At 60.7% G+C, this 115343-nt stretch carries 94 protein-coding genes (2 of these 94 running past the window's edge); 47 read left to right on the forward strand and 47 right to left on the reverse strand.

Annotated features, from left to right (window positions below; genetic code table 11):
- Positions 1–731: the 5' portion of a LysR substrate-binding domain-containing protein gene (locus CPH57_RS08510; protein ID WP_096242251.1), read on the reverse strand. Its footprint begins 139 nt before the window's first position; 731 of the gene's 870 nt are visible here — the first part of the coding sequence; it begins with the start codon at positions 729–731; its stop codon lies beyond the left edge, outside the window.
- 205 nt (positions 732–936) lie between these two features.
- On the opposite strand from CPH57_RS08510, the gene CPH57_RS08515 reads away from it, so the two are divergent.
- The 5 genes from CPH57_RS08515 (at position 937) to CPH57_RS08535 (ending at position 7395) form a co-directional block, all read left to right on the forward strand.
- Positions 937–2085: a nitrate/nitrite transporter gene (locus tag CPH57_RS08515; protein WP_231922826.1), complete on the forward strand. Its 1149-nt coding sequence runs from the start codon at positions 937–939 to the stop codon at positions 2083–2085.
- Between the two features lie 17 nt (positions 2086–2102).
- Positions 2103–4073 (forward strand): FAD-dependent oxidoreductase, encoded by a 1971-nt coding sequence (locus tag CPH57_RS24560; RefSeq protein ID WP_162997224.1) that lies wholly within the window; start codon positions 2103–2105, stop codon positions 4071–4073.
- A 233-nt stretch (positions 4074–4306) separates the two neighbouring features.
- Entirely contained in the window at positions 4307–4624 is a 318-nt protein-coding gene (locus CPH57_RS08525) for a cupin domain-containing protein (protein WP_033643078.1), read from the forward strand.
- A 357-nt stretch (positions 4625–4981) separates the two neighbouring features.
- A complete protein-coding gene (locus CPH57_RS08530; protein ID WP_033643079.1) occupies positions 4982–5773 on the forward strand; it encodes a helix-turn-helix domain-containing protein in 792 nt (263 codons plus the stop codon).
- Between the two features lie 86 nt (positions 5774–5859).
- Positions 5860–7395, forward strand: a complete 1536-nt coding sequence (locus tag CPH57_RS08535; RefSeq protein ID WP_069100165.1) for a phospholipase D family protein — start codon at positions 5860–5862, stop codon at positions 7393–7395.
- Here the strand turns inward: CPH57_RS08535 and CPH57_RS08540 are convergent.
- The gene (locus CPH57_RS08540; protein ID WP_046687050.1) at positions 7376–7732 is read right to left on the reverse strand and encodes a thioredoxin family protein; all 357 of its coding nucleotides are present in this window, start codon (positions 7730–7732) and stop codon (positions 7376–7378) included. The genes CPH57_RS08535 and CPH57_RS08540 overlap by 20 nt on opposite strands.
- Positions 7729–8151, reverse strand: coding sequence for an MAPEG family protein (locus CPH57_RS08545; protein ID WP_033643081.1), 423 nt, complete (start codon positions 8149–8151; stop codon positions 7729–7731). Before CPH57_RS08545 ends, CPH57_RS08540 begins: the two co-directional genes overlap by 4 nt.
- Positions 8152–8337: 186 nt before the next feature.
- Here CPH57_RS08545 and CPH57_RS08550 point away from each other — a divergent pair, with 186 nt between their 5' ends.
- Complete coding sequence (locus tag CPH57_RS08550) at positions 8338–8652, forward strand: helix-turn-helix transcriptional regulator (protein WP_033643082.1); 315 nt, start codon at positions 8338–8340, stop codon at positions 8650–8652.
- Positions 8653–8697: 45 nt separating this feature from the next.
- On the opposite strand, the gene CPH57_RS08555 is transcribed toward CPH57_RS08550, so the two are convergent.
- Together CPH57_RS08555 and CPH57_RS08560 are read right to left on the reverse strand one after the other, a co-directional pair.
- Complete coding sequence (locus tag CPH57_RS08555; protein WP_089194761.1) at positions 8698–10083, reverse strand: MmgE/PrpD family protein; 1386 nt, start codon at positions 10081–10083, stop codon at positions 8698–8700.
- 2 nt (positions 10084–10085) lie between these two features.
- A complete protein-coding gene (locus CPH57_RS08560; protein WP_230079600.1) occupies positions 10086–11582 on the reverse strand; it encodes an MFS transporter in 1497 nt (498 codons plus the stop codon).
- 172 nt (positions 11583–11754) lie between these two features.
- On the opposite strand from CPH57_RS08560, the gene CPH57_RS08565 reads away from it, so the two are divergent.
- Positions 11755–12414 (forward strand): TetR/AcrR family transcriptional regulator, encoded by a 660-nt coding sequence (locus CPH57_RS08565; protein WP_228287377.1) that lies wholly within the window; start codon positions 11755–11757, stop codon positions 12412–12414.
- 4 nt (positions 12415–12418) lie between these two features.
- Here the strand turns inward: CPH57_RS08565 and CPH57_RS08570 are convergent, their stop codons facing one another.
- On the reverse strand, positions 12419–13558 hold the full coding sequence (locus CPH57_RS08570; RefSeq protein WP_096242253.1) for an ABC transporter substrate-binding protein: 1140 nt from the start codon (positions 13556–13558) through the stop codon (positions 12419–12421).
- Positions 13558–15699 carry a TonB-dependent siderophore receptor gene (locus CPH57_RS08575; RefSeq protein WP_096242254.1) on the reverse strand — a complete coding sequence of 714 codons (2142 nt, stop codon included), beginning with the start codon at positions 15697–15699 and terminating at the stop codon, positions 13558–13560. The genes CPH57_RS08570 and CPH57_RS08575 overlap by 1 nt, the downstream gene beginning before the upstream one ends.
- A gap of 137 nt (positions 15700–15836) precedes the next feature.
- Between CPH57_RS08575 and CPH57_RS08580 the strand changes: the two genes are divergently transcribed.
- The 9 genes from CPH57_RS08580 (at position 15837) to CPH57_RS08620 (ending at position 26664) form a co-directional block, all read left to right on the forward strand.
- The gene (locus CPH57_RS08580; protein ID WP_033643087.1) at positions 15837–16061 is read left to right on the forward strand and encodes a hypothetical protein; all 225 of its coding nucleotides are present in this window, start codon (positions 15837–15839) and stop codon (positions 16059–16061) included.
- 300 nt (positions 16062–16361) lie between these two features.
- The gene (locus tag CPH57_RS08585; protein WP_096242255.1) at positions 16362–17966 is read left to right on the forward strand and encodes an AMP-binding protein; all 1605 of its coding nucleotides are present in this window, start codon (positions 16362–16364) and stop codon (positions 17964–17966) included.
- Positions 17963–18691, forward strand: coding sequence for a thioesterase II family protein (locus tag CPH57_RS08590; RefSeq protein WP_033643089.1), 729 nt, complete (start codon positions 17963–17965; stop codon positions 18689–18691). The genes CPH57_RS08585 and CPH57_RS08590 overlap by 4 nt, the downstream gene beginning before the upstream one ends.
- A gap of 42 nt (positions 18692–18733) precedes the next feature.
- Positions 18734–19762: a PLP-dependent cysteine synthase family protein gene (locus tag CPH57_RS08595; protein WP_033643090.1), complete on the forward strand. Its 1029-nt coding sequence runs from the start codon at positions 18734–18736 to the stop codon at positions 19760–19762.
- A gap of 22 nt (positions 19763–19784) precedes the next feature.
- Positions 19785–20342, forward strand: coding sequence for a hypothetical protein (locus CPH57_RS08600; protein WP_050440105.1), 558 nt, complete (start codon positions 19785–19787; stop codon positions 20340–20342).
- A gap of 40 nt (positions 20343–20382) precedes the next feature.
- Positions 20383–21558, forward strand: coding sequence for an FAD-binding oxidoreductase (locus tag CPH57_RS08605; RefSeq protein ID WP_096242256.1), 1176 nt, complete (start codon positions 20383–20385; stop codon positions 21556–21558).
- A 13-nt stretch (positions 21559–21571) separates the two neighbouring features.
- The gene (locus CPH57_RS08610) at positions 21572–24451 is read left to right on the forward strand and encodes a type I polyketide synthase (RefSeq protein WP_089194765.1); all 2880 of its coding nucleotides are present in this window, start codon (positions 21572–21574) and stop codon (positions 24449–24451) included.
- Positions 24452–24467: 16 nt separating this feature from the next.
- Positions 24468–25505 carry a Glu/Leu/Phe/Val dehydrogenase dimerization domain-containing protein gene (locus tag CPH57_RS08615; protein WP_033643093.1) on the forward strand — a complete coding sequence of 346 codons (1038 nt, stop codon included), beginning with the start codon at positions 24468–24470 and terminating at the stop codon, positions 25503–25505.
- A gap of 61 nt (positions 25506–25566) precedes the next feature.
- Positions 25567–26664: a hypothetical protein gene (locus CPH57_RS08620; protein WP_089194766.1), complete on the forward strand. Its 1098-nt coding sequence runs from the start codon at positions 25567–25569 to the stop codon at positions 26662–26664.
- Positions 26665–26717: 53 nt separating this feature from the next.
- On the opposite strand, the gene CPH57_RS08625 is transcribed toward CPH57_RS08620, so the two are convergent.
- From CPH57_RS08625 to CPH57_RS08635, 3 genes are all read right to left on the reverse strand, one after another.
- Positions 26718–27659, reverse strand: coding sequence for a sugar phosphate isomerase/epimerase (locus tag CPH57_RS08625; RefSeq protein ID WP_033643095.1), 942 nt, complete (start codon positions 27657–27659; stop codon positions 26718–26720).
- 10 nt (positions 27660–27669) lie between these two features.
- Entirely contained in the window at positions 27670–28845 is a 1176-nt protein-coding gene (locus tag CPH57_RS08630; protein ID WP_089194767.1) for a Gfo/Idh/MocA family protein, read from the reverse strand.
- A 67-nt stretch (positions 28846–28912) separates the two neighbouring features.
- Positions 28913–29836, reverse strand: coding sequence for a substrate-binding domain-containing protein (locus CPH57_RS08635; RefSeq protein ID WP_089197061.1), 924 nt, complete (start codon positions 29834–29836; stop codon positions 28913–28915).
- A gap of 316 nt (positions 29837–30152) precedes the next feature.
- Here CPH57_RS08635 and CPH57_RS08640 point away from each other — a divergent pair, with 316 nt between their 5' ends.
- The 3 genes from CPH57_RS08640 to CPH57_RS24315 all read left to right on the forward strand — a co-directional run bounded on the left by CPH57_RS08640 (position 30153) and on the right by CPH57_RS24315 (position 32180).
- On the forward strand, positions 30153–31163 hold the full coding sequence (locus CPH57_RS08640; protein ID WP_069100158.1) for a LacI family DNA-binding transcriptional regulator: 1011 nt from the start codon (positions 30153–30155) through the stop codon (positions 31161–31163).
- Positions 31164–31391: 228 nt separating this feature from the next.
- Positions 31392–31772, forward strand: coding sequence for a DUF4440 domain-containing protein (locus CPH57_RS08645; protein ID WP_096242257.1), 381 nt, complete (start codon positions 31392–31394; stop codon positions 31770–31772).
- A gap of 6 nt (positions 31773–31778) precedes the next feature.
- Complete coding sequence (locus CPH57_RS24315) at positions 31779–32180, forward strand: hypothetical protein (RefSeq protein WP_150130712.1); 402 nt, start codon at positions 31779–31781, stop codon at positions 32178–32180.
- A 226-nt stretch (positions 32181–32406) separates the two neighbouring features.
- On the opposite strand, the gene CPH57_RS08650 is transcribed toward CPH57_RS24315, so the two are convergent.
- Positions 32407–32622, reverse strand: a complete 216-nt coding sequence (locus CPH57_RS08650; RefSeq protein WP_033643101.1) for a hypothetical protein — start codon at positions 32620–32622, stop codon at positions 32407–32409.
- 24 nt (positions 32623–32646) lie between these two features.
- Here CPH57_RS08650 and CPH57_RS08655 point away from each other — a divergent pair, with 24 nt between their 5' ends.
- Complete coding sequence (locus CPH57_RS08655) at positions 32647–33024, forward strand: VOC family protein (RefSeq protein ID WP_033643102.1); 378 nt, start codon at positions 32647–32649, stop codon at positions 33022–33024.
- An 80-nt stretch (positions 33025–33104) separates the two neighbouring features.
- Here the strand turns inward: CPH57_RS08655 and CPH57_RS08660 are convergent, their stop codons facing one another.
- On the reverse strand, positions 33105–33563 hold the full coding sequence (locus CPH57_RS08660; RefSeq protein WP_033643103.1) for a YbaK/EbsC family protein: 459 nt from the start codon (positions 33561–33563) through the stop codon (positions 33105–33107).
- Positions 33564–33731: 168 nt separating this feature from the next.
- Here CPH57_RS08660 and CPH57_RS08665 point away from each other — a divergent pair, with 168 nt between their 5' ends.
- The 5 genes from CPH57_RS08665 (at position 33732) to CPH57_RS24565 (ending at position 38813) form a co-directional block, all read left to right on the forward strand.
- The gene (locus CPH57_RS08665) at positions 33732–34157 is read left to right on the forward strand and encodes a DUF2231 domain-containing protein (protein WP_033643104.1); all 426 of its coding nucleotides are present in this window, start codon (positions 33732–33734) and stop codon (positions 34155–34157) included.
- A gap of 10 nt (positions 34158–34167) precedes the next feature.
- Positions 34168–35469, forward strand: coding sequence for a sorbosone dehydrogenase family protein (locus CPH57_RS08670; protein ID WP_089194769.1), 1302 nt, complete (start codon positions 34168–34170; stop codon positions 35467–35469).
- Between the two features lie 337 nt (positions 35470–35806).
- Positions 35807–36220 carry a DUF2946 domain-containing protein gene (locus tag CPH57_RS08675; protein WP_072055820.1) on the forward strand — a complete coding sequence of 138 codons (414 nt, stop codon included), beginning with the start codon at positions 35807–35809 and terminating at the stop codon, positions 36218–36220.
- Positions 36221–36443: 223 nt separating this feature from the next.
- Entirely contained in the window at positions 36444–38510 is a 2067-nt protein-coding gene (locus CPH57_RS08680) for a TonB-dependent copper receptor (protein ID WP_046687060.1), read from the forward strand.
- Between the two features lie 141 nt (positions 38511–38651).
- Positions 38652–38813: a hypothetical protein gene (locus CPH57_RS24565; RefSeq protein ID WP_162882344.1), complete on the forward strand. Its 162-nt coding sequence runs from the start codon at positions 38652–38654 to the stop codon at positions 38811–38813.
- A gap of 21 nt (positions 38814–38834) precedes the next feature.
- Here the strand turns inward: CPH57_RS24565 and CPH57_RS08685 are convergent, their stop codons facing one another.
- Positions 38835–39728 carry a LysR family transcriptional regulator gene (locus CPH57_RS08685; RefSeq protein ID WP_096242258.1) on the reverse strand — a complete coding sequence of 298 codons (894 nt, stop codon included), beginning with the start codon at positions 39726–39728 and terminating at the stop codon, positions 38835–38837.
- A gap of 84 nt (positions 39729–39812) precedes the next feature.
- Between CPH57_RS08685 and CPH57_RS08690 the strand changes: the two genes are divergently transcribed.
- Positions 39813–40589 (forward strand): NAD(P)H-dependent oxidoreductase, encoded by a 777-nt coding sequence (locus CPH57_RS08690; protein WP_046687062.1) that lies wholly within the window; start codon positions 39813–39815, stop codon positions 40587–40589.
- Between the two features lie 15 nt (positions 40590–40604).
- Here the strand turns inward: CPH57_RS08690 and CPH57_RS08695 are convergent, their stop codons facing one another.
- On the reverse strand, positions 40605–41255 hold the full coding sequence (locus tag CPH57_RS08695) for a LysE family translocator (RefSeq protein ID WP_072022528.1): 651 nt from the start codon (positions 41253–41255) through the stop codon (positions 40605–40607).
- 91 nt (positions 41256–41346) lie between these two features.
- On the reverse strand, positions 41347–41901 hold the full coding sequence (locus CPH57_RS08700) for an NAD(P)H-dependent oxidoreductase (protein ID WP_033643110.1): 555 nt from the start codon (positions 41899–41901) through the stop codon (positions 41347–41349).
- Between the two features lie 101 nt (positions 41902–42002).
- On the opposite strand from CPH57_RS08700, the gene CPH57_RS08705 reads away from it, so the two are divergent.
- Complete coding sequence (locus CPH57_RS08705; protein ID WP_025302868.1) at positions 42003–42362, forward strand: helix-turn-helix domain-containing protein; 360 nt, start codon at positions 42003–42005, stop codon at positions 42360–42362.
- A gap of 4 nt (positions 42363–42366) precedes the next feature.
- Here CPH57_RS08705 and entS read toward each other — a convergent pair whose 3' ends face one another.
- Genes entS through fes form a run of 4 tightly spaced genes read right to left on the reverse strand, consistent with a single transcriptional unit; the run spans position 42367 to position 53832 of the window.
- A complete protein-coding gene (entS, locus tag CPH57_RS08710; protein WP_096242259.1) occupies positions 42367–43650 on the reverse strand; it encodes an enterobactin transporter EntS in 1284 nt (427 codons plus the stop codon).
- Positions 43651–43708: 58 nt separating this feature from the next.
- Entirely contained in the window at positions 43709–52219 is an 8511-nt protein-coding gene (locus CPH57_RS08715; RefSeq protein WP_096242260.1) for a non-ribosomal peptide synthetase, read from the reverse strand.
- 51 nt (positions 52220–52270) lie between these two features.
- Positions 52271–52495: an MbtH family protein gene (locus CPH57_RS08720; RefSeq protein WP_033643114.1), complete on the reverse strand. Its 225-nt coding sequence runs from the start codon at positions 52493–52495 to the stop codon at positions 52271–52273.
- 29 nt (positions 52496–52524) lie between these two features.
- Entirely contained in the window at positions 52525–53832 is a 1308-nt protein-coding gene (gene fes, locus CPH57_RS08725) for an enterochelin esterase (protein WP_226772936.1), read from the reverse strand.
- A 202-nt stretch (positions 53833–54034) separates the two neighbouring features.
- Here fes and CPH57_RS08730 point away from each other — a divergent pair, with 202 nt between their 5' ends.
- On the forward strand, positions 54035–56224 hold the full coding sequence (locus tag CPH57_RS08730; protein ID WP_096242262.1) for a TonB-dependent siderophore receptor: 2190 nt from the start codon (positions 54035–54037) through the stop codon (positions 56222–56224).
- Positions 56225–56964: 740 nt separating this feature from the next.
- Here CPH57_RS08730 and CPH57_RS08735 read toward each other — a convergent pair.
- Positions 56965–57585: a transcriptional regulator gene (locus CPH57_RS08735; RefSeq protein WP_042784528.1), complete on the reverse strand. Its 621-nt coding sequence runs from the start codon at positions 57583–57585 to the stop codon at positions 56965–56967.
- Between the two features lie 512 nt (positions 57586–58097).
- On the opposite strand from CPH57_RS08735, the gene CPH57_RS08740 reads away from it, so the two are divergent.
- Both CPH57_RS08740 and CPH57_RS08745 read left to right on the forward strand, forming a co-directional pair.
- Entirely contained in the window at positions 58098–58445 is a 348-nt protein-coding gene (locus CPH57_RS08740) for an antibiotic biosynthesis monooxygenase (protein ID WP_033643118.1), read from the forward strand.
- A 542-nt stretch (positions 58446–58987) separates the two neighbouring features.
- Complete coding sequence (locus tag CPH57_RS08745; protein WP_033643119.1) at positions 58988–60262, forward strand: Glu/Leu/Phe/Val dehydrogenase; 1275 nt, start codon at positions 58988–58990, stop codon at positions 60260–60262.
- A gap of 39 nt (positions 60263–60301) precedes the next feature.
- On the opposite strand, the gene CPH57_RS08750 is transcribed toward CPH57_RS08745, so the two are convergent.
- Positions 60302–61840, reverse strand: coding sequence for a long-chain fatty acid--CoA ligase (locus CPH57_RS08750; protein WP_033643120.1), 1539 nt, complete (start codon positions 61838–61840; stop codon positions 60302–60304).
- 133 nt (positions 61841–61973) lie between these two features.
- On the opposite strand from CPH57_RS08750, the gene CPH57_RS08755 reads away from it, so the two are divergent.
- Entirely contained in the window at positions 61974–62543 is a 570-nt protein-coding gene (locus CPH57_RS08755; RefSeq protein WP_033643121.1) for a DJ-1/PfpI family protein, read from the forward strand.
- A gap of 7 nt (positions 62544–62550) precedes the next feature.
- On the opposite strand, the gene CPH57_RS08760 is transcribed toward CPH57_RS08755, so the two are convergent.
- The 7 genes from CPH57_RS08760 to CPH57_RS08790 all read right to left on the reverse strand — a co-directional run bounded on the left by CPH57_RS08760 (position 62551) and on the right by CPH57_RS08790 (position 71514).
- Positions 62551–62904 (reverse strand): DUF1493 family protein, encoded by a 354-nt coding sequence (locus CPH57_RS08760; RefSeq protein WP_033643122.1) that lies wholly within the window; start codon positions 62902–62904, stop codon positions 62551–62553.
- 157 nt (positions 62905–63061) lie between these two features.
- A complete protein-coding gene (locus CPH57_RS08765; RefSeq protein ID WP_033643123.1) occupies positions 63062–64504 on the reverse strand; it encodes an efflux transporter outer membrane subunit in 1443 nt (480 codons plus the stop codon).
- 1 nt (position 64505) lies between these two features.
- The gene (locus CPH57_RS08770) at positions 64506–67643 is read right to left on the reverse strand and encodes an efflux RND transporter permease subunit (RefSeq protein WP_096242263.1); all 3138 of its coding nucleotides are present in this window, start codon (positions 67641–67643) and stop codon (positions 64506–64508) included.
- 1 nt (position 67644) lies between these two features.
- On the reverse strand, positions 67645–68787 hold the full coding sequence (locus CPH57_RS08775; RefSeq protein ID WP_096242264.1) for an efflux RND transporter periplasmic adaptor subunit: 1143 nt from the start codon (positions 68785–68787) through the stop codon (positions 67645–67647).
- Positions 68788–68911: 124 nt separating this feature from the next.
- Positions 68912–69574: a hypothetical protein gene (locus CPH57_RS08780; RefSeq protein WP_127897185.1), complete on the reverse strand. Its 663-nt coding sequence runs from the start codon at positions 69572–69574 to the stop codon at positions 68912–68914.
- A gap of 43 nt (positions 69575–69617) precedes the next feature.
- Complete coding sequence (locus CPH57_RS08785) at positions 69618–70298, reverse strand: bifunctional 2-polyprenyl-6-hydroxyphenol methylase/3-demethylubiquinol 3-O-methyltransferase UbiG (RefSeq protein WP_060660700.1); 681 nt, start codon at positions 70296–70298, stop codon at positions 69618–69620.
- Positions 70299–70377: 79 nt separating this feature from the next.
- Positions 70378–71514: an agmatine/peptidylarginine deiminase gene (locus CPH57_RS08790; protein ID WP_096242265.1), complete on the reverse strand. Its 1137-nt coding sequence runs from the start codon at positions 71512–71514 to the stop codon at positions 70378–70380.
- Between the two features lie 143 nt (positions 71515–71657).
- On the opposite strand from CPH57_RS08790, the gene CPH57_RS08795 reads away from it, so the two are divergent.
- The 3 genes from CPH57_RS08795 to CPH57_RS08805 all read left to right on the forward strand — a co-directional run bounded on the left by CPH57_RS08795 (position 71658) and on the right by CPH57_RS08805 (position 76858).
- Entirely contained in the window at positions 71658–72521 is an 864-nt protein-coding gene (locus CPH57_RS08795) for a LysR substrate-binding domain-containing protein (protein WP_033650363.1), read from the forward strand.
- A gap of 162 nt (positions 72522–72683) precedes the next feature.
- Positions 72684–74357, forward strand: a complete 1674-nt coding sequence (gene ggt / locus CPH57_RS08800) for a gamma-glutamyltransferase (protein WP_096242266.1) — start codon at positions 72684–72686, stop codon at positions 74355–74357.
- 203 nt (positions 74358–74560) lie between these two features.
- Positions 74561–76858 (forward strand): FdhF/YdeP family oxidoreductase, encoded by a 2298-nt coding sequence (locus tag CPH57_RS08805; RefSeq protein WP_096242832.1) that lies wholly within the window; start codon positions 74561–74563, stop codon positions 76856–76858.
- A 48-nt stretch (positions 76859–76906) separates the two neighbouring features.
- Here the strand turns inward: CPH57_RS08805 and CPH57_RS08810 are convergent, their stop codons facing one another.
- The 3 genes from CPH57_RS08810 to CPH57_RS08820 all read right to left on the reverse strand — a co-directional run bounded on the left by CPH57_RS08810 (position 76907) and on the right by CPH57_RS08820 (position 80407).
- Entirely contained in the window at positions 76907–77677 is a 771-nt protein-coding gene (locus CPH57_RS08810; RefSeq protein WP_033643131.1) for a DeoR/GlpR family DNA-binding transcription regulator, read from the reverse strand.
- A 113-nt stretch (positions 77678–77790) separates the two neighbouring features.
- A complete protein-coding gene (locus CPH57_RS08815; protein ID WP_033643132.1) occupies positions 77791–79014 on the reverse strand; it encodes an FAD-dependent oxidoreductase in 1224 nt (407 codons plus the stop codon).
- A complete protein-coding gene (locus CPH57_RS08820) occupies positions 79004–80407 on the reverse strand; it encodes an NAD(P)/FAD-dependent oxidoreductase (RefSeq protein WP_096242267.1) in 1404 nt (467 codons plus the stop codon). The genes CPH57_RS08815 and CPH57_RS08820 overlap by 11 nt, the downstream gene beginning before the upstream one ends.
- A gap of 258 nt (positions 80408–80665) precedes the next feature.
- On the opposite strand from CPH57_RS08820, the gene CPH57_RS08825 reads away from it, so the two are divergent.
- The 3 genes from CPH57_RS08825 to CPH57_RS08835 all read left to right on the forward strand — a co-directional run bounded on the left by CPH57_RS08825 (position 80666) and on the right by CPH57_RS08835 (position 83807).
- The gene (locus tag CPH57_RS08825) at positions 80666–82126 is read left to right on the forward strand and encodes a glycerol kinase (RefSeq protein WP_096242268.1); all 1461 of its coding nucleotides are present in this window, start codon (positions 80666–80668) and stop codon (positions 82124–82126) included.
- Complete coding sequence (gene eutH, locus CPH57_RS08830) at positions 82119–83351, forward strand: ethanolamine utilization protein EutH (protein WP_033643135.1); 1233 nt, start codon at positions 82119–82121, stop codon at positions 83349–83351. Before CPH57_RS08825 ends, eutH begins: the two co-directional genes overlap by 8 nt.
- Positions 83352–83450: 99 nt before the next feature.
- Complete coding sequence (locus CPH57_RS08835; RefSeq protein WP_033650357.1) at positions 83451–83807, forward strand: DUF1937 family protein; 357 nt, start codon at positions 83451–83453, stop codon at positions 83805–83807.
- 38 nt (positions 83808–83845) lie between these two features.
- On the opposite strand, the gene CPH57_RS08840 is transcribed toward CPH57_RS08835, so the two are convergent.
- On the reverse strand, positions 83846–85771 hold the full coding sequence (locus tag CPH57_RS08840; protein ID WP_033643137.1) for a DUF3857 domain-containing protein: 1926 nt from the start codon (positions 85769–85771) through the stop codon (positions 83846–83848).
- A 122-nt stretch (positions 85772–85893) separates the two neighbouring features.
- A complete protein-coding gene (locus CPH57_RS08845; protein WP_080494328.1) occupies positions 85894–86448 on the reverse strand; it encodes a helix-turn-helix domain-containing protein in 555 nt (184 codons plus the stop codon).
- 144 nt (positions 86449–86592) lie between these two features.
- Between CPH57_RS08845 and CPH57_RS08850 the strand changes: the two genes are divergently transcribed.
- Positions 86593–87489, forward strand: coding sequence for a DMT family transporter (locus CPH57_RS08850; protein WP_033650354.1), 897 nt, complete (start codon positions 86593–86595; stop codon positions 87487–87489).
- A gap of 209 nt (positions 87490–87698) precedes the next feature.
- Here the strand turns inward: CPH57_RS08850 and CPH57_RS08855 are convergent, their stop codons facing one another.
- From CPH57_RS08855 to tetR, 5 genes are all read right to left on the reverse strand, one after another.
- Positions 87699–88304: a nitroreductase family protein gene (locus CPH57_RS08855; protein ID WP_033650353.1), complete on the reverse strand. Its 606-nt coding sequence runs from the start codon at positions 88302–88304 to the stop codon at positions 87699–87701.
- Positions 88305–88373: 69 nt separating this feature from the next.
- Positions 88374–89672: a cytochrome c gene (locus CPH57_RS08860; protein WP_096242269.1), complete on the reverse strand. Its 1299-nt coding sequence runs from the start codon at positions 89670–89672 to the stop codon at positions 88374–88376.
- A gap of 28 nt (positions 89673–89700) precedes the next feature.
- Entirely contained in the window at positions 89701–91959 is a 2259-nt protein-coding gene (locus CPH57_RS08865; protein ID WP_096242270.1) for a molybdopterin cofactor-binding domain-containing protein, read from the reverse strand.
- Positions 91956–92429 (reverse strand): (2Fe-2S)-binding protein, encoded by a 474-nt coding sequence (locus tag CPH57_RS08870; protein ID WP_033643143.1) that lies wholly within the window; start codon positions 92427–92429, stop codon positions 91956–91958. Before CPH57_RS08870 ends, CPH57_RS08865 begins: the two co-directional genes overlap by 4 nt.
- A gap of 175 nt (positions 92430–92604) precedes the next feature.
- Positions 92605–93246 (reverse strand): tetracycline resistance transcriptional repressor TetR, encoded by a 642-nt coding sequence (tetR, locus tag CPH57_RS08875; RefSeq protein ID WP_096242271.1) that lies wholly within the window; start codon positions 93244–93246, stop codon positions 92605–92607.
- A gap of 76 nt (positions 93247–93322) precedes the next feature.
- Between tetR and tet(41) the strand changes: the two genes are divergently transcribed.
- From tet(41) to CPH57_RS08895, 4 genes are all read left to right on the forward strand, one after another.
- On the forward strand, positions 93323–94489 hold the full coding sequence (gene tet(41), locus CPH57_RS08880) for a tetracycline efflux MFS transporter Tet(41) (protein ID WP_369825809.1): 1167 nt from the start codon (positions 93323–93325) through the stop codon (positions 94487–94489).
- A 198-nt stretch (positions 94490–94687) separates the two neighbouring features.
- Entirely contained in the window at positions 94688–95644 is a 957-nt protein-coding gene (locus CPH57_RS08885) for a sulfonate ABC transporter substrate-binding protein (RefSeq protein WP_047575138.1), read from the forward strand.
- A 258-nt stretch (positions 95645–95902) separates the two neighbouring features.
- Positions 95903–96637, forward strand: coding sequence for a MurR/RpiR family transcriptional regulator (locus CPH57_RS08890; protein WP_033643147.1), 735 nt, complete (start codon positions 95903–95905; stop codon positions 96635–96637).
- A 128-nt stretch (positions 96638–96765) separates the two neighbouring features.
- Positions 96766–98202, forward strand: coding sequence for a 6-phospho-beta-glucosidase (locus CPH57_RS08895; RefSeq protein WP_096242273.1), 1437 nt, complete (start codon positions 96766–96768; stop codon positions 98200–98202).
- A 64-nt stretch (positions 98203–98266) separates the two neighbouring features.
- On the opposite strand, the gene CPH57_RS08900 is transcribed toward CPH57_RS08895, so the two are convergent.
- The 7 genes from CPH57_RS08900 to CPH57_RS08930 all read right to left on the reverse strand — a co-directional run bounded on the left by CPH57_RS08900 (position 98267) and on the right by CPH57_RS08930 (position 105701).
- On the reverse strand, positions 98267–99445 hold the full coding sequence (locus CPH57_RS08900) for a 4-hydroxybenzoate 3-monooxygenase (RefSeq protein WP_016927657.1): 1179 nt from the start codon (positions 99443–99445) through the stop codon (positions 98267–98269).
- A 12-nt stretch (positions 99446–99457) separates the two neighbouring features.
- Complete coding sequence (locus CPH57_RS08905; protein ID WP_096242274.1) at positions 99458–100759, reverse strand: aromatic acid/H+ symport family MFS transporter; 1302 nt, start codon at positions 100757–100759, stop codon at positions 99458–99460.
- Between the two features lie 395 nt (positions 100760–101154).
- On the reverse strand, positions 101155–102492 hold the full coding sequence (locus tag CPH57_RS08910; protein WP_033643150.1) for a D-serine ammonia-lyase: 1338 nt from the start codon (positions 102490–102492) through the stop codon (positions 101155–101157).
- 109 nt (positions 102493–102601) lie between these two features.
- Positions 102602–103291 (reverse strand): VIT family protein, encoded by a 690-nt coding sequence (locus tag CPH57_RS08915; RefSeq protein WP_033643151.1) that lies wholly within the window; start codon positions 103289–103291, stop codon positions 102602–102604.
- 27 nt (positions 103292–103318) lie between these two features.
- The gene (locus CPH57_RS08920; RefSeq protein ID WP_004938077.1) at positions 103319–103792 is read right to left on the reverse strand and encodes a VOC family protein; all 474 of its coding nucleotides are present in this window, start codon (positions 103790–103792) and stop codon (positions 103319–103321) included.
- Positions 103793–103803: 11 nt separating this feature from the next.
- A complete protein-coding gene (locus CPH57_RS08925) occupies positions 103804–104154 on the reverse strand; it encodes a DUF1428 domain-containing protein (protein WP_025302905.1) in 351 nt (116 codons plus the stop codon).
- Positions 104155–104258: 104 nt separating this feature from the next.
- Positions 104259–105701: a diguanylate cyclase gene (locus CPH57_RS08930; protein WP_033643152.1), complete on the reverse strand. Its 1443-nt coding sequence runs from the start codon at positions 105699–105701 to the stop codon at positions 104259–104261.
- 388 nt (positions 105702–106089) lie between these two features.
- Between CPH57_RS08930 and CPH57_RS08935 the strand changes: the two genes are divergently transcribed.
- Positions 106090–108228: a TonB-dependent siderophore receptor gene (locus tag CPH57_RS08935; RefSeq protein ID WP_369825810.1), complete on the forward strand. Its 2139-nt coding sequence runs from the start codon at positions 106090–106092 to the stop codon at positions 108226–108228.
- 4 nt (positions 108229–108232) lie between these two features.
- On the opposite strand, the gene CPH57_RS08940 is transcribed toward CPH57_RS08935, so the two are convergent.
- Positions 108233–109081: an alpha/beta fold hydrolase gene (locus tag CPH57_RS08940; protein ID WP_033643153.1), complete on the reverse strand. Its 849-nt coding sequence runs from the start codon at positions 109079–109081 to the stop codon at positions 108233–108235.
- Positions 109082–109210: 129 nt separating this feature from the next.
- Here CPH57_RS08940 and CPH57_RS08945 point away from each other — a divergent pair, with 129 nt between their 5' ends.
- Entirely contained in the window at positions 109211–109378 is a 168-nt protein-coding gene (locus tag CPH57_RS08945) for a hypothetical protein (RefSeq protein ID WP_226886075.1), read from the forward strand.
- 48 nt (positions 109379–109426) lie between these two features.
- Here the strand turns inward: CPH57_RS08945 and CPH57_RS08950 are convergent, their stop codons facing one another.
- Complete coding sequence (locus CPH57_RS08950) at positions 109427–111856, reverse strand: DUF3772 domain-containing protein (RefSeq protein WP_169539598.1); 2430 nt, start codon at positions 111854–111856, stop codon at positions 109427–109429.
- Positions 111857–112306: 450 nt separating this feature from the next.
- Here CPH57_RS08950 and CPH57_RS08955 point away from each other — a divergent pair, with 450 nt between their 5' ends.
- The 3 genes from CPH57_RS08955 to CPH57_RS08965 all read left to right on the forward strand — a co-directional run.
- A complete protein-coding gene (locus CPH57_RS08955; RefSeq protein ID WP_096242275.1) occupies positions 112307–114037 on the forward strand; it encodes an ABC-F family ATP-binding cassette domain-containing protein in 1731 nt (576 codons plus the stop codon).
- Between the two features lie 47 nt (positions 114038–114084).
- Complete coding sequence (locus CPH57_RS08960; protein WP_033643157.1) at positions 114085–114525, forward strand: GNAT family N-acetyltransferase; 441 nt, start codon at positions 114085–114087, stop codon at positions 114523–114525.
- Between the two features lie 66 nt (positions 114526–114591).
- Positions 114592–115343 carry the 5' portion of an inositol monophosphatase family protein gene (locus CPH57_RS08965; protein ID WP_033643158.1) on the forward strand. It continues 94 nt past the right edge of the window, so the window shows 752 of its 846 coding nt (coding positions 1–752); the start codon lies at positions 114592–114594; its stop codon lies off the right edge, out of view.

The raw sequence follows: 115343 nt of genomic DNA on the forward strand, positions 1-115343 counted from the left end.
TTGGCGCAGAACAAATAAGGCACAACGGCCAGCCCCAGGCCGTCTTCGGCCGCCTGAATGGCGGCGAAGGTATGATCGAGCGTAAGCGGCGGCGGCGAAGCGTCCAGCGCCGTCGGATAAGCATTCAGCCAGCTGCGCCACAAATCTTCCCGGGCACGGATGCGGATGGCGGTATGCTCGCCAAGCGTGTCCGGCGCAATGACCGGTCTGGCGTGCAGATAGCTCTGGCTGCAGACCAGCAGGCTGTCTTCCTGCAGGAAAGGGATCGCTTTCAGCCCGGAGAAGTGCGCGGGATCGCGCCGGATCGCCACGTCAAACGGCGTATTGCGATCGACGGCGCCGATGCCGGTGGTGATATCAATCGCGACCCCCGGATGACGCTCATTGAATGCCGCCAGCTTCGGCATCAGCCAGTGCATGGTGAACGTCGGCAGGCTGTGCACCACCAGCCGCTGCTGGCCGGCGCTCGCTTTCAGCGCGCTCTCCGCAGCAAACAGTTCGCCGATGACCCGGGACGCGGTGCGGGAAAAGTTCTCACCGGCCTGCGTCAGCCGCACGGATTTGTGTCCGCGATAAAACAGCGTGATCCCCAGCTGTGCTTCGAGACTGCGAATATGGCGGCTGACCGCGCCGGTGGTGAGAAACAGCTCATCCGCAGCGGCGCTGAAGCTGCCGAGACGGGCGGCGGCTTCGAAAGCGGACAGGTGCGGCAGGGAGTGGATTTTTTTCATAGGTTGAGTCTAGCTCAACCAAATGGGGGAAGAAAGATCGTTTGTCAGCCTTTGATTTTGCTCACTATGATGAGGCATCTCCTTCTGATTGCTGAGTTTATGATGCGGATCTTTTGGCTATCGGTCATGCGTGTTAATGGCGTTATTCTCCCCCTGCGGTTGGCAGGGAGGCGGCGCTGAAATGCGGGCTTTTTATCTGCTTTGCTTGAGCAGGGCGGGTCTGTGTCTGGGCACCATGATGTTCGCCGGCGCGCTGCCGACCATCAGGAGTGAGTGGCAGCTCGAGGCCGCTTCCGCCGGCACGGTGCAGACGGTGTTCAGCCTGACCAACGCCCTGGCGTTGCTGGTGGCCTCCTGGTGGTGTGATTCGTTGGGCGCCCGCCGGGTTTATCTGCTGTTCTCCTGGCTGGGCGCCGCTGCGTTGATGCTGTTCGCCGTATTTGCCCATTCTTATCTCAGTGCGTTGGTGTTGATGGCCTTCGTCGGTTTGACGCAGGGCGGGGCTTATACGCCGGCGCTGCTGTTGGCGATGGGGATGAACGGTCCGGCGCGGCGCGGTTATGCCATCGGCATGGTGCTGGCGGCCAGTTCGTTGGGGTATTTTCTGTCGGTTTTCATCGCCGGTTGGAGCGCCATGCGCTGGGGCGCCGGCGTGGCGTTTTCTCTGTGCGCCGCCGGTGCGTTACTGGGAGCGCTGGCGGGATCGTTGGCCCTGGTCGGTTATCGGGAACCGCAGCCGCGCACGCTTGGGAGGAAGACGAAACGTGAGAGCTATGCTATCACCTATGCGACCCTGCTGTTGCTGATCGGGTATATCGCCCACAGCTGGGAACTGCTCGGCAACTGGGCCTGGGCGCCCAGCCTGGTCAGCGAGGCGTTGAGCGGTTTCTCTCTGGATCCGCTCAGCGCCGGATTGATCGTCGCGGCGGTGATCCACCTGGCCGGCATGATCGCCACGCTGATTGTCGGCACCGTTTCCGACTATTTCAATCGCGCGTCGGTGCTGATGTTTATGGGCGCCGCCGGCGCGTTGGGTTCGCTGCTGATGGGAGGGTCGGCGAACTGGGGGCCGGGCTGGACGCTGCTGCTCGTCAGCATCGGCAGTTTCTTTATTCTCGGCGACTCCGGCGTGCTGTCGGCCGCGATGGCGGACAACGTACCGCCGCAACAGCTCGGCAGCGTGATGGGCTGGCGATCGTTGCTGGGGTTCGGCATCGGTTCGTTCGCCCCTTTCTCCTTTGGCGTGGTGATGGATACCACCCACAGTTGGGGCGCGTCTTATGCCGTATTGGCCTGCGGCGGCGGGGTAGCCTGTCTGGCGGCCTGCTTGCTTTGGCGACAACATTTGAAATGAGGTACGGACATCATTAAATGAATGGAACATCATCACGCATTGTTATCGTGGGCGCCGGGATTGTCGGGGCATCGATCGCCTATCATCTCGCGCGTCAGGGGCAGCGCGTTATCGTCGTTGAGCAGGCGCATCCCGCGGCGGGGGCCACAGGCAGCTCGTTCGGCTGGATCAGCGAAGGCGTGCCAGAGGGCGCTCCCGATGCGTTTCTGCGGCGCGAGATCGTGGCTGACTGGGTGCGGCTGACGCAGGAGATCCCGGAATTGTGGGTGAATTGGTCCGGCGCGCTCAGCTATGGTCAGGCGCCGGCGACGCAAAACCCCGACAATCGGCGTCTGTCCTCCGCCGAGGTGATGGCGCTGGAGCCGGCGCTCGGGCTGCCCGATAGCCAGGCCTATTTTGCGGCGCGCGATGGCGCGGTCGATCCGCAAGAAGTGACACAGCGGTTGCTCGAACGGGTAGGCGCGTTGGGCGGCGAGTTGCTTCTGGGACGTGCGGTCAGCGGATTTCTGCGCGAGGCCGGTGGTCAGATAACCGGCATCGTTACCGAGGAGGGCGCGATCGCCGCCGAACGGGTAGTGCTCGCCTGCGGTACGGGGATCTCGGCGCTGCTGGACGGCAGCGAATTCTCGTTGCCGATCGAGGCGTCGCCGGCAATTTTGTTGCGCTATCACGCGGCGGCGCAGGCGGTGAACACGCTGATTGCGGGCGACGACATCGAAGCGCGTCATGCGCAAAATGGCGATCTGCTCGCGGCGGAGGATTATCCTGCGGGCGGCGATGTCAAACGCGTGGAAGAGGACGCGCGATCGGCGATTCAAAACCGCCTGCACGGCTCGGCGCCATTGCAACTGCAGGCGTGTTCGGTGGGGCTGCGCCCCAGGCCGCGCGACGGTTATCCCATCCTCGGGCCGCTGGGCGCCACCTGTCTCTATGTGGCGGTGATGCATCCGGCCGTGATGTGCGCTCCGACGTTGGGTCGGCTGGTCAGCGACGAGCTGTTGCACGGCGTTAATCCCGCCATTCCTCACGGTTACCGCCCGGCGCGATTTATTGATGATGGGGGTGAAGGGGGGGATATCATCGCGATTGCCGGTCGGTTCGCGCTGGATACCGCGCAGCCGCCGCTCAGTCTTTATCCCTATGCGCCGGTTTATAAGATAGGGGAGCACGTCCTGAAGCGCACCCGTCCGACGTCGGGCGAAGCCCAGGCGCTGGCGGCGTATCTCACCGCGTTGCGTCGTCAGGGCGTTGACGTCGTGGCGCCGACGGCCTGTCCGCAAGAGATAGCGGGCAGTATGTGGGTGGTTTATCCCTTTGTGGCGGGAGAAAAATATGCGGGCCGCGATGAGCAGATTATCGCGGCGGGCAGGCTGTTGGGAAGGATCCACGCGTTATCTTCGGCAGACAATAACGCCGGGCTGGCGGTTTATGACGAGTATGCACTGACTGAAGACGATATCTCGGCGGATCTGGACGAGATCGCCAGTCATGCGGCAAGCCAGGGGCTGACGCTCGACATCGAGGCGCTAAAAACGCGTATGCTGCAGATTGCCGGGCGGCAGACGGCGCTTAGCGCACGGGGTCTCCCTTGCGTGGAAACGCCCTATGACTTTAAAGCCGATAATCTGATTTATGTCGCGCAGGATAGGCCAGTGCTGATCGACCCCGACAACGCGCTGTTTTTGCCGCGCGTGTTCGATCTGGCGCTGGTCCTGCTGCTGTTCCACAACGCACTGGACTCGGCACCCGACCGCGTGTTCACCGTACGGGAATGGCGGCTGTTTTTGACGGGGTACGGTGAGTCTGTCGCGTTGACGGCCGGCGAAGTGCAAAGCTGGCATCAGGCGGTAGAGCATCTGTTTCTCGACGAAGTCCTGTGGCTGATGGCGGACTTTGCCGATGGCTGGCGCGATCCTCGGCAAACGGCGCTGTTCTTCTCTCTGATCGGGCTGCTGGATAATCTTTCCGACTACGGATTAACACCGTAATGCGCTCAACGTTGCAGTGGTTTTTTGCGCCGTTGGCGAGGCTCTTATATATTTATTAGCATGCCTGAGGCAGGTTAGGCATGAAGCGGTGGCCGTACAGGCCGCTGCAAGCACGACAGTTAATCCGTTCGCCAAGAGGCTGCGAGACGGTGCTTTCGGTAGGGACAGCCGCCAAACGTTTTTACGGCGACCGAAGGCGGAGCAGCTACTCACAGGTCACGAGGACACTTACCATGCATAAGAGAACACTGGCGTCACTGCATTACGAAAACATGCCTTACGATGGGGTGCGCTTTCATATTTTGAAACGGGAGACGCCGGGCCATACGGCGTTGCTGAAGTTGGATGCGGGCAGCCGACAACCGGCGCGTTTTCATCCGGGATGGGTGAAACTGATGGTGCTGAGCGGTGAACTGAAGGTTGACGATCAGACGCTGCAACCTCATGAGATGTTAATCATTCCTGCCAATACCGCCTATACGGTAGAGGCCATAACGGAAGTGATTTGTCTGGCGATTTCCGAGCTGGACGGCGCCGAACTGGCCCGTTGACGTATTGACAAGAAGGGATAGCGGAGAGCCTAGGCGCTCTCCCTATCCCTTCAGCATTGAGCCGCCCCCCAGGCTAAGCTACCTGCTGACTAGGCATAAACCTCCTGATTCAATCCACCGCGCTTTCCCTTTCCATCACTTTCGGCCTCCGTCGCCCCCGCAACGTTGCCGCCATTGTGCAGCGCATGCACAATGTCATCGCCCCGTTACCACGCAGAACGATGAAATGTGGGTGTCATAGTGAGTTTATTCGCATAAGGCCCCTGGTGTGGCTTGCGAGAACGTCACTATATGGAGGATCATGCGGCCTCTCTATCAAATAAAAGACATTCGCGTTATCAAAAGGGACAAACGACCATGGGATTCGAAGTCGACAACGCCGAAACGAAACGCATCAACCTCAGCAGCCACGAGAATTCCTCGTTCGAGGTGACAGGGCTGGTGAAACACTATCCGGCAGGCTTTGTCGTTCCTTTCCACTCGCATAAACGTTGCCATTTGCTCTATTCGCAACAGGGAGTGATGGCGGTCGAGGCGGGCAGCGGGCGTTGGATCGTGCCGCCAACCACCGCAGTCTGGCTGCGGCCGGGGGTGGAGCATCAACTGGTCATGCAGAGCAATATCTGCGTTTACGGGATTTTTGTCGATGAATTCACCGCCGCGCGGTTGCCGTTGCGCGACGGCGTTTTGCAGGTGTCACCGCTGCTGCGGGAGCTGATCGCCCAACTGGCGACGCTGGCACCCGAGGGCGAGGAAACCAAACGCCACGCGCTGCTCAGAGCGCTGTTCCTCGAGGAACTGAGCCTGCAGCCACAGCTGGCGCTGCATCTCCCTTGGCCGATGGAAGCGAGAATGGCCGCCATTTGCCGGCAGTTGGTCATCACGCCGGCCGACGATCGCGGCATTGAGATCTGGGCGGATTCACTGTCGATCAGCGCGAAAACCTTCCAGCGTCACTTTACTCAACAAACCGGCATCACCTTTGGCCAGTGGAAACAGCGTCTGCGGCTGCTGTCGTCCATTCCGCTGCTGTTGGCCGGCCACTCCATCATACACGCCGCTTTCGAAAGCGGTTATGAGAGCCACAGCGCCTATTCGGTGGCGTTTAAAAAACTGTTTGGCGTTTCGCCTTCGCGCTTTACGCTATAGCCGTATTGCAGAGCGCGCTTCTCCTATAGATTGAAGCAACCTAATGACGTATAAAGCAAAGCAGTCAACCTCCGAGGCCGCTTCCCGTGATAAAAATTGTCGTGTACCTGATTATCGCCGTGACGATCGCCATTATTGCGGCAAGAGTCATCTTTCGTTTGCCGGATATTTCCCAACGTTCACCGCAGGCGGCATTGCCGGCGGATCCTGCCGCGCTATTGCCGGCGCGGGCCGCCGAACAGATGGCGGCACACCCCGGCCTGAGCGGCGTGGTGCCGCTGGTCAGCGGCCACGATGCGTTCGCCAGCCGCCTGGCGTTGGCGCGGATGGCGGAAAGGTCGATCGATGCCCAGTACTATATCTGGCATAACGACACCTCCGGGCAGATCCTGCTGAAAACCCTGTATGACGCGGCCCAACGCGGCGTGCGTGTGCGGCTGCTGCTGGACGATAACGGCGTCGCCATGGATGAGACGCTGGCGGCGCTGAACGCGCAGAAAAACGTCGAGATCCGTCTGTTCAACCCGTCTACCGTGCGTACGCCGAAGCTGGCCGGTTACGCCTTCGACTTTATGCGCATGAACCGGCGCATGCATAACAAGTCCTACATCGTCGACGGCGCCGTGGCGATCATCGGCGGCCGCAACATTGGCGATGAGTATTTCCAGGTCGGCGACGAGAACTATTTCCTCGATCTCGACGTGTTGAGCGTCGGCAGCGTGGTGGCGGAGACCGCCGATGTCTTCGATCGCTACTGGAACAGCGCCTCGGTATTCGGCGTTGAGCAAATTATCCGGGGCCAGGGCAACCTCTCGGCATTCCTGACGCAGGCCGCCGCAACCGAAACCAGCGAGCGCGCCCGTAAATTGGCGGTGCAGCTGGAAACCAGTGCGGTGCGCTTTCGTGATGGCGCCGTGCAGCCGGAATTCACCCAGGTAGAGCTGGTGGCCGACGATCCGGCGAAGGGATTGGGCAAAGCGTCGCGCGATCGCTTGATGGTGACGCAGCTGGGCAAGATCATCGGCGGCGTCAGCCGGCAATTGGATCTGGTCTCCGCCTATTTCGTGCCGGGGCGGGAAGGGGCAACCTTCTTTGAATCGCTTGCCAAGCAGGGAAAATCCATCCGCGTACTGACCAACGCGATGAACACCACCGACGTGCTGGTGGTCCACGCCGGCTACGCCAAATACCGGCGTGAGCTGCTGCAGGCGGGCGTCGAGCTGTTCGAGCTGAAGCTGCGCGCCGGGCAACCGACGGGGCGCAAGGAACTCAAGCCGCTGGGGCTGTCCGGTGCGGCGCTGCATGCTAAAACCTTCGCCATCGATGACAAACGGGTGTTTATCGGCTCGTTCAATTTCGATCCGCGCTCGGCGCACCTGAACTGCGAAATGGGATTCTTGATCGATAGCCCGTCGCTGGCGGCCGACACCCGCCAACTGTTTGATGGCCCGCTCGAATACGCCGCCTATCGGCCGGTATTGACGCCCGAAGGCAAAATGGTGTGGAAAGAAGCCTTCGAAGACGGCCACACCGAGGTGCACCAGCAAGAACCCGGCGCCGGCTGGGTAAAACGCATCGTTCTTACCGTGGCCGGCTGGCTGCCTATCGAGTGGATGCTGTAACGCCGGCGAAGGCCGTCGCCACCCGGTGTAACAGCCGTTGCAAGGGAACCTCGCCCGCGATGATTGCGATGAGGCGCGCATCCTCAAACAGGGCGAGGGAGGGCGCGGATTTGATGCCGAACGCAGGGGCGACCGTCGGCGCCTGCGCGACGTCAATGCGGCCGAAGGCGATCTCGTTGGCGTGACGGTGCAGCTGTTCAACGATCCCCTGCATATTCTGACAAGGGCGGCACCAGGAGGCGGAAAAGTAGAGGATGGCCCGCTGCCCCTCGGGTTTGTCTGCGTCATAGAGGAAACGGGTCACCTCATGGGGCTCTGCCAGGTTCGTGATCGTCATGGCAGGCTCCTGACGATCTCTATCCCCATCCAAATCATCGTGACGATTTGCGTGAAAAAGAAAGCGAAGCGCCAGGTGGCGACTTTCTCCGTCTGCTCGAAACCGATGTGAACCAGGCTCTGCGCCATGCGCGCGCCGAGCAGGGCCAGAGACAAGACATTCAGCGTCGTGCTTTCCACCTGAAATACGGCTATCGCCACAACGAGGGCGGTATAAACCGGCAAATTTTCAATGCAGTTGCGATGCGCCGCAATGGCGCGCTGGTAGCCATCGCTGCCCTGCGGTTTGTTCGCTTGCCATTCGCTGACCGTGGCGCGGCCGGTTAAAATTCGGGACCAGCGATAAACGCCGACGGTGCCGAATAGAATCAATAATGTCCAGCCGGCAAACGCCAGCAACACCAGGGTTGGCATATTCATAACGCATTCTCACTTGTGTTGGGAAAGAGCCTGCGGCCTCAGGGAGAGCCGCTCGGCTTGAATACAAGGTTATATTAGAATTATATAAATTAGCAATATCTAATTTAATGGATACTAATGTAATGCTGTGCCGGCGCCTGAAAGCCGCTATAATGCGGCTGAATGATGACGGGGCCGTGATTGACCATGAATGCAAAAGCTAAGCAGGATCCCTTTTTGAATGAAGGGGCGATTGAGGCCGCCAGGCTGTTGAAAGCGATAGGCAACGAACACCGTTTGCTGGTGCTTTGCCTGCTATTGAAACACGATGAGATCGCCGTGGGGGAGCTACAACAGTTGGTGCCGCTCAGCCAATCGGCGCTGTCGCAGCACCTGGCGAAAATGCGCAATGAAGGTCTGGTAACGTACCGACGCGAAGCGCAAACCCTGTTTTACCGCATCGATGACCCAAACGTGGCGAAAGTGATCGCCACGCTCAGAGAGATTTACGCGCCGAAGTGAGGGGGCCGGCGATCGCCGCTTTGACGCCGGCGGAGTGCGTCGGGACTAGCGCACTTCTCGCGTTGCGGCCAACAAGGCTTGTAACGAAGGCGCTTCGACCAGATTCTCGATGCAGGCCATCAGTTTTCGCGCATTGAGGCGTAATCCCTCACTGGGTGATTGCGCACAGCAGTGAAGAAATTTCTCACGAATATCCTGCATGTCGGCCGGATTCTCCGGCCAGCCGCGGCCAAACTCGGCCTCGAGCCGCAGCGTATCACCCTGCTCCGGCGTGATGTGTAGTTCGAAGCGGTCAAACCTATCGAAGGCATGTTGTTCATGAACTTCGATACGCTGCGCCAGAGCAACGACCGTAGGTTCTGTCGCTGAAGCCGCGCTGAATTCACGTGCGCTGGCCTGGCCGCGCAGCAGCGCATTGGCGATGATGTAACGCGCGCTGAACTGCGCATCGATTTCGGCCGTTTTCTGCGGCTCGTATGGCGCGCCGCAGACCATGCGCATGGTCGGCGAGGCATGCAGAGTGATCTTCGCCCGTGCGGGATCGGACAACTGCCGATGCGGGCCGTCGTTCAACAGCGCTTCGGTCAGCGCCAGCAGAATGCTGCAGTGCGGGTAGAGTTTGAAACAGGTCGCTTCTTCACCCAGAAAGGCGGTGCCCAAGTGGTGGGTCAGCAATCCCAGGTCGGGTTCGCCCGGGGCATAGAGATTGAAAAATCCGTTCTCGCCGCTCAGGACGCGTTTAGGGCCACTTATTCCAGCCTGCGCCAATAAAACCGCTTCCAGCGCATGGCGAGCCACCAATCCCTGGCTGATACGTACCGCCAGCGTCTTGTCCTGATAGTGTTGGAAGGTGCCGATGCCAAAATCGAAAGCCAGGCCGATAGCGTCGGTAAAGGCGTGCAGGTCCAGGCGCAACAGGCGGGCGGCGATCGCTGCGCCGGAAAACAGGCCGAGGATGTTCGAGTCGAATCCGCGGTAGAAAAAGCCGTTCGCCTGCGCGGCGAGGTTGATGCGTTGAGCGAAGTCTTGCCCAACGGCCAACGCAGCCAAGGTGTCGAGGCCGGAAGCGCCCGACAGTTCCGCAGCAGCCAAGGCCACAGGAATATCCGAGGAGCTGGGGTGCCAGCCAGGAGAAAGCACGTCGCAATAATCGAGCGCGCGAGCGCGTACGGCGTTGACAAACGCCGCCTGAGGCGCGGCGAGCCGTTCTTCGCTGCCGATAATGCTGGCTTCGGCGTTGCCGCTCCAGCGTCTGGCCAGCGACAGCGCCGCGTCAACGCCGCTTTGATCGTAGCCGGCGGCGAGACAGCCAAGATTATCCATGAGCCGTTTACACTGGAATGCCAGGACGGCGGGGGGAATCATGCACGCATCTACCTGCGAAGCGAAAGCGATCAATTCTTCGATCGGGTCGACCGATAATTTTGTCATGTTCATTCCTCGTTCAGTCGTTCAGGTGACTTGTTCAGCACGGCGTTTCCGGCCTGAGGATGCAGACGGAAACGCGGATGTAGCATGATCAGCAGCCACACGGTCATCACGATGCTGAGTAATCCGGCACACAGCATGGCGATCCCGAAACCATCGGCGAAGGCGCTGTGCGTCAGCGCTTGCATGCGGCTCGCGCTCAATGCATCAACGGCCGTTTGCTGTTGTTCGATGACCGCCGTCCGGGCGATTGCGGCGGCCTGTTCCACGCCTTGCGTTTGCAAAGCCGCAGTCAAGGTAGTCACCGCTTTCATGCTCATCAGCGTGCCCAACAAGGCGATACCCAGCGTCATGCCGGTTTGTCGCAGCGCGTTCATCGTTGCCGACGCCATCCCGGAACGTTGCGGCGCAACGGTGCGCATCACCAAGGCGCTTGTCGCCGGCATGGACAGCCCCATGCCGAAACCGAGCAGGGCCAAATAGAGCGCCACCAGAGCGTAAGGCGAATCGGCGTGCAGCTGCGTCAGCAACAACAGGGCAACGCCCATCAGGCCATAACCGACGATCATCAGCGAGTTCACGCTCAGTTTGGCGGACAGGCGGCCAAAACCGGAAGCGGCCAGCGCCATGGCGAGAAATTCCGGCGCCATGCGCCAACCGGTGTCGGCGGGGCTCCAGCCCTGGGCTTGTTGCAGGAATAGCGAGACGAAGAAGACGCTGCTGTAAGCGGAAAAACCGAGTACAAAAGAGGCGAGGTTATAGCCGCTAAAATCGGCGTTGCGAAACAGGCTCAGCTGCAGCAAGGGGCGTTTGACCCGCGTTTCCACCCAGAGAAACAGCGCAAACAGCGCCAGGGCGGCGTACAACGGAAAACGCGATTGCACACTGTGCCAACCGAATTCTCCGGCGGCAATCAGCCCGTAGGTCAGCGCGCCAAGCCACAAGATGCTCAACCCTTGCCCCAGCGGGTCAAGCGCCGCGTGCTCAGGATGCGAGCTTTCTCGCAGCCCCCAACCGCCCAATATCAACGCGACGATCCCAACCGGAATGTTGATCCAGAATATGCCTGGCCAACCGGTGGTATGCACCAGCAAGCCGCCCAAAACCGGGCCAATCACCAGCGAAAGGGCATTGACCGAAGACCAGATCCCGATCGCGCGGGTGCGCAACTGTTCCTCCGGAAAAGCATGAGTCAATAACGACAATGCCCCAGGGATAACGGCTGCGCCGGCGATCCCTTGTATCACCCGGCCCGTCAGCAGCATGCCGAGAGAGGAGGCGAATGCGCAAACGATCGAACCGACGGTAAACAATGCAACGCCGTACAGCCAAATACGCTTGCGGCCAAATCTGTCGCCCAGCGGACCGGAGGAAAGGATTAACGCGGAAAGGCAAAGGGCATAGGCGTCAACGACCCACTGCAGGCCCGACATGTCGGTTTGTAGCGATTCCAGCATCGTGGGCAGCGCCACATTGACAATGCTGATATCAAGCGACGCCATAAATGTACCCAGACAGATGGCGGCAACGAGCGAAATCCTGCGCATACCGGACATAGTGGGGCTCCTTATTGAGATGGGGGTGATAGTGAAAACTATTCTCATCCTATATTATGACTGACCGTCGGTCAATGGAGCGTAAATATTGATTTCACTGAGATAGGCCGGCTGGTCAATGGCAACAACATTGGTTACGATGGCCGCTGGACTCCTAGTGGATGTTGATATGAAGACAAAAGAGAAGATGAAAGAAACACAGCCTCGAACCAAACCGGCGGAAGTGCGCTTGGATGAATTGATGGATGCGGCGCAGAAGCTGTTTATCGAAAAAGGGTTTGAAGCGACCACCATCAGCGATATCGTCCGCGACGCCAACGTCGCCAAAGGGACCTTCTACCACTATTTTCCGTCCAAAAATGAAATGTTGTCCGCTTTACGTATACGTTTCACCAATCACTTTATCGAGAAAATTCAGCTGGCTATCGATGAATGCGCGCCGGATGACTGGTTGGCGCGTCTGAGAGCCTGGTGTGATGCCGGCGTGGCGACCTATTTTGAAGGCATGGAACTGCACGATGCGTTGTATCACGATCATCATTATCATACCCGAGGCAATCAGGATCGTGATGCCGTGCTGGAGCAGATCCTGACGATTTTAAACGATGGCGCAGCGGCGGGCGCCTGGCGTCTGGAGAATCCGCATCTGACCGCCATCTTGATGTATCACGGCATGCATGGTGCCGTGGATGACGTTATGGTCAACCCCGACGCCGACCGCCAAGGGCTGGGGCCCGCGCTGGCGCAGGAATTCATGCGTTTGCTGGGATGTCGCTGATCGTTTACGGCGCCGCCTTGAGCGACACCCAGTAACCGGGCTGATACGGAATGGGAAGAAAGCGGGCGAAGAGTTCAGCAAAAGTCGCTTCGGGATCAACGCCGGCGAACAGCGACGGATGGAACCAAGTGGCCAGACGTTCGATCGCGACGAAATTAAAAGGGTGATCGTAAAACGGGTGCCAGATGGCGTACGCCTGTCCGTTCTTTGCCGCGGCCAGGGTGCGATAAGCCGGGCGTCGCATCAATTTTTCCAGCCGCGTTTTTGCCAGCGTCAAATCTGCGCCTGGCCCAAGGTTGATCCAGTCACCGTGGGGCGAGTAATGACTCCAGTTGCTGCCGGTCACGACGATTTTATCGGGCCGGGAAGCGATCACCGTTTCCTGACTCAATGCGCCGTAAACGCCGTGAATATGCGTCTGAGCCAAATTGAATCCTCCTGCGCTATCCACCATCTCGCCGTAGTTGCCATTGCCCCAAGACAGGCAGCAATCCTCGTATAATCCGGCGGCGCGCTCCATCATTATGCGTGGGCGCGGTGGAGCCCGTTTCATCAGCGTGTCGCGGATCGTATCGAGATGACGCTGGCGGAAGCGAATCAGGCTATGTGCACTTTGCGGATTATCAAACAGCTGCCCCATGATGGCGATGCTTCTGGCGCTGTTGTTCATCAGGCCGATGCTCATATCGACAAACACCACGGGGATGTTCGCCGCCGTAAGCTTAGCCATCAGGCCGCTCGTTTCCAGCACAGAACGCGTATTCGCGTTGAGCAATATGGCTTCGGGCCGCAAAGCGATCAACCTTTCCAGATCGAATTGCATTTGCTGCACGCCGGCGAAGGCCGGCAGCTTGGCCAGTTCGGGAAAATAGCGCAGATACAGCCGGTAGCTGTCCAGGTCGGCGGTGCGGAAATTGTCTCGCCAACCCACCAGTTTTTCCATCGGCGCGCGTGGGTTGAGCGCCGCGACGGTATAAAACAGGTTGCCTTCCGCCAGGAAAATACGCCGCAGAGGATAGCGTAAAGTCACCGTACGCCCGACGATATCGGTCACGATCTGTGTATCAGCCTGGGCGCGCAGAGAGCGTGAAGGCGAAGAAAGTGCCAGCAAAGCGGCCGCCTGAAGAAAACGTCGTCTGTGCATCAGAAATACCAGCTTATCGAACCGATGATGCGGCGTTCGATGCCGATGCTGCAGTAAGGCGCACTGGTGCAACTGGCGATGTAAGATTTGTTGGTCAGGTTGTTGACCGTCAATCCCAGCTCCAGATTATACAGACGAGGATCCCAGGCACCCGGCGTATAGCGAACGGTCATATCGCCGAGCCAAACGGCGGGCACTTTGAAGGTGTTGGCGCCATCTCCCCAACTGGCCCCCAGGTAGCGGGTACCGCCACCGATCAGCAGCCCCTGCAGCGGCCCTTTAGTAAAGCGATAGTCCAGCCACATCGAGCCGGTCTGCGCCGGAACCCCCACCGGATGTTTCCCCTGCGTGCTATCGTTAGCCTCCGTCACGACGTTGTTGACCCAGGCATAGGACAGCATCAGATTAAGGTTATCGGTCACCGCCGCCCGTGATTCCAGCTCCACGCCGCGAGAACGCACTTCACCCGTTTGGGTGTAATAACTGGGATTAAGGGGATCGATGGTGTTCACATCGCGCTGCGTCAGTTGGTAGACCGCCAGGCTGGTCATCGTTGCGCTGCCGGGAGGCTGCAGTTTCATCCCCATCTCATACTGAGTGGAATGGGTTGGCTTGAACGGCGTGCCTTGAGCGTTTGTGCCGGTCAACGGATCGAAGGCGGTAGAGACGCTGGCCCACGGCGCCAGGCCATTGTCGAACGGGTAGCTCAACCCGGCGCGATAGCTCCAGGCTGCGTCATTGGTTTGCGTTTGAGTATGGGCCAGATTGTCACTGGTACGCATGCGTGACCAGTCATGACGGCCGCCCAACAACAAATGCCATCCGCGCCAGCTGGCTTCGTCCTGTCCGTATAAGCCCGTGCGCTGGAAGCGTTGCGTTGTCGACGTGCGTGAAACCGGGATAGGTTCGAATGAAGGGCGGTACTGTTCGGACCAGGGATCAAACGTCACGGTTTGCGATCCCCACCAGTCTTTATCCAATTTACCGGCCTGAAAGTCGATCCCGGCCAACCCCTGATGGACGATGGCGCCGGTAACGAATGACGTCTCGGCCTGATTATCCATCACGATACTGTCCGCCTGACTCGGTGCGTCCTGATAAACCGCCGTCAAAAGTCCCTCGTCCGGCGTGATGTCGCGCGTAAAATCGCGCCGCACCGTCGAGTCTACGTGGGAATAGCGCAGGTTTTGCTTTAGGCGCCAGCGATCGTTCAATTCGAATTCAAGCAGCGAGGTCATATCGTATTGCGTACGGCTCGAGTGCTCGTGCGCGGGATCGCTGTAATTTCTATCGGTATCTATCTTGCCGTGCGGATTGGGCAACAGCCCCAAAACCTGGGCGGGAAGGGTGTTGTAATAGCCTGATTGGGGTTCGCGAAGATAGTGAACCAACACGGTCCAGCGCGTGCGATCATTGGGTTGCCAGGTGATTGCGGGCGCCAGAAAGAGGCGCTTTTGCCTGGTGTCTTCGATCTGCGAACCGCGCGTGGCCGCCAGGCCATCGAAGCGGTACACCCACTGTTCGTCATCGGTCAGCGCGCCGGTGGAATCGAGGCTGAGGGCGTGCGAGCGGTCATTGCCGACATCCCATTTAAGCTGATTCGACTCGGCGGTGGAAGGGCGTCGGGAAATCATATTAATTACGCCGCCGGCGCCCCCCTGGCCGTATAACGAGGATGAAGGGCCATGCAAGACTTCAACGCTTTGCACTCCCCAGGTTTCAATTTGCGGTCCCCAAATGCCGGTATTGCCGATGACGCGCAATCCATCCAGGTAGTAGTCGGCCTCAAAACCGCGCATTTTGGCGAAGTCCACGCCGCTGGAAAAAGCGCCGAAACGTTCCACGGCAACGCCGGCGCTGTAGCGCAACGCCTGGCTAACCGTGTCGGCCGACTGCACGTCCATTTGCTGGCGATTGACCACCGAGACAAATTGCGGCACGTCGACCAACGGTGACCGGGTTTTGGTCGCCACCGTCGCTTGCTGTGCGGCATAACCCTGCGGGGCATTGTCTGAGGAGGAACCCTCTGCGACCACCCAGATCGACTCTTCATCGGCCGCCAGGGTCAGGCAGGGCATCATGCCCAGCAACAACGGGCAAAGATAAGCCTTCCGCAGGCGAAATCCGTTGAATTTATTCAAAAAAAATCCCTCTTTAAGTAAGAGTCTCGCTGCGAGGGCGGGAGTCTGGTCATCTCAGGCAAGCGTTAAAATACTCATTGACCGACTGACGGTCAATATGAATAATTATCAATACCATTTAACGATTGGATAACATTATGAAGACTTTGGATGATTTGTTGGCGCTGTTGGCTGAGGTGGGGGTACCTGAAGATGTGCTGCAAGAGGCGGATGGCAGCTGGCAGTTGCGTCAAGATTTAGCACTCAGTTCGGCGGAAACGGTGGCATTGCAAGCCCTGCTGAAAGCCCGCTGTGTTAACGCGCCATCGCTGTGGGGAGGGCGAGACTATTCATTAGAACAGCTTATTTCTGAAATGTCATAAGCAAGTATAAAAAAAGTATTATTTATAATGTGTTGTTTATAAAGGAGATTAAAACGACATGATAGGGGTGAAACATAAGATCTACAAATAATTAACGCCAAGGTAATTGACTGACGGTCGGTCATGGTGTTTGATGTCGACCAGAAAATGAAGTGTTTTTGAGTCCGTTTTGCTTTTCATTCTGAGCCAATACAGAAGTGATGGCGCCGCCTGACCGAGGTGCCGAAAGCTGTTTGTTTAACGAATTGTGATTGAGAAAGATAACAGTCAAACAGTGAGTTAACTCATTATGGAGTCGCTATGGTTAGTGTTGAGGATTCGATCAACCAACGTTTATTGCTGGCCCTTCAACAACATGGACAGCGCCCGGCGCTTTTTGAACACGGGGAGGTTTACACTTACGACTGGCTGAACGGTGCGGTGGCTTCAGCCGCTTTGAAGCTGTGTCAATTGGGCGTGGTGAAGGGCGATCGGATCGCCTATCAATTGCGCAACACCCGTGAAGCGGTTGTCATCATGCTCTCTTCGTTGATGCTCGGTGCGATCCCGGTGCCGATATTACCCTCTTATCGAGAAAAAGAGCTGAGGCACATTCTGCATCTGACGGCGCCAAAAGTATTTGCCCTGCAGCGAGGTTCCCGTCGCTATAACCCACTTGCCGCTTTGCAGACGCTGTTGGCCGAAGGTCTCAATATCGATGTGATATTGGTCGAAGACTACGATGACGCCGGGCACGACACTCGTTACCTAAACCTGCAACATTTCTGTTCGCGTTTGACGCCCGCGCCGCCACTTCACGCCGCCACCATGACGCCGTCGGATACCGCCGTCATGTTGCTCTCGAGCGGCACCACCGGTTTACCTAAAGCGATTGCCCGTAAAAATGGCGGCTACAGCTATATGATCGAGTGCGGCTGTGACGTGTTTGCTTTAGACAGCCATTCGGTCTATTTCGCCGCGATGCCGGTTTCGCATGGGTTTGTCATCAATTGCCCCGGTATACTCGGTACGCTTTCTCGCGGCGGCGCCGTTGCGCTCGCCGACGCCCCGTCGGCGGAAACGGCGTTGGACGTGATCGAGCAATGCGGCGTGACACACACCACGCTGGTGCCTGCGTTGCTGTCTCAATGGAGCGAACTGCAGCGGCAAACGCCGCGCGACCTGACGTCTTTGTGGCATGTTCAGGTGGGTGGCGCCAGGGTGACGCCTGAGCTAGCGGCCTCCGCCTCCCGCAACCTCGGCATTACCCTGCAGCAGTGCTATGGCATGAGTGAAGGGCTGCTGTGTTTTAACTCGATTGACGATGATGACACTCTGCGATTCAGCTCTCAGGGCCGGCCGTTGAGCCCGCATGATGAAGTGCTGATCGTCGACGAAAACGGCCGTCCTTTGCCCGTGGGCAAATCAGGCGAACTGATCACCCGCGGCCCTTATACGCTCACCGAGTATTACCAAAATCCCCAGGCGAATCGTAGCGCGTTTACGGCGGACGGTTTCTACCGTACCGGCGACCTGGCGCACGTCGATGCCGCGGGCAACATTTTCATCGACGGCCGCGTAAACGACTCGATCAACCGCGGGGGAGAGAAATTCAGTCCCAATGAGATAGAGGAGTTGGCTGAACAGCATCCTGCCGTGGTGCGAGCCGCCTGCGTTGGTATGCCGGACGATCTCTACGGTGAGGTGCCTTGTCTGTTTGTCACCAGCACAGATACCACTCTGACTCTCAGCGCATTGCGCCGCTTCTTTGAGAAAGAAGGGCTGGCGGCGTTCAAGGCGCCGGAGCGGCTGATTGTCATCGATACCATTCCGATGAAAGGGATCGGCAAGATAGATCGCGTGACGTTGCGCGACATGCTGCGCCAGGAACAGACGGTCAAAAATACGGCGGGGTTGAACTCATGACGCCATTGCGCACGTCTCTCGGTTGCGTGGTGAGGCTCAGCCGCCCATGCAGTTCACCGGTCAGCAAACAATTGGTCGTATTTCCACATGCCGGCGGCGGCGTTGCGTTCTACCAGCACTGGCGTGATCTGCTGCCGGACGAGGTGGATCTGTTCATCGTGCAGTACCCCGGCCGAGAAGACGCGCAAGACGCGCCGGCTTGGGAAACGGCGCAGCGAGCCATTACGCGCTGCGTTGATGCGCTGCATTCTTCGCTGGGCATCGCGCCGGTGGTGATTTTCGGTCATAGCATGGGCGCGCTGTTTGCCCTGCAGGTTGCCGCGGCGTTACAAGCGTCGCGTTTTAACATCGACGCCGTGTTGTCGGCCCAGCGCGCCCCCTCTGAACTGAAAATACTTCAACAGGAAAGCCTGCGGCAAGAGGTGTTGGGCGACATCCTGACATTCAGTGAAAGCAGCGGCGCACTGTCGCTGGATGAGATCACTCGCCCGCTTGTCACCCGCTTGATACAGCAAGATCTACAGCTGTTGGGCGCGCTCAGCGCAGAACCTTTGCCCGACATGCAGCCACGCATTTTGGGCGGTGATAACGATCCGTTGGTTAGCCGCGCCGCGCTGTCGCTGTGGGAAAAAGAACTCCCCGGCAGCCGGGTGCAATTCCTCGCGGGCGATCACTTTTATTTCGCGCAGGACACCGCTGCGTTTCTCCGCCAGCTGCTCCGGTAACGCTGGCTTATTTGTCAACGTATGGCTTTAAAGGAACCTCTGATGAATTTTGAGCTGTTTAACCCACAGGATTGCGCACCGGATACGGAGAAAGCCTTCGCTCTGTTCCCCCAGTTGAAAAAATTCTATGCGACGTTAGGCAATACTCCGCTGGTTGAAGTGCCGTCGCCAAAGGGAAAGGCGTCGATTTACGCCAAGTTTGAGTTTGAGAATCCGTTTGGCTCGGTGAAAGACCGCACCGCGTTCGGTCTGTTTTGCGATGCCATCAATCAACACGACTTCGCCGCCGGTGAATTGAAGTTGCTCGATTCCTCGGGGGGCAATATGGCGAAAGCCCTGGCCAAGCTTGGCAATATGTGCGGGATAGCGGTGCAAGTGGTGATCCCGGATTCGTCTCCGCAACCGCTTATCGACACGTTAAAAGCCGATAAAGCCATCGTTACTCTGGTCGATCGCAATCAGTTCCTGCTCGGCGTCATTGCACGCAGCCAGCAGATTGCGCATGAAGATGGCAGTTGGACGCTGCTTTCTCAGCATCTTAACCTGGTCAACACCGCCGTACATCAGCATGCGACGGGCGCAGAGATTCGCCGGCAGCTGGAGGGTGAGCGCATCGACGGTTGGGTATCGGCGGTAGGGACCGGCGGGACCTTGTCGGGGGTGGCCGCCGCGTTGCGTCAGGATAACCCACAGCTGATCGTGTGGGGCAGCACGCCGCGCGAACTGCCTTACGGTACGCTGTCTGCGCCGAACGGTGAACCTAAATTTGCCGGAGCCGGCGGGTTGGGCTTCGGTTTCCGTCAGCCTTTCATCAGTAAGTTGATGCCGCAGGAACCGCCTTTCAATCCGGTTTCCTATCGGGAAGCGCTCAGCGCGATGCACGAGTTCCATCAGTTGACCGGCGTTAAAATCGGCGCATCTTCCGCCGCCAACTGGAAAACGGCCTGTAAGCTGGCAGAAACGCTGAGTGCGGATCAACGGGTTGTCACACTCTTTGCCGACGCCGGTTCCGATATCGATCGAGAAAAAGGGCGCGAGTGGTTCAAACAATCTGAAGCCTTGACCGTTTAACAACGTCTAAAAGGAATATTTCATGGAAATTATACAGGGCAATAATAATGTATTGTCTGAGCTGATCGCGCTTGGCGATTATGTTCGCCAGTTAATAAGTTCAGGTAAAGAGGCCAACGATATTGAGCATATTTTGGCGACGAAAGACGGCTATAACAATGCCACCGTGCTTTCCGTTATCGAAATGGCAAATATTACCTTTAAAGCAAAAGCGGATAATGTCCCTAACGTTGGCGATGCCAATTCACATATCGATCGGTTGGTGGATAAGCAGGGGCATGATATCGGCACGATGAAGGGCCAGGGGTGGAAAATCGCCTCACTGCCGGACGACAGCGTGGTTTCCTGGTACCACGAGACGGCCGAGACGCCGCTGGGGCGAATCGAAACCGCCGGCATTTGGAATTCCAGTGCGATTTGGGCGGGGCAATGGCAATCGTTGTTCGCCGCCGGCGTTAGCGGGGATGTCATGGGGAAGATCGGCGTTCGTCAGCTCTATCAGGATATTCCGCGAGAAAAATATCTGACGCTGATCGTCCTGTTGCCGCTGGATCAGATTAAAAGCTTAATTAAAAAATAATTTTATCAAACACACACAATATCCATTACGAGGGATAGGTATGCACACGTCGGTACACTGGGATGTCATTATTATCGGCGCTGGCCCCATCGGGCTGGCCGCCGCATGGAATTATGCGCGAGAGCATCGCGACCATAAGGTTTTGGTCCTGGAACAACATGCGTTATTTACGCAACTGGCCGGCACCAGCGGGGAGGAGCGCCATTGGCGTTTGCAATATTCGGAGCTGGAAATATTCCGCCTTACCCTGGAGGCCGACAAATTGTGGCGGCAGTTGGAACAACAGGCGGACAGAAAACTGATCCACCGCATTGGCAGCCTATGGTTCGGCGATGCGGATGTCTGGACCAATGAGGGGCAAATCCGCCAAACCATGCTTTCAATGGATGAAATGAGGTTGCCTTATGAACGTCTGACGATGCGTGAAATCGAACGGCGCTATGGTTTCACCGGCTTGGACGGCAACTATGAAGGTTTCTTGCAGCAAGACGGCGGCGTGATCGACGTTAAAGGCACCCTGGCGTCGCTTTACTCGCTGGCCAGCGAAGCCGGCGTGGAGTTCCAGTTCCAGCAATGCGTGAAGGCCGTGGAGCCCGATGCTCGGGGCGCAACGGTGCTGACGACGCAAAACCGTTATCGCGCCCGTAAAGTCCTGGTTGCCAGTGGGCCGGGCAGCAAGAAACTGCTGCGCCAGTTGGATATTGAACTTGCGCTTTCTACCTATGAGATGGCCTGCATCAGCATGCTGCGCAGCCAGCGCCTGGGAGCCAACGATCCCTTCTGGTTTGCTTTCCAACCGCCGGTGGAGAGCGACAGCAACCTGTTTTATGGCTTCCCGCCCAACCCTTGGTCCGTCAATGGGTTTGATCGGCTGGGGACCGATTTCGAAGTGGATCCGATCACCGAAGCCAATGCGCCTGGCTATAGGGCAAACCCGCAGCACGTGGAGCGCGCGTTGGAGTTTGCCCGCCGGCATATGCCGTTCCTCGAACCGGATAAACAGCATTCCGCTGCAAGCTGTCTGGCCGTGTTGCCCACCGATCCGGCGCGCCAATTCTATCTCGACAGCGCCAAGGGCCGCTGCCACGGCGGCGAACATCTGGTGGTCTCGGCAGGAGGATGGGCGTTCAAATTTACGCCTCTGATGGGGCAAATTTGCGCCGATCTGCTGGCGGAACGAGAGCCCCGTTGGGACATCAGCGCATTGCGTTTCTGAGCGGAGAACCTTCATGCAGCAGGTGAACAGCAATGAACGGGATATCGCCCTGGTTGGCATGGCCTGCCGTTTCCCGGGCGCCGAGGACATCGAAAGCTGGTGGCATAATTTGATCAACGGTGTCGAATCCCTGGTTCGCGTCGATAACGATCGGGATGATGCCGTCGACAAGGGATATATTCCCGTCGCCGCGCCTGTGGCCGGCGACATATCTCGCTTTGATGCAGGATTCTTCGGTATTAGCGCGCGCGATGCGCTGCTGATGGATCCCCAGCAGCGGCTCTTTTTGGAATGCGCCTGGCACGCGCTGGAAAGCGCCGGTGTGACACCGGGGGAACTTGAGGATACCGGGCTGTTCGCCGGCTGTAGCAGCTCTGACTATTTACGTCAGGCGCAAGGATCCGAGCTACTCGATAAACTCAATCCTTCGCCGTTCGAGCGGCAAATAATGAGCGATAAAGATTACCTCACCAGCAGGGTGGCCTGGCATCTGGGCATCGGGGGGCCGGTGTGCAACGTGCAAGCCGCCTGCGCCACTTCGCTGGTGGCGGTATACGAAGCGGTCCACGCCTTGCGCAGCGGCCGTTGCAACCTGGCGTTAGCAGGCGCTTGTACCCTAAGGATCCCGCAAAACGACGGCTATTTTGCGCAGCAAGGCATGGTGTTTTCCACCGATGGGCACTGCCGGCCATTTTCCGCAGATGCCAGCGGTACGGTATTCGGCAGCGGCGTCGGTGTGGTGGTGTTGAAGCGCCTGAGTGATGCGCTGGCGGCCGGCGATAACGTCGTCGCGGTGATCAAAGGCGTGGCGATGAATAATGACGGCGCGCGCAAAGTCAGTTTTACCACCACCAGTTTGCATGGCCAGCAACGCCTGCTGCGCCAGGCGATGGACGATGCCCGGTTGACGCCTGAGGATTTTCGCGCCATCGAAGCCCACGGTACGGGCACTCTGGCCGGCGATCCCATCGAATTCGAGGCGCTGAACGGCGTTTTCCGAGAGCATACGACACGACGGGGGTTCTGCGCCATCGGCGCAGTCAAGGCTAACGTCGGGCACCTGGAAACCTGCGCCGGCATGGCGGGATTGATTAAGGCCGCCCTGCAAATTCAGCATGGCTGGCTCACGCCGCAGATCAACGTTGGCTCACCGAATCCGGAAATGGCATTGGCGGAGAGTCCGTTTGAGTTTATCTGTTCCGCTCAACGGTGGGATCGCGAGGATCCGCGCCAGGCCATCGGCGTCAGCGCATTCGGTATTGGCGGTACGAATGCGCATGTCGTACTGGCGAGGCCGCCTGTCATGCCGCCGGCGCGAACAGCGGCCTCATTGTCCTCCACCGTCGTACCGATCAGCGCACAGTCAGAACAGGCCTGGCATCGGCTGGTAAAACGCTATCTGCAGCGACCGCACGGCGAAAACGACGAACGCTTGGCCTGGAGCGCGCAAAGCGGAAGAAAGTCGCTGCGCTATCGCGGCACCTTGCAGATAGACGATCGGGGCGCGTTGAGCGTGAAAGAAAACATGATGGATACGGGGAAAGGGCGCTTGTCGATAGTTTTCCAATTCCCTGGCCAGGGAAGCCAGTTTATCGGTATGGCCAGCGATTTGATGGCGCAGGACGCGACCTTCAGAAAACTGATGAACGACAAACTGCAGATAGTGCAAACGCAAGCCGCACTGGATCTCTCGGCGTTATTTACCGGAGAGGCCGCGCCCGAGTCGATTAACGATACCGCGTTGACGCAGCCCGCGCTGATCGCCGTCGAAATCTCCATGGCCGAACTGCTGATGCATTACGGCGTCGAGCCGGATTGGGTCATTGGGCACAGCCTCGGCGAAATTGCGGCGGCCTGGGCCGCTGGGGTGTTCTCGGTGCAAGAGGCGCTGGTTTTCGCCGCTCATCGTGGGCGTCTGATGGCCGGGTTGCCGTCCGGGATGATGTTGGCGGTAGAGCTGAGCGTTCAACAGGTTCAGCCCTGGTTGAGTCATCAGCTATCGCTGGCGGCAGAAAACAGTGATGACGGCTGCGTGCTGTCCGGCACCGCTGAAGCCATTCGCGCTTGCGAACGCCAGATGCGAGACCGAGGCGTGCGATGCAAAGCCTTGAATGTTTCACATGCGTTTCATTCGACCCTGATGGATCCCATTCTTGACGAGCTGGCCGATATTGCGCCGCCGCCGGGTGAATCGGCGACGGGGGTACGTTACGTCTCCGCCTTGCTGGCGACCGAAGTCGAATGTTCGGCGCTTGACGGCCGCTATTGGGCGCGTCATGCCCGTGAACCGGTCAATTACCACCGCGCCTTGCAGCAGCTACCGCAGCGCGGCAAGACGTTGTTTATCGAAGTTGGGCCGGGTTCGACGCTCACGGCGTTGGTTGCACAGCTGAAATCCGCCGGTTCTGTGACCGCGGTGCGAACCTTGCCGCGTCGCGACGAAGCGCAGAATGAAGGCGCCGTATGGATCCAGGCGCTGCAAAAAATCTGGCGCGCCAGCGTCAACGTTAACTGGCGCCGCCTGTGGCAACTACCGCCTTCGCGCATCGCATTGCCGATGTATCCCTTCGATCCGGCGCACTGGTGGTTGGGCGAACGGGACAGGCAGGGGCCGCAAGCCGAGCGAACGCCGGCGGCAACAAGCCAGTCAGATCCCCAGATGGCGCGTATCTGGCGCGTTTGGGGGGATGTGACCGGCGTGAACCCCGATTCTAACCACTGTGACTTTTTTGACGCCGGCGGGCAGTCGCTGATGGCGCTGCGCCTGCTGGCGATGTTGGAGCAAGAGTTTGGCAAGGCAATAGGGATGGCCGATTTTCTTAAGCGGCCTACGCCGTGGGGCATTAAACAACAGTTGGACCAGGCTGGAGCATTCGAGCAAGATTCTCATTAAAACAGGATGGCAAATTATGTCAGTTAACAATGAATTGCTGAATACACATAACCAATACCAGATAGAAACGGTCGTAATCGATGACGAAACGTCATTCACCCTGGCTTACTCGTCGCAGATCAAGCTGCTACCGGCCAATGGCGGTATCCGTTGGCGAAACTATGCGTCCCGGCAGCAGCAGGAAGAGGAGGCGATCATGCTGGCGCAGCGCATGTCGCTGAAGCACGGGCTGTACAATACCGGCTTCAGCGGCGGCAAAATCGTGGTGAACAGCAAACGTTCTCCCCAAGAGCAACCGGCAGTGCTTGAAGCGATAGGCGCTCTGCTCAATCGCTATGGCGGCACCATGTTTACGGGATGCGATATCAATACCGGCAATCGAGAGATGGACTATCTGCGGCAGTTTACGCCGTGGATCCTGAATGCCATGGACAGCCCACAAGTCGATACATCGGTGGCAACCGGCTACGGCGTCTGGAGTTCGATGAAAAAAGTGTTGACGCTGAGGCTCAATCATTTGCCTCGCGCGCGCATTGCCATTCACGGTATGGGCAAGGTCGGCACTGAAGTGGCGAAACAAAGCCTGCTGTTCGGTTGTGAGGTGACGGCCTATGACATCAACCCCGCAGCGCAATTTCCTGCGGGGGTGCGCCGCGTGAGCGAAGAGGAACTTTGGGCGCAACCCAGCGAGGTGCTGTGCATCGCGTCGATGTCCAACGTATTGAATGCACAGAATATTGAACAGCTGAATACCCGCTGGGTGGTGAGCAGCGCCAACTCACCGTTTAATACGCCACAGGCTGAACAGCGGCTGTTGGCGCGCGGTATTCACTATCTGCCGGACTACGTCAGCAACGCCGGCGCAGTGATCTGCGACAGCATCGAAATGGCGTTTACCGACCGTTATAACCAAATGAACCAGGAGCAGGTCAACGCCTATGTTCACTCCGTGATTGGCGCCAAGACGGAGGAGTTGCTGCAGCGCGCTCAACTGCTCAATTGCGATATTGGACAATTGTTGCAACCGATCAAATCCGCCGCCATGGTGGCGTAAGAAATGGGCCGGGGAGCCTGCGCTTTCCCGGCCTCGGCATTTTTAACGGGCACATAACTCCATGATTATTGTAAAAGACGCTTTGCGTTGCAAAGTAGAGGCCGAATCGCAAGGGCGTCGCACCGTGCTTTACACCGCAAGTGGGCAGCCCAGCTATATGCATGTGATACCTCGTTTTACGCTGCAAGAGGTCACATCAGGGTTAGGTGAGGCGGTTCATCCTGCGTTTATCGTCAACGGTCAGCGAAAAGAGGCTTTCTTCTACGGCTGTTACCCCGGCACGCTGATCCATGGCGAACTGGTCAGTCAACCTGAGACGGCCCCGGCCAGCTGGCATGACCTGGCCGCATTTCGACAGGCGGCGGCTTGCAATGGACGCGGCTGGCACATTGGCACCAACGCCGAATGGGCCGCGTTGATGTTCTGGTGCCGTCATCATGGCTGGCCGGAGTTAGGCAATACCGAGAGTGGGCGATCGCATCGCGATCGACGCCAGTATGGCAAGCGATGTGACGGCGGTGTCGTGGGCGATGAGCAGGGCGATCCGACAACGTTTACCGCATCCGGTCCGGCTGCCTGGTATCATGACGGTACGCCGCACGGTATTGGCGATCTCTGCGGCAACCTTTGGGAATGGCAACACGGGCTGAAATTGGTCGCGGGGGAAATCCTGCTTTTACCGGACAATGACGCCGCGATGCCGATGACCGATAATGAAGACGAACGCTGGCGCGCGGTCGAGCTGGCAACAGGCGAGTGGCTACCTCCCGGCAGCCCGGGAACCGCAAAATTCGATGCTTCATCGCCGAGTCTTACCGGCAATGCCGGCACGCCGCGCATTTCGGACCGTATCCGGCATTTCAACGGCGATCCGCAAGACAATGGATATCCGCCTGGTTTGATGGATGATGAGTTCGGGCGTATTGGTGCGGCAAGTGGAGAGTCGGTGCCGGATATATTGAAAATCCTCGGCGTTGCACCGCATCACCGGTGTGCGGACGGCGATCAGGTTTATCTGCGCAACTACGGCGAACGCATGCTGATGCGAGGCGGCGCCTGGTATTCCGGTGCGGGTGCCGGGCTGAGAACGCTGTGCCTGAGCCATGGCGCTGGGCATGCCAGTGCGACGGTGGGCGCCCGGCCGGTATGGTGTTTGTAAGCGGTTGGCAATTCACTGGGTGGCGCAGCGGCCGTGGCCGCTGCGCAGGATATTTATTGGCTGAGGGTTTGCTGCAGCGCCTGAACGGAAGAGGCGATGCCGGCATCGACCGACATGGTCAAGTCTTCCATTTCCAGTGACACCCAGTCGTTGTAACCCATCATGCGCACCACCGAGAAGAATTCCTTCCACCACTGCAGATCCCGGCCGCAGCCGACGGCGACATAATTCCAGGCCCGGTCAGCTACCTCGTCTATCGGTTTGGTCTCCAGCAGCCCGTTAACCTCGACGACGCCGCGCTCAAGGCGTACGTCTTTGCCGTGCACATGGTGAATGGCGGGGCCAAGGGCGCGGGCCACCGCGATGGGATCTGCGCCCATCCAGATCAAGTGGCTGGGATCGAGGTTCAGACCCACCATCGGGCCAACGGCCTCTCGCAGCCGGAACAGCGTTTCCGGGTTCCACACCAGCATGGCGCTGAAGTTTTCCAGCGCAAAGCGCTCGACGCCGCACGCTTTGGCTCGGGCGACCAGCGCCTGCCAATAGGGGATCGCCACCTCATTCCATTGATAGTCCAGACAGTTTTTCACCGTAGGGGGCCAGCTGACGGTATAGGTGATCCAGTTGGGGATGGTGTCATGCGGGCTGGCCGGGGGCAGGCCGCTCATCATGACGATCTTCTTCACCCCCAGCAGGCCGGCCAGCTCCAGCGTATTGTCGGTTTGGCGCAGATGGCGCTGCCCCAGCTCGCCCGGATCGAGCGGATTGCCGGAGACATTGAGCGCGGCGATCTCCATGCCGCGGCTGGCCAGGGCCTGCTGCAGCTGCCGGCGTTTGGCCGGGTTGGCCAGCAGATCGTCGGTATCCAGATGGGGCGCCGGAGACCAGCCGCCGGTGGTCATTTCCACGCCGCGCACCCCCAGCTCCAGCAACCGATCCAGCATCGGCTCGAAGGGCAAATGGCCCAGGCTGTCGGTACAGAATGAAAGTTTCATGATGCTTTCCTTATCGGTAATTGACCCAGGTGGCGCCGTTGTCGGCGGAACGAACGCAGTTTTCAATCCAGCGCACGCCTTCTAACCCGGCATCGATATCCGGATAGATCAGCGTGGCCAGAGTTTGCCGATCGCCGCGCTGGCTGGCGCTGATGGCGATGGCGAACTTGAGGTAAATATTGGCCCAGGATTCGGCCAGCCCTTCGGTATGCAGCGCGCCGAGCCGTTCTTCGGCCAGCGCGCTGTCGTCCAGATAGGGCATGCCGTGGTGCAGCGTTTGGTTGGGCCGCCCCTGGATCTCATAGCGCAATTCGCCGGGCGTGGAATCGCTCCATTGCAGGCTGGCGCGTGAGCCCACCACGCGAATGCTTTGGCTGTCCATCGCGCCCGCGTTGATGGCGGAGGCCCACATGCGGCCGACGGCGCCGTTTTCGTAGTGGATCAGCACCATGGCATTGTCTTCCAGCGGGGCGCGGGAAGGGATAAAGCTCTGGCGATCGCACAGCAGGGAGGCAATTTTCATGTCGGGCATGACCAGCTGTGAGATGTAGAAGGTGTGGGTAGAAATATCGCCCAGAACAAAGGAGGGGCCGGCGATTTTCGGATCGACGCGCCACTTTTGCGCCTCGAACGTGTCCGCGCTTTCGTTGGCGTTGAAGCCATGGGTGTACTGCAATTCGACCATGCGTATTTCGCCGATGTCGCCGTTCGCGATCATGGCGCGCATCTGCATCAGCAGCGGATGCCCGGAGAAGCCGTAGGTTACGCCGACGATCAGGCCTTTCTCCGCCGCCAGCGCCTTGATTTCTCTCGCCTCCGCCGTAGTGAAGAACAGCGGTTTTTCGCAGATGACATGCAGGCCGGCATTCAGCGCGGCGCGCGTGATTTCATAGTGGGTGCCGTTAGGGGTGGCGATGGTCACCACCTCAACACCATCTTCGCGGTTGGCCTCTTGTTTCAGCAACTGCTGATAGTCGTCATAGCAGCGTTCAGCGGGCACGCCGAGATTGACGCCAAACTCACGCCCGCGCGCCGCGTCGATATCAAAAGCGCCGGCAACCAGCCGATAGGCGGTATTGTCGCGCAGTGCGCCGGAACGGTGCTTGTAGCCCACCTGACTGAGGCGGCCGCCGCCGATCATCGCCCAACGCAGCGGGCGAGGGATGCTTCTTTCACCATTTAACATGCTGACTCCTGATACTGTGGTTTTGCACTCGGGTGCAAAGTGGGTTGAAAAAGAGAGTGGCAACGGTTTATTTCTGGTTCATTTGCGCAAATTGCGGGTAGTTTTCTCGCGTCACGGTGGCATAAGGCACCCAGTTGTAAGACTCGGTTTTGGCGTGATCCAACATCGCTCGGGTCACTTGCACCGCGCCGATCGCCTGGGCTTTGGCATCCTGGAAAATGGTCACCGCCAGGTTGCCGTTTTTGATAAATTGCAGGCCGTCGGGCGTGCCATCGATACCGGCAACCAGTACGCCGTTCTTTTTGGCCTGCTTCAGCGCCATGATCGCGCCGATGGCCATCTCATCGTTGTTGGCGGCGATCGCATCGATCGGTACGCCGTTCAGCAACCAGCCGGAGACCACGTCGACCGCTTCATTGCGTTGCCATTTCGCAGTCTGTTTCTCTACCACTTTCAGCTCTTTGTGTTTGGCGATCACCGCCTCCACCGCGCGGGTGCGCTCGCGGGTTTCTTCGTTGGAGAGGGCGCCCATCAGGATCGCCACGTTGCCGCGGTAATTCATTTTTTTCGCCAGAGCCTCCATCTGCAGGCGACCGCTGAGCGCCGAATCGGAGCCGACGTAGGCCGTCGCGCCGCTCAGCGGCACTTCGGGTTTGCGGTTGACGAAGATAAGGGGGATAGCGGCGCGTTGGGCGGCCGCTATCATCGGCTGAACGCCTTGCGTATCGACCGGGTTGAGGATAATGGCGTCCACGCCCTGATTAATCAGATCGTCTACCTGCTGCACCTGCAGGGCGACATCGCCTTTGGCATCAACGAACTGGCCTTGCAGCTGCTGCGCAACCAGTTCCCGCGCCATTTGGCTGCGCAGGATAGAGACGAAGTTGAGATCGAAGTTGGCCAGCGCCACGCCGACCTGGTAGGTCTTGGCCTGGGCGGTCACGACAAACAGCGAGCAGGCTAACATCAACAACAGTCTGGTTTTTTTCATTACGGTATCCTGTTGAGAAGAGAGGTGTTATGTAAAAACAGTGTTTTGCAACCGGGTGCAAAGCAGGAGACAAAACGGCGATGAGTCTCTGAATGCCACCGTGAATGTCGGCCATGGATAAAATTTGGTCAACAGGGGAAAGGTGAAAACAGCGCGGACGATCACAAACTCTTTATGTTTTGCACCCGGTTGCATAACAAATTGCAATCGGGTGCAAAAACGGGACATAATCGCAGCAGGTATGCCGGCAGGCGCTTAGGGGATCTGAGCGAGCAGGGTATAGTGTGACTTCACCGAAGCAGGGATCGACGCAACCATGACGAAACACCACAAAGCCACCGCCAGCGACGTCGCCGAAAAGGCCGGCGTCTCTAAATGGACGGTATCGCGCGCCTTTACGCCCGGTGCGTCGATCTCAGACAGCGCGCGTGAAAGCGTACTGGCGGCGGCGGCCGAGCTGGGCTATCGACCCAATCTGCTGGCGCGCAGCCTGTCGCAAAAACGCACGCACATCATCGGCGTGGCCATCGACGAGATGAAGAACCCGCATTCGATGATGATGCTCGATATGGTCACCAAACAGCTGCAAACCCGCGGCTATATGGCGCTGCTGCTGAATATCACCGCCGGGGAAAACTACCGGGCGGTAATGGCGATGGCCGATCAGCTGCAGGTCGATGGCATTTTGTTCCTGGCGACGGTGTTAACCCAAGAGTGGGCGGCGATCGCGCAAGATCTGCATCAGATCCCGCTGGTGCAGGTGTGCCGCAATACGGAAAGCGAACACATTGATGTGGTCAATATCGACGGCTACCGCGCCGGCGAAGAGATCGCTGGGTTGCTGATAGAACAAGGGCATCGGCGCTTTGGCTACATGAAGGGGCCAGACACGCAAAGTAGCCATTTGCTGCGCATGGAAGGCTACCGCGATAGGCTGATAACCTCTGGCTTTCAGCTGGATCGGGTGCTCACGGCTGGCCACTACGATCGCCAACGCGGTTTCCAGCTGATGAGCGAATACCTGCAGGCAACGCCGGAAAGCGAGCGGGTTGAGGCGCTGTTCTGCGAGAACGACGTGTTGGCGCTGGGGGCGCTCGAAGCGCTCAGGCAAGTGGCACCGTCGTCTGCAATGGCCGTGGTAGGTTTCGACGATATCGACGAGGCCGGATCAGCCAACTGGGCGCTGACCAGCTACAGCCAACGCATCGACCGGCTGGTCGAAGAAGCCTTGAATCGCCTGCTCGATAATCGCACCACGGCAGACGGCGCCTGGCGGCATGGGGAATTGCGGGTTCGGCGGTCGCACCTGGGAGAGAAACAGGCGTGAGGTTTTTCCTTTTGGTGACGGCGTCACTTTGGAGGTTTAATGAGAACTCGTCGCGATAAAAAAACTCTATAGAAGAGAAAGTGTTACCTTCAGATGCCCCATAGCCAGCGGTGGCGAGTACCGCTGGGGGCGCCATGGCAAAGTCAGGTTTCACGAGTGTCATTCTGTTGTATATTGACTGCCGAAGTTTGCCAGATTTCACGTAGCGCGATCAAAAAGGAGGGCATTTTGACGCATTCTGCAAAGTTGTTTAGCCAAATCCAGACGCTTGAGGTTGAACTGCATCAGCCATCGGTGCGCCGCGATCCGCAGCGCGTCGCGGCATTGCTGCATGAAGACTTTGAAGAGATTGCTCGCTCAGGTCGGCGTTATGACAAACGCCAGACCGTTGCGGCGCTGGAAATGGAAACTGAGCATCCGCAGATTGTTGCCGAAGGTTTTACGCTGGCGAAAATCAGTGAAGGCGCCGTGTTGCTGACGTATAAGAGTTTTCAACGCAACGCGCAGGGCAACGCCATTCGTTGCACAGAACGGTCGTCGATTTGGATGCTGACGGAAAAGGCCGGTTGGCAGATGCGGTTTCATCAGGGCACACCGACCGAGGATTAAACTGAGGTGCTGAAACTGAACGGGCTGATGATGGGCTTAAACATAAAAAAGGTTAGCAGCCTGATAAGGCTTGAAGGTGAGGTGAGAAAGGACGGCCAGGCTAACGGCGGTGCGTATCCAATAATGCAATTTAACATAATATACATTATGCGCATCCATGTGGTTATACGTGGATTCTGGCGTCCTGGCTTGATCATGGGTTTTCTCCTGTGGCCAACCATTTCAACGCCCGTTGCTCATGCCGTTGAACGAATTCGTTTTTCAGCTGGTCTTAAGCCGTCGAGTTTTCGCTGCAGGCTTCATTGCCATTGCCGCTTATTGCTGAGCGACACCATGATGTTTGCGCAAAAATCTCTGAACACCCAATGCCTGTCGCCTGTTCACTTCCCAGTAAATGCATGCATGTGAGGCGTGCGCTTGCCGCTTCCCAGGATTTCGGCACTTGGCGTTCCAACGCCGCTTAACCTCCCAGCAAAATTATCAATCGTTGGTTTGGCCGCCAGCCAACTCTGCCGATGTGATGGACTGCCGTTAACACGCCAGCCAGTATCTCGCGAAGTTTCAGCTTTATCACGTTCCACCCACTGAGGATCATAGATAAATGCGTTCTGCCATTAATGATGACCGGGCATGCTTATAGCGATACATCTCTGGGGATATTGAGGCGAAATCCCCCCGCCTTTTTGATCGCGCTACGTGAAATCTGATAAAACATGGCTACTGCGATACTGCAGATTTCACCAAAACGCGCCATAAAAATGAACAACTTCTGCCTGCCAAATGCGTACTGGCGTTCGTCTTCACCGTTTCCGGTGGCCTTCATGGCGTTGGCTATACTGAATGGGAACATTCTTCCACACTCCAGGACATCCCCATGTTTGACCATGTGAAATTTGGCGTCAGCGACTTTGCTCTGAGCAAAGCGTTTTTCCTTAATGCGCTGGCGCCGCTGGGCGTAAAGATCGTTGCCGAAGGTGAACCCGATTATGGCGTTGAGCTGTGTCCCGATCGGGGTAACGTGTCATTATGCCTGTTTCAGACCGATGAAAAACCGGCGCATCTGCACCTGGCATTTACCGCAAGCAGCCGTGAACAGGTCGATGCGTTCTATCACGCCGCGTTAAGCGCCGGCGGCAAAGACAATGGCGCGCCCGGTTTACGCCCCAATTATCATGCCCACTACTATGCGGCGTTTGTCATTGGTCCGGATGGTCATAATATCGAGGCGGTTTGCCACAATGCGATAGCCTAGTTTTCCATTTAAAAACAAATAATTATACAGAGAAAAGACTCTGTATTTAACATAACGTATTGTGACGGCGTCACTATCAGTTACCCCGTCACGTCAATCCACTCCGCTCCCGTGATGCCGGCCAGCCGCTGTGGCGCAATTCTCACGCCGGAGTTATCGCTGCCGCCTGCCGGAAGCACTTCATCGAAAACGCGCAGGCTATGATCGCAGTAGATCCTCACCGCCTCCGGTGCGGCAAAGGGACAAACGCCGCCGGGCGGATAGCCGGTTAATGCTTCAACCTCTTCCGCCGGCAGCATACGCGCCTTCACGCCGAAGAATTGCTTGTACTTCTTGTTGTCGATTCTGGCAGTTCCCGCCATCACCAGCAGCACCACATCGCCGTTAACGCGAAACGAAAGCGTCTTGGCGATCTGCCCGCTCTCCACGCCAAAGGCTTCTGCCGCCAGCGCCACCGTTGCGGTGTTCTTTGCCAGCACCGTCACCGTCGTCTCCGGTGCGTGCTCGGCCAGAAAACGCTGAACGCGTTCTATGCTCATGCCCTGCCTCCTGATATTGCTAAGCCATTGATAATGCCGAAGTGATGGTTTCGGTTTTAACATCGCATGCTAAAAATGAGAATCAAAATTGTTCAAATCGCTGGATCTGAACAAAGCTTTAAGGGGCCAATGGCCTTTTTACCCATCATTTTTCATGGAGATGCCTGCATGACCACGCAAACGACAGCAAGGCCCTCAGCGGCCGCAGTGGCCGTCTATGAATGGCTCAACCCGATACCTTACGGATTTTTCACCGCGGCGCTGATTTTCGACATCATTTATGCCTGTACCGCTAATATTCAGTGGGTCAATGGCGCAAGTTGGCTAATTGCCATCGGCCTGATTTTTGCCATCATTCCCCGCCTGATTAACCTGGTACAGGTATGGTTCGGCAGCGCTCGGCTGCGGGGAGCGTCGGTCAAACTCCATTTCTGGCTGAATTTGCTGGCCATCGTTCTCGCCATTATCAACGCTTTCGTGCATAGCCGGGATGCGTATGCCGTGGTGCCCCAAGGCCTGGTGCTGTCTGCGATCGTGGTCGCGCTGCTCAGCCTGGCGAATATTCTGCTGGCCCTTGGTGCCCGCGCAAAATAAGGAGGTTTTCATGAAGCTCTCATCTCTGGCGCTCACCCTTTCCGCCGTTTTGGCCTTGGCCGGCTGCGATAACAGCGCCGTCATTTCGCCAGAGCAACAAATGGGCCCGGACCCGACGTTGCCGGCGGCGCAAGACTTTCTGATGCCGCCGATGCAGGTGCCTAAGGGCGTTGGCTGGCAACAAGATCAGACGCCGAAAGTGGCGGAAGGCTTGAAAATCGATAAGGTGGCAGACGATTTGCTTCATCCGCGTCAGTTGCTCACGCTGCCCAATGGCGACGTGTTGGTCGTGGAGGCCAACGGGCCGGGCACGGAAGCGGTGAGCACGCCCAAGCAGCTGATCGCCGGCCTGGTGAAAGGCCAGTCCGGTAAAGGCGGCAAAGGGGGCAATCGCATCACCCTGCTGCGCCCAACCGCCGGCGGCAACTGGGAAAAGCACGTCTTCCTCGAGGGGCTCGATTCCCCGTTCGGCGTCCAGCTGATTGGCAATACGCTGTACGTGGCCAATACCGGCAATATCATGCAGTACGCCTATCAGCCAGGCGAAACGCGCATCAGCGATCCGGGCAAAGAACTGGCCGATCTGCCGGACACCATCAACCATCACTGGACCAAGGCCCTGCTGGCCAGCCCTGACGGGAAAAAGCTGTATGTCGGCGTCGGTTCCAACAGCAACATCACCGAAAACGGTCTGGCCGTAGAGTACCGGCGCGCCGCCGTGCTGGAAGTGGACACCGCCTCCGGCGCCAGCCGCATCTTCGCCAGCGGCCTGCGCAACCCGACCGGGCTGCAGTGGGAGCCGCAAAGCGGCAAGCTGTGGGCGATTGTCAACGAGCGTGACGAAATCGGCGCCGATCTGGTGCCGGATTACCTGACCTCGGTGCAAGACGGCGGTTTCTACGGCTGGCCTTACAGCTATTTCGGCCAGCACGTCGATCGGCGGGTACAGCCGCCGCGGCCGGACCTGGTGGCGAAAGCCATCAAGCCGGATTACGCGCTCAGCTCGCACGTCGCGCCGCTGGGGCTGCTGTTCTACACCGCGAGCGCTCTGCCGGCCGACTATCACGGCGGCGCCTTTATCAGCGAACACGGCAGTTGGGATCGCTCGCCGCTGAACGGCTATCGGGTCAGCTATGTGGCGTTTGAGCAAGGCAAACCGGTCGGCAAGCTCAAGGCCGTGGTGACAGGTTTTGTCTCCGATAATGAGAAGGAACTCTATGGCGCCCCTGTGGGGTTGGCTATCGATAAGACCGGCGCTTTGCTGGTTGCGGATGACGTCGGCAACACTGTCTGGCGCGTCAGCGCGAAGTAAGGTTACGGGCGGGTTCCGGTGAACTCGCCCGTGACATTGTCACTCACTCCTCAGCGCCAGCCAGATCGTCATAAAGCGGAATAATCGTTCTCGCCAGTTTTTTCGTCATTAATATTATCCCCGTCACGTTATTGGCGCAAAAAAATAGCCGTCGGTCAGAATTAAAGCGCTCATTCGATAATATATTCATCAACAGATCGTTGATCAGAAATAAAAGGTTTTAACATTTCGACATAAACCAGTACAATTCCATCCCCTGTGTTAACCCTTTTTTAGGTTGATTGTGTCGTTAATTCAGCCCCCTGCATCACGTAACCGGGCCGCCGCCTGGTTAGGGATGTTCGCCATTCTGATGTTGTTCATTGCGCCGGTGGTCTCGCGATCCCTGGAGCATGCGCGCGCCGGAAGTGCTGAAACGACCGTCATGGCGGACTGCGGCATGGCGATGCCGAAGCCGAAGCCGATGCATCATGATATGCATTCGCCGCCGGCCGCGCCGGAAAAGGCCGCATCGCCGATGATGCAGCACGGCGGCGGCCACCACAACATGGCGATGATGATGGACGACAGCGCCTGCGGCTACTGCGTGCTGTTGCTGCACGCGCCGCTGCTGGACGTGAGCCACGCCCCGCTGTTCTGGTCTCAATCTCTGGCCTCGCGCCCGCCGCCGACTCATTATCTCGTTCCCCTGTTTGCCCACGTCGTTCATACCGAATTACAGCCGCGCGCGCCGCCCGTCTCTTTCCTCTGATTTAACAATACCCCATTGCCGTTTCTGTATTGCCGTTGATCGTTTCAACATGGCGGAATTAATACGCCCAATGGTTATGCATTGAGACGACATTATTAGCCCGGTTATTTCCACGTTGAGGGAATTAACCCCCGTATTTTCCGATGGTGATTTTCGCCAGGCATCCCCACGCCTGAATAAATCGCCGGAGAATAATGGAAAAAAGTTAGCTTAAGGAAAGATGATGTTTAAACCCGCTTATAAAAAGAACGCCGTCACCCGCGCAATCACCACCGCCATGCCGCTGTTCCTGCTGGCCGGCCACGCGGCGCAGGCGCATCAGCACCCTACCGACGCACAGGTTAATGATGGCGACGTGATCACCGTCACCGCACCGCTCTACTCTCCGCTGACCATCGTGACATCACCGAAAACCCCGCGTCAGCCGGTGCCCGCCAGCGACGGTTCGGACTATCTGAAAACCATTCCCGGTTTTTCGCAGATCCGCAACGGCGGCACCAACGGCGATCCGGTATTTCGCGGCATGTTCGGTTCGCGGCTGAAAATTCTCACTGACGGTTCGGAGATGCTCGGCGCCTGCCCATCGAGAATGGATGCGCCCACCTCTTACATCTCGCCGGAAAGCTTCGATCTGCTGACCATCACCAAAGGGCCGCAGACGGTGCTGTGGGGGCCGGGTTCGTCGGCGGGCACGGTGCGTTTCGAACGTGAACGTCCGCGCTTCGACAAACCGGGCATCAAGGGCAACGCCAGCGTGCTGACCGGCTCCAATGGCCGCTGGGACGAGAATATCGACGCCAGCCTCGGCGCCGAACAAGGTTACCTGCGGGTGATGGCCAACAAGTCGCGCGCCAATGATTACCAGGACGGAACGAATACGCGCGTGCCGTCGCGCTGGGACAAATGGAACGGCGATCTGGCGCTCGGCTGGACGCCGGATGCCGACACGCTGCTGGAAGTGACGATGGGGCGCGGCAACGGCGAAGCGCGCTATGCCGGCCGCAGCATGGACGGTTCGCAGTTCAAACGCGAAAGCCTGGGCATGCGGGTGGAGAAATCCAACATCGGCGAGGTGCTGGATAAGTTGGAAGCGCAGGTCTACTACAACTACGCCAACCACGTGATGGACAACGTGACCCTGCGCTCGCCGGGCAGCGGCGGCATGGGCGGCCATGGTGGGCATGGCGGCATGAGCATGGGGGGCCACGGCGGGCACATGATGTCTTCCGGCATGACGATGCAGCTCGATCGCCGCACCGTCGGCGGCCGCGTGATGGGCACCTGGCAGTGGCAGGACGTGAAGCTTGAAAGCGGCCTGGACACGCAGACCAATACCCACCGCAGCATGAGCCGCGGTAGCTGGGAAAAAGACGCCCAGTTCAACAGCTACGGCGCCTTCGGTGAGCTGACGTGGTCCACCAGCGATCAGGATAAGCTGATCGGCGGCGCGCGTCTCGATCGCACCCTGGTGGAGAACTTCCGCAGCGGCCGCGATGTGGAACGTTCAGATACCCTGCCGAGCGGCTTTATGCGCCTGGAGCATACGCTGGCCGAGCTGCCGCTGATGCTGTATGCCGGCGTCGGCTATACCGAGCGCTTCCCGGATTACTGGGAGCTGTTCTCGCCGAAGCTGGGTCCGAACGGCAGCAAGGATCCGTTCTCCAGCGTCAAGAACGAGAAAACCACGCAGCTCGACATCGGCGCGCAGTACAACGGCAAGCGCTTCAACGGTTGGGTCTCCGCTTATGTGGGCCGCGTCGATGATTTCATCCTGTTCAAATACGATCCGCACAATGCGCGTCTCAGCCAGGCCGATAACGTCAACGCCAACATCATGGGCGGCGAAATGGGCATGGGTTATCAACTGAGCGAGCACTGGAAAACCGACGCCAGCCTGGCCTACTCCTGGGGGAAAAACACCAGCGACGGTCGCCCGCTGCCGCAGATCCCGCCGCTGGAAGCACGCTTGGGGCTGACCTATGAGTACGGCGACTGGAGCGGCACCGGCCTGTGGCGTCTGGTCAGCAGCCAGCACCGCGTGGCGATCAACGAAGGCAACGTGGTGGGCAAAGATTTTGCCGAAAGCGCCGGCTTCGGCGTGCTCTCCGCCAACGCCGCCTACAAGGTGAATAAAAACGTCAAGCTGAGCGCCGGTCTGGATAATATCCTGAACAAGACCTACAGCGAGCACCTCAACCTGGCGGGCAACAGCGCCTTCGGCTATTCGGCCAACAGCGCGGTGAATGAACCGGGCCGCACCCTGTGGGCCAAGGTTAACGTCACCTTCTAAGCCATCCATCGGGCGATGGGCAACCGTCGCCCGGTTACGCGATATGCGATCCGGTTCTTAGGATATGAGTTTTAAGTTTTTCCCATTCGGTTTAGCGGCGATTACTATCACTCTCAACGTAATCAACGATCCGGAGGGAATATGCAAAAGCTCACTCGTTTTCTGGCCCTGCTCGGCGAGCTGATGATTGAAAAAGCCGAAGATGTCGCGCCGCAGGCTGCTCAGCCTGACGATCGCGACGACGCGCTGCCACCGCGCCTCGAGCGTGGCGTTGCGCTGGCCGACCGCTTCCTGTTCATGTAATTCCCGCGCAGTTTAACCCACTCACACTGACCGCACGATATGTTCGCGCAGCCACCGGTGCGCGGGATCCCGATGCGATCGTTCGTGCCACAGCATGGTCATTTCAAAACCCGGCACCGCCAGCGGCGGCTCGAGTTGTTGCAATAAAGGCTGGTTGCGCACCAGCCGCTCCGGCAGCATCGCCACCAAATCGGACTGCGTCAGCACCGAGATAACGAAGAGAAAATGCGGCACGGAAAGCACCACGCGCCGCGTCAGTCCCAAGTCCGCCAGCGCCCGATCGGTGATGCCGTAGAACCCGCCGCCGTCCGGTGAGACCATCACCTGCTCCAATTGGCAAAATTGCGCCAGCGTCAGGTTTTCATGCAGCTTGGGATGGCCGACTCTGCCCACCAGCACATAGCGTTCACTGAACAGCGTGCGCTGACGCAGACCGGGCGGCGCCCCTTCGCGGGTGTGAAACGCCAGATCGATCTCCCCCTGTTCCGCCAGTTTGGCGATGCGTGACGGCGCGGTCTCCAGCACCGCCAGCCGGGTGCCGGGCGCCGCCGTACGTAAACCGTTCAGCGCCGGCAGGACGATGGTGGATTCGCCGTAGTCGAAGGCGGCCGCACGCCAGGTATCGGTCGCCACGGCGGGATCGAACGGCGTGGCCGGCGTCACCGCCAACTCAAGCGCCGCCAACGCCTGACGCAGCGGTTCCCGCAGCTGCTCCGCTCTGGCAGTCGGACGCATGCCGCGCGGGCCGGGCAACAGCAGCGGATCGTCAAAGATCGCCCGCAGTTTGGCGAGATGCACGCTGACCGCCGGCTGAGAGAAATTGAGCCGCTGCGCCGCGCGCGTGACGTTGTGCTCCGCCAGCAGCGCGTCGAGCGTCACCAGCAGGTTGAGATCCAGCCGCCTTAAATTATTCATGGTTATACCTGTGATAACGGTAATTCATTTCTAATATACCTTGTGACGCCCTAACCTGCAGCTCTCACCCCAAGGAGCGTTGTTATGAATGTGCTGATTGTTTACGCCCACCCGGAGCCACAGTCGCTGACCGGCTCACTGAAAAACTTCGCCGTTGAGCGTCTGACGCAGGCCGGCCATCAGGTACAGGTGTCCGACCTGTACGCCATGAAGTGGAAAGCGGCGATCGACGCCGACGACAGCCTGGAAGGCGCATCAGGGCCTCGTTTCGTTCCTTCGCTGGATTCCCAGCGCGCGTTCGCCAACGGCGTGCAGAGCGCCGACATCGAACGGGAACAGCAAAAGCTGCGCTGGGCGGACGCGGTGCTGCTGCAGTTTCCACTGTGGTGGTTCTCGATGCCGGCGATTCTGAAAGGCTGGTTCGATCGTGTCTATGCCTATGGTTTTGCCTATGGCGTCGGTGAACATTCCGATACGCATTGGGGCGACCGTTACGGCGAGGGTATGTTGGCGGGCAAACGGGCGATGCTGATCGTCAGCGCCGGCGGGTGGGAATCCCATTACGCCCCGCGCGGTATCAACGGGCCGATCGACGATATTCTGTTTCCTATCCAGCATGGCATGCTGCATTACCCGGGGTTCGAGGTGTTGCCGCCGTTCGTCACCTATCGCGCCGGAAAGACCGACGAGACGCGCTTCGCCACCCTGTGCGAGCAGCTCGGACAGCGGCTCGATAATCTGTGGCACACCGAGCCGATTCCGTTTCGGCGGCAGAACGCCGGTGACTACCTGATCCCGCAGCTGACGCTGAAAGCGCATCTCGCGCCAGGGCAAGACGGTTTTAGCATTCACCTGAAATAGCGCGAGCCGCTCCCCTTATCGCGGCGCTGACGCAGCGCCGCCCCCGAGGAGGAGTTTGGCGCCCAATCCCATCATGACCAAGCCCGTGAATCTCTGCTGCCACACCAACAACCGGGGATTGCGGGCGAGCCATTGTCCCACGGTGCCGGAGGCCATAGCGACAGAACCCAGCGAAAGGATCCCGGCCAGCTTCTGAATGGAACCTAAAACGAGCAATTGCAGCCAAACCGGCCCGGTTTCAGGGTTAACAAACTGCGGGAGGAAAGCAAACATGAACAGCAGCGACTTAGGGTTGGTCAGGCTGTTAATCGCTCCTTCTTTCACCGCCTGCCACTCGGTCATCATCCGGGGTTTTCGCACGGCATCGGAACGCTGCCGGCTTACCTTCAGCATTTTTATCCCCAGCCAGACCAGATAGGCGGCCCCAACCCAACGCAATACGTCCAACGCCAGCGGATAAGCATGCAGCAGCGTGGCGAGGCCGAGCACCAGCATGGAAACCTGCACCATACCGGCGACAAAAACCATGCCGAAAACATTGAGCAGCGCGATACGGCGGCCTTGGCCGATACCCCGGGCCAACGTGAGCATCATGTCCGGTCCAGGAGACAGTTCCAGAAGGGTAAGTGCAACAAGAAAAGCAATAAACGTTTCGGCTGAAGGCATGGGGTTATCACCGGCGAGTCAAAGGATACGGCAATCATATTCCTCCCCGGACATTCGCAACAGCACTATCAGGCGCATCCGGGGAGTCTCGTTAATTCAGGGCGGCGAGAAATGCCCGATAGCCCTGCGCGCTGCTGTCCAACTCGTGTTGCTGAACCTGCTCTGCCGTCCCGTCCGAAGCGGCTTCCTTGCCGTAAAAGGCAAAGAACGAAGCATAGTCGGCCCGCACATAATCGGCGGTCACTTCAAACGGCCGGAAGATCTCCTCCAGCGAGTAGCGATAACGCCCTTCACGCGCGTAATCTTCTGCGCGCACGCCCGCCGTGACCGCCAGCGCCAGTTTCTTGTTCTGCATCTTATAGCCACTGCGAGAACCGTAGGCCCAGCCGTAGGTGAGCACGTCGTCCAGCCATTTTTTCAGCAGCGGCGGGCTGCTGAACCAGTAAATCGGGAACTGCAGCACGATGTTGTCATGCGCTTCAATCAACTGCTGTTCTTTGGCGACGTCGATCTGCCAGTCCGGATAGGCCTGATGCAGTTCGTGCACGGTATACAGCGCCGGATAGCGCCGCAGTTCCTCCAGCCAACGTTTGTTGACCACCGAGTTCGCCATATCGGGATGTGTCACTACCACCAACGTTTTCATACTGATCTCTCCAGTCAGGTGTTTCGACGCATCTTAGGGTATGCTGACAGAATGTAAAATACGCACACTCACGACACATACTTACCCTGGAGAAAGTGTAAATGACCGCCGAATCCCACTGCAGCCCTACGGGCATCAGCCTTGAAGACACCGGTTATGGCTACACCCTGTCGGTGATCAACGGTAAATACAAAATGATTATTCTCTACTGGCTGGCGTTGTATAAGCCGGTATTGCGGTTCAACGAACTGCAGCGCTGCATCGGCACCATTTCGTATAAAACGCTCAGTTCGACGCTGAAAGAGCTGGAAAAAGATCGCCTGGTGGTGAGAAAGGAGTATCCGCAGATCCCGCCCAAGGTGGAGTACAGCCTGTCCGAGCGTGGACGTTCGCTGATCCCGGTGATCGACATGATGTGTAACTGGGGGGAGCAGCACCGGCCGGAACAGCCGGTGCCGTGAGGGGTTAGTTGTCCGCCGCCGCTGAGGTTGCCGGCGCGGGTTCATCGTGCTCAACCAGCGCGTCCGCCGGCCGGCACTGGCGCAGCGTGCGTACGCTGAAAGCCACCAGCACGCCCAACAAGGCGGCGAATGCGCCAAACGACAGCACGCTCATCAACGGGGTAAATACCCGGCCCAGTACGCCGAGCCCCAGCGCGCCGATCGAATCGCCGGTTACGTCCTGCGCGGTGCCGAGGCTGTTCACCCGTCCCAGCAGATGATCCGGCGTGTTGCTCTGGATCAGCATGAACTGCAGAAGTGAGGCGATAGCGTTGGCGTAGCCGTAGCACACCAGCGCCAGCAGCGCCGGCGCCAAGTGGCTGAACAGCCCCAGTGACGCGATGGCGGTAAACGCGACGATGGCGGCGATCAGGATCAGCACGCCAGGGCGAGAGAAACGCCCCACCCAGCCGCTGGTCAGCGCGCCCAGCATCGCGCCAAGCGGCACCGCGGAATACATCAGGCCGATAGAGGACGCCCCGACGTGGTAAGCGTCCTGCGCCAGCGCCGGGAACAGCACCCTGACGGCGCCGACGATGCTCATCAGCATCCCCAGCAGCACCACCGAGCCGACCACTTTATTGCGCCAGACAAACTGGAAGCCGCTGGCGAGCGCGCGCAGCGGATGTTCCGGCTCCTGCTGCTGCGGCAACAGCGTCGGCAAGCGCACCAGCGGCACAAGGGTGCCCAGCGTCCCTGCCGCCGCGACGGCAAACGCCAGCCCCACGCCGCCGAACACGATGATAATCCCGCCCAGCGCCGGCGCCAGGATCGCGCCGATGCGCACCGTCACCATGCTCAAGGCCCCCGCCGCCGCCAGATTTTCGCGCCCGACCAGCAGCGGGATCACCGCCATCAGCGCCGTCATGCCCAGCGCGCCGAAGAAGCCGTCCCAGGCCGCCAACAGGTAGAGCGCCCACAGCGACGGGGCCGGGGCGAAGGCGTTCACACTCAGGGCGACAAAGCCCAGCCCGCAGGTGCCGCGCGCAAACAGGATCAGCTTGCGGCGATCGTAGCGATCGGCGAGTACCCCGCCCAGCATCAGGCCGATAAACATGCCCACGCCGTCCAGCGCCACCGCGACCCCCACCTGCAACGTGGAGCCGGTCATCGCCTGGATCTGAATCGGCACCCCCACCGCCAGCATGCCGAGGGAAAACACCGACAGCATGCGGGCGCAGAAAATCGCACGAAAATGCGCATTGCTTCTCAGCAAACTGAAATCAAGAAAAAAAGAAGGTTTGGCCATAGTGTCCTGCATATCATGTTTTAGTACGGGCCGTGGCGCACACCCCGGCCCGGTTGCGTTATACCAACCCGTATTGCCGCGTCAGCAGCGAATGCAATAGCGGCCCTAGCGTCTCCAGCGAGGCCGGCGACAGAATGTCCGCGTGCTCGCAGCCTTGGTGATGACAGATCAGCCGATCCAGATACGGCGCCCACACGGCGTTGATGTCCATCAATGGCGGCAGCGTCCGGTCGGCGACAAACAGCGTCGCCGTGCCGTGGAAACGCTGACTGCGCGCCTGAGAAAGAAGGCGCACCGCGTCACGATAGTTGGCGACGATGCTGTCGAACATCGCCGCCTTCTCCGCCATCAGCGCCGGATCGCCATGATCTTCCGCCATAAACTCGGCCTGTTCCTGCGCCACCTCCTTCTGCGCCTCTTCCTCGGTGGGGCCGGTCCAGTCCTGGCCTTCCGGCGGATAGGTATCCAACATGCCGAGGAACGCCACCTCTTCACCCTGCTGCTGCAGACGCGCGGCCATCGAATGCGCCAGCGTGCCGCCGAGCGAATAGCCCAGCAGGTAATAAGGCCCTTGCGGCTGCAGGCGGCGCAGAGTGGCGAGATGACGATCGACCATCTGCTCAATGTCCTCGCAGGTGGCGATGGCGCCATCCGGCCTTGGCGACTGCAGGCCGATGATCGGGTAACTCCCCGGCAGATAACGGCTCAGCCCCGAGTACTGCCAGGCGAAACCGGAAGCCGGGTGCAGACAGAACAGCGCCGGGCCTTGGCCGGCCCGCAACTGCAGGCACTCGCCGACGCCGCGGCTTTCGGCCGAGTTGGCGGCCTGCGCGTCATCGAGCAGGTGCGCCATCTTCTCCAGGCTGCGGGCGAACATGATTTGCCCGACGCTCAACGGCCGCGGGACGCGCCGCCGCAGCTCCGCCGCCAAACGCATCGCCAGCAGCGAGTGGCCGCCCAACGCGAAGAAGTCGTCGTCGGCATACACCGTCTCGCGCCCCAGCAGTTCCCCGAACAGCGCCGCCAGCAGGCGTTCGCTGTCGCTGTGCGGCGCGCGGCCGCTCTGCGGGTTCAACTGCGGCCGCGGCAACGCCTTGCGATCCAGCTTGCCGCTGGCGCTGAGCGGGAAGCTGTCGGTCATGACATAGCTGACCGGCATCATATGCGCCGGCAAACGCGCCTCCAGCGCCTGATGCAGCGCGCCGGTATCCAGCGTCACGCCCGGTTGGGCGATCAGCCAGGCGACCAACTGGCGCATATCGGCGCCGCCCAGCCCCGTCGCGCCCTCGCTTAATTCGATGGCGTGCACCGCCGCTTGCGCTACCCCCGGCTGCGCCAGCAGCGCCTGTTCGATTTCGCCCAGCTCGATGCGCTGGCCGCGGATCTTCAGCTGATCGTCGCTGCGGCCCAAATACTCGACGCTGCCGTCCTCCAGCCAGCGGGCGATATCGCCGGTGCGATACATGCGCGCGCCGTTGCCGGCGGGATCGGCGACAAACCGCTGCGCCGTCAATCCCGGCCGATGCAGATAGCCGTCGGCCAGCTGAATGCCGCGCAGGTAGAGATCGCCGGCGCAGCCGACGGGCACCGGCCGCAGCATGGCGTCGAGAATGCTCAGTTGGGTGTTCCAGACCGGTTTGCCGATCGGCACGCCGGCGCCGCTCACCGCCGCCAATGCCTCGCCGGACGCCGGTTGATAGGTGACATCAACCGCCGCCTCCGTCGGGCCATACAGGTTATGCAGCGGCGCGGCGACCAACGCCTGGTAGCGGGATGCCAGTTCACACGACAACGCCTCACCGCTGCAGAACACGCGTTTCAGGCTGGCGGCGGCGCGCTGCGGCGCACGTTCGTTCAGCGCCTCAACCCAGATAGCCAACATGGACGGAACGAAATGCAGCGTGGTTACGCCATAGTCGTCGATCAACGTCGTCAGCGCCTGCGGATCGCGGTGCGCCTCCGGCGGCGCCATCACCAGGCGCGCGCCGACCATCAGCGGCCAGAAGAACTCCCAGACGGAAACGTCGAAGCTGCACGGCGTTTTCTGCAATACCACGTCCTGCGCATCGAGCGAATACTCATGCTGCATCCAGAACAGACGGTTGACGATCGCCCGGTGGTTCACCACCACCCCTTTCGGCCGCCCGGTAGAGCCCGAGGTATACAGGACGTAGGCGGGATAATCGCCGTTCCCCGCCGGTGCGCGCTGCATCGGTTCGCGCCCGCTGTCGTCCAGCGCATCGAACCGCAACGTCGGCGCCAGCGCGGCAAAACGGGCATCCAAGGCGCTCTCGGTGATAATCAGCCGTGGCTTGGCGTCTGCCACCATGTAGGCCAGACGCTCATCCGGGTAACCGGTATCCAGCGGCAGCCAGGCGGCGCCGGTTTGCACAATCGCCGTCAGCGCCAGGCTGAGGCGCACGGAACGCGGCAACGCCACCGCGACGATATCGCCCGGCTGAATGCCCGCCGCCGTCAGCTGTTCGGCCAACAGCGCGGCCTGGCGCTGCATGTCACGGTAGCTGAGGGTGTGCCCGGCATCCTGCAACGCGATGCGTTCCGGCGTGCGCCGAGCTTGATCGGCGATCGCCTGATGCAAGGTGGTGTCCGCTACCGCCTGTGCGGTGCGGTTGACCGCCGCGATCAACGCCTGTTCCTGCGGGGTTTGCAATTGCCAGCGCGGCAACGGCAGATCCGGTTGCGCAATCCATTGTTGCAGCAGCGCCATCAGCCGCGCGGCGAAGCGTTCAGGCTGCGGCACCGAGTCACGGTACTCCATCAGCAGACGCAGACGCTCGCCGGGCAGCACCAGCAACGTCAGCGGATAGTGGGTATAGCCTTTGTTGCGGATGGCGTCGCAGCGCAGGGAACCTGTGCCGCCGAGCAAGGCATCGTTGTCCGGGTAGTTCTCCACCACCAACAGCGTATCGAACAGCGTGCCCGCGCCGGCCAGGTGCTGGATCTCACCCAATCCCAAATCGTCGTGCTCCAGCAGTTCAATCTGCCGGTGTTGCAGAGCGGTCAGCTGTTCCGTCAACGGCCGGCCGTTTTCCAGCCGTACGCGTACCGGCAGCGTGTTGCTGAACAGGCCAACGTGCTCTTCCACGCCGTCGATCTGGCCAAACCGCCCGGAAACCGGCGAGCCGAACACCACGTCCTGATGGCCGCAACAGCCGGCCAGCTGCAGCGCCCAGATACCCTGCATCACGGTATTGAGCGTCAGCCCGCGTTCGCGGCACAGGGTCAGCAAACGCTGTTCCTCCGCCGGCGGCAGCGTCATTTCCCGCTCAAACACGCGGTCGTCCTGAGCCTCGCCAAACAGCAGCGTTGGCCGCACGTCCTGCAGCGTCTCGCGCCAGATGCGGCGCGAGGCGTCGGCATCCCGCGCGGCCAGGCGGCGCACGATATCGGCATAGTTCGAACGCAGCGGCGGCAACGCCGTTATCCCTTCACGCAATGCGAGCATCAGATCGTTGAGCACCACCGGCGTCGACCAGCCATCGACGATCAGGTGGTGGGCATTGAGGAACAGCGTGCAGCGTTCGCTCTCGCCGTGTTTGACCCACAGCGCATGCAGCATCGCGCCCGGCTGGTTAAACAGATCGCGCTGCAGCTCTTTCTGCTCCAGCTCATTCAGCGCCTGCATTTCTTGTTCGGCGGACAGCGGCGGCAGCCTGAGGCTGTCCAGCGGCCAATGGCTTTCCTGCGGTATCAGCTGCAGCGGTTCGCCCTCGCGGTTGAACCGGGCGGCCAGCTGCGGATGGCGGCGGATCACCGCATCCAGCGCCTGCTGGAGCCGTGGCGCGTCCAGTTCGCCGCAGAGGCTCAGGCGCGTCAGCGAGTTATAACTGCCGCCCTGCTGCGCCGTCTGGGCATGGAACAGCAAGCCGTGCTGCAAGGGCAACAGCGGTAGCGCATCGGCCAACGGCCCATACTCCCGCTCCCAGGCGCGCAGCGTTTCATCGTCGACGTTCGGTTGGGCGATCTCGGCCGCCGTCAACGTTGCCGCTGCGCGTTCGGGATGCCGTTCAGCAAACTCGCACAGCGCACGCACGGCCTGCTCGATGCCCCTATGCAGCGCCTCGATGTCGCTCGCGCTGAAAATCCCCTCCAGCCAGCTCCAGTTGATCGCCAGACACGCGCCGTCGCGCCGCTCTTCGACAAAGATGTTCACTTCCAGCCCGTAACACAGCGCCTGCTGCGTATCCTGCGCCACGGCGAAGGCGTCGCGGAAACGGGTCCGGCTGCGCTGCGGCGTCCAGTGTCCCTCATCCTGGCCGAAGCGCCCGAGGTAGTTGAACAAAATCTCCGGCGCATTGCGCTGCGCCAGCGCGGCCAGTTCGTCACGCTGCGGATGCAAATAGCGCAGTTGACCATAGCCGATGCCGCGATCGGCCACCGCGCGCGTCACCCGTTTCACCGCGCGCACGGCCTCGTGGTGTTCGGCGTCATGCAGTTCGATGCACAGCGGGTACTCCGCCGTCAGCCACCCGACGGTGCGCGCCAGATCGAGGCTATCGTCCAGTTCGGCGCGGCCGTGCGACTCCAGCGAAAAACGCAGCGAAGCGGCCTGGAAATGACGCCGGCAGGCCAGCGCCAGCGCGCACAGCATGATCTCTTCGACCTGAGCGCGGTATCCCTGCGGCAAGGCGCCCAGCAGCGCGGCGGTCAGCCGGCTGTCGAGCAGCGTGCGCCGTTCGCTCACCGAAGCGAGACGATCGGTCTGCGGATCCAGCGCGCGTCGCCCCAAGCGCGGCACGCCGTCCGCCAGCATCTGCCGCCAGAACGGCAGCTCGGTTTCCCGGCGTTCGGCGTCGGCCCGTAAACGCGCGGACCACTCATAGAGCGAGGTTTCCTCCGGCGGCAGCGCGATCGGCTGCCCCTGCATGGCGCTGTCGGCCGCTTGCCGCAGTTCGTCGAGCAGGATGCGCCAGGAAACGCCGTCAACCACCAGGTGGTGGATCGCCAGCACCAGCCCGAGGCTCTGCCCGTCACGCTGTAACAAGATGGCCTGCATCATGCTGCCCTCGGCCGGATTGAGGCGCGCCAGCGCGGCATCAAACGCCTGTTCCGCCGCGGTTTCCAGATCGCCGGATACGGGATGACGCTGCATCAATTCACCGGCGGCGGCGGTTTCAACCACCAACTGGCCGTCGCGGATCCGCGCGCCCAGCGCCGGGTGTGCCGTACGCAGCTGTTCCAACGCATAACGCAGCTGTGCCGGTTGCAATTCGGCAGGCACGCGCAGGAAAACGCCGTGCGCGAAGAGACGATGCATGTCGCCCGTCTCGGCAAACCAGTGCAGGATCGGCAGCCCGTCGATCGGGCCTTGCTGCACGCTGCGCGCGGCCTGAGATCCAACGGCCAGCGGCTGCATCGCCTGCGCCATGCGCGCGGGGGTGTGCAGCGCGAAGATCTCACGCGGCCGCAGCAGATACCCGTTGCGCCGCAGGGCGGTGCCCAGCCCCATCGCCGAGATGCTGTCGCCGCCGAGCGCGAAGAAATCGTCGTCGGCACCGACGCGCTCCATCCCCAACAGCTGCGCCATGGCGCGGCAAATCAGCCTTTCCTGCTCGGTGGCCGGCTCGCGCAGGCTTTGCGCCAGCGTCTCCTGCGGTTTGGGCAGCGCCTGACGGTCAATCTTGCCGTTAACGTTAAGCGGCAGCTCCGGCATCACCACCAGGATCGCCGGCACCATGTAATCCGGCAGACGCTGCGCCAACTGCCCCAGCAGCTCGCTCTGCAGCGCGGGTGAGGCGCGCCGCGCGTCATCCTGCACCGAGCAGTAACCGATCAGGCGATAGGTAGCGCCGATCGGCTCGGCGATCACCACCGCCCGCCCCACGTTCGGCAAGGCAGCCAGCGCGCTCTCCACTTCACCCAGCTCGACGCGGAAGCCGCGCACCTTGATTTGGTGATCGGTACGGCCAATGAACACCAGCTGGCCGTCCGCGCTCCAACGCATCAGATCGCCGCTGCGGTACATCACCTCGCCGTCGGCGAACGGATTGGCGACAAAGCGCGCCGCCGTCAGATCCGGGCGGCGCAGGTAACCGCGCGCGATGCCCTTGCCTGAAATGTACAGTTCCCCCGCCGCGCCGATCGGCACCGGCTGCAGGCGACTGTCGAGCAGCCAGACTTCGGTATTGGCCAGGGGGCGCCCGATCACCGGCTGGTCTGCGGCCGTGACCGGCGCGCCGAGGGTATCGACGGTGTATTCGGACGGGCCGTAATAGTTATGGATCTCGACTTCCGGATGCTGCCGCATCAGGTTCCACAGCGTCGGTGTCGCCGCCTCGCCGCCGATCATCACAAACGCCGGCAGCGGAAACTGTCCCTTCAGCAGGCCGCAATCCACCAACTGCGAGAGGAACGACGGCGTGATGTCCAGCAGATCGATCGGGGTCTGTTGGGTCTGTTCGAGCAACGCCCAGGGGTCGCGGCGCAGCTCTTCATCGAAGATAACCAGTTCGCTGCCCATCATCATGCAGAACAGCGGCTCCCAGGAGGAGTCGAAAGAGAACGAAGCGGTATGCCCGGCGCGCAGACGCCGCCCGCGGCGAGCCTGGAATTTTTCAATCGCCGGGCCGAACAGCGAGGCCTGATGCGACAAGAACAGGTTCAGCAGCCCGCGGTGCGTGGACATCACGCCTTTGGGTTTGCCGGTCGAACCGGAGGTGTAAATCATGTAGGCCAGATGCGCCTCGTTCAGCGGCGCGCGCCGCTCTTCGTCCGATATCGGCGCGGCCTCGGCGGCCGCGCAGCGCGCCCGGCATTGCGCCTCATCGAGGCACATGATCTGCGGCAGATCCGGCATGTTGGCCCGCGTGTCGCTGTGGGTCAGCAGCATCACCGGCCGCGCGTCGTCGCACATCAGCGCCAGACGTTCACGCGGATAATCCAGATCGAGCGGCATATAGGCCGCGCCGCTGGCCAACACGCCAAACAGCGCGACCAGCGTGTCCACCGAGCGCGGAATGCCGATGGCGACCACGTCTTCGGCGCCGATGCCGCTTTCGATCAGCACGCGCCCCAGTTGCATCACCCGTTCACTGAGTTGACGGTAGCTGAGGCGCACATCGCCGCAGGTCACCGCCAACGCCTCGGGCTGTCGCTCAACCTGACGCTGGAAAGCGTCCATGATCGACACCATGCCCGCCGGCGGCGTCAGCTCAGCGCCGCGCCCCCAGGCCGCGAGTTGGCGCAGCTCCCCTTCGCTGACCAGCGCCAGTTGACCGTTCGGCTGATGCGGCCGCCGCGCCAGTTGCTGCAGCCAATGGCCAATGCGCTCCGCATGGCCTTGCAAGGTGCGCGGCGCGTATTTGGCCGGGTTGGCCACCAACGACAGCGTCAGCACGCCGCTTCGAAAACCGATCTCAAACTCGAGGTCGTCGACCGGCCCCATCGCCAGCGTATGGGTAACGGCCGCTTGACCGTCGAAGGACAAGGCGCTGTGGTAAACCTTGACGTTGACCACCGGGCCGTACAGCTCCTGATGGCCGCCGACCAGGCCGAGATCGCGTTTGATCTGCTCCGCCTCATAGCGCTGATGGCGCCGCACCTGTTTGATTTGCGCCGCGGTGGCCTGGCAGACGTCCGCCAGCGACATCTCCGGCGTCACGTTCAGCAGCAGCGGCAGCACGTTAACCACCGGGCCGATCGCCGCCAGCGCCTGCGAGCCCATGCGGCGCATGAAAGGAAAACCGATGGAGAGCCGGGTTTCGCCGCTCATGCGCGCCAGATACATCGCCAGTGCCGCCGTGACGATATCGGCCGGTTGCAACGACTGCAGCGCCGCATCGCGCAGCGCTTCGTCAAACAGCGACTCCGGCAGCACCAGCGCCTGTTTGAGCGGCCGAGCGCCCGGTTCGACCTCGCGGTTTTCCGTCGCCAATGACAGCGGCGACGGCAGATCGCGCAGATGCTGCCGCCAGAATTCGGCCGCCCGCTGGCGTGCGGGCGACGTTTGCCATTGCTGAAACTCTTCCACCACCTTGCCGAACGGGGTAAACGGCGAGGCCGCCGGCGACAGCCCGTGGCGCAGCGCGCGGTAGATATCGGCGATCCGGCGGGTGATGGCCTCGAAGCTGAAGCCGTCCAGGGTCAGATGATGAAAGCGCTGGTACCAGAACCAGCGATCGGCGCTGATGCGGATCACCGCATGGCGATAGAGCGGGCGCTCGCCGTCCGCGGGCAGATCCTGCGCCAGATCGTCGTGCATCAGCGCCAGCGCCGCCTGCTCGGCGTCTGGCCGCGCGCTGAAGTCAAACCACTCCGGCGCCAGCACCCGCGCGGGATCCGCGTTCAGCGGTAAACGTTGCACCGGCTGGCCGTCCTGCGCCTCAAAGAAGCGCGCCTGAACCGTATCCGCCTCCGCCAGCCCCTGGCGAATCGCGCGCTCCAGCGCCGAACGATCGATATCGCCGTGCAGTTCGGTGTAGTGCGCCACGGCGAAGCTGTTGCGCCGCAGCGCGATTTGGTCGGCAATCCAGATCCCCGGTTGCGCCGCAACCAGCGGATAATCCCGATACTCGACCTGAGTATCCGGCAAAGAAAGCGTTTCTGACATGGTGTCTGTCCTTTTCCTCAAACGGAATGTAGCGATGTGGCTGTGCGGCGATTAACGCGGCGCATCCGCCGCTTTCAACGACGCCGGCCGCATGTCCTGCCAGTGCGCTTCGATATAGTCGATACATTCACCGCGCGACGCCGGCCCCATCAACACGCGCCATCCCGGCGGCGTATCGGCAAACTGCGGCCACAGCGAGTACTGCTGTTGCGCGTTGACCAACACGGAGAAACGGAGACTTTCGTCATCGAACGGGTTTTGTTGTTCCTGAGTCATTTGCCTTACCTGTCTGTCAAAATGTGGAATTACTTCATTGCGGAAAGCAGCCGGCGCACGCCGTCCACCAGACCGCCGCGCCAGCAGAGCGCGTCATGTCCGCCGGAATACACGCGGTAGTCGGCACGATGCCCGGCCGCCGTCAGCGCCTGGTGCATCTGGCGATTGACGAATTCGATGTCCGCCTCTCGATCGCCGGCTTGCTGAATCACGGTGAGCGTCGGCGCGGTCGCGCCGCGCTGCCGAACCTGGCGTATCAACCAGCCTTCCTCCAACTCATGGCGTTTTTCGAACTGGGTAACGAATTGCACCGTGGGCCACCAGAAGGAGCCGGACTGGCTCAGCACATGGCCGAAGCGCTCGGGCCAGTGCAGGCCGGCGTATAACGCCGCCAGTCCGCCGTAGCTCTGGCCGGCGACCACGGTGCGCGCCCCCTCTTCGCTGAACGGTTCGCGCCGCTGCGCCTGCGGCAGCAGTTCGTCGATCACCGCCTGCCAAAAGGCGGCGTTGCAAGGCAGCTCGTTTTCCCGGTGTTCGCCATCGATCGCATCGATCAGCAGCCAGCACGCGGGCGGCAGATGCCCTTTTGCGGTCTCGTTCTCAATCACCGGCAGCAATGCGTGCCTTTCGATCCAGTTCTGGCCGTCGAGCAGCAGCACCAGCGGGCGGTTCGCGTTGTCCGCCGCCTCGCCGCCGGCATACAGCCATACGCGCCGCCGGGTGCCCAGCCGTTCGCTGTGCCAGTGAAAAAGCTGTAGCCGCGCTTCATCCAACGGCCGATCGGCGGCCTGCCAGGCGCTTTGGTCGTCCGCGTCCGGCCCCTGAGCCAGGGAAACGGCGCGCGGGCGATAAGCCGGCCCCAGCGAGGTGCGATTCAGCGGATCGGCGATCGCCAACGGGAACAGCGATACCCACCAGGCGCGCTGCTGGCGATCGCGCAACGTTTCGTCGTCGCTAAAGACGGGAGGAAGATCTCGCGCCGTAATCGGGATCAGGCTGTAACTGCCGCGCCAGCGGCGATCGACAACGGCCGCGCCGTACCAAACGTCGGTGCCGGGGAGCCTTTTCAGGCTGCTGGGGGTCGTGCTGTGATGGTCGGTAATGCCGTTGATATCGGCATAGACGCGGCATATCGGCGAGAGCCGCTCGTCGCCGGCAGGATCGCGCCATAGCCAGGTCATTCTGACGTGCTGTTCATCGTGCGCGTCGACGACAGGCGTGCCATGAGCGGCAACCTTCTGCCACCATGCGGGTTGCCCCGCCGCCGCCTCACGCAGCCAGTGCGCCGCCAATCCCTCATGGCCGTGTTCTGGCCTCTTTTCCGGCAAAAACTCCATAGCGCCCCTTACATAACGTGCGTGACTTTTACAAAACCTGACAATCGTATTGATACTCATTATCATTTTCAATACTATTTGTCGGATTTTTGCCGTCGTGCAAACGCGACGTCTCCGCGTCGACGAGGGAAACCGTATTCATCGGCATTGCGGGGTTTATCAGGGTGGCATTACACACAAAAGTAGGCATGCAGGAGAGATAATGAATATTAGAAACAAAGGGATAGAAAACGATAGTGCAGAGGCGATGTCCGCCAACCGGCTGTTGCTGGGGGCGACGCTGGCGCTACTGCCCTTCGCGCAAAACGCTTTTGCCGCGGCGGACGAGACGATGGTGGTGACCGCCGACGCGCAGAGCAGCGTGACCGCGCCCGTCAAAGGGATCGTCGCCAAAGAGAGCGCCGCCGGCACCAAAACCGCCGCCCCGCTGAGCAAAACCCCGCAGTCCATCTCGGTGGTGACGCGCGAGCAAATGAACGACCAGGAACCGGCGTCGGTCGCCGACGCCTTGAACTACACCAGCGGGGTGGTCACCACCTATCGCGGCAATTCCAACCGCAATGACGAAGTGATCAGCCGCGGCTTCCGCTACGCGCCCAAGCTGCTCGACGGCCTGCACTTTGGCCTCTCGAGCCAAAACGGCGGCGCCGGGCAGATCGATCCCTGGTTGCTGGAGCGCGTGGAAATGGTGCACGGCCCGGCCGGCGTGCTTTACGGCCAGGTCAGCCCCGGCGGCGTGGTGGTGATGACCAGCAAACGCCCTACCGCCCAGAGCATTCACGAAGTTAAATTCAGCACCGGCAACCGTCATCTGGCGGAAACGGCGTTCGACTTCGGCGGCAAACTCAACGACGACAACACCCTGTTCTATCGCCTGAACGGTATCGCCAGAACCGAACATGAGTTTGTCAAAGACAGCAAGCAGCAACGGGTGGCCATCGCCCCGGCCTTCACCTGGCTGCCGAACGAAGACACCAGTTTTACGCTGCTGACCAGCTACCAGAACGATCCGAAAGCCGGATCGCGCAACTTCCTGCCGCGCGCCGGCACACTGTTCCCAACCAGCGCGGGCTATGTGCCCTATGACTTCAACATCAGCGAACCCAGCTTCAACAAGTCGCGGCGCGAGCAGGCGTCGATCGGCTACAGCCTCGAGCACAACTTCAGCGATGCGCTGTCGTTTACCCAGAACCTGCGTTTCACCCACCGTGATGAGGACTATAAATATCTGGTTTATAACGTAAACTCGAAGGTCAACGACCACACCGTCACCCGCATGGCGCAGCATGAAACGCAGATGACCAACGAGTTTGGCGTGGATAACCAGCTGAAGGGCCTGTTCGACACCGGCGAGGTGAAACACACGGTGCTGGGCGGATTGGATTACCGCTACAGCCATATCGATTCGAAGATGTATCGCGATCGCGGCAACGATTACCCGATCGACTGGGCCAACCCGGTTCGCCCCAGCATCGATGGCAGCACGCTGGCGCTGGCTTCCAGCGATTTGAAGACGCTGAATCAGATCGGGGTGTATCTGCAGGACCAGCTGGCGTGGAATAACTGGAACCTGCTGCTGTCCGGCCGTCAGGACTGGTCGCAGGTCAACACCCGCGATCGCACCAGCGGCGGCAAAGAGCAGACCTACAATGATGCCCAGTTCACCGGCCGTGCGGGCCTGCTCTACGCCTTTGACAACGGCATTTCGCCGTACGTCAGCTACAGCACCTCGTTCGATCCTAACCTGTACCCGAGCGCGCCGGGCGCCGACCCGCTCAAGCCGACCACCGGCAAACAAACCGAGGTGGGCGTGAAGTACCAGATCCCGGGCGGCAACACCCTGCTGACCCTCTCCTGGTTCGACATCACCCAACGCAATGTGGCGTCTTACAACCGTCTCACCTCCGCCTACGAGCAGATCGGTGAGGTGAAATCCAAAGGGATTGAGGCGGAAGTGCACGCTCAGCCGACGCCGGAGATCAAGCTGATCGCCGCCTACACCTACACCGACGTGGTGACCAAAGACTCCAACTCGGCCGACGAAATCGGCCACAGCCCGGCGGGCATTCCGCGCCACGCGGCGTCCGCCTGGGGCAGCTACAGCTTCCTGAGCGGCGCGCTCAACGGCCTGACCGTCGGCAGCGGCGTGCGTTACATCGGCGATGCGCCGGCCGACGCCACCGGCCAGTACGATGTGCCGCACTACACGCTGTACGACGCCATGGTGAAATATGATCTCGGCCAGGCCTCGCCGGCGCTGCGCGGTGCGGCGCTGCAGCTCAACGTGCAGAACCTGACGGACAAGAAATACGTTTCATCCTGCAGCGGCGAGTACGCCTGCTTCTACGGCAGCGGCCGCAGCGTCATCGCTTCGGTGAACTACCGCTGGTAACGAAAAGGGGCGGCCAGCGCCGTAATGCTTGTCAGTTAGCTTTTTTCTGAAGGTATTGGTGACGTATTTCGGTCGATAAATGTGAGATGCACCATGAAACTCATGCGCCTCGACCGAGCAAGGGACCGTAGGCGCGGTCCCTTGCAACCCGCGCCTTTGCCCTATCAGACGGTTGGCTTTGCCAACTGCCCTCTCTCCGCCATACCGCATTGAGGCCGGCTGCGACAGGCGTCCCTGCCTGTCTCACCTGAAACCGCCGTCCATGGCGGTTTCTCCTAATGCGCTATGCCTACGTTCGGCGTCTTCAAGGGCGCCCAACACCGCGCTCATCTCCAACTTCTCTACCACAACCTCATAAGCGACAGATTTCCCGGTAGCTGCCAGCTCAGGTGTTGACCTTGGGCGCGCATCACCGGCTGCCGAGCAAGACGGCGTTGTCAGGGGCAACCGGCCAGGGAAGGCCGGTTGAGGCGAGACTAACAGGGACGTTTGTCGCAGCCGACCCGCCCGACAATGCAGACGCGGCGAGGGTATCCGCATAGCGGACAGACGGTGTTAAGCGAAGGCGCGGGTGGAGGGGCCGCGCCTTCGGCCCCTCCAATTGCCGTTCATTGTGGTAACAGAGAAATTCGGGGTATTTACGGCAATTTTTCCTGCACGGCGCTGACAGAGACCGGATAAAAAATGCCAGTCAGGTTTACGGCCATCGCCGCCCCTTTCTTCCACCTTTCCCGCCGCGTTTACTCTTGCTTCAATTCCCGCAGATGCTTGTACACCGTGGCGCGCCCCATCGACAGCACGTTGGCGATATAGTCCGCCGCGCTTTTGGCCTTGAACGCCCCCTGATGATAGAGATCGCTGACCAGCCGACGTTTCTGTTCGCGGCTCAGCGCGCCGAGCGCAGCGTTCTCGCGCCGCAGCCAGTCATGCAGGAAGGTATTGATCTTCTCTTGCCAGTCGTCTTTGAACAGCTGTTGCGGCTGCGGCTGCAATCGCGTGACCGACAGGAACATATCCAGCGCGTTGCGGGCGTCCTCGAACATCGCGGTGCTCAGGTTGATGCACAGCAGATAGCTGGGGTTGCCCTGCTCGTCGCGCGCGGCGATGCTCACCGAGCGCATCTTTTTGCCGTCCCAGTTCAGCTTTTCGTAGGGGCCGGTCACGTTGGCGCCGCCATCAAACGTGAAATCTTCCAGCCCCGCGTCGTCGCCCGGTTTGCGCTTCGACAGGTTGTTCGCCAGGTAAGCTATCTTGTTGGCGGCCAAATCGTGGATCACCACTTCCGCATTCGGGAAAAACAGGGCCGCGATGCCGTCGGCGACCGACCGCAACAGTTCAAGTTGAGAAGAAGAATTCGCCACGCTGGGGTGTCTCCGTATAGCCCGGTTTGGTTTGTTGTTCAGCCGCTTAGCATACCGCAGTTGCCGCCGCTTGCCGAGCGGATGGCGTTGGTTCCCCCCTCACTACCGGCTGCGCCGCAAGTGACCTTTTATCCCGACGGGGGGCATGATTGGCCATTGCCGGTCGCCGGCGAAATAACGCACGCCCCTTCAAAGTGGAAAAGGAAATAGGTTAACCACGCCGTTCACCTACCGTTTTTTATTTAAAAACCGCCCCCCTTGCCAATGACATTAATAACCGCACCACCGTTATTGAATTATTGCCTCAGGCCGTTGGTGAGTTGATTAGCAAACTCCCTTATGCAAGAAAAATCTCATACAAATCATCATGTTTTGCATAAAGCAAAGCGCCAATTCAGATTATTCCTAATTATTTATTTCAGACATCAGGAATAAATTTAACCTGCAGTACTGCAATAAGGATGCAGCTTAATTTGAGTTGTATAAGCAATTTAATTTAAAGGACTTTTATTATGAATTATGAATCCAAGGCGGACTGTTCCGCCAACAGCTACATTATTGAAATTTCAAGTTTTAAACTGCCGGCCTCACTCAGCCCTGAAGCGTTTGCCGTATTGGACAAGCGCGTTGAAGAGGAATTTATCTCGAACCAAAACGGGTTTATTTCGCGTGACTCGGGCATCAGCGTAGACAATGAGCCTCGCTGGGTGAACATTGTAAAATGGGAGACGCTGTTGGATGCGGATGAAAACATCTACCAATTTACGCAAGCTTCCGCGCCGGCGTCCGTCAAAGAATATCTGGCGAGTATCGGCGCTGAACCGGTGGAATTACAACGCTATCAGCATACCGGCGCCTAATGCGTATCGGATGACCACGCCACCGCGGCGCGGTCTTCTTTAAACGCTGATTCGCCAAACCAGAACGGGTGGCCGGCCGCTCGCGGTCACCCGTCCGTTTCAGGTGAACACGCTTTTCAGCCCACTCTTCTGCCGCAATACAGTAAAACAGCCCCGAATCATGCTTCTCGCTGCCAAGGCAAAACGCGGCGGCAGACGGCGTTTTAACAGGATTTTAACGCTGCCGAGGGGAAACGCCATTGTCAACATAGCAGTTAAATAAAATGAAACTTTTTGATCACATTCAAGCTTCTGAAAAATAGATATAAAGGGTTTTTATGCGCTTTATATGCATAAAGTATGCATGTGCCCGCTAACGCCCGGCGAAAAGTAATTAACTATTCATTTACCGCCCTGCAGGCGGCGAAAAACCGTCCGCTGGCCCGATGAGCGGGGGGCTAACAACCGGCATAATTAGTGGTAAATTTAGCGGCGCAAAGTGTTATGCGCTTGCTAATCCACGGTTAAACGAAATAAATACCTCTAAAATATAAAGGTTGGTTATGGAAAAGCTATCCTACGCTTCAGACAGCAGCACCACCGCTTGGGCTACATATCTGCAACAAATCGATCGCGTCGCCCCTTACCTCGGCGACCTCTCACGCTGGGTTGATACGCTGCGTCACCCTAAACGCGCTTTGATTGTCGATATCCCGCTGCAGATGGACGATGGCACCATCCGTCACTTCGAAGGCTTCCGCGTACAGCACAACCTGTCGCGCGGGCCGGGTAAAGGCGGTATCCGCTTCCACCCTGACGTCGATCTGAACGAAGTGATGGCCCTGTCCGCCTGGATGACCATCAAGTGCGCCGCGGTCAACCTGCCGTACGGCGGCGCCAAGGGCGGCATCCGCGTCGATCCGTTCAAACTGTCTGAAGGTGAACTGGAGCGACTGACCCGCCGCTACACCAGCGAAATCGGCTTCATCATCGGGCCACAGAAAGACATTCCTGCGCCGGACGTCGGCACCAACGCTAAAGTGATGGCCTGGATGATGGATACCTACTCCATGAACCACGGCACCACCATCACCGGCGTGGTGACCGGTAAGCCAATCCACCTCGGCGGCTCCCTGGGCCGTGAGAAAGCGACCGGCCGCGGCGTGTTCGTGACCGGCAGCGAAGTGGCCAAGCGTCTGGGCGTGCAGATCGAAGGCGCCAAAGTGGCGGTGCAAGGCTTCGGTAACGTGGGCAGCGAAGCGGCTCGCCTGTTCGTCGGCGTCGGCGCTCGCGTCGTCACCATCCAGGACCACTCCGCAACCCTGTTCAACGCCAACGGCATCGATCTGGCCGCGCTGACCGAATACCAGGCCAAGCACAAGCAGATCGCCGGTTTCCCAGGCGCCAGCGAGATCGAAAGCGAAGCGTTCTGGTCGGTTGACATGGACATCCTGATCCCTGCGGCGCTGGAAGGCCAGATCACCCGTCAGCGCGCCGAAATCCTCAGTGCCAAGCTGGTGCTGGAAGGGGCTAACGGCCCAACCTTCCCAGAAGCGGACGACATTCTGCGTTCCCGTAACATCACCGTGGTTCCGGACGTTATCTGTAACGCCGGCGGCGTAACGGTCAGTTACTTCGAGTGGGTGCAGGACATGGCGAGTTACTTCTGGAGCGAGTCCGAGATCAACGAGCGTATGGACAAGATCATGACCGACGCGATGGTCCACGTCTGGAACAAGGCCGCAGAGAAAGAGTGCAGCCTGCGCACCGCCGCTTATATCGTGGCTTGTGAGCGCATCCTGACCGCACGTAAAGAGCGTGGCATCTACCCAGGTTGATGCCCGTTTCCCGGCCTGCCCCGGCAGGCCGGATTTTCCTCAGCGCAAACAGCGTTTCAACACCTTACCGGTACTGGTCATCGGCAAGCGTTCGACAAACTCGACGATACGCGGATACTTGAACGCCGCCAGCCTCTCCCGGCTCCAGGCGATCAGCGCCTCTTCCTCGATCGGCTCCTCCGTCTCTTTCAACACCACCACCGCTTTGATCTCTTCACCCAGCGAAGGATGCTCGACACCGATCACCGCCACCAACGACACCGCCGGATGGCGAATCAGCGCCTCTTCAATCTCGCGCGGATAGACGTTGAACCCGCCGCGAATGATCATGTCCTTGGCCCGATCGACGATGAAATAGAAGCCGTCGGCATCGCGGCGCGCCAGATCGCCGGTGCGGAACCAGCCGTTTTCCAGCACTTCCGCCGTCGCCTCAGGGCGGTTCAGATAGCCTTTCATGATGTTGTAGCCGCGCACCGCGATCTCTCCCACCTGATCGACACCGTCGATCGGTTGTCCGGTGACGTCGAGCAAGCGAACCTCCACGCCCCAGATCGGTTGGCCGATGGAGCCGGGTTTGGTCACGCGGTGCGGATGGTTAAAGGTGGCGACCGGGCTGGTTTCCGACAGCCCATACCCTTCGAGAATGTTGACGCCGAAGCGGCGCGAGAAATCCTCCAGGATCTGCACCGGCAGGCTGGCCCCGCCGGACACCGCCATACGCAGCGTGCTGCGCAGGCGCTCGATATCCGTATGCTCATCCAGCGCATTCAACAACGCCCAATACATGGTCGGCACGCCGGCAAAAAAGGTAATGCCGTGCCGCTGCATCAGCGCGATGGCCTGCGCGGCGTCGAAGCGTTCGACCAGCACCAGGGTGGCGGCGGCGGAAAATCCGGCATTCATCTGCACCGTCGAACCAAACGTGTGGAACAGCGGCAACGTCACCAGATGGCGATCGGGATCCGTTTCCGAGCCGTCGAACAGCCTCACCGATCCCAGCGCGTTAAGCACCAGGTTGGCGTGGGTCAACTCAGCCCCTTTGGCCCGGCCGGTGGTGCCGCTGGTATACAGCACCACCGCCGTGTCGCTTTCGAGCGTCGCGGCCGAAGCGAACTCGGTGGCCTGTGCGGCTATCGCCGTGCTGAAACGTTCGCCTTCGAGCGGCAGCCGATCGCCGATGATAAACACCTCACGGCATTGCTCCGCCTTCGCCGCCGCCCGCAGCGCCTCTTCCCCCAACGGCAGGCCGCTGCTGCCCTCGAAACAGAACAGCGCCACCGCCGCCGAGTCCGCCAGGTAATAGTCGAACTCTGCGCTCTTAAGCAGAATATTGAGCGGCACCACCACCGCGCCGCTTTTGAGAATACCGTAATAGATAGCCGGAAACTCCGGCCGGTTTGTGCAGGCCAGCGCCACCCGTTCACCGGGCCGCACGCCGCGCGCGACCAACAAATTCGCCACCCGGTTGGCCATTTCATTCAGCGCCCGATAGCTGAGCAGTATATCGTCCTGTATCACCGCCGGCCGTTCCGGCCAGGTGCGCGCACTTTCTTCAAGCAAGGTAGCCAGATTCAGCATCGGGGATCCTCCCTGGGTTGAGCGGCGAGAAAGCGCCGCAGTATCACGAGTATAGATAGGCGCTTTACGGTTCGCATTCCCAGGGGCGCTGGGCTATACCTTAGGCATTCCCCCTCCTGCTGGAGTTGTGATCATGAGCAAGAAAAAAATCCTGATGCTGGTCGGCGACTACGCCGAAGATTACGAAACCATGGTGCCGTTTCAGGCATTGCAAATGCTTGGCCATTGGGTGGATGCCGTGTGCCCCGACAAAGCCGTCGGCGACTACATCCAGACCGCGATCCACGACTTTGACGGCGCGCAGACCTACAGCGAGAAACCCGGTCATCGTTTTACCCTGAACGCCGACTTTGCCGCCGCCAAAGAAGAACACTATGACGCGCTGTTGATCCCCGGCGGTCGGGCGCCCGAATACCTGCGCCTGAATCCCGACGTGATCGCGCTGGTGCAGGCGTTCGACGCCGCCAAAAAACCGATCGCTGCCGTTTGCCACGGCCCGCAGCTGCTGGCGGCGGCTGGGGTGTTGAAGGGCCGCACCTGCAGCGCCTACCCGGCTTGCGCCCCGGAGGTGCGGCTCGGCGGCGGCCACTATGCGGAGATCGGCATCGATCAGGCGCATGTCGACGGCAACCTGGTCACCGCCCCGGCCTGGCCGGCGCATCCGCAGTGGCTGGCGAAGTTCGCCGAGCTGCTGGAGCAGTAACCTGGCGCTAGCGCAATTGCTCGATAAGAAAATGGATGTCGTACAGCCAGCGTTTGGCGCGCGCCGAGCGCACCAGCATCGATACGCACAGCGGCCGGGTGTGTTCTTTACAGGCGGAGGGGGAAAACCAGCGCCCGGTATTGCTCGGCGGCTGGAAATACAGCTCGTGGTTGTAATTGCTGCTGTCGACGCCGAAGGTATCGAAGTAGCGGCGCATCAGCGTGTTGGAGTCGCTGAACGACAGGTTGAGCGCGGTGTTAATCTCGGTTTCCGGGGTGATGACCGCCCCCTTCTTCTGCCGCCCTGGTGCGTTGAATGCGGCGATAAGCGCGATGACCTGTTGCTGAATGTCTTCTGCCATGACGACCTCGAGCCGATATGAAGAAAAGGTGAATGCAATTATCTGTCTGACTCTGCCCGCCGCGGCGAGTTCGGGCCGCCGCGCGGGTTTTCCGTTTCTTTACACTTTCCATAAGTAAACCGCGCGCCGCCCAACTCGCGGCGTGCGCGGTCGACGGTTAGCGGCTGAGCGCCGCCTTATCGGCGATGACGCCGTCCCCCTGCCGCTCGGCGGCAACCCCGCCGCCCAACACTTTATACAGGGTCGCCTGATTGTCGTACGCGGTCTGCTGTGCGGCGATCAGCGACTGCTGCGCCGTATACAGCGTGCGCTGCGCGTCCAGCAGCGTCAGGTAGCTGTCCACGCCCTGGCGGTAACGCAGTTCGGCCAAGCGATAATATTGCTGCGCCGCCGCCACATAGCCGGTCTGTGCCGCCAGCTGTTCCTGCAGCGTGGCTTTGCGCGCCAGCGCGTCGGCGGTTTCCTGAAATGCCGTCTGCACCGCTTTCTCATAGGTGGCGACATACAGGTCTTTCTGCGCCTGGGTGTAGTTGAGCTGAGCCGTGTTGTAGCCGCCGCTGAAGATCGGCAGGCTGATGCTCGGGGCGAACGACCAGACGCCGGCGCCGTGGCTGAACAGCGACGAGAGTTCACCGCTGCCCACGCCGCCGCTGGCGGTCAGGCTGATCGACGGGAAGAATGCCGCACGCGCCGAGCCGATGTTGGCATTGGCGGATTTGAGGTTATGCTCGGCCTGCAGCACATCCGGCCGCGTCAGCAGCACCTGCGAAGACACCCCGGCCGGCAGATTGCGCATGATTTCGCCGAGCGCATCGATACCGCCGGGCAGCAGGTTTTCCGGCACGCTTTGCCCCACCGCCAAATCCAGCGCGTTTTTCGCCTGCGCGGCGAGGGTGGCGTAGCTGGCGGCGTCCGAACGCGCCTGTTGATAAACGGTTTCCGCCGATGCCACGTCGACCAGCGACGAAATGCCGTGCTGTTGATTGTTGCGCGTCACGTCCAGCGAACGTTTGGCGCTTTCCATCGTCTGCTGCGCCACCGCCAGATTGCTGCGCTCGGCCGCCACCGCCACCCAGTCGGTGACGATATCGGCGATCAGCGTCAGACGGGTGCTTTTCGCCGCTTCCGAGTTGGCCAGATAGGTTTCGAACGCCGCCCGCGACAGGCTGGCGTTCTTGCCGAACAGATCCAGCTCGAACGCGCTGACGCCGCCCTGCGCTTCGTAGCTCTGGCTGATGGCGGTGGCATTGCCGTTGCCGCTCAGCGAACGCCCGCGGCTGCCGTCGGCGGTGGCGTTGATCGTCGGGAACAGCGCCGAGCGCTGCTCACCGTACAGGGCGCGCGCCGAGGCGATATTGGCGATCGCCTCACGCAGATCGCGGCTGCTGTTCAGCCCCATCGCCACCACCTGCCGCAGCCTGGCGTCCTGCACATAGTCGCGCCAGGCGACGTCCGGGTAGCTCAACGCCTGCTTGCCGGCGGCCTCGCCCTGCGGCAGGTTGGCGGGCACCGGCGCCGCCGGGCGCTGGTAGTGCGGATCCAGCGACAGACACCCGCTCAGCAGCAGCGGTAAAGTTAACATCATGACTCGTTGCAACACGTTATTCTCCTGCCTGCGACGGCGAGTTGGTGGGCCGACGGGTAAACATGCGGCGCACCAACACATAAAACAGCGGTACAAAAAAGATCGCCAAGGCGGTAGCGGTGATCGTGCCGCCGATAATGCCGGTGCCGATGGCGATTCGGCTGTTGGCGCCGGCGCCGCTGGATACCGCCAGAGGCAGCACCCCGGCGGTGAACGCCAGCGAGGTCATCAGGATCGGCCGCAGGCGCATGCGCGCCGCGTGGACCGCCGCGCCAATCAGCGTTTCCCCCCGCTGGTGCATCTCCTCGGCGAACTCGACGATCAAAATGGCATTCTTTGCCGACAGCCCGATGATGGTGAGCAGCGCCACCTGGAAGTAGATGTCGTTTTCCAGCCCGCGCAGCGTGATCGCCAGCAGTGAGCCCACCACGCCCATCGGCACCACCAACATGACCGCGAATGGAATCGACCAGCTCTCATACAGCGCCGCCAGGCACAGGAACACCACGATGAGCGAAATGGCGTACAGCGACGACGCCTGGCCGCTGGTCAGCCGTTCCTGATAGGACAGCCCGCTCCAGGAATAGCTGCTGCCGGCGGAGTATTTCGCCGCCAGTTTCTCCATCTCGCTCATTGCCGTACCGGAACTGACACCGGCGGCGCCCTGCCCGGTGATCTCGAACGACGACAGCCCGTTATAACGCGACAGGTTCTCCGGGCCGTAGATCCAGTGCGAAGACGCAAAGGCGGAGAACGGCGTCATGCTGCTGTCGCCCGATGCGTTGGTGCCGCGCACAAACCAGCGGTCGAGGTCTTCCGGCTTGGCGCGGTACTGCACGTCGCCCTGCATATAGACTTTTTTCACCCGGTTGCGATCGATAAAGTCGTTGATGTAGGTGCTGCCGAACGCGCTGCTGAGGGTGCTGTTGACGTCCGCGGCGCTCAGGCCGAGTGCCTGCAGTTTGCCGTTGTCGATCGCCACCTGCAGCTGCGGGGTGTCCGGCAAGGTGTTGGCGCGCACCGCCAACAGCGATGGATTGCCGGCGGCGGCGGCGACAATCTGATCGCGCATCGCCTGCAGTTCGGCGCGGGTGGTCGCCCCTTTGGCCTGCAGTTCGAAGGTGAAGCCGTCGGACTGGCCAAAGCCGTCGATCGCCGGCGGGCTCATGGAGAACACTTGGGCGTCGCGCAGCGAGGCGAAGTGCGCCATGGCGCGTTTGGCGATGGCGTCGGCGGTGTTTTCGCTGCCGCTGCGTTGGCTCCAGTCCTTGAGGCTGACGAACGCCATGCCGGCGTTTTGCCCGCTGCCGCTGAAACCGAAGCCGTTGATGGTGAAAATGGTGCTGACGTTGGCCTTTTCCTGGTCGAGAAAATAGGCGGTCACCGCCTCGCTCACCGCCGAGGTGCGCGCGTTGGTGGCGCCGGCCGGCAAGGTGTACTGCACCATCACCGAGCCCTGATCCTCGTTGGGCAGGAAGCCGGTCGGCAAACGCAGATACATTACGGCGGCGGCGATCAACAGCAGGCCGTACAGCAGCAGATAGCGCGTTGGCCGGTGGATCACTGCGCCGACCTTGTCGGCGTACTTCGCCTGCAACCGGTCATAACCGCGGTTGAATTTGCCCAGCAAGCCTTTGTCGGTCTGCGCGTCGTGCGCAGGTTTCAGCAACGTGGCGCACAAGGCCGGCGCCAGCGTCAACGCCAGCACCACCGACAACACCATCGAGGAGACGACGGTGATCGAAAACTGGCGGTAGATCACCCCGGTGGAGCCGCCGAAGAACGCCATCGGCAGAAACACCGCCGACAGCACCAGCGCGATGCCGACCAGCGCGCCGGTGATTTCGCGCATCGATTTCTCCGTCGCCTCGCGCGGCGGCAGCTTATCCTCGCGCATCACCCGTTCGACGTTTTCCACCACCACAATGGCGTCATCCACCAATAGCCCGATCGCCAACACCATGCCGAACAGCGTCAGGGTATTGATCGAATAGCCGAACGCCGCCAGCGCGCCGAAGGTGCCCAGCAACACCACCGGCACGGTAATGGTCGGGATCAGCGTGGTGCGCAGGTTTTGCAGAAACACGAACATCACCACCACCACTAACGCCACCGCTTCAAACAGTGTTTTCACCACCTCTTCGATCGAGATGTTGATGAAGTCGGTGCTGTCTTTCGGGTAGGCCACCTTGTAGCCCTGCGGCATGGCGCTTTGGTATTCCGCCACCTTGGCCTTTACCAGCTTGGCGGTGCTCAGGGCGTTGGCGCCCGCCGCCAGCTTGACCGCGATCCCCGCCGCCGGGTGGCCGTTGAGGTGCGCGCTGGCGGAGTAGTCTTCGTTGCCCAGCTCAACCCGCGCCACGTCGCCCAGCCGCACCAGCGCCCCGCTGCTGTCGCTTTTCAGGATGATATTGCGGAACTGTTCCGGCGTTTGCAGCCGCGACTGCGCCTTCACCGTGGCGGTCAGCTGCTGGTCGGCGGCGGCCGGCAGATCGCCTATCTTGCCGGCGGACACCTGGGTGTTTTGCGCCTCGATCGCCGTCTGCACGTCGGAAGGCATCAGCGAAAAGCTCGCCAGTTTGGTCGGATCCAGCCAGATGCGCATCGCGTATTCCGAGCCGAACACCTGTACGTCCCCGACGCCCTCGATGCGCGACAGCGGATCCTGCAGGTTGCTGACCAGATAGTCGGAGATATCGGCCATCGTCGCCTTGTCGCTTTCGTCATACAACCCGACGATCAGCAGAAAGCTGCTCTGGGATTTTTTGACCGTCACGCCCTGTGCGGTGACGGCGCTCGGCAGACGACTTTCCGCCTGCTGCACCTTGTTTTGCACCTGCACCTGAGCGATATCCGGATCGGTGCCCTGCTCAAAGGTGACGTTGATGCTGACCGAGCCGCTGGCGCTGCTGGTCGACGAGAAATACAGCAGGCCGTCCAGGCCGGTGAGCTGCTGCTCAATCACCTGGGTGACGCTGTTTTCCAGCGTTTCCGCGTCCGCGCCCGGGTAGGTGGCGGAGATGGCGATCTGCGGCGGTGAGACGTCCGGGTACTGCGAGACGGGCAATGAATTGATCGACATCAGACCGCACAGCATGATGATGATGGCGATCACCCAGGCGAATACCGGACGCCGGATAAAGAACTGCGCCATATCACTGCTCCCCGCGTTGGGTTTTGTCGACCGAGACGTCTACCGGCTTCACCGCGGCGCCGATCGTCACCTTGCTGGTGCCTTCGACGATCAGGCGATCGCCGTCGTTCAGCCCGCTGTCGATCAGCCAGTTGCTGCCCACCACCCGTTCGGCGCTGACGGTGCGTTGCGCCACTTTGTTTTGCGCGTTTACCACCAACGCGGTGGCTTCCCCTTTGGCGTTGCGGGTGATGCCCTGCTGCGGCGCCAGGATGGCTTTGGGATCGACGCCGTTATCCACCGTGGCATGGACGTACATGCCGGGCAACAGCTCATGTTCGGGGTTGGGGAACACCGCGCGCAGCGTGACCGAACCGGTGGCCTCATCCACCGCCACCTCGGTCAACTCCAGCTTGCCGGCGTGGGCATAAGGCGTGCCGTCCTCCAGCTTGATGGCGACCGGCGTGACCGCACCGCGCTGCAAAGCGGCCTGCTGACGGCGCAGTTTAAGCAACTGGGCGCTGGACTGGGTCAGATCGACATAGATCGGATCCAACGCGCGGATGGTGGCCAACGCATCAGTCTGGCTGGCGGTGACCAGCGCGCCCGGCGTCACCGACGAAATGCCGATGCGGCCGGCGATCGGCGCCCGCACCTGGGTATAGGCGAGATTGATGCGCGCCGTTTCCAGCGCCGCCTGATACTGCGCCACCGACGCCACGGCCTGCAGATACGCGGCTTTGGCGTCGTCTGCGTCCTGTTTGGAAACGCCGTTCTCTTTCACCAGCGCCGCATAGCGCTGCGATTTGAGCCGGGTGGATTGCACCGTGGCCTGAGCGTTTTTCAGCTGGGCGGCGGCCTGATCGTAGCTGGCCTGATAGCTGGCGGGGTCAATTTGATACAAGACCTGCCCGGCTTTCACCTCGGCCCCTTCGGTAAACAGCCGCTGCTTGATGATGCCGTCGACCTGCGGCCGCACGTCGGAGGTCATGGTGGCGTTAACCCGACCGGTCAACTCGCTGCTCAGGGTTACAGACTGGCCGCGCAACGTGACGACGCCGACCTCCCGTTCACCGCCTGCGCCCGTCGGCGCGCCGGCGTTTTGCCCATCGCAGGCGGCCAGCGACAGCGAAAGCCCCAGCGCCAAAAGCGTTTTCCTCTGCATTGCAATACGATCCTATTGAGAATGACTATTCTCAATATATCGAATGCCGGAATGCGCTTCTGAAAGGGTTGCGTAAGGATTGCGTAAAATCTTTTCGAAGCGGAAAACGGTGGCGCAATCTCGTTCAGCGTGGTTTCAGCACATTGGCGCAGCGGTTTTTAGCCAATGCAATAAAGCGTTCCACTTCAGCCGGGGGCGGCGCCGCTTCAGTTGTATCAGGCTCTTGCTCCCGATGAGCATCGCTCGCCGGCTGCTTGCAGCGATAAACCAGGCCATACAGGGGATGGCGCCCATCGTCGGTTTGATAATAATTGGCCACGCGGGCGAACGAATAGTAATAATAAGGCGTTGAATGTTCTTCGCCCCGATAAACGTTTTGCGTGCCGCCATCGTAGAACGTCACGTTGGCGGTCTTTTCCATCAACCGATCCAGGTCGTCGATCACCTGCTCAGTGCAGCGGTTTAATTCACGCCGATCTTGTTCATTCAATTTATCGGCATAGTCGTCGGCACAGCGGGTGATATAACCTTCATACTGGAGATTGTCGGCGAGCTTAAGTTCGAAATAACGGTATGAGCGCTCGGCGATCTTCACCCCCTCACGCTCCTGAATCAGCTTCGCATCCTGAATAAGGTACACCGCCGCCGGATCCTGATTCTCGAGCGTAAGCATGGCCGCAGTGGCCCCTCCAACAGGCGTCAAGAGCGCCCCCATAAGCAGGGACAACCGTGTGATTAAACGAAAGTCCATTGTTTTAGCGTCTTGGTCCATCATAAATTTCGTCATCTTATCTCGTCAGCGGCGGCGTACCGAGCGCCGCGTGGGATTTTTAGGGTTTAACCAGTCTAAACACCGTTTTGGTGTGCCAATAGTAGTCGATCGCTGCCGAAACAGTCGGCATCCAGCCGTCCGGCTCATAGGGAACGAAGCCGGAAAAACCCAGCCTGCGGGCAGAGACCTGGAACCCGGCGGCGGAGAAAATACGCGCATAATCGTCCAGAGAACGATCCTGCACCACGGTATGCGTCTGTTCAGCCACCCTTTCGCGCCATTGCGGCCACAGCGGGTTGTCGGTGTGGCAACCGGTCACCGCATAATAAACGCCGCCCGGCTTCAGCACCCGCAGCATATCGGCGGCATGCTGCGCGATATCTTCAATCAGGTAGATGACTTCATGACTGAAGGCGATATCGCAGTGGTTCTCATAACCCGTCAACCGCGTGTCGGTCTGATAAACGATCGGCAGGTTTCCTTTCAGGCGGTTGGCTTGTTCGACGGATTGGCGGGCGATATCAACGCCGATCCCCTCACTAAATGGCCGAATTTGATGCAACAGGCGCAAAAAACCGCCCTGATTGCAGCCGAAGTCCAGCACCCTGACGCCGGACAGTTCGCGTTCCGGCACCAGGCTCAGCAGATGCCGCCAGATGGGCGCATGGCCTTCGGCCATGGCCTGCTCTGCGTGCGGATCGCGATACCAGGTGGGAATGCTCAAGGATGAGTCGTTCATTATGGCCTCCTTCTGTTTCCACTCAGCCAACCACAGCCTATGGCGACAAACAACCGCGTGCGCATTTTTTGAACATTCACTAGTCTGGTTTGCCAGGCGCCGGCAGTTGGCTGGTCACGCAGTGAATGCCGCCGCCGCCGGCGGCAATCGCGTCGATCTCCAGCTGTACCACCTTGCGCTGCGGATAGAGCGCCGACAGCAGTTCAAACGCCGCCTTGTCCGCCTGCGGGTCGCCAAACTCCGGGGCGATCACCGCGCCGTTGATAACGAAATAGTTGATGTAGCCCGCCGCGAAATCAGGATTGCGGCGGCTGAAACGGCTGTCGCGCGGTGCCTGCGGCGGCGAGAGCGTATGCACCTGCAGCGTGCGGCCGTCGGCGTCGGTCGCTGTCTTGAGGATCGCCAGATGCGTCTGGGTGACCGCATGATCGTAAGAGGCCGGGTCGGTGTCCAGATTGGCCACCACCACGCCCGGCCGCACGAAACGGGCGTAAAAATCGACGTGGGCATCGGTGATGTCTCGGCCTTTAATGCCCGGCAGCCAGATAATTTTACGCAGGCCGAGCATCGCCTTCAGCTCCTGCTCAACCCGATCCCTGCTCCAGCCCGGGTTGCGGTTCGCATTCACCCAACTGCTCTCGGTCATGATGCCGGTGCCGCGCCCATCCACCTCAATGCCGCCGCCTTCGCCTACCAGTGCGCTGCGGCGCGGTTGAGCGACGCCGTATCGCCTGGCGGCAAACCCTGCCAGACGCGCATCCCTGGCATGCTGCTGCTTATCGCCCCAGCCGTTGAAGTTGAAATCCACCGCGCCCAGTTCGCCGGCATCATTGACGACGAAATTGGCGCCGATGTCGCGCATCCAGATATCATCCAGCTCGGTGACGACATAGCTGACGTTGTGACTGCCGCAGGTGGCCTCGGCCAATTGCCGTTCACGCTCGCGGCAAAAAACCGTCAACGGCTGAAATTCGGCGATGGCGCGGGCGATACGCCCCTGCGCCGCCCGCACGTCCGCCGTGAAGTCGCCCCAAATCGCGCGCTGCGCGCCGAACGCGATAAACGCCCGCTGTTGCGGTTCCCCTTCATCCGGCAAGCGCCAGGCCGGATTAAGCACAGCTTTTGCGTGACCGCGTAACGAAATACCCAATGATGCCGTCAAGCCAACGCCGGCCACCGCCGAAAGCTGCTTGATAAAGGTGCGGCGCGTTGACATAAATGCCCTCTTTTAATTAATTTAAATTCAACTGGTTAACCGGTTTTTTCGCTCTCCGGGAATTGAATCTCATGCTAGTCTTCCCCTGCCGCTGCGACAAACGATATATTTAGTGGATATCTGATTAGACAGGCTTATTGATAATGTTAAAACACTGGCCCCCGTTAAGCGCATTGCGCGGTTTTGAAGCGGCGGCGCGTCTGGGCAGTTTTCATCAGGCCGCCGAAGAGCTGCACCTTACCCAGTCGGCGATCAGCCAGCAGATCCGCAGCCTCGAGGCTTTTCTGGAACAGCCGCTGTTTTTCCGCACCGGCCGCAGCGTGACTCTGACCGATGCCGGCCACGATCTGTTCAGCACCGCGCAGGTGATGCTGCAACAATTGGCCGTCGGCATTCGTCGTCTGGACCAGTACCGCAAACCCAATCAGTTGATCGTCAACACGACGCCGGCCTTTGCCCGCCACTGGCTGACGCCGCGGCTGGGCGAGTTCAACCAGCGGCATCCGCAGATAGATCTGTGGCTCTTCACCAGCTTCGAGCCACCGGATATGGCGACGGACAGCATCGACTTGGCGATCCGCGACGATCTCAGCGCGCAGGCGGACTGCACCTTTAAGGTTCTCTGCACCGACCGGCTTTATCCCGCCTGCCACCCCAGCCTATTGGCGCTGGCGGCGGAGCAGCGCGTCACGCTGCACGGCGAACGCGAAATGGACTGGAGCCACTGGACGGTGGCGGGCGGCGCGCACGTCGGCCAGCGCGACAGCGGGCTGAATTTCTCCGATCCCGGCCTGCTGCTGGATGCCGCCTGCCAGGGGCTGGGCATCGCGTTGGTCAGTCAGCTGCTGGCGCAGCAAGCGCGTGACGCCGGGTTGCTGCATCCGTTAACCGAGCAACGCGTGCGTGGCGCCAACTGGGCGTGGCTGCTGCATCGCGACAGCGAACACAATCCGCTCGCCCGGCACTTCTGCCAATGGCTGCAATCGACGCTGCCGGCCGACGCATAACGCGCCACATCACGATTTGCTACTCTGGTCAGGCGGCCCCGCCTGACCGCTGCTACTTTCAATAAAGCGCCGCAACAGCCCGAATAAAACGCGCTAACCTGCTGTTTCAAAAATAATTAGTTGAATTCACCTGATAACTGAACATCGCTAAAAGGATCTTCTATGTCTGCCGGTTTATTGAAAACGATAGCTCTGAGCGTGGCCCTGGCCTGCGCCGCCCCCGTCGCCTGTGCCGCCGATCTGAGCGCCGGCGCGGTCGCCGCTCCGGATCAGTATGGCGCAAAAGTCGCCGCGCATATTCTGCAGGCCGGCGGCAATGCGGTCGATGCGGCGGTCGCCACCGCCTTTACCCTGGCGGTCACCTACCCTGAAGCCGGCAATATCGGCGGCGGCGGCTTTATGACGCTGTACGTCGACGGCAAACCCTATTTCCTCGACTACCGCGAAGTAGCGCCCAAGGCCGCCGGCAAAACTATGTATCTGAACGAGAAAGGCGAAGTGATCGAGAATCTCAGCCTGGTGGGCAGTCGCGCCGCCGGCGTACCGGGCACCGTGCTGGGATTGTGGGAAGCCCATAAACGCTTCGGCAAGCTGCCGTGGGCCGAGCTGCTGACGCCGGCGATCGGCTACGCCCGGCAAGGTTTCACCGTGGCGGGTCAGCAGTATCAGTACCGCGAAGACGCCAACAAGCTGTTTGCCGGTAAAACCAACTTCGGCGACTATTTCGGCGCCATGAAGCCCGGCACGGTGTTCAAACAGCCGGAGCTGGCCGCCACCCTTGAGCGCATCGCCAAATCTGGCGCCGACGATTTTTATCACGGCGAAACCGCCCGCCTGCTGGTGGCGCAAATGCAGCGCGACAACGGGCTGATCGGCGCGGCGGATTTGGCCGACTATCGGGTGAAATGGCGTGAACCGATGCGCATCAGCTGGCGCGGCAACACCGTGTATACCGCCCCGCTGCCCAGCTCCGGCGGCATCGCGCTGGCGCAGCTGCTGGGGATAAAAGAAGATCGCGCCGCCGACTTCAAGGGCGTGCCGCTCAACTCGGCGCGCTATATCCACCTGCTGGCGGAAATCGAAAAACGCGTGTTCGCCGATCGCGCCGACTACCTCGGCGACCCGGATTTCACTAACGTGCCGGAAGCGCAGCTGATCGCCCCCGACTACCTGCAAAAACGCGCCGCCGAGATCAACCCGACGGCGATCTCGCCGACCGAGCAGGTGCGGCCGGGGCTGGAAAGCCACCAAACCACCCACTTCTCGATCGTCGATGCGGCCGGCAACGCGGTCAGCAACACCTATACGCTTAACTGGGACTTCGGCAGCGGCGTGGTGGTCAAAGGCGCCGGTTTCCTGCTCAACGACGAGATGGACGACTTCAGCGCCAAACCCGGCGTCGCCAACGCCTTCGGCGTGGTGGGCAGCGACGCCAACGCCATCGAGCCGGGCAAACGCATGCTCTCCTCGATGAGCCCGACCATCATCACCCGCGACGGCGACGTCACCCTGGTGATCGGCACGCCGGGCGGATCGCGCATCTTCACCTCGATCTTTCAGGTGATCAACAATCTCTACGATTACCATCTGCCGCTGGCGCAGGCGGTGGCCGCCCAGCGCGTGCACCATCAGCTGTTGCCGAAGGACACCGTCTACTATGACAGCTTTGCGCCGCTGACCGGCAAACCGGCGGACGAGCTGAAAGCCATGGGCTACACCCTCGAAGACCAGGGCTGGAACATGGGGGATATTCAGGCTATCCGCATCGATGGCCGCACGCCGGAAACCGCGTCCGATCCGCGCGGCCGCGGCGTGGGGCTGGTGGTGAAAAAGTAACCCTCCGGCGGCCCGCCTCCGATTAGACGGGCCGCCGCTCTCCCCGCACAGATGACCGCTGTCTCCTTTTTCACTCATCTATACTGAATCGACAGGCCTGCGTTCAACGACGGCGACGCCTGCGGTCCGCCTTGGACGATAAGGATAATATTCATAGTAAATCAATCACCTGCATTTATCGTAAGCGGTGTCGGAGGCAATCAATAATGGCGAAAAGACGAGCAGTGCCCGGGGTTCATCCCTACGATGGGCCCGCCGGCGGTTGGGGCGCGCTGAAAGCGACGGCCATCGCCGTGCGCACACAGATGGATACCCTGGAGGCGCCGGTAACGCTGATGCGCACCAATCAGCCCGACGGGTTTGATTGCCCGGGATGCGCATGGCCGGATAAAGAACATCGATCCACCTTCCAGTTTTGCGAAAACGGCGCCAAAGCCGTGACCTGGGAAGCGACCAGCAAACGCGTGACGGCCGAATTCCTGGCGCAAAATACCGTGACCTCACTGCTGCGGAAAACCGACTATGAACTGGAGGACTATGGTCGCCTGACCACGCCCCTGTTCTATGACGCCAGGACCGACACGCTGCGCCCGCTGGCCTGGGATGAGGCGTTTCAACGCATTGCCGCCGTTTTGCAGACGCTGCCGCCGGAGCAGGTGGAGTTTTATACCTCCGGCCGGGCGTCCAATGAGGCTGCCTATCTGTTCCAGCTGTTTGCGCGGGAATTTGGCAGCAATAACTTCCCCGACTGTTCCAATATGTGCCATGAGCCGACCAGCGTTGGCCTGCCTCAGTCGATCGGCATCGGCAAAGGCACCGTGTCCCTGGACGACTTTGACAGCGCGGAGCTGATTATCTCCATCGGGCACAATCCGGGCACCAATCACCCGCGCATGATGGGCACGCTGCATGAACTGGCGCGCAAAAAAGTGCCGATTATCGTGTTCAATCCGCTGCGCGAGCGGGCGCTCGAGCGTTTCACCGATCCGCAAAACGTCATCGAAATGGCGACCTACAGTTCGACCCCTATCGCCTCCACCTACTATCAGGTCAAAGCCGGCGGCGACGCCGCAGCGCTCAAAGGCATCGCCAAAGCGCTGCTGCAGTTGGATGACGAACATGGCAATGCGCTGGACCACGCCTTTATTGCCGAGCACACGGAAGGTTTTGCGGATTTCGCCGCCGATCTGAAGGCCACCGGTTGGGATGCGATTGAGGCGGAGAGCGGCCTGGCGCGCCGGGATCTGGAACAGGTCGCCGCCGCTTACGCGAAATCCAACGCCACCATCGTGACCTACGGCATGGGCATTACCCAGCACAATAAAGGCACCGCCAACGTACGCCTGATTGCCGATCTGCTGTTGCTGCGCGGCAACATCGGCAAACCGGGCGCCGGCATCTGCCCGCTGCGCGGCCACTCCAACGTGCAGGGCAACCGCACCGTCGGCATCACCGAAAAACCCTCGGCCGATTTTTTGGCGAAGCTGGAAACGGTGTTTGGCTTCACGCCGCCCAAAGCCCACGGTCACGATGCCGTGAAATGCATGCAGGCGATGATCGACGGTACCTCGAAGGCGTTGATCTGCCTGGGCGGCAACTTCGCCGTGGCGCTGCCGGACCCCGAGCAGAGTTTCCCGGCGATGAAAGCGCTGGAATTAAGCGTGCATATCGGCACCAAACTCAACCGCAGCCATTTGTTGGTGGCGAAAGAAACCCTCATTCTACCCTGCCTGGGCCGTACCGAACTGGACATGCAGGCCGGCGGGCGACAATCGGTGACGGTGGAGGATTCGATGTCGATGGTTCACGCCTCGTCCGGCAAATTAAAACCGGCGTCGGAGCTGTTGCGTTCGGAACCCGCCATTGTGGCCGGCATGGCCAAAGCGGTGATGCCCGCCAGCAAGGTGCCCTGGGATGAACTGATCGAAGATTACGACGTGATCCGCGATTTGATCGAAAAAACCATCCCCGGCTTCGACGATTACAACGCGCGCATTCGTCAACCCGGCGGTTTCCGCATGCCGCTGCCGCCGACCGAGCGCCAGTGGCCGACGGCGACGGGCAAGGCGATGTTTTCCGTATTCAGCGGGCTGCATGAGGACGAGATAACGGCAGACAAAGACACGCTGCGGCTGATCACGCTGCGCAGCCACGATCAGTACAACACCACCATCTATGCTCTGGACGATCGCTACCGCGGGGTCTTCGGCCGGCGCGACGTGCTGTTCATGAATGACAGCGATCTGCAACGTTTGGGGCTGGAACATGGCGACGTGGTGGATCTGGAAACGGCGCTGCCCGGCAGCACCCAGCGCCTGGAAGGCATCACGGTGATCGCCTACAACATCTCGGCCGGTTCGGTCGGCGCCTACTACCCGGAGGCCAACGTGCTGGTGCCGCTGCATTACATCGATGAGGAGAGCGGCACGCCTTCGTATAAATCGGTGCCGATCCGCGTGAAGTTGAGATCCAAAGAGGTGCGCGCGGTCGATATCGCCTGACGGAAGCGGTTTGAGCCTTTCTCCGCATGGAGAAAGGCTTCTCACCCTTTATACCTGCGCCACCAACACATTAACGTTGGCGGGGAAAACCAAGCCTTCTAATGCGTTACCGCTGTCGGAGGTCACCAGATAATCGACCTCGGGCCATTTGGCCACCAGCGTCATCGCATGCCCGCGCAGCTTATTTTCGTCGGCCAGCACGATGCACTTGCGGCTCTGGGCAATCATTTTGCGCGCGATGGCCGCTTCATTGACGTTCTGATCCATCACGCCGGTCTGCAGATTGACCGCGCCGGCGCCGATGATGGCGTAGTCGGCGAAAAACGCCTCGATATTATTCAATGCGATCGCGCCCAGGCACGCCATTTTGGAGTCGATGAACTGCCCGCCGATCAGCACCACGTCAATGGAGTCATTTTCCAGACAGACGTTGGCGATAAGCGGCGAGTTGGTGATGACCGTCAGTTGATCGATCGTCGCCAACTGCCGGGCAAACTCCAGCGTGGTGGAGCCGAAATCCACGAACACCGTATCGCCCGGTTGGAGCAGCGTCGCCGCTTTCTCCGCGATGGCGCGCTTCTCGGCCTCGGCGATTTTGGCCCGCTCGTTGAATTCATGCTCGAATTTAAACTGGCTGCTCACCGCGCCGCCGTGGATCTTCTTGATCAGCCGATAGTCTTCCAGCTTGTTCAGGTCGCGCCGAATGGTTTCCTGCGAAACCTGGAATTTATCCGCCAGCTCATTCACGTAAACCCGGCCGTTGGCCTGGATCAGCGCCAGTATTTCATTGCGCCTTTCCACGGAATTAGAGATATCCATTCACATTACACTCGCTGCCTTTAGTAAGAGTGACTGCCTACGCCGAGACTTGCGGCGTTAACTGACGGAATACTACGGGTTTCAGGGCGTTAGACGCAAGCCGTTGCCGTCGTTCACCCGGCGGATTCGATGCTGATGTGCAGCGCATCACGCTCAGCCTCGGCTGGCAAGACGATATTGCGCAGCAGGATCCGCCGTTCAGGCAGGCAACGATGCGTTTTGCGGTACAGCACTTTCTCCCCCAGCCGCACCACCACCGAACCGGACACCGCCTGTTCCACGCGCATATTGATCGTGACCGTGGCGGGATTGCCGATCAGCGCCACACGGGCGGGCGCAGTCAGACGTATCCGTTCGTCGTGCCGCACCGGCAGGATTTGCCGCGCCGGCGGCAGCGTGCGCTGCAGCGAATGGGCAACGGCCTCGCCGACGCGCAGCCCTTCCTGATAACACTGGTCGCCCATGTCCGCCGGGTGCAACATGTTGCCGACGGCGAAATAGGCGGCGTCGGAACAGCGGCCGAACTGATCGGTCAACGGACAGCCGCTGTCCGGCCGCTGCGCCAGGTGGCTCTGGCGGATCAGCGTATACTCCCCGGTGAAGCGGCCGGTGAAGATCAGGCTGTCGCAGGCGATGCGCCGTTTCTCCCCCTGGCGATTTTCCACTTCTATGGATTCAACCCGATCGCGGCCGGCAATATCGGTCACACGCGAATAGTAGTGGATCGGCACTCCCATCAGACGCGCATAGAGCGCGCTCAGACGCCAGGCGACGGGTCTGCCGCCGCTTTCAATCATGGCGACGGCGCGCACGCCGGCGTTACGCAGCGTCCACAGCGCGGAGAAACTGACCAGCTCGGTGCCGATCACCACCGGCGCCTTGCCCGGCTGCAGCCCGCGCAGATAGACGAACTGCTGCAGCGCACCGGCGGTGAGTACGCCCTGCGGCCGCAGCCCGCTCACCAGTCGCGGATGGCGCGGCGTCTCGCGCACGCCGGTCGCCAGGATCACCCGCTGCGCTTTCAACGTGCTGACGCCGCGGCAGTCCGTGATGGTCAGCTCGCCGTCCGGCTTGATGGCGAGCACCGTCACGCCGGTACGGATCTCCACCTGCCCGGCGCGCGCCAGTATTTTATCGACATAGGTGGATCCCAGCATCGGCCTATAAAACGTTTGCAGCCCAAAGGTGGGGTGCCGACAGTGTCTCGGCACACCGCCCGCCTGCCGTTCCCGTTCCAGGAGCACCACATCCTCGATCCCCGCCTGCCGCAACGCGGTCGCCGCTGCGATCCCGGCCGGCCCGGCACCGACAATCGCCACCTGATACTCAGTTTTCATCAATGCTCCCTACGGCCAGCGTCTGGCCAAAACGATCGCCTACCATTTCCGCCACCCGGCTGCTGCAATAAAAACCGTTGCAGCGCCCCATCATCACGCGCGTGCGGCGCCGCAGCCCGCCGATGCACTCCGGCGGCACGGCGGAATCGAACGCCGCCTCGATCTCCCGCTGGGTCACCAGCTCGCAGTGGCAAACGATGCCGCCGTTGTCCGGGCGCGCGTAATCGCGCAGCGCGTAGTCGGCAAGCATCGGCATTTGCGGCCAATACACGGTCTCCGGCGTTTTTGGCGTGAAGCACGGCGTAAAGTGGTCGCGATAGAGCTGTTCCACATATTGCGCGATGCCCAGCGCCGCCGTCAGGCCGGTGGAGCGAATGCCCGCCACGCAGATCCACTGCCGATCGGGATAGTGCTGAATGCGGTAGTGTTTCTGCTCGGTGGCCGGACGCAAGCCGGCATAGCTGGCGGTCACGCTGTAATTCACCAGCGAGGGCAGCAGCCGGGTGCCCTGTTCGATCAGCTCGCGCATTTTGGTTTCGTCCACCGTCGCCGTCTCGCGATCCTGCTGTTCTTCGGCGGTCGGCCCGAGCAGCAAATTGCCGAAGATGGTTTTCGACAGCAGCACCCCTTTGGTGATCGTCGTCGGTACCGGCAGGATAATGGCGTTGACCTGCCCGGCGGCGGCCTTGTCGAACACCAGGAACTGCCCTTTGCGCGGGCGAATTTCAAACTCGGGCTGATGGCAGAAACTTTCTACCCGGTCGCCCTGATTGCCGGCGCAGTTGATGACGATTTTGCCGTGAAACTCGCCCCGGTTGCTGGTTAGCCGCCAGCCGGTCGGCAAGCGTTCGGCGCCGGTCACCTCGGTATTGAAGCGATAGTCGCCGCCGTGTTTAACGCCCTGCGTCAGGTAAGCCAGCGGCGTGCTCCAGGGATCGATCACGCTCTCGCCCGGCACCTCTACCGCCGCCAACGCGCCGGGTGCCAGCTGCGGCTCACGGCGATACAGCTCGGCGGCGTCGATCTGCGCCACGTCCAGCACGCCGTTGTCGTGCGCCTGTTGCACAATCGCGGGCAGCGCCGCCAACTGCTGCTCGTCCCAGGCCACGACCAGCGCGCCGGTGGGCAACAGCGGCAGATTCATTCGTTCACGGATGGCGATAAATTCCCGGTACCCGGCCTGCATGCAATGCAGTTCCAGGCTGCCGCTGGGCGCATCGAAGCCGGTATGCAGCAGCGCGCTGTTGGCTTTGCTGGCGCCGGACAGGATATCGCCCCCTTTTTCCAACAGCAGCGTACGGGCGCCCATCAGACAGAATTTGCGGAATACCGCACACCCGACCACACCGCCGCCAATCACGACAATGTCCCAACCCGTTTGTTCTTCCATCATGCTGATGTCCCGTTTTGATGTGATAACCACAATAAAACCACACAATAACCGCATTTGAAATGACAAAAACAACATAACTCCCAAAAAAAAGCCGCAAAAGGCGGTGATAAGCAAAAAGTATGAGGTCGATCACGCGGGGTTATTTTATCTTGTGATTTATGTTGCTTTTATGTGTGAAATTGAAGATAGATTATTAAAACAGTCACACAACAAACACCAGGCACAATAAAAAAACAAAACCTATAAGAGAGCGAAGCAATGATGAATCAACGTTATGCCGCGATTGATCAGGGGACCACCGGCACCCGGGTCGTGGTGTTCGGCGAAGACGGCAGGCACCATTCACCGGCCAGCATGCCGCACAAGCAGATCACCCCCAATCCGGGCTGGGTGGAACACGACGCCCTGGAGATTTTGGCGAATATCCGCCGCTGTCTCAGCCAGTGCGACATGGTGGATGCCATCGGTTTAGGGCATCAGGGCGAAAGCCTGCTGGCCTGGGACGCCGACAGCGGCCTGCCGCTGTACAACGCCATCGTTTGGCAAGATCAGCGCACCGAGCCGGAGATCCAGCGGCTGAAACGCGAAGGCGTTGAGCCGCTGGTGACGGCGAAAACCGGTCTGCCGCTCGATACCTACTTCTCAGCCAGCAAGATGGGCTGGCTGATGAACAACGCCCCGGGCGCCAGGCAATTGGCGCAACGCGGCCGCCTGCGGCTCGGCACCATGGACGCCTTCTTCCTGTTCCACCTGTGCGGCCGGCATCTTACCGACTATAACTCGGCCTCGCGCACCTCGTTGTTCAACATTCATACCCTGCAGTGGGATGAGGAGCTGTGCCGTTTGTTCGGCGTGCCGATCGACAGCCTGCCCGAGGTCAGAGACAACATCGGCCACTTCGGCGACGTCGCGCTCAACGGCAAACCGGTGCCGCTGACGGCCTGCATCGTCGACCAGTTTGCCGGTACATACGGCCACGGCTGCCATCAACCGGGGCAGATGAAGATCACCTTCGGTACCGGCGCCTTTTTACAGGCGATCACCGGGCCGCGCCCGATCGATGCCGGCGAGTCCGGCCTGTTGCCCACGCTGTGCTGGAAGCTGCCCGACAGCGAGCCGGTGTATGGCCTGGACGGCGGCGTTTATAACGCCGCCTCCGCCATTAACTGGGCGAGAAAGATCGGCCTGTTCAACGATTTCGATGAATTCGGCGACTTCCCCTCTCAGCCGGCCATCGCGCGCGGCCTGGCCTTTGTGCCCGCGCTCTCCGGACTGGCTTGCCCGTACTGGGACCGCTCCGCCGCCGGGATGTGGGCCGGGCTGTCGCTGGAGACCGAGCGCAAGGATCTGCTGCAGTCGATCCTCGAAGGCATCGCCATGCGTTCCGCCGAGGTGATCAACGCCATGGATAAACTGAAACCGATCGGCGACAGCATTTCGGTGGACGGCGGCCTGTCCGCCAACCGCTATTTCACGCAGTTTCTCGCCAACCTGATCCAAAAGCGCATCGTCTCTCCCACCAATAAGGAGATCACCGCCCAAGGCGTTGCGCTGTTGGCGCGTAAAGGACTGGGGGTGGAACATCCGCTCAAGGTGCTCAACCGCTATGAAGTGACGGAACCCGCCGAGGTCGATATGGCGGGCTGGTTTGCCCGCTATCAGGAAATCATCGCGCGCTCGCGCGGCTTACGTTCATCGCAGGAGGAACACCATGGCTGAGTTCGGTAATTTCATCATCTATATCATCATGGCCGGCACTCTGATCGGTGCGCTGGCGTCGATCGTCAAACCGGAAGGCGAGCTGGGACGCGAATTCGTCAACGGCATTCACGCCATCGGCCCAGTGTTTCTCGCCCAGGCTGGCATCATGGCCGCAATCCCGATCATCTCTTACCTGATCATGTACAGCATCGGCCCCTTCTTCTCGGCGCTCGGCTCCGACGCCTCGATCGCGGCGCTGGCGGTGATCGCCGTGGACATGGGCGGCTATCAGCTGGCCGACGCCATTGCCGCCAACCGCGATATGTGGATCGTCGCCATGTTGGTGGGCTACACCTCGGGTGCCAGCATCGTGTACCTGATCCCGGTCGGGCTTATCATGCTGAACCGCGACGACCATAAATATCTGGCGCTGGGTGCCATGGCAGGCCTGATCAGCATTCCGTTCGCCGTGCTGATCGCCCTGGTGACCATCACCTTCAATAACCTGCCGGTCAGGGAGATTATCTCCACCACGTCACCTGCCGCGCACTATCTGCAGCTGGACTTGCTGCAGGCGCTGCGGCTGCTGTCCCCGCTGTTCGCCCTGTGCTTCCTACTGGCGTTGGGGCTGAAGCTGCGGCCGGCGGCGATGGTGAAAGGATTCCTGATCTTCGGCAAGGCGGCGGATGCCTTTATCAAGCTGGTGTTGGCGCTGTGCATCATCGAGCATTTCACCGGCGTGTTTAAAAAGGTGTTCGGCGGCTGGGTATTCGATCCGTTATTTGCCGACAAAGACGAATTATTCCGCGCTATCGAGATCGCCGGTTATATCGGCATTATGTTGGCGGGCACATTCCCCATTTGTTATTTATTCCAGCGCTATTGCCGCAAGCCGATGCATTTCATCGGTAAAAAGCTCGGTTTATCGGATACTGGCGCGCTGGGCTTTATTATGGTATTGGCCAATATCATCGCCGTTTATCACCTGTTCAAAGGCATGCGCGCCCGCGATAAGGTGCTGTGCGTGGCCTTCGGCATCTGCGCACAGGCCACGTTGGGCGATCACCTGGCGTTTACCGCCAACTTCCAACCTTCGCTGGTGTTGCCGATCATGATGGGCAAATTCCTCGGTGGCATGATCGCCGTGCTGATCGCCATAAAAATTTCGGTGCCGGAGGCTGAATTGCTGGAAAAAGAACAGACGCAAAGGCAATCGACGGCCATCGCCGCCGCCGCTCGTTAAATTTACCCCTAAGCCATAAAAATAAACGGGGCGCCGCCTCACGGGGAAGCTGCGCCCTTTTTTCGTCCCTGACAACAATTATTGAGAGAACAAACGCTAATGAGAAAAATATTTTTAGCCTGCCCCTACAGCCACACCGACGCCAACGTCGTGCAGCAACGCTTTATCGCCTGCAACGACGTCGCCGCCGCTATCGTGCGAGCCGGCAACGCCGTTTTTAGTCAGGTCAGCATGTCGCATCCGATCAACCAGTGTTTGCAAGAGCTAGACAAAACCGCCATCGGCAAGCTGTGGGCGCCGATCGACGCCCTGTTCATGGCGGCGATGGATGAGTTGATCGTGCTCGACTTGCCGGGTTGGCAAGAGAGCGGCGGCATCAAACGCGAGATGGACGCTTTCGCGGCGCGCGGCTGCCGCGTCAGCCTGTGGTCCGAGGTCGCGAGCGAGTTCAACTGAGGCGTGCGCCCCGCCGCTTGGCGCAGCGGGGCAGCGGCCTATTTGCCGTTGGCCAATTCACCGTACACCACCTGGCCGCGGAAACCGCGCCGCACCTGCTGGAACAGCTCGCGGAATGCCGGGTAATCCTGCGCCTGGCACAGCGCTTCCTTGCCGCGAATGGCGTTCACCTGCAGGCGGTGATTGACGGTCACCTGCTGCCCGTCGCGCCGCCACTCGACGCGATAGTCGCCCGCCGCATTGCGGAATTGCCGATCTTTCGGAATGGCGATGATCGGCACGTTGGCCGGCAGCTGCAGACGGTAGGTTTCGTCATAGCGCTGCGCGGTGCAGTAGAACGGCGTTTCGTTGCCCGGCGCCGCCGTGGTGGTATACAGCGTGCGGAACGATTTGCCGCCGGGCGGGTTGGGCAACGTCATGCCGCCCACCACGCCGAAATCGACGTAGTCGTCCGCCTTGAAGCGGAAGCGATAGCCGAACTGCTTTTTGAGATCCAGCGGATCGCTGTTCATCGCCACTTCGCCGTTGCCGTCGATGCCGGAAGCGGACATGATTGTCGCTTCGGCCTGCGCCCGATTCTGACGGTTGATCTGCGAGAAGTAGCCCCGCAGGTCAATTTCTTCCACTTCGCTCAGCCGGCGCTCGGTCTGTCCGCGCAGATTGCCCGCCTTGTCGAACACGAAATCGACGTTCAGCGCGCTCTTGACCGGCTGCTCATCGCTGCCCGGCGTGCGCGCCAGCCTGGCGTCGCGCGTCAGCAGCACCGGTGCGCCCAAATCGCCCTCCGGCAGTTGCCCGAAACGCGCCCAGGGATTGGTGGAATCGAGGTACAGTTTGAATTCCGGCACGTAGGTGATGGCGTGATTGAAGCGGCCAAGCAGCGGCACTTTAGGCAGGATCGGGCCTTCATCCATGCCGATCAGCACCGGCGAGCTTTCAATGCCTTTGGCGGCGAGCAGCGCCTCCAGGATCACCACGTGATCCTTACAGTCGCCGTAATGGTTATCGAGAATGCTCTGCGCCGAATTCGGCTCCAGCCCACCGTTGCCCAGGTACACCGCCACGTAGCGAATGTTTTGCGCCACCCAGCGATAGAGGGCCTCCGCCTGCTCGCGCCGATCGCTGATACCGGCGGTGATATTGTCCGCCAGCGCCTGAATGCCCGGCGTCACCTTCGCCGCCGCGCCGGCCTTCAGCTGGTAGGCCTTGGCCAACTGCGGCCACTCGCGGTAGGTGCTGGCCATGATGGTCGGGCTGAAGGTCCAGCTGTCCGCCGCCCAGTTTTGCGCCTTCATCGGGGCGCTGCGCGAATAATGCCAGCGCCAGTGCGCCTGGCCGTTGCGGATTTGCGGTTGGTCCCCGCCCTCGACGCCGCGCGTGAAGATATGCATCGGCAGCTTGGCCGGCGCCTGCAGGGTCACTTCGGCGTCGTCGAACTGATCGAAAACGCTGAACGTCTCCCACAGGCCGAAATAGTCAGGGAAATACGGGGTGTTCTGCGTGCGGCGCAGTTCGTACACCACGCGCGAGCCCGGCGCCAGGTTGGAGAACACGATGACGCGCACCTTGCGATCGGCATACAGCGGCGCCGTGGCGCTGGAATAGCTTTCCTGGGTATAAATGCGATCGGGCGCCACATCGTGGCGCTGGCCGTCGGCGGTCAGCGTATAGGCGGCGACCACCTCCAGCGTTTCCATTTTCTCGCTGTAGCTCAGGCGGATCTGGCTGAATTTTTCGACCGCCGCCTTGGTTTTCAGCAGCACTTCGTAGCTTTCCGCCTTCACGTTGGTGGCGTTGGCGTTAACGCGGTAATCCGCGCGATAGCGCACGAAGCTGAAATCGTTGTTGGCCGTGTCGTTCTGGCCCTGATCCGCCGCGGCGGGCGGTGCAGCGGCCAACACGGTGGCCGGGTGCGTCGCCGTCAAACCGGCGAGTAACAGTATGGAAGGAATAGCGATTTTCATCTTCGGTCCTTGAAGGGCAACAAACGGCGACGCCGGGCTACGCGCCTGCCCCGGCGTCAAAACAGGCGGGCACACTAATATAATTGAGAATCATTTTCAATAAACGAACCGTCAACGCCGTGCTAGCCCTGCTCGATCAGCATCACAGCGGTGGTCTCCGGCTCCAGGGCCTCGAAAACGTGCTCGCGATCGGCGGAGTAACTGATGTAATCGCCGGCGCTCAGCACCTGCGGCTGATCCGCCGGGCCAAGGCGCGCCCGTCCACTGCTGATGATCACATGCTCGACGGTGCCCGGCGGATGCGGCCGGGAAAGTTTGACTTCGCCGGGCTGCACCCGCAGCCGGTAAATGTCGCGCTGCGCGCCCGGTGGACAAGTGGCCAGCAACGTGGCGGCGTAGTTGCCCTGCTCTGACACCGCCGCGGTCCCCTCATGAGCGCGGATCACTTGCACCTGCCTGCTGGGTTGCGAAATCAGTCGGCTGACCGGCACATCCAGCGCCATCGCCAACGCCCACAGCGTTTCCAGACTGGGATTACCGCTGCCGGCTTCGAGCTGCGACAACGTGGACTTGGCGATACCCGCGCGCTTCGCCAGTTCGGTGACGGACAGGTTCAATCGCTCCCGCTCACGGCGGATTGCCGCCGACAAGAGGCCGATCGGCGTGATGTTCTGCATTAGGCTCTCGCTCATTGTTCGTTATACCATTCATTTGTTCGACTTGACGAACACCGTCAACCATGTTCATCATAATGTTCGATTGTTCATTTTAATGATTAAGCGACTTCACCACAAGCACGGTCAGGCCGCGAGGGAAACGACATGAAAACGAAAACGCGCGGCGCAGTGCAAATGATCCTCGCCATGACGATCTCCGGCACCGTCGGTTGGCCGGTGATCGTGTTAGGGCAGCCGCCCGCCACGGTGGTGTTTTGGCGCTGCGCGTTCGGCGCGCTGGCGATGCTGGCCACCTGCGCCGCGCTTGGGCAACTGAAATCAGGCGCCATCAACCGGCGGCAGCTGGCTTTCGCCGTCCTGGGGGGCCTCGCGCTGGTGCTCAACTGGACGCTATTGTTTGCCGCCTATGCGCATGCCTCGATCGCTGTCGCCACCGTGACCTACCATGTTCAACCGTTTATGTTGGTGGCGCTGGGAGCGCTGCTGTTCGGCGAAAAACTGACGGCTAATCGGCTGGGCTGGCTTCTGCTGGCGTTCGCCGGGATGGTGTTGATCGTCACCGGCCGGCAGAGCGGTGGCGGCGATGGCGACTATCTGCTGGGCGTGGCGCTGGCGCTCGGTGCGGCCCTGATGTACGCCCTGGCGGCAGCGATCGTCAAACAGCTGGCCGCGTTGCCGCCGCAGCTCATCGTGTTGATTCAACTGACCGTTGGCGCGGTGGCGATGGCGCCGTTCGCCGGTCTGGCCCACCTTCCCGCAGAACCGCTCGACTGGCTGCTGCTGGCGACCCTCGGCCTGGTGCATACCGGGGTGATGTCCACGTTGCTCTATGGCGCTATCCAGAAAATCCCCACCGCTCTGGTTGGCGCGCTGTCGTTTATCTACCCGGCAGTGGCGATCGTGGTGGACTGGGCGGCGTTCGGGCACCGTCTCAGCCTGTTGCAGCTGCTGGGCACGCTGGCCATTCTCGGCGCGGCCGCGGGCATGAACTTCGGCTGGCGATGGGCGCCCGCCGCGCACCGGGCCGGTAAAATCGGTTAATCCCGTCCGACGGGCAAGCTATGCACAATAAGGCATTCGCCTTGTGTTCGGCGCGGTGCTATTTATTTAAACCGTGTAGGGTAGAAGGAGTGTTCTATGTGGCATCACCGCCTGCAACGGCGCATCCGTTTCAGTTACTGGAACGAACTGTGCGTCATAAAAAAATAAGGGAAGGCGCAAGCCTTCCCTTTTGTCATTCACCGTTCAGCTCAGAAGCGATCGGTTTTCACCACCTCGTCGAACGGCAGCTTGCCGATGCGCGGGTAAGGTTGCCCCGCCGCCTTGCCGATAGCGACCATCAGCGCGATCTGATAATGCGCCGGCTTATTGATAATCTCTCCCACCGCGTCGAAATCAAAACCGTCCATCGGGCAAGAGTCGTAGCCCTGCGCCTTGGCCGCCAGCATCAACGTCTGGGCGAAGATGCCGCTGCTGCGCATCACTTCGTCGCGCTGCACCTGCGGTTTACCGCGATAATACTGATCGACGGCCGGGATCATGAACTGCTGCACCGGCTCCGCCGCGTCGGCCCAAACGGTTTTTACCTTCGATTCCCAACTCGACAGATCGCCGCACAGCACGACCAGCATCGACGCGTCGGTCACCTGCGCCTGCCCCCACGCCGCCTCGCGAATTTTCTCGCGCTGCGAGCGATCTTCGATCAGCAGCGGGCGCCAGTGCTGCAGGTTAAACGCGCTGGGAGCGCCCTGCAGCGCAATGTTCAACAGCGCTTTTTTCTCTTCGAGCGTCATCACGTGCTGCGTATCGAACTGCTTGGTGGCGCGGCGTTGGCGGATCGCGTCTAACGTATTCATTTTACTGCCTCTGTCCATGTGAAAAGGTCTATTGTCGTCAACGCGGCGCGGCTGTCCAGCCCCAGGCGGCTATTTCTGCGCGGTTTCGGCGCGCAAACGGCTGACCTGCGCCGCCAATTCCGGCCACGGCGCCTGACCGGCGTAATGCTGCCGCAGGTAGTTGAGCAGGATGGCGATCTGCGCGTCATTCAGGTTATGGCGAAAGCCCGGCATATAGCCCAGCTCGGCGTTCGCCGGCCGCTGTATGCCGTCCAGCACCACGCGAATGGCGTTGTCCGGCGCGTCGGCGAACAGGTTGGTGTTCAGCGCCAGAGACGGCCGCACCCCCGCCATCTGCGCGCCTTTTTCCTGCGCATGGCAAGCCATGCAGGCGCCGGAAAACAGCCGCGCCCCTGCCGAACTCAGAGGCTCCACCTGGCGCTCCGCCTGAGCGTTTAACGTTGTCGCCGTAGCGCCCGCCGCCGTTTCAGGATGATAGCTGCGCAGATAGACGGCGATCGCCTGCAGATCGGCCTGCGGCAAGCGCGACAGCCCTTCTTCGATCACCGGCGCCATCGGGCCGGCGGCGACGCCGTGGTTGGCCGAGTAGCCGGTGCGCATGAAATCGACCAGATCCTGCTGCGTCCACGCGAGCGGCGCGGGCGAGCGGCCGGTCAACGCCGGCGCCGTCCATCCCTCCGCCACGCCGCCGGCCAGGTGCTCGCCGCCGGTTTTCTCGCCGAACAACACGTTGCGCGGCGAGTGGCAGGCGCTGCAGTGCCCCAGCCCTTCGACCAGGTACGCGCCGCGGTTCCAGTCGGCGCTTTGGGTCGCCTGTTCCGGCATCGCGCCCTGCGTCAGGAACAGCAGGTTCCAGGCAAAGATGCCCTGGCGAATGTTGAACGGAAAGTGCAGATCGGTGGCCGGCGGCCGGTACTTGACCGGCGGCTGCGACATCAGGTAGGCGTACAGCGCCTGCAGATCGTCGTCACTCGTGCGGGTAAAGGCGGTATAAGGAAACGCCGGATAAAGGTAGCGCCCCTGCCGATCAACGCCGTGCCGCATGGCGCGTTCAAACGCCGCGTAGCTCCAGCTGCCGATGCCGGTTTCCACGTCCGGCGTGATGTTGGTGGTGTAAATGGTGCCGAAGGGGATCTCCATCGCCAACCCGCCGGTGTTGCGCTCGCCGCCCGCACGGGTGTGGCACACGGCGCAGTCGCCGAGATCGGCCAACGTTTTGCCACGCGCGATCTGCGCCTCGCTGAAACGGTGGGTCGCATCGGCGGCGAGCGGCGCGATTTCCGGCTGCCAACTGGCGACCACGCCGGCGACCGCAACGGCGATCACCGTGACGCCGCCCCACCCGACGATTTTTTTCATCTTACTCATCTTTGCTGTCCTTGTTCGTTACGGGGGGTTAATGGCCGGCCTGAGCGCGCAGCGCGGCGAGCACCCGCGCCGGCGTAAACGGCACCTCGCGCAGGCGCACGCCGAGGGCGTCAAACAGCGCGTTGCCGATCGCCGCCGCACTCGGCACCGAGGCGGACTCTCCTGCGCCCATCGGCGCTTCGTCCGGGCGGTCGATCAGTTGGATATCGATCTGCGGCAATTCGTCAAAGCGCAGGATCGGATAGCCGCCCCAGTCCAATGACGTCACGCCCGACGCGTTGAAGGTCACAAACTCTTTCAGCACCCGGCTGGCGGATTGGATAATGTTGCCATGCACCTGATGGCGCACCCCGGCCGGATTGATCATCCGGCCGCAATCATGCGCCACGAAGATTTTATTGAGCGTGATCTGCCCGGAAAGGCGATTGACGCTGAGATCGCACACCCAGGCCGCCCAGGCGGCGCCGAAGCCGGGGAATTTGCTGTGGAAATAGCGCGCATAGGCGAAGCCGCGGCCGCTCACCACTTCGGCCCCGGCGGCGCGCGAGCGGTGCGCCGGGCCGTCTTGCCAGTTAGCCTGGCGCTTCAGGGCCTCAATCAAGGCCACCGCGCGCGGATCGTTCAGGTAACGCAGGCGAAACGCGATCGGATCCTCGCCGGCGCGCCAGGCCAGCTCGTCGATCCAGGATTCATGGGCGAACACGTTGGGCAGCGCCGAAACGCCGCGCATCCACGACGCCCGCACGATCGGCGCGGCGTCCTGACAGATCACCCGCATGTGCGGATACGCGTATTGCGGAATGGCGGTGCGATCGCCCATCTGTTGCACGTCGGCCCGGTTGGCCACCTTGCCGGTCAACACCAGCGGCAAGGTCACCGCATTGTTGGAGGGATAGCTGGTTTTCAACTCGTAAGCCGCCACCCGATTTTGCGCGTCGAGGCCGCCGCGCACCCGGATCAGTTGGCCGGTGCCCTTCGGCTCCCAGCCGGATTCCTGTTCACGCATCAGCTGCACCCGCACCGGGCGGCCGGTGGCCCGCGCCAACAGCGCCGCGTCCGCCGAGACGTCGTCGGCGCAGTTGCGGCCATAGCAGCCGGAGGCTTCCATGCGGGTGATGTGCACCTGCTCAGACGGCAGCTCGAGCAGCCTGGCGATATCTTTGCGCAGATCGTGCGGGTTTTGCGTGCCGGACCACACCTGCGCCCGCCCGTCTTTGACCTCCGCTACCGCGCAGGAGGGGCCGATTGAGGCGTGCTGATGGTAAGGCCAGACATAGTCCGCCTGCACTTCGGTATGCAGCAATGCCAACGCCTCGTCCGTGCCCGCATCATCGCGCAGCACGCGGTCGGTTTTCGGGTTGGCTTCCAGCGCGGCGGGCAGCGCCTCCGGCGACAGGTCCGGCAGGCCGGCCCAGGGTTTCCATTCGGTTTTCAGCCGGCGCATGGCGGCGATCGCCTGCTCTTCGCGCTCGGCCACAATGCCGATGAAATCATTGATCACCACCAGTTTCACGATGCCCGGCAGGTGCGCGATCGAACTTTCATCCACCGACAACAGGCCACCGCCCAGCGGCGCGCTGCTGTCGGCGCCTGCGTAAGGCGGACGCACCACCCGGCCATGCAGCATGCCGGGCAAGCGCAGGTCGTGCACGTAGGTTAGCCCCCCGCTGACCTTGGCCGGAATATCGACCCGGGCGACGGCGCGGCCGACATAGCGGCCCTGCTGTTCACCGTTCAGCGGCACGTTTTTATCCAGCGTCACATGCAGATTTTGCCCGCTCGCCAGCTGCGCATAGCTCAAGGAACGCCCCGGGTGCTTGGTCACAAACACCTGTCCCGCCGCCGCCGTCAGCTGGTCGGCCGGCAGTTCGAAGGCTTTGGCCGCCAGCGCCGTCAGCATATGTCGCACCTGCGCCGCCGCCTGCCGCAGCGACACCGACGTGACCTGTATGGTGGCGCTGGCGATGGTCGGCCCCTGATCCGGCGTGCGTTGCGTATCGCCGAGGATCATCGTGACGTGCTCGAACGACACGCAAATTTCGTCGGCGACGATCTGCGCCAGCGCGGTGCGAATGCCGGTGCCGAGATCGACATGGCCATTGAAGGCCGTCACCCGGCCGTCGGCGGTGAGGCTGATAAAGCTGTCCACCCGATCCAGCGGCAGATCGGCAGGCGATGCAACCGTCTCGGCGGCGAAGGCGTTAAACGGCGCGGGCAGCAGACTGCTGACCATCACCACACCGCCGGCTTGCAACAACTGTCGGCGGGTCAGTTCGAGGCGGCTCATGCTTGCCTCCGCGCAGCCAGCAGATCGCGGGCGCGCTCGGCGGCGCGCAAGATCTCAAGGTGGGTGCCGCAGCGGCACAGGTTGTAGGCCAGCTCTTTCTTGATGGTTTGTTCATCTGCATCCGGCTCGCGTTCGAACAACGCGACCAGCGTCATGATCATGCCGTTGGCGCAGTAACCGCACTGCGCCGCCTGCTCATCGATAAACCCCTGCTGAACCGGATGCAGCGCCTCCGGCGTGCCCAGGCCTTCCAGCGTGGTGACGGACTTGCTTCCTACGGCGGCCAGCGGCATTGAGCAAGAACGCGCGGCGACGCCGTCGATCAGCACCGTGCAGGCGCCGCACTCCCCCAGGCCGCAGCCATATTTGGGGCCGTTCAAGTGCAGATCGTTGCGTAAAACGTACAGCAGCGGCGTGTCGGGCGCGAGATTGCCGAGTGGAACCACCCGGCCATTAACGTTGATTTCCATGGTGAAACTATCCCTTAAACAAACGGATTTAATCCGTAACATCACTGCGGTGAATAATTTCGCAGCGTGCTAATAATTATCATCAAAAGACTTGATGATGTTAAGGGAATGTAGCCGCCATGGCTTTAACGAAAAGTGGGTATTTTCTATAAATTTCCGATAGATAAGCGCGCTTTTATGATTGCCATCCGTGATTATTGTCGATCGCCAGTCCGGCCTCAGCGCCGTCGACCAACAGCCGCACGCCGGCTTCAAACAGCGCATCCGCGCCCTTCTCCTGCAATGTTTCCCAGCCTTGGCACAGCAGCGGATAACGGCGGCGGTCGGCATCATTGAGCGGATCGTCAGGCTGCATTTGCTGTTCCTCCAGCACCCAGCCCACCACGAAACGCCCGACGGCGAACAGCAGGTTTACCGCGCGCTCCGGCGTCAACCCCGCCCGGCACAGCAGCGCCACCTTGGCCTCAATGACGGCGAATTGCGGCTCCTGCGGCCGGGTGCCGGCATGCAGACGCGCGCCGTCGCGGTAAGCCAGCAGCGCCCGACGGAAGTTGCCGGCATTGGTGACAACCCAATCCTGCCAGGGCATGTCGGCGGGCACCTCTTCACGGTGATCCAACATGATGGTTTCCGCCATCGCCTTCAGCAGCTCGGCCTTGTTCTTGAAATGCCAATAGAGCGTGGGAGATTGCACGCCCAAATGTTGCGCCAGGCGACGGGTGCTCAGGGCATCAATGCCGATGTCATTCAGCAACGCCAGCGCCCCGCGCAGGACGGTTTCTCGCGTTAAACGCGTCGCGGTATTTTTTTTGCTCATCTCTCTATCACTGATAGGGTAACTATGGAATACTCAATACTCTATCACTGTTAGAGTCACAATTTTGAAAAAACCTATGCTGGTTATTTTGTTGACGGTGTTGCTGGATGCAGTGGGCATCGGCCTGATCATGCCGATTCTGCCGGCGCTGTTGCGCTCATTGGGCGGTCTCGACGCCGGCAGCGTGCATTACGGCGCCCTGCTGGCGGCGTATGCGTTGATGCAATTCCTTTTTTCACCGATCCTCGGCGCGCTGAGCGATCGTTTCGGCCGGCGTCCGGTGCTGTTGATTTCGCTGGCCGGCGCGGCGGCCGACTATCTGCTGATGGCGTTTGCGCCGACGCTGGCCTGGCTCTATCTGGGCCGGTTGCTGGCGGGCATCACCGGCGCCAACATGGCGGTCGCCACCGCTTACGTCACCGACATTACGCCGGCCGGTCAACGCGCGCGGCGTTTCGGCCTGGTGGGCGCGGTATTCGGCGTCGGTTTTATCGTCGGCCCGCTGCTCGGCGGTTCGCTGGGCGAGTGGCATCTGCATGCGCCCTTCCTGGCGGCGGCGGCGATGAACGCCGTCAACCTGGCGATGGCGTTTTTCCTGCTGCCGGAATCGCGTAAACCCCGCGCCCGCGCCGCCGAGAAAATCCGCCTCAATCCCTTTTCGTCATTGCGACGGCTGCACGGCAAGCCTGGCCTGCTGCCGCTGGCCGGCATTTACCTGATCATGGCGCTGGTTTCGCAGGCGCCAGCCACATTGTGGATTTTATACGGTCAGGATCGTTTCGGCTGGAGCATGATGGTGGCGGGCCTGTCGCTGGCCGGTTACGGCGCCTGCCACGCGCTGTCGCAGGCCTTCGCCATCGGCCCGCTGGTCGCGCGGCTCGGCGAACGCAAGGCGCTGCTGATCGGCCTGGCCGCCGACGCAATGGGCCTGGCGCTGCTGTCGATCGCCACGCGCGGCTGGGCACCTTTCGCCTTGCTGCCGTTCTTCGCGGCGGGCGGTATGGCGCTGCCCGCGCTGCAGGCGTTAATGGCGCAAAAGGTGGACGACGATCATCAGGGCGAGCTGCAAGGGACGCTGGCCAGCATGGGCAGCCTGATCGGCGTCGCGGGGCCACTGGTGGCGACGGCGCTGTACGCCGCCACGCGCGATGTCTGGCCGGGCCTGGTCTGGGCTTTGGCCGCCGCCCTCTATCTGTTGGTTCCGCTGTTGCTGGCGCGTTCGCGCGAGCGTGACGCGGCATAACGTCGAGCTCACCCTCTCCCGCTTAAGCTGATTTATGGCTAAGCAAGGCATTATTCAGCATAAGCGGGCGCTTTACACGCCACTGCGCCGCTCATTATCATCGCCCTTATCCCGCCGCAGGAAAATTTAAATGCCGTTTCATGGCGTTACGCCCAGCGCGTCATCGCTACCGTTCACTTCGCCTATCGGAAAATCAGGATGAGAAAACTCACAACGCCGCTGATCGCCGCCCTGCTGCTCGGCCTGTTTAGCCTGCCGGCCGGCGCGCAGGAGAAACCGCAACAAATCACCATCGGTTACCAGAAAGCCAACATTTTTGCGCTGCTGAAATACCGCGGCACGCTGGAGAAAACCCTGGAGCCGCAGGGCGTCAAGGTTCGCTGGATAGAATTCCCCGCCGGCCCGCAGATGTTGGAAGGGTTGAACGTCGGCAGCATCGATCTGGCGGCGACCGGTGACGCCCCGCCGGCCTTCGCGCAAGCCGCCAAGGCCGATCTGGTTTATTTGGCGCATTCGCCGCCCAGCCCGAAAACCGAAGCCATCGTGGTGCCGCAGGATTCGGCGATCCGCTCCGTGGCCGATCTGAAAGGCAAACGCGTGGCGTTGAACAAAGGGTCGGACGTCAATTACCTGCTGGTGAGCGCGCTGGAACAGGCCGGCTTGAGCTACAAGGACATCACGCCGGTCTATCTGCCGCCGAGCGATGCCCGCGCCGCCTTCCAGCGCGGCAGCGTCGACGCCTGGGTGATTTGGGATCCCTACTACGCCGAGGTGGAAACCCATGCCAACGCCCGCCGGCTGAAAGACGCGGAAGGTCTGGTGCCGCACTACACCTTCTATCTCGCCAGCCGCCGCTTTGCCGAAACCTACCCGGACAGCGCCAAGCAGGTGATTCAACAGCTCGGCGCGCTGAGCGACTGGGCCAACGGCCATCCGCAGGAAGCGGCGGCGATCCTCGCTCAGAGCACCGGCCTGGATCAGGCGATTTGGGCCAGAGCCATCGCCCGCATGCCGTTCGGCAGCCAGCGCATGTCGCCGGAGGTGTTCAGACAGCAGCAGCAGTTGGCGGATAAATTCACCGCCATCGGACTGCTGCCGGGTAAGGTGGACGTTAACGCCGCCCGCTGGTCCGAAGATAAGCCCGAGGCGCAGTAGCCTTTGCCGCGCTTTGGCTTTAGAAAGCAGAAACCGGCATTTTGCCGCCGGAGTAAGCTGACCTATGCTAACCCTGTGTGATGAAACGCGTTTTCATGGCATGTCTTCCGGAACGTTTTGCTTTATTTGTTCGTCGTGAACCCTGGGCCGCCCCTGACTGGTGCGGCTTTTCTTTTTTGTTCGGCAGTGCCAGCGGCGGGGAATTTTGCTATGTTAACCCGCAGATACGCTTCCCGTTTTCAGCCGCCGGATCGACTCATGTTTACCCACAAAGCAATCGCCGCGCTCAACGCCCTGGAGCTGATGGTTTATAACTACGTCAGCAAACACAAGAATCAAGTGATGTACATGACCATCCGCGAACTGGCCGAGGCCGCCGGCGTGTCCACCACCACCGTGCTGCGATTTTGCAAAAAAATGGGGTGTGACGGCTATTCGGAATTTCGCATCCGTTTCAAACTGTACCTGGAGCAAACCGATGCGCCGCCGGTCGATTCCGGCATCGGCGAAATTCTCAGTTTTTTTAAAAGCGTCAGCAACGATGAATTTAATCAGCTGCTCGATGAAGCGGTGCGGCATATCGCCGCCGCCGAGCGAATTATTTTCGTCGGCATCAGCACCTCCGGCGCCCTGGGGAAATATGGCGCGCGTTTCTTTTCCAACGTCGGAAAATTCAGCACTCATATCGACGATCCTTATTATCCCGTCAACAGCGATATGTATAAAAGCGCGGTGGCGATCATGTTGTCGGTTTCCGGCGAAACCGAAGAAATCCTGCGGCTGGCCAGCCAGTTCAGCCTGCACCACTGTAAAATCATCAGCATCACCAACAACGAAACCTCTTCGCTGGCGCGGCTGGCGGACTTCAATCTGTCTTATCACGTCCCGCAACACTTGATCGGCGATCATCATAATATTACTACGCAAATCCCCGTGCTTTATATTATTGAAACCATCGGCAAGCGCCTAGGAAGAATGAACGCGATAAAATAAAACAGGCTGTTTTTTTATTGTGACAAATCACGTTTTACGGCGATTTGTTATATCGTGACATTTCTTTCGGTCTTGTTACTCTATTGGCAACGCGAACGTTATTACCCTTCATTAAATAAGATGAGACATTGACGATGAAACAGTTGCCGAAAGATTTTCTGTGGGGAGGCGCGGTCGCCGCGCACCAGGTTGAAGGCGGTTGGGATCAGGGCGGCAAAGGGCCAAGCATCGCCGACGTGCTGTCCGGCGGTTCGCACGGCGTGGATCGCGTGATGACCGACGGCGTGCTCGACGGCTATCGCTATCCCAACCACGAAGCGGTGGACTTCTACGGCCGCTACAAGCAGGACGTGGCGCTGTTCGCCGAGATGGGCTTCAAGTGTTTTCGTACCTCGATCGCCTGGACGCGCATTTTCCCGAACGGCGACGAAGCAACGCCGAACGAAGCCGGCCTGCAGTTTTACGACGACCTGTTCGACGAATTGCTGAAATACGGCATCCAGCCGGTGATCACCCTGTCCCACTTCGAAATGCCTTACCATTTGGTAAAAGCCTACGGCGGCTGGAAAAATCGCCGGGTGGTGGAGTTCTTCGTGCGCTTTAGCGAAGTGGTGATGCACCGCTACCGCGAAAAAGTGAAGTACTGGATGACCTTCAACGAAATCAACAACCAGAGCAACTACCGCTACCCGCTGTTCGGCTACTGCTGTTCCGGCGTGGACTATACCCAGGAAGACAACCCCGAGCAGACGCTGTACCAGGTGTTGCACCACCAGTTCGTCGCCAGCGCGCAGGTGGTCAAACTCGGCCATCAGATCAACCCGGAATTCAAGATCGGCTGCATGCTGGCCTGCGTGCCGTTCTACCCTTATTCCTGCAAGCCGGACGACGTGATGTACGCCGTGGAAGCGATGCACCAGCGCTATCTGTATACCGACGTGCAAATGCGCGGCTACTACCCCAGCTACCTGCTGCGTGACTGGGAACGCAAAGGGCTGAAGATCGAGATGCAGCCGCAGGATGCGCAGATCCTGCGCGAGGGCTGCACCGATTACATCGGCTTCAGCTATTACATGAGCAATGCGCTGCAGGCCAACGCGGTGGACGGCAGCGACGGCATGTTCGGCTTCCCGGGCAACGTGCCGAACCCGCACGTCAAAGCCTCCGACTGGGGCTGGCAGATCGATCCGGTCGGGCTGCGCTATTCGCTGAACGTGCTGTATGAACGTTACCAGAAGCCGCTGTTTATCGTGGAAAACGGCTTCGGCGCCTTCGACAAGGTGGAAGCGGATGGCCAGATCAACGATGACTATCGCATCGACTATCTGCGCGCCCATATCGAAGAGATGAAAAAAGCGGTGATTGAAGACGGCGTAGACCTGATCGGCTATACGCCGTGGGGCTGCATCGACTGCGTGTCGTTCACTACCGGCGAGTACAGCAAGCGCTACGGCTTCATCTACGTCGATAAACACGACGACGGCACCGGCACGCTGGAACGGTCGCGCAAGAAAAGCTTCGACTGGTATCGTCGGGTGATCGCCAGCAACGGCGAACAGCTGTAACCGCCGCAGCTCAGGGGCGGTGACGCCCCTTCTCGCCCATGCCGAACGGCATGGGCGTTTTCGCTTATATCGCCGGGAATGGCGCCCCGACATAATTTTCCGCCAGCATCGTCATGGCGCTGCGCGATTTCACCGTGTACTGCAACTCTGAGAGTTGCAGCCGGTGTTCGAAAGGCGTGTCTTCCCGCCGGGTGTGCAGCATGTGGGTCATCCACCAGGAAAAATGCTCGGCGCGCCAGACCCGCTGCAAGGCGGTGTCGCTGTAATCGTCCAGCCGTTGCCAGTCGCCTCGCCGGTAAAACGTCTCCAGCGCCTGGGACAACAGGCAAACATCGGCCATGGCCAGATTCAACCCTTTGGCGCCGGTCGGCGGCACGATATGCGCCGCGTCGCCCGCCAACAGCAGGCGCCGGTAGCGCATCGGTTCGGTAACGAAGCTGCGCATGCCCACCACGTTTTTCTGAAATATGCGGCCCTTTTTCAGCGTCCAGCCTTCATGGTTTTCCAGCCGCTGCTCCAACTCGCGCCAGATACGATCGTCCGACCATTGATCGACCTGTTCCGCAGGATCGCACTGAAAATACATGCGCTGCACGCCGGGCGAACGGGTGCTGATCAACGCAAAACCGCGCGGATGGCAGGCGTAGATCAGCTCTTCGCTGGACGGCGGCGCTTCGACCAGAATGCCGAACCAGCCGAACGGATAGGTGCGGGTGTAATCCTGCCGCAGCCCGCCGGGCATCGCCGCGCGGCTGATGCCGTGGAATCCGTCGCATCCGATGACAAAGTCGCAGCGCAGCCGGCGCGGCTGGTCGCCATGACGGTAGTGAACCTCGGGCTGCGCGCTGTCCAGCGCCTTCAATTCAACCTGCTCCACCTCGAAAAACAGATGGCCCTGCGCCGCCAGACGCGCGGCGATCAGGTCTTTCAAGACTTCGTGCTGGGCATAAACGGTGACGGCGCGCTCGGTCAATCCGGCCAGATCGATGCGGTGCTGCCGGCCGCCGAACGCCAAGCGGATCCCCTGATGCCGCGCCCCTTCCCGCCGCATCCGCTCCCCCAATCCGGTCTGCTCGAGCAGATCGACGGTCCCCTGTTCGAGCACCCCGGCGCGAATGGTCGATTCCACCGCCTCCCGGCTGCGCGTTTCCAACACCACCGATTCCACACCTTGCAGGTGCAGCAGATGGGACAACATCAAGCCGGCCGGACCGGCGCCGATGATCACAACCTGTGTGCGCATAGCATGACTCCCTCATAGCATTTTGTTGAGCGGCGCCGGCAGCGCCGGGATGGCCAACAGCGTGAAAATGGTGCTGAACGACAGCTGCATCTGCATCAGCACGCCACCGCTCATCGCCCCCAGAATGCCGCCAAAACGCCCGAGACCGAGCATCCAGGCCACGCCGGTCGCCCGGCTCTGGGTGGGATAGAACCCGGCCGCCAGGGCCGGCATGGATGACTGGGCGCCGTTCATGCAGGTGCCGGCGATGAACACCGTGAGCGCCATCAGCAGCGGAGAGGTATAGACATAGCCGATGATGCCGACGAACAAACCGGTCAGCAAATAGCCGACGGCCACCACCTTGTGCGGGTTCATGCGATCCATCGACCAACCGATAATCAATACGCCGAGCCCCCCGCCGAGCGGAAACAGCGCGGTGATCAGCGACGCCTGCGTAACGGAGGCGCCGGTTTCACGGATCAGCAGCGGCAGCCAACTGGTCAGCAGATAGAAGATCATCAATCCCATGAAGTAAGTCAGACACAGCATCAACGTGCCCAGCAGATAGCGACGCGAAAAGATCATGCCCAGCGGCGACGCTGCCTTTACCAGCCCCTCTTCCTGCAACATGAAGTGCGGCGGCGGCGTCATTCGGATCGGCGCAATGCGCTTCAGCACCTTGGCGATGCGCTCTGCGGCATAGCCACGCGCGACCATGAAGCGCACGGATTCAGGCAAGGCGGCGATCAGGACCAGCGCCAGCAGCAACGGCATAACGCCGCCCAGCACCAGCACGCTCTGCCAGCCGAAATGCGGGATCAGCCAGGCGGAAGAAAAACCGCCCAGCGACGAACCGAGAGGGAAACCGCAAAACATCAGATTCACCATCAGGGCTCGGCAGCGCTGAGGGGCATATTCCGACATCAACGTGGCGGCGTTCGGCATGGCCGCCCCCAGTCCCAGCCCGGTCAAAAAACGCAGCAGCGTCAGCGCCGAAAGCGAGCCGGCGAAGGCGGTCAGCAGGCTGAAGCCGCCGAACAGCAGCAGCGAAATCACCAGCACTTTCTTGCGGCCGATGCGATCCGCCAACGGGCCGGCGGCCAACGCGCCTACCGCCAGACCGACCAGAGCGGCGCTCATTACCGGCCCCAGCGCGGTTTTGTCTATTCCCCACTCCTGCACCAGCGACGTGGCGATGAAGCCGATAATGGCGGTATCGAAACCGTCCAGCGCGACCGCCAAAAAACACAAAGCCAGTATCAACCACTGGTAGCGAGAAAATGGCTGGTTATCGATAAACCCTCGAATTTCTACGTTGTTATCATGCGGCATGGCTTGCTCCTCAGAGAGTGCGGCAAACCTCGCCGCACGGAACAGCCGGCTGCGAGCCGGCGAGAGGGTTAATTTGTGCGATTATCGGAATATAGTTCGTTAATCGACAATCAAATCAAACCACCCCACGGCAAATGCTTCAATATTGTTAAAAAAATAAGCGTGCGATAAACGAACATCAGAAAGCGGTAAATAAAATAATTTTATTTACTATTAATTGGATATGGAGATTTAAGCCGTGACTGCGGCATGGGGAGTTGTGATTTTGTTAACATTTTAAAAACATCATGAGCGCCCGGTCTGACGTTGACCCTGGGCCGGAGGGAACCGGCGCCTGTCAAACCGCGCTCGCCGCCTAAAAACAGGAAACGAGCGCAAGCCTCGGCGCTATTGACTCACGGCGCCGTTTGCGCGGCGGCGAGGTATTTCGCCATTTCCGCCGTCGGCACCATGCCGCCGCCGGTCGCCCATACCAGATGCGTCGCCTGGGCCAGGCTCTCCGCGCTCACGCCCTGCTCGCTGAGCTGCCGCGCGTGAGCGGCAACGCGCCACGGCCCGGGCATGCCGGCCAGGGCGGAGGGTTCCAGCTGGATATGCTCGTGCCTGTCCAACAGCCCGAGCAGCGCGAACATCTCTTCGTCGCTCAGGGTGTAAAACGCGCTCAGCAGGCGCTCCATCGCCCGGCCGACAAAACCGGAGGCGCGCCCCACCGCCAGTCCGTCCGCCGCCGTGCGGTTGTCGATGCCGAGATCTTGCACCGCAATGCCGTCATGCAACCCGCTGTAGACGCCGAGCAGCATGCAAGGGGAATGGGTCGGTTCGGCGAAAATGCAGTGAACATGATCGCCGAACGCCAGCTTGAGGCCAAAGGCGACTCCGCCCGGCCCGCCGCCGACGCCGCACGGCAGATAAACGAACAGCGGATGCTGCGCGTCCACCACGATACCCTGTTCGGCAAACTGCCGCTTCAGGCGGCCGCCAGCCACCGCGTAGCCGAGGAACAGGGTTTGCGAGTTTTCATCATCGATAAAGAAGCAACTCGGATCGTCCGCCGCCTGTTTGCGCCCTTGTTCGACCGCCACGCCGTAATCGTCGGCGTATTCCACCACCGTCACGCCATTGTCGCGCAGCTTCTGTTTTTTCCACGCCCGCGCGTCCGCCGACATGTGCACGCTGACGTCAAACCCCAACCGGGCGCTGATGATGCCGATGGATAATCCCAGATTGCCGGTCGATCCGACGGCGATGCGGTACTGGCTGAAGAATTGACGGAACTCGTCGGAAAACAGTCGGGCGTAGTCGTCGCCGATCTTTAGCAGCCCCGCCTCCAGCGCCAGTTTCTCCGCATGCGTCAGCACCTCATAGATGCCGCCGCGCGCCTTGATTGAGCCGGAAATCGGCAGATGGCTGTCCTTTTTCAACAGCAGGCGCCCGCCCAACGTCTGCCCATAGCGCCGATCCAACGCGAGCTGCATGGCCGGGATCGCCACCAGCTCGGATTCGATGATCCCCTTTGTCGGTTGGGTTTCCGGGAAGGCCGCGGCAAGATAAGGCGCGAAACGCGCCAGGCGCTGCTCCGCGTCGGCGACGTCGGCGGCGGTCAACCCGACGTGGGGCAACCCTGCGGCCAGCGTTGTCGCGCGCGGATTGAACCAGGTGATCGGCTCTAGCGCGACCATGCGTTGCAACAGCGGATGCTGGGCGACCCACGATAGGATCTGTGATTTCTGCATAAGTGTCCCTGACTGATGTTGGCGTTGCCGTCACCTTGCCGCGAACGCCGGCGGCTGACAAATGATAAATTCTGAGCTTGAGGTGCACTAGATTGATGCAAGCGCGACGTTAGCCGGCCGTCACGCCAAACAGCAGGCCGACGCCGGAAGAAACCGCCATCGCCAGTGCGCTCCAGATGAGGATGCGCGCCACGCCCGGCAAGATCGGCGCCCCGCCGGTTTTCGCGGCGATGCCGCCGAGAACGCCGAGGGAAATCAGCGCCGACGCCACCAGCGCCGGCCGCGTCCAGGCGACCGGTACCCACATCGCCACCAGCAGCGGCAACAGCGCGCCGAGGGAGAAACTCAGGGCCGACGCCAACGCAGCCTGCAGCGGCCGGGCGCGGGTGGCGGAGGAAATACCCAGTTCGTCGCGCGCGTGCGCCTCCAGCGCATCATGCGCCATCAGCTTTTCCGCCACCTGCCGTGCCAGCGCCGGATCCAGACCGCGATGCACGTAGATTGACGTCAGTTCGCGAAACTCCCCCGGGTAGTCTTCAAGCAGCTCCGCCTGCTCTTCCGCCAGCGCGGCCTTTTCGGTATCCGCCTGCGACGAGACCGACACATACTCGCCGGTGGCCATCGACATCGCGCCCGCCACCCACCCGGCGACGCCGGCGATCATCAGCGTGGAATGCGAGGCGCTGGCCGCCGCGACGCCCAGCAGCAGACTGGCCGTTGAGACGATGCCGTCGTTGGCGCCGAGCACCGCCGCCCGCAGCCAGCCGATGCGTTCAATACTGTGCCGCTCTCGGTGCATCCGTTCTCTCCCTCTGTGAGCGTTGCGCTACTCGCGCGCCGCCGCTTCCAACCCGGCGATGTCGATTTTGCCCATCAGCAGCATCGCTTCCGTTACCCGCCGCACGCGGGCGGCGTCGGGGTCGTTCATCAGCTCGGTCAGGCGCCGCGGCACGATCTGCCAGCACAGCCCCCAGCGATCGCGCAGCCAGCCGCACTGCTCCGCCTCGCCGCCCTCGCTCAACGCATCCCACAGCCGGTCAACCTCCGCCTGATCGTCGCATTCCACCATCACGGAAAAGCTGTGATTGAACGGATCCAACGGCCCGGCCTCGATCGCCGCATAGCGCTGGTCACCCAGAGTGAAGGAGGCCAGCTTCACGCTGCCGGCCGGGCCGCTCGGCGTATCCGCCGGCAGATCGGAAAACCAGTTCACGGACGAACCGGGGATCAGCGCGACGTAGCAATTCAGCGCCGCTTCCATGTCTTTTTCAAACCACAGATGTTGCGTAATTCTGGCCATCTGCGCCTCCTTTACGCATCGAGGATCGGCGCGAAACCGCCGAAGATCATGCGTTTGCCGTCGAACGGCATCTCGCCCAGCGCTTTCATGCGCGGATCGTTCATCATTTTCTCATTGGCGGCGTCGCGCACCGCTTTGGAGGGGTACTCTATCCAGCTGAACACCACCACTTCGTCTTCCTGGGCTTTCACCGCGCCGCGAAAGTCGGTGAGCTTGCCATCGGGCACGTCATCGCCCCAGCACTCCACGATGCGCGTGGCGCCAAACTCTTTGAACAGCGGCGCTGCCGCCGCCGCCAACCGGTGATAAGCCTCCTTATTGGCGGCCGGCACCGCCACCACAAACCCGTCTACGTATTTCATTCTGGCATCCTCTTGTCTGATTAAGGACAGTCGGTTCGGCGCAGGCGGAAATGCCCGCGTCCCTTACCAGTTTAGACCGCAGGCACGCAGCGCGGATCGGAAGTTCAGCGGCCGTGACAGGCCGGCGGAGACGATTCCGGTGTGGCGACCCGGTTGCGGCCGGCGTTTTTCGCTTTGTACACCGCCAGATCCGCCAGCTTCAGCAGATCCGCCAGGCTTTGGCCGGAACCGCCCGGGCAGGTCACCATGCCGATGCTGACGGTGATCTGCAGCGGATGCCCGGCCGGCATGAGGATAGACTCCGTTTCGATGCGTTGCCGCAGGCGTTCGGCCAATTGCCATCCCTGCTGCGGCTGGCCGAGCGTCGAAACGATGGCGAACTCTTCGCCCCCCATGCGGCCGAACAGGTCACCGACGCTCAGATCGGCGGCGATCGCGCGGGTAAAGGCCATCAGCGCCTGATCGCCGCCGGCATGGCCGAAACGGTCATTAATCGATTTGAAATAGTCGATATCGAGCATCATGACGCACACCAGCTCGCCCTTTTGGTCTATCAACCGTTCGCCGCGTTGCATAAACGCATTGCGCGTCAGCACGTGCGTCAACGCATCGTGATTCGCCACGTGCTCCAGCGTGCGCAGCAGCGCATTGCGCGCATAGTTCATGCTGGCCACGGCGATGGGCCCCAGCGCCAGCAGCGCGATGCCCAGGCGCATGGATACCGCGTTCTGCAGCACCTTCATGTCGAGCGTGGTGCTAAGCAACCCGAAATCGATCGCCAGATGGCACCACAGCACGTAAACCAGCACCGCGATCATGGTGCAGAACAGTGAGAAGGACATCGCCAGCCACAGCAGCACCGGCATGGGAAAGATCACCGCGCCGGGGCCGCCAATCAGCACGCTGCACACCGCCGCCAACACCAGCAGTGCCAACACGGCCAGTTTTCGCCCCGCAATTGGCCACTGGCTGCGCTGCGAGAGCATACTGCAGGCCGCGCGCAGCCGATGCCGCCAATCGACGGGAAACGCCAGAATGAATGGCATCAGCGTGACGTAGTTGGTGAATTCAGACGAGAACCATAGCACCAGCGAGGTCAGATAGGGTCGGCCGAACAGCCACTGCGAGGCCGCCGCGCCCACAACGCCGGTAACGGCGGCAGCGGCCAGGCAGATACCGAACAAATACATGCTGGAAGCGCCACGCTGCAGCGTGCGCGCCGGCGGCGGCAGGCGCATGAACAACAGATACCCTACCACCACGCCGGCCAGATTGGCGGCGTTCAACAACAGCGCCTTTTCCAGCGAGCTGCCGGTCAGCAGATCCGCCGCCAGATACCCCAACACCGCCATGCCCCAATCGGCGCGCGTGGCCCACCGTGATCGGCGCACCAAAACGGCCAGCAGCACGGCGTTAGCCGGCCAGAATATCGCCAGAAAACTGCCGGGCCGGCTCACGATGCCCAGCAGACACAGCGCGAACACCAGCAAAAAAAAGCTGAGCGCGGGCCAGATTTTCCGGGTATCGGACAACGAGGTGGTTTGCATCTTGGATCCAGAGACTTCCGCTAGCGTAAGGTGACAGTCTTTGCGTGTCACAACCGTCGACGATGAGGAGAAGATAAACGGCCGACCCGCCTATTATTGCCAGTTTTTCCTGCCCGGACACCTGTTTATTCATCAAGGGAAAATATATTTGTGTATCAATATATTGACAGGAATCACCCTTCCGACGAACAAACTGCCGCGTCCCTCCCGTCACTGCGATCGTTATTGCCATCCATCCGAATTTTTACCGGCAAAATCGCCGTCTTTTTCCCTAATGACAAAATTAAATCGTGCAATGAAGGGATACCGGTATTCCTCTCTATTCAAAACCTATAAATGATAATTATAATGATAATTGTTACTATTTATTATTTTTTCATGGAATTATATGCACCAGTCAGTTCTTCGCCGCCCCAACAAAAACAAAAAAAATCACGTTTTCCGCACGCTGCCCCTGATCGCCGGCCTGTTTCCCGCCCTGACGATCGCCGCCGCGCCCGACGCAAAAAAGGAAGACGCCATCACGGTGACCGCCACCGCCCTGCCTGCCGGCAGCTATAGCGCCGATACCGCCTCAACCGGCAGCAAAACCGCCACGCCAATCGGTGAACTGCCGCAATCGGTCAGCGTCGTCACCTCACAGGTGATTGACGACTTCCAGGTCAAAAGCGTCAATGACGCGATGAAATTCGTCAGCGGCGTCACCCAGGGCAACACGCTCGGCGGCACCGAGGATGGCTTCGTCAAACGCGGGTTCGGGGTTAACTCCGACGGCTCGGTGTTCATCGACGGCGTGCGCAGCAACCAAGGGCTGAGCATGGACGCCACCACCGATCGCGTCGAGGTCCTGAAAGGTTCCGCGTCGCTGCTGTATGGCATCCTCAGCCCCGGCGGCGTCATCAATCTGATCAGCAAAAAACCGCAGTATGACTGGAACATCCACATCAGCGGCGCCACCAACAGTTTTGGCGGCGGCAGCGGCAGCGTCGATGTGACCGGCCCGCTGGGCGGCGGCTTCGCCTTTCGCCTGATCGCCGAACGCCAGCACGCAGATTACTGGCGCAATTTCGGCAGCGACGAACACACGCTGATCGCCCCCTCGCTCAGTTGGTTCGGCGACCAGGCTTCCTTTAACATCGCCTACAGCGAATACAAGTACGACATTCCTTACGATCGCGGCACCGCATTTATCGACGGCAAACCGGTCGATGTGCCCTATAACCGCCGCTTGGATGACTACGCGAACCATGCCTGGGGCAAGAACAAACGTCTGAACGCCCATTATGAGTACGCGCTCGATCCGATCTGGACGACCCGGTTCAACTACGCCTGGCTGCAACGCCGTTACGACAGCAACGAAGTGCGCGCCACCGCGGTCGACACCACGACCGGCATCGTCTCGCGCCGCGCCGACGCCAACCGCGGTTTCAATCATCAAACCCACTATTACTCCTGGGATCTGACCGGTTCGCCCCAGCTGTTCGGCATGCAGCACGATCTGCTGCTGGGCGTGGACTACGAGAAAAATCAGACCTACAAGGCCTATTCCTACCGCGGCAAGGTCTCGAAGACCTTCAACATGTACGACCCGGTGTATGGCGAAACGCCGATCACCGACAGCACCACCTACAGCGACGCGTCAAGCAACCTGCGCGCCACGCTGTTCAGCCGTTCGCTGTACGCCAAGGACAGCATTCATCTTACCGATCAATGGATCGCGGTGCTGGGCGCGCGCTATCAGTCGTATTACCAGAACAACAGCAACGGTTTCCAGAAACCAAAAAATACGCTCAATGACAAAGACGACCAGTTTTTGCCGCAGGCGGGGTTGGTGTATAAGCTGACGCCGAGCCTGTCGCTGTACGGCAATTACAGCCGTTCGTTCACGCCGTCCACCGCCATCGACGACAATGGCAACGTCGCCACGCCGGAAACCGGCACCACCTATGAGGTGGGCGGAAAATGGCAGATCACCCCGGCGTTTGACGCCACGCTGGCGCTCTATCGCATTGATGAAAGCAACATGTCGATCTTTATCAACGGCGTGACCCGCAGTATCCCCAAAGCGCGCTCCACCGGCGTCGAACTGGAGTTGAACGGGGAAGTGGCGCGCAACTGGGATCTCACCGCCAACTACAGCTACGACAAGACCGAAATTGTCGAAGACAACCTCAACCCGGACAACGTCGGCAATCGGCTGGTCAACGCCCCAACCAACATGGGCGGCCTGTACCTCAGCCGCCGCATGACATTGCCGGTGGTGCCCGGCGAGGTGCGCATTGGCGGCGGCGCGCGCTACGTCGGCCGCCGAGCCGGCGATCCGGAGAACAGTTTCACCATGCCGGCCTATACCGTGGCGGATGCCTTTGTCGCCTGGGACAGCAAGCTGCTTGGGAAACATACCCAGCTGAAACTGAATGTGAAAAACCTGTTCAACCGCGAGTACTATGCCTCCAGCGCCGGTAATTTACGCGTGATTGAGGGTGAACCGCGCAGCCTGAGCCTGCAGGCGACGGTCGATTTCTAACCTGTCATGCCTTGGGCGCCGTTTGGCGCCCGTTTTCTTTGCGCCGGCCGCGGCACATCACATCGGCGAGAAAATCCAGCAACGCGCGGTTGAACAGCGCGGGCCGCTGCAGCGGCGCGAAATGGCTGACGCCCGGCAGCGTCGTCAAACGGGCGCCGGGAATGCTGCGGCTAAGATAGGCGGCATGTTCGGCGCGGATAAATTCATCGTGTTCGCTGTGAACGATCGTCACCGGCACGCGAATGGCCGCCAAATCCTGTGCGCGGTAGTCCGGCTGGCTGCTCATCATCAGGCTCACGGCGGCGACGAACGCCTCGAAATCGTCCGGCGTCGGCGACAAGGCGGCATAGTCCTGCGCATGGCGCGCAAAACAGCGCTCGACGATCGGGCTGGGCGCCAACGGTTTAACGCCGCTGGCGTCCATATTGCAGCCGAAGAAAAAAACGCCGTCCACCTGCCCGGGCGCCTGATGGGCGGCGATGAGCGCGACGCAAGCGCCGTCGCTCCAGCCCGCCAGCGCGGCGTGGGGTATTTGCAGCGCCGCCATCACCGCCAACAGATCATCGGCCATCCGATCGTAACGATACGGCCGGGCGTCGCGCGTGCTGCGCCCGTGCCCGCGGCTATCGATGAGCAACACCCCGTACCCGGCGGCCCGCAATGCCGGCAGCTGATACCCCCAGTTGCCGCTGTGGCCCAGGCCGCCGTGCAACAGGATCACCGCCGGTCCGTCGCCATAGGCGGCATACCAAATACGCGCGCCGTCGTGGTCAATATAACCCTGCCGGGCTCCCGGCGGTAAGGGCGGCGCCCCTAACGCGGCAAAGCGCGTCAAATCGTCGTCGATGTGCATCTTTCCCCCCTCGTTCGCCGGCGCGGTGCGGCGAAACGGCATCCAAGGAGTATAGATCGCACTGGCGGGCGGTAGCGTTCGCTTTCCCGACATATACTTAAAGGAGGAATCGCAATGGAGGACGGAGAGATGAAAAAGATAACGCTGGTGCTTTTGACGTTGTTGCTGAGCGGCTGTATCGGCGGCGGCGGCGGCCCGTCGAATGCGCCGCCGGCGTCGCCGAATGAGCCCTACACCTGCAGCAACTCCGGCGCCAACAGCGACTGTTCGCAGTCCGTGGAGCCGTCGATGTACTAGCCGCGTTCGGCGGGCCGTTGATGAACGACCCGCCGCCTCATGGCAGAACTAGGAAGAGTGTTCCTCTTCGTTAGCCTGATATCGTGTCGCCTGCTGCTTCATGAACACCACCTCCTGCGGGCTGGACAGGCTCACTTCCTGAGCGCGCAACAGCTTGAGGATGTTAAACAGCAGTTCACTTTTGGTGGCGCCGACCATGCGCGGGCTCGGCACATAGCCAGTCACGCTCAGGATAATGCCGTCCGGCCCCAACTGGCTGAAGCGCACGTAAGGTGCCGGCGTCTCCAGAATGGTTTCGTACTCGTTATAAGCGCTCAGCAGGATATTGCGCACCTGCTCCGGATCGATCGAGGTCGGGAACGTCAGCGCAATGGTCACCACGCCTTGCGCGTTGCCCATGGTGGCGTTACGTACGTTCTGTGAGATCAGCTGCGAGTTCGGTACGATCATGGTGGAGCGGTCGCTGAGCTGAATTTCGGTGGCGCGTACGTTGATGCGCCGCACGTCGCCTTCCACGCCGCCGATGCCGATCATATCCCCGACCTTCACCGGGCGTTCGGTCAGCAGGATCAGGCCGGAAATAAAGTTCTTCACAATCTCCTGCAAACCGAAACCGATACCGACCGACAGGGCGCTGACGATCCACGCCAGGTTGCTCCACTGGATGCCCAGCGCCGCCAGGGTGATCAGAATGACCAGCACATAGCCGATATTGCTGAACAGCGTCACCAGCGAGGCGCGGATGCCGACGTCCGAAATGGTCTTCGGCAGCAGCTCAGAGCCCAGCCAGCGCCGCACCGCGCGCAGGATGTAGATGCCGATCGCCAGGCAGATCACGGCGTTGAGCAGGTTGCCTGGCACGATGTTGAAACGCTGCAAGCCTTCGCCGGTCAGGATCGAGACGATTTTCTCCATCAGCGAGCCCGGCGTGGTGCTGCCGAACGAGCCGTTGAACAACGCGACGATCATCAACAGCAACAGAGAACATTTGGCCAGCGCGGTGGTGATGATCGCCACCTGCTCCAGATGGCGATCCTTGAAGCTGAGCGTTTTCTTCAGCATCTTGCCGCTGACGGTCTGCGGTGAAAACAGTGCGGCGCACAGGTCAGTGGCGAACAGCACCATGAAGTAGAACGCCATCAGCACCAGCACCACCCAGATGAGCTGGTAGGTCAGGAAGCGGGCAAAAGCGATATAGCCCACGAGCAGTGAAAGCAGGATCACCACCGAACACACCAGGGTGACGATATGCACCAGCCCGCCGACCAGCGTGCGTTTTTCCAGGTGCGCGCCCTGCTGCTCCAGACGGCGACGAATGCGCTGGCCGCGCAGCGGCGCCGCCAGCAGCACCATGCCGATCAACCCCGCCACCAGGCCGTTGCCGAAGATGGTGGTGGCCAATGAGGCGCTGACGACGTTGTTGATCAGCTCCACGGTGCCGAACGCCAGCGCCAGACCGGCCAGCAGCGGCGAGAAGTAACGCAGCCCGGCGGCCACTTCATTGTCCAGCGAAGCCAAACGCCACGACGGACGATTCAGCGACAGCGCCGCACGCCCCAGCCCGGCGATCAGCGCGCAGAAAATCCCCAGACGGTTAAAGCCTTCGGCGAAGTCTTCCAGCATCACCGGCAGCGGCTGCACGCGGATAAAGACGTAATACAGCAGGTTCAGCGCAATCGAGGTGGTGATCACCGTCACTGCCACGGTGATGATCGCCATAAAGCTGCGGCGCAAGCGCCCGTCCGGCAGGAAACGAATGCTGACCCAGGCGAGGAAACGCTCGGACAAATAGCGCCCCCAGGACCAGACGATCACCGCCAGCGCCAGCAACGCCAGCGTGCCGTACCGCCATTCGTCCTGCCAACTGGCGTCCCAGGCCGCTTTCATCTCGGCGTTGAACTGGTCCAGCCGCTGCACGTCATCCGCTGACGGCTGCACGACCGGCGTCCAGAATTTGACGCCCAAAATGCTGCCGGTGTTCAGCGCCAGCTGGGTTTTGAACGCCACCCGACGCAGATCGCTGATCTGCTGGCCAAGGTCGAAGGCGCTGGTCTTGATGGCCTGCGCGCGTTTTACCGCATCGTCCAACTGCTTCTTGCTGCTGTTCAGCGCATTGCGCTGCTGGGCGACGGCGGGAGTTTCCGGCAGCGCGCCGGCCGCCGGGGCCGGCCCCAGCACGTCCAGCTGCGCCTGCAGTTTTTCCTGCACCGGCTGCAGATCGGCGGACAATTTATCCATGCTGGCGACCAGATCGTCCGTCGCCAACCGCAGCTTGCTGAGCTGGGTGTCGGTCGTCGCTTTGGAAACCAGCTGCTTCATGCTGTCCAACTGCTTTTGCGCGGCTTTCAACTGCGTAGCGGGATCGGGCGCGCTTTCGGCGGCGGGATCATCCTGGGTGGCGGCGACGGCGGCGAACGGCGTCAGTTGCATACCCAACAGCAATAATAACAACAGCAGGAACGGGCGAGGCTTTAACATAAATTCAGTGCTCAGCATCATTATCTGATAGACAGACGAACAGGCGGCGGATGAACCGTCGCTTAACCATAAACGCTAATTATAATAGCTGCTTAATGTCGGCCGAAATACAGTAATTATTCCCATTGTGTGCCACGCGCCCGCGCTCGCCTTAGCTTGCTGATTATTCGGGCGCTTTTACACTGGCGATACGGCATGAAGCGCTCTATAATCCAGCCACCGATTAACCTGCAACCAATAAAAGGAGACTTACTATGCTGACGTGTGAATTGGTTTTTCACTCACACTTCTTTGGTAATCGTCGCCGCTCAAGCATTACCGGTATCGCGCTGCGATAACCCAGCTTGAGCGAAGCTTACTAAAATCCAGGATCTTCCCTCCGGCTTACCGGGTTATCGTCAGCAATGTTTGACGATAGGCATTGTTATGCCTGTAACTCTTGAGTAAGCAATGAGCACATTACTGTCTGCACAATCTGTCGGTTACGACAACGCGTTCGGCGTCCTGCTGAGCGAGATTTCCTTCAGCCTGAAAAAAGGCGACCGCATCGGTTTGATCGGCGATAACGGCTGCGGCAAAAGCACCCTGCTGCAAATTCTCAGCGGCGACCTGCCTGCGCACACCGGAACGGTGACATTGTCACATCAATGTCTGATGGCGCGCATCGAGCAGCACCTGCCGCCGGAACTGCACACCAGCACCCTGCTGGATGCGGTTCTGGCGCGGCTGCCTGCGGGCCAACACCTCAGCGAACGCTGGCGCTGCGAAGCGTTACTGGCCGAGCTGGGGTTTGAACCGGCGAGCTGGATGCTGACCGCCGGCACCCTCAGCGGCGGCCAGCATACGCGGCTGCTGTTGGCGCGCGCGCTGATCCGCCAGCCCGATCTGCTGCTGCTCGACGAACCCAGCAACCACCTGGACCTGCCCACGCTGCTGTGGCTGGAACAGTTCTTGCGTAACTGGACCGGCAGCTTCGTGCTGGTGTCGCACGATCGCTACCTGCTCGACCAGGTAACCAACTGCACCTGGATCCTGCGCGACAAAACGCTGCAGTTCTTCCGTTTGCCCTGCTCTGCGGCGCGCACCGCGCTGGCGGAACAGGACGCCGCGGACGAACAGCGGCGCCACGCCGAGCAAAAGGAAATCGACCGGGTGGAAAAAAGCGCCAAGCGCCTGGCGACCTGGGGCAAGGTCTACGACAACGAAGATCTGGCGCGCAAGGCCAAGCAAATGGAGAAGCGCGTCGATCGGTTGAAGGAAGAACAGACCACCCTGACCGCCGGCAGTCCATGGCGGCTGCGGCTGCAGGGAGAAGCGCTGGACGCCGATCGCCTGCTGGCGCTGCCGCACTGGGCGGTGCGCCCGGCGCCGGATGCGCCGGTGCTGTTCAGCCTGGAACATCTGCGCGTGAAAAGCGGCGATCGCATCGCCATCGTCGGGCGCAACGGCTGCGGAAAATCGTCGCTGTTGCGCCTGCTGTGGCGCGAGTATCAGCAACAAACGCAGCGCCCGGCGCTGTTCCATCCGCGCGTGCGTATCGGCTATTACGATCAGAGCCTGCAACAGCTGCGCGATGAAGACACGTTGAGCGAAGCGCTGGCGCAGTTTGCGCCGCTGACCGAGGAACAGCGGAAAATGGCGCTGATCGGCGCCGGGTTCCCTTACCTGCGCCACCATCAGCAGATCCGTTCGTTGAGCGGCGGCGAGCGTTCACGGCTGCTGTTTGTCGGCCTGACGCTGGCCAACCATTCGTTGCTGCTGCTGGACGAGCCCACCAACCACCTGGATATGGCGGGCAAAGAGGAGCTGGCGGAAACGCTGCGTCAGTTCCCTGGCGCCGTCATGCTGGTCACCCACGATCGGATGCTGATCGAACAGAGCTGCAACCGCTTTTGGCTGATAGACCAACAAAAACTGGAGGAGTGGCACGATCTGGCGCCGGTGTACCAGCGTCTGGCGGGTGAAACGCCGGCGCTGCCGACGGCGCACGAGGCCAACGCAGACGCCCCGACGCCAAACCCGCAGTTGGAAGGCGAAGAGGCGTTGCTGACCGCCCTGTTTGCCCTCGAAAGCAAACTGGAGGCCGACCTGGCGCGTAAACCGAAGCATCAAAAACCGGAGCTTCAGGCGCGCTGGCGCCGCGAGATTGCCGACATCACCGCCCGGTTGCATCTGGGCTAACCTTGACAGGCCGCCATCCGGCGGCCTGTTTTTTGACGGAGTGCGACATGGCATTTTCCCTTGAGCAAGCCTCACTCGCGCAGCGGCCGCTGCTGGCGGCCATGCTGTCCGATTGCCTTCGCGAGCTGGGCGTCGATGGCGATTACCCCTATTTGTCGCTCTACTGGCGCGAGGCCGGCCGCTACCCTTATTTGATGTTGAGCGATCGGCAAACCGCCGGGTTCGCGTTGGTCAGGCGTATCGATAGCGCCACCGTCGAAATGGCGGAGTTCTACATCAAGCCCGAATGGCGACGCAACGGGATGGGGCAACGGGCTGCCCGCGCCTTGTTCGCGCAGCATCCTGGCGGTTGGTCGCTGTCGGTCAGCCAGGATAATCCGCGCGGGCTGGCGTTTTGGCGGACGGTAGTACCGACCGGGGTCATGACTCAACCACTTTCGGCCCCCGACGCCATAATGCAGCTGCGCTTTTCATCCCCGCCGCCCTGAGCGACACATTACTTTCATCCTTTTATGGCAGGGTAAACCGATTCGTTCTTTGCTATCGAGCCTGCCATGACTTCACTTTCCCCACGGGACATCGAGGCGCGCTACCGCTTTGCGCGCGAGATCGCCCGCGCCGCCGCCGATCTCGCTTTCAGCTTTTATCAAAGGCGGCAAACCCTGGCGGTTGACTTTAAACAGGGGCTGCAGGACGTGGTCAGCGAAGCTGACCGCCGCGTCGAAGCGCTGATCCGCCGCATGATTAACCGGCGGTTTCCCCTGGATGGGTTTCTCGGCGAAGAGAGCGGCGGCACCAACGATAGCGCGGCCTGCCTTTGGGTCGTCGATCCGATCGACGGCACCGCCTGCTTCCTGAACGGGCTGCATACCTGGTGTATCGCGATAAGCGTGGTGATCGACGGTGAGCCGACGATCGGCGTGGTTTACGATCCTAATCACCGCGAGATGTTCCGCGCCTGCCGCGGCCAAGGCGCTTTCCTCAACGGGGAACCGATCGGCGTGCATGCCGGGCGCAGCGTCGCGGATGGCGTGATGGGCGTCGGGATATCACCTCGCGCCTCGGCGGCGGAATTCAGCGGTTTTCTCTGTCGCCTGCTGCAGGCGGGCGGCATGTTCGTGCGCAGCGGCTCCGGCGCGTTGATGACCGCCCAGGTGGCCGCCGGTCGGCTGCTGGGCTATTACGAACCGCACATGAATGCCTGGGACAGCCTGCCTGGGCTGGTGCTGACGCGCGAAGCCGGCGGCGTGGCGAATGACTTTATGCACCACAACGGGCTGCGACGCGGCAACCCGCTGCTGCTGGC

Origin of the sequence: Serratia sp. JKS000199 (assembly GCF_900215455.1) — a bacterium.
GTDB classification, from domain to species: Bacteria; Pseudomonadota; Gammaproteobacteria; order Enterobacterales; family Enterobacteriaceae; genus Serratia; species Serratia ureilytica.

What these genes read in the sequence shown, in the direction of transcription:
- CPH57_RS08920 (WP_004938077.1), bottom strand. Translation starts at nt 103,792, where the DNA reads ATGGCCAGAATTACGCAACATCTGTGGTTTGAAAAAGACATGGAAGCG.
- CPH57_RS08815 (WP_033643132.1), bottom strand. Translation starts at nt 79,014, where the DNA reads ATGAAAACTGAGTATCAGGTGGCGATTGTCGGTGCCGGGCCGGCCGGG.
- CPH57_RS08730 (WP_096242262.1), top strand. Translation starts at nt 54,035, where the DNA reads ATGAATATTAGAAACAAAGGGATAGAAAACGATAGTGCAGAGGCGATG.
- CPH57_RS08670 (WP_089194769.1), top strand. Translation starts at nt 34,168, where the DNA reads ATGAAGCTCTCATCTCTGGCGCTCACCCTTTCCGCCGTTTTGGCCTTG.
- CPH57_RS08885 (WP_047575138.1), top strand. Translation starts at nt 94,688, where the DNA reads ATGAGAAAACTCACAACGCCGCTGATCGCCGCCCTGCTGCTCGGCCTG.
- CPH57_RS08820 (WP_096242267.1), bottom strand. Translation starts at nt 80,407, where the DNA reads ATGATGGAAGAACAAACGGGTTGGGACATTGTCGTGATTGGCGGCGGT.
- CPH57_RS08950 (WP_169539598.1), bottom strand. Translation starts at nt 111,856, where the DNA reads ATGTTAAAGCCTCGCCCGTTCCTGCTGTTGTTATTATTGCTGTTGGGT.
- CPH57_RS08565 (WP_228287377.1), top strand. Translation starts at nt 11,755, where the DNA reads ATGGCAACAACATTGGTTACGATGGCCGCTGGACTCCTAGTGGATGTT.
- CPH57_RS08680 (WP_046687060.1), top strand. Translation starts at nt 36,444, where the DNA reads ATGTTTAAACCCGCTTATAAAAAGAACGCCGTCACCCGCGCAATCACC.
- CPH57_RS08790 (WP_096242265.1), bottom strand. Translation starts at nt 71,514, where the DNA reads ATGTCAACGCGCCGCACCTTTATCAAGCAGCTTTCGGCGGTGGCCGGC.
- tetR (WP_096242271.1), bottom strand. Translation starts at nt 93,246, where the DNA reads ATGAGCAAAAAAAATACCGCGACGCGTTTAACGCGAGAAACCGTCCTG.
- CPH57_RS08935 (WP_369825810.1), top strand. Translation starts at nt 106,090, where the DNA reads ATGCACCAGTCAGTTCTTCGCCGCCCCAACAAAAACAAAAAAAATCAC.
- CPH57_RS08900 (WP_016927657.1), bottom strand. Translation starts at nt 99,445, where the DNA reads ATGCGCACACAGGTTGTGATCATCGGCGCCGGTCCGGCCGGCTTGATG.
- CPH57_RS08785 (WP_060660700.1), bottom strand. Translation starts at nt 70,298, where the DNA reads ATGAACGACTCATCCTTGAGCATTCCCACCTGGTATCGCGATCCGCAC.
- CPH57_RS08695 (WP_072022528.1), bottom strand. Translation starts at nt 41,255, where the DNA reads ATGCCTTCAGCCGAAACGTTTATTGCTTTTCTTGTTGCACTTACCCTT.
- CPH57_RS08550 (WP_033643082.1), top strand. Translation starts at nt 8,338, where the DNA reads ATGAATGCAAAAGCTAAGCAGGATCCCTTTTTGAATGAAGGGGCGATT.
- CPH57_RS08660 (WP_033643103.1), bottom strand. Translation starts at nt 33,563, where the DNA reads ATGAGCATAGAACGCGTTCAGCGTTTTCTGGCCGAGCACGCACCGGAG.
- CPH57_RS08610 (WP_089194765.1), top strand. Translation starts at nt 21,572, where the DNA reads ATGCAGCAGGTGAACAGCAATGAACGGGATATCGCCCTGGTTGGCATG.
- CPH57_RS08940 (WP_033643153.1), bottom strand. Translation starts at nt 109,081, where the DNA reads ATGCACATCGACGACGATTTGACGCGCTTTGCCGCGTTAGGGGCGCCG.
- CPH57_RS08675 (WP_072055820.1), top strand. Translation starts at nt 35,807, where the DNA reads ATGTTCGCCATTCTGATGTTGTTCATTGCGCCGGTGGTCTCGCGATCC.
- CPH57_RS08795 (WP_033650363.1), top strand. Translation starts at nt 71,658, where the DNA reads ATGTTAAAACACTGGCCCCCGTTAAGCGCATTGCGCGGTTTTGAAGCG.
- CPH57_RS08625 (WP_033643095.1), bottom strand. Translation starts at nt 27,659, where the DNA reads ATGAAACTTTCATTCTGTACCGACAGCCTGGGCCATTTGCCCTTCGAG.
- CPH57_RS08955 (WP_096242275.1), top strand. Translation starts at nt 112,307, where the DNA reads ATGAGCACATTACTGTCTGCACAATCTGTCGGTTACGACAACGCGTTC.
- eutH (WP_033643135.1), top strand. Translation starts at nt 82,119, where the DNA reads ATGGCTGAGTTCGGTAATTTCATCATCTATATCATCATGGCCGGCACT.
- CPH57_RS08850 (WP_033650354.1), top strand. Translation starts at nt 86,593, where the DNA reads ATGAAAACGAAAACGCGCGGCGCAGTGCAAATGATCCTCGCCATGACG.
- CPH57_RS24565 (WP_162882344.1), top strand. Translation starts at nt 38,652, where the DNA reads ATGCAAAAGCTCACTCGTTTTCTGGCCCTGCTCGGCGAGCTGATGATT.
- CPH57_RS08635 (WP_089197061.1), bottom strand. Translation starts at nt 29,836, where the DNA reads ATGAAAAAAACCAGACTGTTGTTGATGTTAGCCTGCTCGCTGTTTGTC.
- CPH57_RS08870 (WP_033643143.1), bottom strand. Translation starts at nt 92,429, where the DNA reads ATGGAAATCAACGTTAATGGCCGGGTGGTTCCACTCGGCAATCTCGCG.
- CPH57_RS08555 (WP_089194761.1), bottom strand. Translation starts at nt 10,083, where the DNA reads ATGACAAAATTATCGGTCGACCCGATCGAAGAATTGATCGCTTTCGCT.
- CPH57_RS08915 (WP_033643151.1), bottom strand. Translation starts at nt 103,291, where the DNA reads ATGCACCGAGAGCGGCACAGTATTGAACGCATCGGCTGGCTGCGGGCG.
- CPH57_RS08560 (WP_230079600.1), bottom strand. Translation starts at nt 11,582, where the DNA reads ATGGCGTCGCTTGATATCAGCATTGTCAATGTGGCGCTGCCCACGATG.
- CPH57_RS08650 (WP_033643101.1), bottom strand. Translation starts at nt 32,622, where the DNA reads ATGTTCCCATTCAGTATAGCCAACGCCATGAAGGCCACCGGAAACGGT.
- CPH57_RS08925 (WP_025302905.1), bottom strand. Translation starts at nt 104,154, where the DNA reads ATGAAATACGTAGACGGGTTTGTGGTGGCGGTGCCGGCCGCCAATAAG.
- CPH57_RS08905 (WP_096242274.1), bottom strand. Translation starts at nt 100,759, where the DNA reads ATGCCGCATGATAACAACGTAGAAATTCGAGGGTTTATCGATAACCAG.
- CPH57_RS08605 (WP_096242256.1), top strand. Translation starts at nt 20,383, where the DNA reads ATGCACACGTCGGTACACTGGGATGTCATTATTATCGGCGCTGGCCCC.
- CPH57_RS08910 (WP_033643150.1), bottom strand. Translation starts at nt 102,492, where the DNA reads ATGCAGAAATCACAGATCCTATCGTGGGTCGCCCAGCATCCGCTGTTG.
- CPH57_RS08775 (WP_096242264.1), bottom strand. Translation starts at nt 68,787, where the DNA reads ATGCAGAGGAAAACGCTTTTGGCGCTGGGGCTTTCGCTGTCGCTGGCC.
- CPH57_RS08580 (WP_033643087.1), top strand. Translation starts at nt 15,837, where the DNA reads ATGAAGACTTTGGATGATTTGTTGGCGCTGTTGGCTGAGGTGGGGGTA.
- CPH57_RS08770 (WP_096242263.1), bottom strand. Translation starts at nt 67,643, where the DNA reads ATGGCGCAGTTCTTTATCCGGCGTCCGGTATTCGCCTGGGTGATCGCC.
- CPH57_RS08740 (WP_033643118.1), top strand. Translation starts at nt 58,098, where the DNA reads ATGAATTATGAATCCAAGGCGGACTGTTCCGCCAACAGCTACATTATT.
- CPH57_RS24560 (WP_162997224.1), top strand. Translation starts at nt 2,103, where the DNA reads ATGAATGGAACATCATCACGCATTGTTATCGTGGGCGCCGGGATTGTC.
- fes (WP_226772936.1), bottom strand. Translation starts at nt 53,832, where the DNA reads ATGGAGTTTTTGCCGGAAAAGAGGCCAGAACACGGCCATGAGGGATTG.
- CPH57_RS08705 (WP_025302868.1), top strand. Translation starts at nt 42,003, where the DNA reads ATGACCGCCGAATCCCACTGCAGCCCTACGGGCATCAGCCTTGAAGAC.
- CPH57_RS08780 (WP_127897185.1), bottom strand. Translation starts at nt 69,574, where the DNA reads ATGACGAAATTTATGATGGACCAAGACGCTAAAACAATGGACTTTCGT.
- CPH57_RS08600 (WP_050440105.1), top strand. Translation starts at nt 19,785, where the DNA reads ATGGAAATTATACAGGGCAATAATAATGTATTGTCTGAGCTGATCGCG.
- CPH57_RS08825 (WP_096242268.1), top strand. Translation starts at nt 80,666, where the DNA reads ATGATGAATCAACGTTATGCCGCGATTGATCAGGGGACCACCGGCACC.
- CPH57_RS08615 (WP_033643093.1), top strand. Translation starts at nt 24,468, where the DNA reads ATGTCAGTTAACAATGAATTGCTGAATACACATAACCAATACCAGATA.
- CPH57_RS08835 (WP_033650357.1), top strand. Translation starts at nt 83,451, where the DNA reads ATGAGAAAAATATTTTTAGCCTGCCCCTACAGCCACACCGACGCCAAC.
- CPH57_RS08570 (WP_096242253.1), bottom strand. Translation starts at nt 13,558, where the DNA reads ATGCACAGACGACGTTTTCTTCAGGCGGCCGCTTTGCTGGCACTTTCT.
- CPH57_RS08960 (WP_033643157.1), top strand. Translation starts at nt 114,085, where the DNA reads ATGGCATTTTCCCTTGAGCAAGCCTCACTCGCGCAGCGGCCGCTGCTG.
- CPH57_RS08595 (WP_033643090.1), top strand. Translation starts at nt 18,734, where the DNA reads ATGAATTTTGAGCTGTTTAACCCACAGGATTGCGCACCGGATACGGAG.
- CPH57_RS08890 (WP_033643147.1), top strand. Translation starts at nt 95,903, where the DNA reads ATGTTTACCCACAAAGCAATCGCCGCGCTCAACGCCCTGGAGCTGATG.
- CPH57_RS08930 (WP_033643152.1), bottom strand. Translation starts at nt 105,701, where the DNA reads ATGCAAACCACCTCGTTGTCCGATACCCGGAAAATCTGGCCCGCGCTC.
- CPH57_RS08760 (WP_033643122.1), bottom strand. Translation starts at nt 62,904, where the DNA reads ATGGCAGAAGACATTCAGCAACAGGTCATCGCGCTTATCGCCGCATTC.
- CPH57_RS08540 (WP_046687050.1), bottom strand. Translation starts at nt 7,732, where the DNA reads ATGACGATCACGAACCTGGCAGAGCCCCATGAGGTGACCCGTTTCCTC.
- CPH57_RS08665 (WP_033643104.1), top strand. Translation starts at nt 33,732, where the DNA reads ATGACCACGCAAACGACAGCAAGGCCCTCAGCGGCCGCAGTGGCCGTC.
- CPH57_RS08720 (WP_033643114.1), bottom strand. Translation starts at nt 52,495, where the DNA reads ATGACTCAGGAACAACAAAACCCGTTCGATGACGAAAGTCTCCGTTTC.
- CPH57_RS08655 (WP_033643102.1), top strand. Translation starts at nt 32,647, where the DNA reads ATGTTTGACCATGTGAAATTTGGCGTCAGCGACTTTGCTCTGAGCAAA.
- CPH57_RS08750 (WP_033643120.1), bottom strand. Translation starts at nt 61,840, where the DNA reads ATGCTGAATCTGGCTACCTTGCTTGAAGAAAGTGCGCGCACCTGGCCG.
- CPH57_RS08855 (WP_033650353.1), bottom strand. Translation starts at nt 88,304, where the DNA reads ATGAATACGTTAGACGCGATCCGCCAACGCCGCGCCACCAAGCAGTTC.
- CPH57_RS08685 (WP_096242258.1), bottom strand. Translation starts at nt 39,728, where the DNA reads ATGAATAATTTAAGGCGGCTGGATCTCAACCTGCTGGTGACGCTCGAC.
- CPH57_RS08590 (WP_033643089.1), top strand. Translation starts at nt 17,963, where the DNA reads ATGACGCCATTGCGCACGTCTCTCGGTTGCGTGGTGAGGCTCAGCCGC.
- CPH57_RS08755 (WP_033643121.1), top strand. Translation starts at nt 61,974, where the DNA reads ATGAGCAAGAAAAAAATCCTGATGCTGGTCGGCGACTACGCCGAAGAT.
- CPH57_RS08585 (WP_096242255.1), top strand. Translation starts at nt 16,362, where the DNA reads ATGGTTAGTGTTGAGGATTCGATCAACCAACGTTTATTGCTGGCCCTT.
- CPH57_RS08530 (WP_033643079.1), top strand. Translation starts at nt 4,982, where the DNA reads ATGGGATTCGAAGTCGACAACGCCGAAACGAAACGCATCAACCTCAGC.
- CPH57_RS08620 (WP_089194766.1), top strand. Translation starts at nt 25,567, where the DNA reads ATGATTATTGTAAAAGACGCTTTGCGTTGCAAAGTAGAGGCCGAATCG.
- CPH57_RS08865 (WP_096242270.1), bottom strand. Translation starts at nt 91,959, where the DNA reads ATGAGCCGCCTCGAACTGACCCGCCGACAGTTGTTGCAAGCCGGCGGT.
- CPH57_RS08810 (WP_033643131.1), bottom strand. Translation starts at nt 77,677, where the DNA reads ATGGATATCTCTAATTCCGTGGAAAGGCGCAATGAAATACTGGCGCTG.
- CPH57_RS08525 (WP_033643078.1), top strand. Translation starts at nt 4,307, where the DNA reads ATGCATAAGAGAACACTGGCGTCACTGCATTACGAAAACATGCCTTAC.
- CPH57_RS08640 (WP_069100158.1), top strand. Translation starts at nt 30,153, where the DNA reads ATGACGAAACACCACAAAGCCACCGCCAGCGACGTCGCCGAAAAGGCC.
- CPH57_RS08745 (WP_033643119.1), top strand. Translation starts at nt 58,988, where the DNA reads ATGGAAAAGCTATCCTACGCTTCAGACAGCAGCACCACCGCTTGGGCT.
- CPH57_RS08845 (WP_080494328.1), bottom strand. Translation starts at nt 86,448, where the DNA reads ATGCAGAACATCACGCCGATCGGCCTCTTGTCGGCGGCAATCCGCCGT.
- CPH57_RS08700 (WP_033643110.1), bottom strand. Translation starts at nt 41,901, where the DNA reads ATGAAAACGTTGGTGGTAGTGACACATCCCGATATGGCGAACTCGGTG.
- entS (WP_096242259.1), bottom strand. Translation starts at nt 43,650, where the DNA reads ATGGCCAAACCTTCTTTTTTTCTTGATTTCAGTTTGCTGAGAAGCAAT.
- CPH57_RS08545 (WP_033643081.1), bottom strand. Translation starts at nt 8,151, where the DNA reads ATGAATATGCCAACCCTGGTGTTGCTGGCGTTTGCCGGCTGGACATTA.
- ggt (WP_096242266.1), top strand. Translation starts at nt 72,684, where the DNA reads ATGTCTGCCGGTTTATTGAAAACGATAGCTCTGAGCGTGGCCCTGGCC.
- CPH57_RS08715 (WP_096242260.1), bottom strand. Translation starts at nt 52,219, where the DNA reads ATGTCAGAAACGCTTTCTTTGCCGGATACTCAGGTCGAGTATCGGGAT.
- CPH57_RS08630 (WP_089194767.1), bottom strand. Translation starts at nt 28,845, where the DNA reads ATGTTAAATGGTGAAAGAAGCATCCCTCGCCCGCTGCGTTGGGCGATG.
- CPH57_RS08690 (WP_046687062.1), top strand. Translation starts at nt 39,813, where the DNA reads ATGAATGTGCTGATTGTTTACGCCCACCCGGAGCCACAGTCGCTGACC.
- CPH57_RS08840 (WP_033643137.1), bottom strand. Translation starts at nt 85,771, where the DNA reads ATGAAAATCGCTATTCCTTCCATACTGTTACTCGCCGGTTTGACGGCG.
- CPH57_RS08860 (WP_096242269.1), bottom strand. Translation starts at nt 89,672, where the DNA reads ATGAGTAAGATGAAAAAAATCGTCGGGTGGGGCGGCGTCACGGTGATC.
- CPH57_RS08945 (WP_226886075.1), top strand. Translation starts at nt 109,211, where the DNA reads ATGAAAAAGATAACGCTGGTGCTTTTGACGTTGTTGCTGAGCGGCTGT.